Source organism: Streptomyces sp. NPDC048623 (assembly GCF_040650755.1).
Taxonomy (GTDB): domain Bacteria; phylum Actinomycetota; class Actinomycetes; order Streptomycetales; family Streptomycetaceae; genus Streptomyces.
The window spans coordinates 113531-228591 of record NZ_JBEZHV010000004.1; the positions used below are offsets into that span (position 1 = coordinate 113531).

The 115061-nt window shown below is 73.0% G+C and carries 94 protein-coding genes and 1 pseudogene (2 of these 95 running past the window's edge); 49 read left to right on the plus strand and 46 right to left on the minus strand.

Going from position 1 to position 115061, the window contains the following annotated elements; translation table 11 throughout:
- A protein-coding gene (locus AB0C73_RS07645; RefSeq protein ID WP_362525845.1) for a lysophospholipid acyltransferase family protein crosses the window boundary here: on the minus strand, positions 1-483 show its 5' portion. 192 nt of this gene lie to the left of the window's left edge; 483 of the gene's 675 nt are visible here — the first part of the coding sequence; it begins with the start codon at positions 481-483; the stop codon falls past the left edge of the window.
- An 84-nt stretch (positions 484-567) separates the two neighbouring features.
- Here AB0C73_RS07645 and AB0C73_RS07650 point away from each other — a divergent pair, with 84 nt between their 5' ends.
- On the plus strand, positions 568-1560 hold the full coding sequence (locus AB0C73_RS07650; protein WP_362525848.1) for a DUF3048 domain-containing protein: 993 nt from the start codon (positions 568-570) through the stop codon (positions 1558-1560).
- Positions 1561-1612: 52 nt separating this feature from the next.
- On the opposite strand, the gene AB0C73_RS07655 is transcribed toward AB0C73_RS07650, so the two are convergent.
- The 5 genes from AB0C73_RS07655 to AB0C73_RS07675 form a co-directional block, all read right to left on the minus strand.
- Positions 1613-1822, minus strand: a complete 210-nt coding sequence (locus tag AB0C73_RS07655) for a hypothetical protein (protein ID WP_362526417.1) — start codon at positions 1820-1822, stop codon at positions 1613-1615.
- Positions 1823-1945: 123 nt separating this feature from the next.
- On the minus strand, positions 1946-2896 hold the full coding sequence (locus AB0C73_RS07660) for a cytochrome c oxidase assembly protein (RefSeq protein ID WP_362525850.1): 951 nt from the start codon (positions 2894-2896) through the stop codon (positions 1946-1948).
- Positions 2897-3069: 173 nt separating this feature from the next.
- Positions 3070-4095 (minus strand): 6-phosphofructokinase, encoded by a 1026-nt coding sequence (locus tag AB0C73_RS07665; protein WP_362525853.1) that lies wholly within the window; start codon positions 4093-4095, stop codon positions 3070-3072.
- Between the two features lie 177 nt (positions 4096-4272).
- Entirely contained in the window at positions 4273-5001 is a 729-nt protein-coding gene (locus tag AB0C73_RS07670) for a glutamine amidotransferase (RefSeq protein WP_362525854.1), read from the minus strand.
- Positions 5002-5038: 37 nt separating this feature from the next.
- The gene (locus AB0C73_RS07675; protein WP_362525857.1) at positions 5039-6286 is read right to left on the minus strand and encodes a MurT ligase domain-containing protein; all 1248 of its coding nucleotides are present in this window, start codon (positions 6284-6286) and stop codon (positions 5039-5041) included.
- A 114-nt stretch (positions 6287-6400) separates the two neighbouring features.
- Here AB0C73_RS07675 and def point away from each other — a divergent pair, with 114 nt between their 5' ends.
- A complete protein-coding gene (def, locus tag AB0C73_RS07680; protein ID WP_362525859.1) occupies positions 6401-6961 on the plus strand; it encodes a peptide deformylase in 561 nt (186 codons plus the stop codon).
- Positions 6962-7145: 184 nt separating this feature from the next.
- Here def and AB0C73_RS07685 read toward each other — a convergent pair whose 3' ends face one another.
- Positions 7146-7796, minus strand: a complete 651-nt coding sequence (locus AB0C73_RS07685) for a TetR family transcriptional regulator (RefSeq protein ID WP_362525862.1) — start codon at positions 7794-7796, stop codon at positions 7146-7148.
- 174 nt (positions 7797-7970) lie between these two features.
- On the opposite strand from AB0C73_RS07685, the gene AB0C73_RS07690 reads away from it, so the two are divergent.
- Positions 7971-9203, plus strand: coding sequence for an acyl-CoA dehydrogenase family protein (locus AB0C73_RS07690; protein WP_362525864.1), 1233 nt, complete (start codon positions 7971-7973; stop codon positions 9201-9203).
- A gap of 58 nt (positions 9204-9261) precedes the next feature.
- On the opposite strand, the gene AB0C73_RS07695 is transcribed toward AB0C73_RS07690, so the two are convergent.
- The 3 genes from AB0C73_RS07695 to AB0C73_RS07705 all read right to left on the minus strand — a co-directional run bounded on the left by AB0C73_RS07695 (position 9262) and on the right by AB0C73_RS07705 (position 11257).
- Entirely contained in the window at positions 9262-9753 is a 492-nt protein-coding gene (locus tag AB0C73_RS07695; protein WP_362525866.1) for a VOC family protein, read from the minus strand.
- Positions 9754-9996: 243 nt separating this feature from the next.
- Positions 9997-10782 carry a putative protein N(5)-glutamine methyltransferase gene (locus tag AB0C73_RS07700; protein ID WP_362525869.1) on the minus strand — a complete coding sequence of 262 codons (786 nt, stop codon included), beginning with the start codon at positions 10780-10782 and terminating at the stop codon, positions 9997-9999.
- Positions 10775-11257 carry a glutathione peroxidase gene (locus AB0C73_RS07705; protein ID WP_362525871.1) on the minus strand — a complete coding sequence of 161 codons (483 nt, stop codon included), beginning with the start codon at positions 11255-11257 and terminating at the stop codon, positions 10775-10777. Before AB0C73_RS07705 ends, AB0C73_RS07700 begins: the two co-directional genes overlap by 8 nt.
- A 40-nt stretch (positions 11258-11297) precedes the next feature.
- On the opposite strand from AB0C73_RS07705, the gene AB0C73_RS07710 reads away from it, so the two are divergent.
- Positions 11298-11507, plus strand: coding sequence for a DUF6011 domain-containing protein (locus tag AB0C73_RS07710; protein WP_362525874.1), 210 nt, complete (start codon positions 11298-11300; stop codon positions 11505-11507).
- Here AB0C73_RS07710 and AB0C73_RS07715 read toward each other — a convergent pair.
- On the minus strand, positions 11504-13771 hold the full coding sequence (locus AB0C73_RS07715; protein WP_362525876.1) for an MMPL family transporter: 2268 nt from the start codon (positions 13769-13771) through the stop codon (positions 11504-11506). The two genes, AB0C73_RS07710 and AB0C73_RS07715, sit on opposite strands and share 4 nt — an antisense overlap.
- Positions 13772-13946: 175 nt before the next feature.
- Here AB0C73_RS07715 and AB0C73_RS07720 point away from each other — a divergent pair, with 175 nt between their 5' ends.
- Together AB0C73_RS07720 and AB0C73_RS07725 are read left to right on the plus strand one after the other, a co-directional pair.
- Positions 13947-15119 (plus strand): histidine kinase, encoded by a 1173-nt coding sequence (locus tag AB0C73_RS07720; RefSeq protein WP_362525879.1) that lies wholly within the window; start codon positions 13947-13949, stop codon positions 15117-15119.
- Positions 15094-15756: a response regulator transcription factor gene (locus AB0C73_RS07725; RefSeq protein WP_362525881.1), complete on the plus strand. Its 663-nt coding sequence runs from the start codon at positions 15094-15096 to the stop codon at positions 15754-15756. Before AB0C73_RS07720 ends, AB0C73_RS07725 begins: the two co-directional genes overlap by 26 nt.
- 78 nt (positions 15757-15834) lie before the next feature.
- On the opposite strand, the gene AB0C73_RS07730 is transcribed toward AB0C73_RS07725, so the two are convergent.
- Together AB0C73_RS07730 and AB0C73_RS07735 are read right to left on the minus strand one after the other, a co-directional pair.
- Positions 15835-16698, minus strand: coding sequence for an acyl-CoA thioesterase II (locus tag AB0C73_RS07730; protein ID WP_362525883.1), 864 nt, complete (start codon positions 16696-16698; stop codon positions 15835-15837).
- A gap of 63 nt (positions 16699-16761) precedes the next feature.
- Positions 16762-19335: a DUF3516 domain-containing protein gene (locus AB0C73_RS07735; RefSeq protein ID WP_362525886.1), complete on the minus strand. Its 2574-nt coding sequence runs from the start codon at positions 19333-19335 to the stop codon at positions 16762-16764.
- Positions 19336-19451: 116 nt separating this feature from the next.
- On the opposite strand from AB0C73_RS07735, the gene AB0C73_RS07740 reads away from it, so the two are divergent.
- Entirely contained in the window at positions 19452-20243 is a 792-nt protein-coding gene (locus AB0C73_RS07740) for a metal-dependent hydrolase (protein WP_362525888.1), read from the plus strand.
- A gap of 81 nt (positions 20244-20324) precedes the next feature.
- Here the strand turns inward: AB0C73_RS07740 and AB0C73_RS07745 are convergent, their stop codons facing one another.
- Positions 20325-22106, minus strand: coding sequence for an ABC transporter ATP-binding protein (locus tag AB0C73_RS07745; protein WP_362525891.1), 1782 nt, complete (start codon positions 22104-22106; stop codon positions 20325-20327).
- Positions 22103-23902, minus strand: coding sequence for an ABC transporter ATP-binding protein (locus AB0C73_RS07750; protein WP_362525893.1), 1800 nt, complete (start codon positions 23900-23902; stop codon positions 22103-22105). The genes AB0C73_RS07745 and AB0C73_RS07750 overlap by 4 nt, the downstream gene beginning before the upstream one ends.
- 168 nt (positions 23903-24070) lie before the next feature.
- Between AB0C73_RS07750 and AB0C73_RS07755 the strand changes: the two genes are divergently transcribed.
- A complete protein-coding gene (locus tag AB0C73_RS07755; protein WP_362525895.1) occupies positions 24071-25693 on the plus strand; it encodes a peptide-N4-asparagine amidase in 1623 nt (540 codons plus the stop codon).
- Positions 25694-25762: 69 nt separating this feature from the next.
- Here AB0C73_RS07755 and AB0C73_RS07760 read toward each other — a convergent pair whose 3' ends face one another.
- Entirely contained in the window at positions 25763-28687 is a 2925-nt protein-coding gene (locus AB0C73_RS07760) for an FAD-binding and (Fe-S)-binding domain-containing protein (protein ID WP_362525897.1), read from the minus strand.
- 67 nt (positions 28688-28754) lie between these two features.
- Entirely contained in the window at positions 28755-29198 is a 444-nt protein-coding gene (locus AB0C73_RS07765) for a MarR family transcriptional regulator (protein ID WP_362525899.1), read from the minus strand.
- 149 nt (positions 29199-29347) lie between these two features.
- Here AB0C73_RS07765 and AB0C73_RS07770 point away from each other — a divergent pair, with 149 nt between their 5' ends.
- Positions 29348-31183: an ABC transporter ATP-binding protein gene (locus AB0C73_RS07770; RefSeq protein WP_362525901.1), complete on the plus strand. Its 1836-nt coding sequence runs from the start codon at positions 29348-29350 to the stop codon at positions 31181-31183.
- Between the two features lie 288 nt (positions 31184-31471).
- Positions 31472-32344, plus strand: coding sequence for an endolytic transglycosylase MltG (mltG, locus tag AB0C73_RS07775; protein ID WP_362525903.1), 873 nt, complete (start codon positions 31472-31474; stop codon positions 32342-32344).
- Here the strand turns inward: mltG and AB0C73_RS07780 are convergent.
- Together AB0C73_RS07780 and AB0C73_RS07785 are read right to left on the minus strand one after the other, a co-directional pair.
- Complete coding sequence (locus AB0C73_RS07780; protein WP_362525905.1) at positions 32310-33422, minus strand: NAD(P)-binding domain-containing protein; 1113 nt, start codon at positions 33420-33422, stop codon at positions 32310-32312. The two genes, mltG and AB0C73_RS07780, sit on opposite strands and share 35 nt — an antisense overlap.
- A complete protein-coding gene (locus AB0C73_RS07785; RefSeq protein WP_362525907.1) occupies positions 33419-36091 on the minus strand; it encodes an AMP-binding protein in 2673 nt (890 codons plus the stop codon). The genes AB0C73_RS07780 and AB0C73_RS07785 overlap by 4 nt, the downstream gene beginning before the upstream one ends.
- A 173-nt stretch (positions 36092-36264) precedes the next feature.
- Between AB0C73_RS07785 and AB0C73_RS07790 the strand changes: the two genes are divergently transcribed.
- Genes AB0C73_RS07790 through AB0C73_RS07800 form a run of 3 tightly spaced genes read left to right on the plus strand, consistent with a single transcriptional unit; the run spans position 36265 to position 39936 of the window.
- Positions 36265-37284 carry an iron ABC transporter substrate-binding protein gene (locus tag AB0C73_RS07790; protein ID WP_362525909.1) on the plus strand — a complete coding sequence of 340 codons (1020 nt, stop codon included), beginning with the start codon at positions 36265-36267 and terminating at the stop codon, positions 37282-37284.
- A 1-nt stretch (position 37285) separates the two neighbouring features.
- Positions 37286-38878 (plus strand): iron ABC transporter permease, encoded by a 1593-nt coding sequence (locus AB0C73_RS07795; protein WP_362525911.1) that lies wholly within the window; start codon positions 37286-37288, stop codon positions 38876-38878.
- Complete coding sequence (locus AB0C73_RS07800; RefSeq protein ID WP_362525913.1) at positions 38875-39936, plus strand: ABC transporter ATP-binding protein; 1062 nt, start codon at positions 38875-38877, stop codon at positions 39934-39936. Before AB0C73_RS07795 ends, AB0C73_RS07800 begins: the two co-directional genes overlap by 4 nt.
- A gap of 90 nt (positions 39937-40026) precedes the next feature.
- On the opposite strand, the gene AB0C73_RS07805 is transcribed toward AB0C73_RS07800, so the two are convergent.
- Positions 40027-40683, minus strand: coding sequence for a helix-turn-helix domain-containing protein (locus AB0C73_RS07805; RefSeq protein WP_362525915.1), 657 nt, complete (start codon positions 40681-40683; stop codon positions 40027-40029).
- A gap of 212 nt (positions 40684-40895) precedes the next feature.
- Between AB0C73_RS07805 and AB0C73_RS07810 the strand changes: the two genes are divergently transcribed.
- The 3 genes from AB0C73_RS07810 to AB0C73_RS07820 are packed head-to-tail and all read left to right on the plus strand — an operon-like array spanning position 40896 to position 44273.
- Positions 40896-42449 (plus strand): bifunctional 3-(3-hydroxy-phenyl)propionate/3-hydroxycinnamic acid hydroxylase, encoded by a 1554-nt coding sequence (locus AB0C73_RS07810; protein ID WP_362525917.1) that lies wholly within the window; start codon positions 40896-40898, stop codon positions 42447-42449.
- 35 nt (positions 42450-42484) lie between these two features.
- Positions 42485-43432 (plus strand): VOC family protein, encoded by a 948-nt coding sequence (locus AB0C73_RS07815; RefSeq protein ID WP_362525919.1) that lies wholly within the window; start codon positions 42485-42487, stop codon positions 43430-43432.
- A 1-nt stretch (position 43433) separates the two neighbouring features.
- Complete coding sequence (locus tag AB0C73_RS07820; RefSeq protein ID WP_362525921.1) at positions 43434-44273, plus strand: alpha/beta hydrolase; 840 nt, start codon at positions 43434-43436, stop codon at positions 44271-44273.
- 87 nt (positions 44274-44360) lie between these two features.
- On the opposite strand, the gene AB0C73_RS07825 is transcribed toward AB0C73_RS07820, so the two are convergent.
- Positions 44361-45140, minus strand: coding sequence for an IclR family transcriptional regulator (locus tag AB0C73_RS07825; protein ID WP_362525923.1), 780 nt, complete (start codon positions 45138-45140; stop codon positions 44361-44363).
- 148 nt (positions 45141-45288) lie between these two features.
- Between AB0C73_RS07825 and AB0C73_RS07830 the strand changes: the two genes are divergently transcribed.
- The 4 genes from AB0C73_RS07830 to AB0C73_RS07845 are packed head-to-tail and all read left to right on the plus strand — an operon-like array spanning position 45289 to position 49336.
- A complete protein-coding gene (locus AB0C73_RS07830; RefSeq protein WP_362525925.1) occupies positions 45289-46449 on the plus strand; it encodes a cupin domain-containing protein in 1161 nt (386 codons plus the stop codon).
- Positions 46450-46452: 3 nt separating this feature from the next.
- Positions 46453-47280 (plus strand): fumarylacetoacetate hydrolase family protein, encoded by an 828-nt coding sequence (locus tag AB0C73_RS07835; protein WP_362525927.1) that lies wholly within the window; start codon positions 46453-46455, stop codon positions 47278-47280.
- Positions 47277-48035 carry a maleylpyruvate isomerase family mycothiol-dependent enzyme gene (locus tag AB0C73_RS07840; RefSeq protein WP_362525929.1) on the plus strand — a complete coding sequence of 253 codons (759 nt, stop codon included), beginning with the start codon at positions 47277-47279 and terminating at the stop codon, positions 48033-48035. The genes AB0C73_RS07835 and AB0C73_RS07840 overlap by 4 nt, the downstream gene beginning before the upstream one ends.
- A gap of 17 nt (positions 48036-48052) precedes the next feature.
- A complete protein-coding gene (locus AB0C73_RS07845; RefSeq protein WP_362525931.1) occupies positions 48053-49336 on the plus strand; it encodes an FAD-dependent oxidoreductase in 1284 nt (427 codons plus the stop codon).
- A gap of 87 nt (positions 49337-49423) precedes the next feature.
- Here the strand turns inward: AB0C73_RS07845 and AB0C73_RS07850 are convergent, their stop codons facing one another.
- The gene (locus AB0C73_RS07850) at positions 49424-50179 is read right to left on the minus strand and encodes an IclR family transcriptional regulator (protein ID WP_362525933.1); all 756 of its coding nucleotides are present in this window, start codon (positions 50177-50179) and stop codon (positions 49424-49426) included.
- Positions 50180-50250: 71 nt separating this feature from the next.
- On the opposite strand from AB0C73_RS07850, the gene AB0C73_RS07855 reads away from it, so the two are divergent.
- The 3 genes from AB0C73_RS07855 to dmpG are packed head-to-tail and all read left to right on the plus strand — an operon-like array spanning position 50251 to position 53063.
- Positions 50251-51057 carry a fumarylacetoacetate hydrolase family protein gene (locus AB0C73_RS07855; protein ID WP_362525935.1) on the plus strand — a complete coding sequence of 269 codons (807 nt, stop codon included), beginning with the start codon at positions 50251-50253 and terminating at the stop codon, positions 51055-51057.
- Between the two features lie 9 nt (positions 51058-51066).
- Positions 51067-52038 (plus strand): acetaldehyde dehydrogenase (acetylating), encoded by a 972-nt coding sequence (locus AB0C73_RS07860; protein ID WP_362525937.1) that lies wholly within the window; start codon positions 51067-51069, stop codon positions 52036-52038.
- The gene (gene dmpG / locus AB0C73_RS07865) at positions 52035-53063 is read left to right on the plus strand and encodes a 4-hydroxy-2-oxovalerate aldolase (RefSeq protein WP_362525939.1); all 1029 of its coding nucleotides are present in this window, start codon (positions 52035-52037) and stop codon (positions 53061-53063) included. Before AB0C73_RS07860 ends, dmpG begins: the two co-directional genes overlap by 4 nt.
- A gap of 135 nt (positions 53064-53198) precedes the next feature.
- Here dmpG and AB0C73_RS07870 read toward each other — a convergent pair whose 3' ends face one another.
- From AB0C73_RS07870 to AB0C73_RS07880, 3 genes are all read right to left on the minus strand, one after another.
- Positions 53199-53858 (minus strand): CoA transferase subunit B, encoded by a 660-nt coding sequence (locus AB0C73_RS07870; protein ID WP_362525941.1) that lies wholly within the window; start codon positions 53856-53858, stop codon positions 53199-53201.
- 1 nt (position 53859) lies between these two features.
- Positions 53860-54639, minus strand: coding sequence for a CoA transferase subunit A (locus AB0C73_RS07875; protein ID WP_362525943.1), 780 nt, complete (start codon positions 54637-54639; stop codon positions 53860-53862).
- A 192-nt stretch (positions 54640-54831) separates the two neighbouring features.
- A complete protein-coding gene (locus AB0C73_RS07880; RefSeq protein ID WP_362525944.1) occupies positions 54832-56382 on the minus strand; it encodes a PHB depolymerase family esterase in 1551 nt (516 codons plus the stop codon).
- Positions 56383-56740: 358 nt separating this feature from the next.
- On the opposite strand from AB0C73_RS07880, the gene AB0C73_RS07885 reads away from it, so the two are divergent.
- From AB0C73_RS07885 to AB0C73_RS07900, 4 genes are all read left to right on the plus strand, one after another.
- Positions 56741-58165, plus strand: a complete 1425-nt coding sequence (locus AB0C73_RS07885; RefSeq protein WP_362525946.1) for a tannase/feruloyl esterase family alpha/beta hydrolase — start codon at positions 56741-56743, stop codon at positions 58163-58165.
- A gap of 97 nt (positions 58166-58262) precedes the next feature.
- The gene (locus AB0C73_RS07890; protein WP_362525949.1) at positions 58263-59057 is read left to right on the plus strand and encodes a 3-hydroxybutyrate dehydrogenase; all 795 of its coding nucleotides are present in this window, start codon (positions 58263-58265) and stop codon (positions 59055-59057) included.
- A gap of 106 nt (positions 59058-59163) precedes the next feature.
- The gene (locus AB0C73_RS07895) at positions 59164-60534 is read left to right on the plus strand and encodes an MFS transporter (RefSeq protein ID WP_362525951.1); all 1371 of its coding nucleotides are present in this window, start codon (positions 59164-59166) and stop codon (positions 60532-60534) included.
- 157 nt (positions 60535-60691) lie between these two features.
- The gene (locus AB0C73_RS07900; RefSeq protein WP_362525953.1) at positions 60692-62629 is read left to right on the plus strand and encodes a GAF domain-containing protein; all 1938 of its coding nucleotides are present in this window, start codon (positions 60692-60694) and stop codon (positions 62627-62629) included.
- A 33-nt stretch (positions 62630-62662) separates the two neighbouring features.
- Here AB0C73_RS07900 and AB0C73_RS07905 read toward each other — a convergent pair whose 3' ends face one another.
- Both AB0C73_RS07905 and AB0C73_RS07910 read right to left on the minus strand, forming a co-directional pair.
- Positions 62663-63307 (minus strand): CBS domain-containing protein, encoded by a 645-nt coding sequence (locus AB0C73_RS07905; RefSeq protein ID WP_362525956.1) that lies wholly within the window; start codon positions 63305-63307, stop codon positions 62663-62665.
- Positions 63308-63358: 51 nt separating this feature from the next.
- Positions 63359-63844, minus strand: a complete 486-nt coding sequence (locus AB0C73_RS07910) for a cyclic nucleotide-binding domain-containing protein (protein ID WP_362525959.1) — start codon at positions 63842-63844, stop codon at positions 63359-63361.
- Between the two features lie 356 nt (positions 63845-64200).
- On the opposite strand from AB0C73_RS07910, the gene hemG reads away from it, so the two are divergent.
- Together hemG and AB0C73_RS07920 are read left to right on the plus strand one after the other, a co-directional pair.
- Positions 64201-65598 carry a protoporphyrinogen oxidase gene (gene hemG / locus AB0C73_RS07915; protein WP_362525961.1) on the plus strand — a complete coding sequence of 466 codons (1398 nt, stop codon included), beginning with the start codon at positions 64201-64203 and terminating at the stop codon, positions 65596-65598.
- Positions 65599-65879: 281 nt separating this feature from the next.
- Positions 65880-66398, plus strand: a complete 519-nt coding sequence (locus tag AB0C73_RS07920) for a hypothetical protein (RefSeq protein ID WP_362525963.1) — start codon at positions 65880-65882, stop codon at positions 66396-66398.
- A 27-nt stretch (positions 66399-66425) separates the two neighbouring features.
- Here AB0C73_RS07920 and AB0C73_RS07925 read toward each other — a convergent pair whose 3' ends face one another.
- Entirely contained in the window at positions 66426-67403 is a 978-nt protein-coding gene (locus AB0C73_RS07925) for an acyl-ACP desaturase (protein WP_362525965.1), read from the minus strand.
- Between the two features lie 181 nt (positions 67404-67584).
- On the opposite strand from AB0C73_RS07925, the pseudogene AB0C73_RS07930 reads away from it, so the two are divergent.
- Both AB0C73_RS07930 and AB0C73_RS07935 read left to right on the plus strand, forming a co-directional pair.
- Positions 67585-67779 (plus strand): annotated as a pseudogene (locus AB0C73_RS07930) (hypothetical protein); the annotation flags it as partial.
- Between the two features lie 224 nt (positions 67780-68003).
- The gene (locus AB0C73_RS07935; RefSeq protein WP_362525967.1) at positions 68004-68585 is read left to right on the plus strand and encodes a HutD family protein; all 582 of its coding nucleotides are present in this window, start codon (positions 68004-68006) and stop codon (positions 68583-68585) included.
- A gap of 86 nt (positions 68586-68671) precedes the next feature.
- Here the strand turns inward: AB0C73_RS07935 and AB0C73_RS07940 are convergent, their stop codons facing one another.
- The gene (locus AB0C73_RS07940; RefSeq protein ID WP_362525970.1) at positions 68672-69715 is read right to left on the minus strand and encodes a TolB-like translocation protein; all 1044 of its coding nucleotides are present in this window, start codon (positions 69713-69715) and stop codon (positions 68672-68674) included.
- Entirely contained in the window at positions 69712-70986 is a 1275-nt protein-coding gene (locus tag AB0C73_RS07945) for an MFS transporter (RefSeq protein ID WP_362526367.1), read from the minus strand. The genes AB0C73_RS07940 and AB0C73_RS07945 overlap by 4 nt, the downstream gene beginning before the upstream one ends.
- 707 nt (positions 70987-71693) lie before the next feature.
- Here AB0C73_RS07945 and AB0C73_RS07950 point away from each other — a divergent pair.
- The 9 genes from AB0C73_RS07950 to AB0C73_RS07990 all read left to right on the plus strand — a co-directional run bounded on the left by AB0C73_RS07950 (position 71694) and on the right by AB0C73_RS07990 (position 81268).
- Positions 71694-72911 (plus strand): hypothetical protein, encoded by a 1218-nt coding sequence (locus tag AB0C73_RS07950; RefSeq protein ID WP_362525972.1) that lies wholly within the window; start codon positions 71694-71696, stop codon positions 72909-72911.
- Complete coding sequence (locus tag AB0C73_RS07955) at positions 72908-73690, plus strand: WecB/TagA/CpsF family glycosyltransferase (protein ID WP_362525975.1); 783 nt, start codon at positions 72908-72910, stop codon at positions 73688-73690. Before AB0C73_RS07950 ends, AB0C73_RS07955 begins: the two co-directional genes overlap by 4 nt.
- Complete coding sequence (locus AB0C73_RS07960; RefSeq protein WP_362525978.1) at positions 73690-74946, plus strand: nucleotide sugar dehydrogenase; 1257 nt, start codon at positions 73690-73692, stop codon at positions 74944-74946. The genes AB0C73_RS07955 and AB0C73_RS07960 overlap by 1 nt, the downstream gene beginning before the upstream one ends.
- A 5-nt stretch (positions 74947-74951) precedes the next feature.
- Entirely contained in the window at positions 74952-76103 is a 1152-nt protein-coding gene (gene wecB / locus AB0C73_RS07965; protein ID WP_362525980.1) for a UDP-N-acetylglucosamine 2-epimerase (non-hydrolyzing), read from the plus strand.
- Between the two features lie 114 nt (positions 76104-76217).
- A complete protein-coding gene (locus AB0C73_RS07970) occupies positions 76218-77078 on the plus strand; it encodes a chain length determinant protein (RefSeq protein WP_362525982.1) in 861 nt (286 codons plus the stop codon).
- A 17-nt stretch (positions 77079-77095) separates the two neighbouring features.
- On the plus strand, positions 77096-78631 hold the full coding sequence (locus AB0C73_RS07975) for an oligosaccharide flippase family protein (protein ID WP_362525985.1): 1536 nt from the start codon (positions 77096-77098) through the stop codon (positions 78629-78631).
- Positions 78621-79673, plus strand: coding sequence for a hypothetical protein (locus tag AB0C73_RS07980; protein ID WP_362525988.1), 1053 nt, complete (start codon positions 78621-78623; stop codon positions 79671-79673). The genes AB0C73_RS07975 and AB0C73_RS07980 overlap by 11 nt, the downstream gene beginning before the upstream one ends.
- 141 nt (positions 79674-79814) lie before the next feature.
- Complete coding sequence (locus tag AB0C73_RS07985; RefSeq protein ID WP_362525993.1) at positions 79815-80477, plus strand: class I SAM-dependent methyltransferase; 663 nt, start codon at positions 79815-79817, stop codon at positions 80475-80477.
- A complete protein-coding gene (locus tag AB0C73_RS07990; protein WP_362525995.1) occupies positions 80477-81268 on the plus strand; it encodes a glycosyltransferase family 2 protein in 792 nt (263 codons plus the stop codon). Before AB0C73_RS07985 ends, AB0C73_RS07990 begins: the two co-directional genes overlap by 1 nt.
- On the opposite strand, the gene AB0C73_RS07995 is transcribed toward AB0C73_RS07990, so the two are convergent.
- Complete coding sequence (locus tag AB0C73_RS07995; RefSeq protein ID WP_362525998.1) at positions 81247-82191, minus strand: glycosyltransferase family 2 protein; 945 nt, start codon at positions 82189-82191, stop codon at positions 81247-81249. The two genes, AB0C73_RS07990 and AB0C73_RS07995, sit on opposite strands and share 22 nt — an antisense overlap.
- On the minus strand, positions 82191-84287 hold the full coding sequence (locus AB0C73_RS08000) for an O-antigen ligase family protein (protein WP_362526001.1): 2097 nt from the start codon (positions 84285-84287) through the stop codon (positions 82191-82193). Before AB0C73_RS08000 ends, AB0C73_RS07995 begins: the two co-directional genes overlap by 1 nt.
- Before the next feature lie 56 nt (positions 84288-84343).
- Between AB0C73_RS08000 and AB0C73_RS08005 the strand changes: the two genes are divergently transcribed.
- Positions 84344-85003 carry a Wzz/FepE/Etk N-terminal domain-containing protein gene (locus AB0C73_RS08005; protein ID WP_362526003.1) on the plus strand — a complete coding sequence of 220 codons (660 nt, stop codon included), beginning with the start codon at positions 84344-84346 and terminating at the stop codon, positions 85001-85003.
- Here AB0C73_RS08005 and AB0C73_RS08010 read toward each other — a convergent pair.
- The 8 genes from AB0C73_RS08010 to AB0C73_RS08045 form a co-directional block, all read right to left on the minus strand.
- Positions 84978-85586, minus strand: a complete 609-nt coding sequence (locus AB0C73_RS08010; protein ID WP_362526006.1) for an acyltransferase — start codon at positions 85584-85586, stop codon at positions 84978-84980. The genes AB0C73_RS08005 and AB0C73_RS08010 overlap by 26 nt on opposite strands.
- Before the next feature lie 37 nt (positions 85587-85623).
- Entirely contained in the window at positions 85624-86670 is a 1047-nt protein-coding gene (locus tag AB0C73_RS08015) for a glycosyltransferase (protein WP_362526008.1), read from the minus strand.
- Between the two features lie 34 nt (positions 86671-86704).
- Positions 86705-89962 carry a DUF4082 domain-containing protein gene (locus AB0C73_RS08020; protein WP_362526011.1) on the minus strand — a complete coding sequence of 1086 codons (3258 nt, stop codon included), beginning with the start codon at positions 89960-89962 and terminating at the stop codon, positions 86705-86707.
- 122 nt (positions 89963-90084) lie between these two features.
- Positions 90085-91200, minus strand: coding sequence for a DegT/DnrJ/EryC1/StrS family aminotransferase (locus tag AB0C73_RS08025; protein WP_362526014.1), 1116 nt, complete (start codon positions 91198-91200; stop codon positions 90085-90087).
- Positions 91200-91910, minus strand: a complete 711-nt coding sequence (locus tag AB0C73_RS08030; RefSeq protein ID WP_362526016.1) for an acetyltransferase — start codon at positions 91908-91910, stop codon at positions 91200-91202. Before AB0C73_RS08030 ends, AB0C73_RS08025 begins: the two co-directional genes overlap by 1 nt.
- Positions 91907-94069, minus strand: coding sequence for an aminotransferase class I/II-fold pyridoxal phosphate-dependent enzyme (locus AB0C73_RS08035; protein WP_362526019.1), 2163 nt, complete (start codon positions 94067-94069; stop codon positions 91907-91909). The genes AB0C73_RS08030 and AB0C73_RS08035 overlap by 4 nt, the downstream gene beginning before the upstream one ends.
- Complete coding sequence (locus AB0C73_RS08040) at positions 94066-95190, minus strand: Gfo/Idh/MocA family oxidoreductase (RefSeq protein ID WP_362526021.1); 1125 nt, start codon at positions 95188-95190, stop codon at positions 94066-94068. Before AB0C73_RS08040 ends, AB0C73_RS08035 begins: the two co-directional genes overlap by 4 nt.
- 84 nt (positions 95191-95274) lie before the next feature.
- Complete coding sequence (locus AB0C73_RS08045) at positions 95275-96657, minus strand: sugar transferase (RefSeq protein WP_362526024.1); 1383 nt, start codon at positions 96655-96657, stop codon at positions 95275-95277.
- 444 nt (positions 96658-97101) lie between these two features.
- On the opposite strand from AB0C73_RS08045, the gene AB0C73_RS08050 reads away from it, so the two are divergent.
- Together AB0C73_RS08050 and AB0C73_RS08055 are read left to right on the plus strand one after the other, a co-directional pair.
- Positions 97102-97989, plus strand: coding sequence for a glycosyltransferase (locus AB0C73_RS08050; RefSeq protein WP_362526026.1), 888 nt, complete (start codon positions 97102-97104; stop codon positions 97987-97989).
- 373 nt (positions 97990-98362) lie between these two features.
- Positions 98363-99406, plus strand: a complete 1044-nt coding sequence (locus tag AB0C73_RS08055) for a M4 family metallopeptidase (protein ID WP_362526028.1) — start codon at positions 98363-98365, stop codon at positions 99404-99406.
- 40 nt (positions 99407-99446) lie between these two features.
- On the opposite strand, the gene AB0C73_RS08060 is transcribed toward AB0C73_RS08055, so the two are convergent.
- Together AB0C73_RS08060 and AB0C73_RS08065 are read right to left on the minus strand one after the other, a co-directional pair.
- Entirely contained in the window at positions 99447-100655 is a 1209-nt protein-coding gene (locus AB0C73_RS08060; RefSeq protein ID WP_362526031.1) for a sialidase family protein, read from the minus strand.
- 153 nt (positions 100656-100808) lie between these two features.
- Positions 100809-101519, minus strand: a complete 711-nt coding sequence (locus AB0C73_RS08065; protein WP_362526033.1) for a helix-turn-helix domain-containing protein — start codon at positions 101517-101519, stop codon at positions 100809-100811.
- A 200-nt stretch (positions 101520-101719) separates the two neighbouring features.
- Between AB0C73_RS08065 and AB0C73_RS08070 the strand changes: the two genes are divergently transcribed.
- Complete coding sequence (locus AB0C73_RS08070; RefSeq protein ID WP_362526036.1) at positions 101720-103354, plus strand: amidohydrolase; 1635 nt, start codon at positions 101720-101722, stop codon at positions 103352-103354.
- Positions 103355-103372: 18 nt separating this feature from the next.
- On the opposite strand, the gene AB0C73_RS08075 is transcribed toward AB0C73_RS08070, so the two are convergent.
- Positions 103373-104425 carry a LacI family DNA-binding transcriptional regulator gene (locus AB0C73_RS08075; protein WP_362526039.1) on the minus strand — a complete coding sequence of 351 codons (1053 nt, stop codon included), beginning with the start codon at positions 104423-104425 and terminating at the stop codon, positions 103373-103375.
- A 165-nt stretch (positions 104426-104590) separates the two neighbouring features.
- Between AB0C73_RS08075 and AB0C73_RS08080 the strand changes: the two genes are divergently transcribed.
- The 5 genes from AB0C73_RS08080 to AB0C73_RS08100 all read left to right on the plus strand — a co-directional run bounded on the left by AB0C73_RS08080 (position 104591) and on the right by AB0C73_RS08100 (position 110345).
- Positions 104591-106222, plus strand: coding sequence for an ABC transporter substrate-binding protein (locus AB0C73_RS08080; protein WP_362526041.1), 1632 nt, complete (start codon positions 104591-104593; stop codon positions 106220-106222).
- A gap of 137 nt (positions 106223-106359) precedes the next feature.
- The gene (locus tag AB0C73_RS08085) at positions 106360-107331 is read left to right on the plus strand and encodes an ABC transporter permease (RefSeq protein ID WP_362526369.1); all 972 of its coding nucleotides are present in this window, start codon (positions 106360-106362) and stop codon (positions 107329-107331) included.
- Between the two features lie 91 nt (positions 107332-107422).
- Positions 107423-108316, plus strand: coding sequence for an ABC transporter permease (locus tag AB0C73_RS08090; protein ID WP_362526044.1), 894 nt, complete (start codon positions 107423-107425; stop codon positions 108314-108316).
- Between the two features lie 194 nt (positions 108317-108510).
- Entirely contained in the window at positions 108511-109515 is a 1005-nt protein-coding gene (locus tag AB0C73_RS08095) for an ABC transporter ATP-binding protein (RefSeq protein ID WP_362526371.1), read from the plus strand.
- Positions 109512-110345, plus strand: a complete 834-nt coding sequence (locus AB0C73_RS08100; RefSeq protein ID WP_362526046.1) for an ATP-binding cassette domain-containing protein — start codon at positions 109512-109514, stop codon at positions 110343-110345. Before AB0C73_RS08095 ends, AB0C73_RS08100 begins: the two co-directional genes overlap by 4 nt.
- A 26-nt stretch (positions 110346-110371) precedes the next feature.
- On the opposite strand, the gene abc-f is transcribed toward AB0C73_RS08100, so the two are convergent.
- From abc-f to AB0C73_RS08115, 3 genes are all read right to left on the minus strand, one after another.
- Positions 110372-112018 carry a ribosomal protection-like ABC-F family protein gene (gene abc-f / locus AB0C73_RS08105; protein WP_362526048.1) on the minus strand — a complete coding sequence of 549 codons (1647 nt, stop codon included), beginning with the start codon at positions 112016-112018 and terminating at the stop codon, positions 110372-110374.
- A 273-nt stretch (positions 112019-112291) separates the two neighbouring features.
- Entirely contained in the window at positions 112292-113134 is an 843-nt protein-coding gene (locus AB0C73_RS08110; RefSeq protein ID WP_362526050.1) for an SGNH/GDSL hydrolase family protein, read from the minus strand.
- Positions 113135-113183: 49 nt separating this feature from the next.
- A protein-coding gene (locus AB0C73_RS08115; protein ID WP_362526051.1) for an amino acid transporter crosses the window boundary here: on the minus strand, positions 113184-115061 show its 3' portion. It continues 78 nt past the right edge of the window; the window shows 1878 of its 1956 coding nt (coding positions 79-1956); its start codon lies beyond the right edge, outside the window; its stop codon occupies positions 113184-113186.

Here is a 115061-nt window from a genome sequence, read left to right on the forward strand (position 1 = left end):
GCCCGGCGGCTGGATCTCGAAGGTGCCGACCATCGCGCACGGGACCACCTTCACCCCGGCCGTCAGGGCCATCACCGCGACCCCGACCTTGCCCTTGTAGAGGCGCCCGTCGTGCGAGCGGGTGCCCTCCGGGTAGATGCCGAGCAGTTCGCCCCTGCCGAGCACCCCGAGGCCCTCGCGGATCGCCGCCTGCCCGGCCTCCTTGCCGGAGCGGTCCACCGGGATCTGGCCCGCGCTGCGGAAGAACGCCGCCGTCAGCCGGCCCTTCAGACCCGGGCCCGTGAAGTACTCCTGCTTGGCGAGGAACGTGATCCGGCGGCTCAGCACCACCGGCATCAGGAAGTGGTCGGAGAAGGACAGATGGTTCCCGGCGACGATCGCCGCACCCTCCTCCGGAACGTGCTCCAGACCCTCCACCCGCGGCCGGAACAGGAGTCTGAGGAGCGGCCCGAGCAGCACGTACTTCAGCACGTAGTAGAACACCGGATACCCCCTGTTTCCGCGGCTGCGACTCCCTTTGTAACCAAGGTGCGGCCCGTGGTCCACTGGTGGGGAGGAGCGGGACCGATGACAGGCGCGCGCGGGCACCGGCGTCCCGGCGCAGTCGTCACCGCCGTACTGTGCGCGGTGACGGCCGCCGGTCTGTACGGCTGCTCCGGCTCGGGCCCGTCGGAGCCCTCGCCGACACCGACGCCGCCGCCCGCGTCCGCCACCCCGCCCACCGGGACCTCCCCGCTCACCGGGCTGCCCGCGAAGTCCGGACCCGTGCTCGCCGTGAAGATCGACAACGTGCCACCGGCCCGCCCGCACACCGGACTCACCGCCGCCGACCTCGTCTACGTCGAACAGGTCGAGTCCGGCCAGACCCGTCTGATGGGCGTCTACTCCTCCCGGCTGCCCGACCTCGTCGGCCCGGTCCGCAGCGCCCGCGAGTCCGACCTCGCCCTGCTGAGCCAGTTCGGCAGCCCGGTCCTCGCCTACTCCGGCGCCCAGAGCGCGCTCACCCCGCTGCTGCGGGCCGCGCCCCTGCATCTGGTCACCGAGGGCAACACGCCCAGTGCCTTCCTGCGCGACCCCGCCCGCAGCGCCCCGCACAACCTGTATCTGCGGCCCGCGCGGGCGCTCGCCACCGCGCCGGACGCCACCCACGCCAAGGACATCGGCTTCCGCTTCGGACCGGCCCCGGAGGGCGGTGCCGCGGTGAACAGCCGTACGGTGCGCTTCCCCGCCACCCGTTACACCTTCACCTGGGCGCCCACCGCGAAGGCCTGGCGGGTCGCCATGGACGGGCGCTCCGACGGGCCGTTGGCCCCGGCCACGGTCGTGGTGCAGCACGTCACCGTGCGGCCCTCGCGCTTCCACGACTTCCTCGGCGCCGTCTCCCCGTACAGCGAGACCACCGGCTCCGGTACGGCCGAGGTGCTGCGCGACGGGCGCGCCTACCAGGCCCGCTGGAGCCGGCCCGACCCCGCCGAGGGGACCGCGTTCACCACCCCGGCGGGCGCGCCGCTGAACTTCGCGCCCGGCCAGGTGTGGGTGCTGCTGCTTGGGACGGGCTGAGCGCCGGTCCCGGCTCGGACGTCCCGGCTCGGACGTAAGGCTCGGACAGGGGTCAGGGCTGTGGCTTGGGGCGGCGGGGCGGTACGGGCCGGGCGTGCGGCTCGCCGGCGTCCGCCGCGGCCATCCCGATGGTGGCCACACCGAGCACCACCCAGCCGAACCAGAGCCAGCCGCTGCTGCCGAGCGCCACCGTGTAGGCCGTGATCAGCACCAGGGCCGCGCCGGTGATCGCCGTCATCGTCTTCGTGGGACCCGACATCATCGCTCCGCCCTCCTCCAGGCCATCGTGACCCCGGAGGAGGGGCGTGCGCCAGATCTCGGACGCGCTGTCGTGCGCCCGTCGCGCGCTGTGTCGCCCGAGTGCGACGACCTGTGGAGTACGGCTCTACCGGCTGCGCGCCTGGAGCGAGGCGAGGTACGCGTTGTACGCCTCCAGCTCCCGGTCGCCGTTCCGGTCCGCGGCCCGGTCCTTGCGGACCGCCTGCCGCTGCTCGGAGTGGTACCACTGGTAGGTCAGGGCGATCAGCACCAGCACGGACGGGATCTCGCTGAACGCCCAGGCGATGCCGCCCGCCGCGTGCTGGTCGGCGAGCGCGTCGATGCCGAGCGAGACCGGCGGGTTCCGGTACACCTCCACCAGCGGCTCGCCGGACATCATCATCGCGATGCCGAAGAAGGCGTGGAACGGCATGCCCGCGAACAGCTCCAGCATCCGCATCACAAAGCCGGGCCGGTGCGGGCCCGGGTCGACGCCCATGATCGGCCAGAAGAACACCAGGCCCACCGCGAGGAAGTGGATCATCATCGCGACATGGCCTGTCTTCGAGGCCATCAGGAAGTCGAAGAGCGAGGTGAAGTACAGCGCGTAGAGGCTCGCGATGAACATCGAGATGGTGAAGACCGGGTGCGTGATGAACCGCATGTAGTGGCTGTGCAGCAGCATGAGGAGCAGCTCGCGCGGGCCCTTGGTGCCACGGGCGGCCACCGGCAGCGCGCGCAGCGCCAGCGTCACGGGCGCGCCGAGCAGCAGCAGGATCGGCGACAGCATGGAGATCACCATGTGCTGCACCATGTGCACGCTGAACATGACCATGCCGTAGTCGTTGAGCTTGGTGCACATCACGAGGGCGATGCTCAGCACGCCGACCGTGAAGAACACGATGCGGCTGACCGGCCAGGAGTCCCCGCGCCTGCGCAGCCGCACCACGGCCCAGCCGTACAGAGCGAGTCCGAGGACGCAGCCGATCAGGAAGAACAGGTCGGGGGAGAACTCCAGGCCCCGCCCCAGCGTGAACGGCGGCAGATCCATGGGCATGCCGTGCCCGCTGTGATCCATGTTTCTACTCCTGGAGCCCGATTCGCGCTTCTTGTCGCGCTTGTTGTCCGCACCAGACTAGAACCGCCCCCGATCGCGGCTGCGACCGGGGGCGGGTGTCGTGGCGGGTGCCGTGGCGAGTGCCGTGGACGGAGCCCTCCGAGGAGCCTCCGGGGGAGCCGCCACGGGGGCCGTCAGAGCACGTTCTCGGCCTCTTCGTAGCGGTCCGCCGGGACGGTCTTCAGGGTCTCCACGGCCTTCGCCAGCGGGACCAGCTCGATGTCCGTGCCGCGCAGCGCGGTCAGCATGCCGAAGTCGCCGCGGTGCACCGCCTCCACCGCGTGCCAGCCGAAGCGCGTCGCGAGGACCCGGTCGTACGCGGTCGGGGTGCCGCCGCGCTGGACGTGGCCCAGGATCACCGGGCGGGCCTCCTTGCCGAGGCGCCGCTCCAGCTCGACGGAGAGCTGGTTGGCCACGCCGGTGAAGCGCTCGTGGCCGTAGATGTCGGTGCCCGCGGTCTTGAAGTCCATCGAACCCTCGCGGGGCTTCGCGCCCTCGGCGACCACGACGATCGCGAAGCGCTTGCCGTCCTCGAAACGGGCGCCGACCCGGGCGGTCAGCTCGTCGATGTCGAAGGGGCGCTCGGGCACCACGATCGCGTGAGCGCCGGCCGCCATGCCGGAGTGCAGCGCGATCCAGCCGGTGTGCCGGCCCATCACCTCGACGACGAGGCAGCGCTGGTGGGACTCGGCGGTGGTCTTCAGCCGGTCCAGGGCCTCGGTGGCGACGGTCACGGCGGTGTCGAAGCCGAAGGTGACGTCGGTGGAGGCGATGTCGTTGTCGATGGTCTTCGGGACGCCCACGATCGGCAGCCCGGCCTCGGAGAGCAGGTTCGCCGCCTTGAGCGTGCCCTCGCCGCCGATCGGGATGATCGCGTCGAGGCCGAGGTCGGCGACATGGCCCTTCGCGCGCTCGACCCCGTCGACGAGGTGCGCGGGCTGGACCCGGGAGGAGCCGAGGATGGTGCCGCCGCGGGCGAGGATGCCGCCCACCGCGTCCAGGTCCAGCTTCCGGTAGTCCGCCTCCAGGAGGCCCTTCCAGCCGTCGAGGAAACCGATGACCTCGTCACCGTGGTCGACGACGGCGCGGTGCACGACGGACCGGATGACAGCGTTCAGACCGGGGCAGTCTCCGCCGGAGGTGAGCACACCAATGCGCATAGCCCGAAAACCTTTGCTACGTGGGCCGACTCCCGGACCACGTCGTCCGGCTGGGATCCCCGCCACCCTATCGGTGGAAGGTGGCGGGGCCGAACCGGATGTCCGCAGATTGGACACCGTATTGACTTACGAATCCAATGTGCGGGGGCACGCTCAGACGTGCGGTGCGACGGGCCGTCAGGCGGGCTGCGAGGCCGCCGCGATGCGCTCGGCGCGCAGCGCCTCGTACCAGCGGTCGTCCGTCGGCGGCAGCGCGTTGACGTCGAGCGCCAGCTTCAGGAGCAGGTCCGCGATCTGCGGGTTCCGCGCCATCACCGGGCCGTGCATGTACGTGCCGAAGACGGTGTCGTTGTACGCGCCCTCGGTGCCGTCGCCCGTGCCGTTGCCGTTGCCGTACACGGTGCGCGCGAACGGGCGGGCGGTCGGGCCGAGCCGGGTCACGCCCTGGTGGTTCTCGAAGCCCGTCAGCTGGGGCAGGCCCAGGTTCGGGTCGATGTCCGCGAGCACGTCGCCCACGCAGCGGGCGCCCTCGCCGCGCACCGTGGTGACGTCGAGCAGGCCGAGGCCCGGCTCGCGCTCGCCCAGGTCGTTGATGAACTCGTGGCCCAGGATCTGGTACCCGGCGCACACCGAGAAGATGATCGCGCCGTTGGACGCCGCCCGGCTCAGACCGCCGTCGCGGCGCAGCCGCTCGGCCGCGAGCCGCTGCGGGCGGTCCTCGCCGCCACCGATCAGGTAGATGTCACCGGAGGTCGGGACGGGCTGGTCGCTGCGCACGTCGACGCGCTCGACACTGAGCCGGCGCTGGCGGGCGCGGCGCTCGACGACGAGGACGTTGCCCTGGTCGCCGTAGGTGCTGAGGAGGTCCGGGTAGACCCAGACCACCCGCAGGCTGCTGTCACTCATGCTCGAAGTCCTTCTGCGAGTCGTGGCGGGGCCGGGGTCAGTTGCCCACACGGCGGCGGACGTCCTGGAAGGCGGTGTAGTTGGCGATGAGCTCGATCTGGCCGGGCGGGGCCAGTGTGACGGCCTCGTCGAGGGTCTCGCACACGCGGAAGTCCACGCCCGCGACCTCCAGGCGGACCGCCAGGTCCAGCTTGCGGTCGCCGATCACCATGATCGGGTGGCCGGCGAGCCGCCCGTAGTCCACGTCCCACAGCCACGAGGTGTCGGTGCCGTCGGCGCCGCGGGCGTTGACGGAGAGGATCACCGGGGCCGGCGGCTGGTCGATCAGGGAAAACGTTTCGAGCCAGCCCGCCGGGTTCTTCGCGAGCAGCAGCCGCAGCTCGCGGCCCTGGAAGGTGACCACGTCGTAGCGGCCGGCCACGGCCTGCACCTGGTACATGCGCTCCAGGGCGACCTGCGGCGGCACCCCGAACACCGCGGCGACCGCGGCCGAGGTGGCGGCGTTGGCCTTGTTGGCGCGGCCGGGCAGCTGGAGCCGGATCGGCCAGGCCGAGCCGTGCGGGTCGAGCACGTGGTCGCCGTTGAGCGCCCAGCTCGGCGCGGGGCGGCGGAAGCCGCACTCGCCGCAGAACCAGTCGTCGCCGGGGCGCTGCAGCACACCGCCGCAGGCCGGGCAGGACCAGGCGTCGTCCTTCCACTCCTGGCCGACGGCCACCCACACGACGTTGGGGGAGGAGGACGCGGCCCAGACGATCAGCGGGTCGTCGGCGTTGGCGATGATCACGGCCTTGCTGCCGTTGAGCCCCTCGCGCCACTTCTCGGCGAGCATCCGGGTCTCGGCGGCGCGGTCGAGCTGGTCGCGCGAGAGGTTGAGCAGCGCGATCGCCTTGGGCGAGGTGTCCCGCGCGACGCCGGCCAGGTACTTCTCGTCGACCTCGATCACGGCGTACTTGGACTCCGAGCCGCCGGCCAGGGCCGAGGTGATGCCCGCGGGCATGTTGGCGCCGAGTGCGTTCGACACGACCGGGCCCGCGGCCCGCAGGGCCTCTGCGATGAGGCGCGTCGTGGTGGTCTTGCCGTTGGTCGCCGAGACGAGCACGACATCGAGGTGCTGCGCGAGCTGTCCCAGCAGATCGGGGTCGAGCCTGAGCGCCACCCGGCCGCCGATCACCGATCCGCTGCCGCGGCCGGCCGCGCGCGACACCGCGGCGGCTGCCTTGCCCGCGGTCACGGCGAGCTTGGCGCGCGCCGACAGCGGCTCTGGATTAGCGGCGTTCCCTGCCATCGTCCCTGTTCCTCCTTGCGTCGGTCCGGGCTCAGCCTATCGAGATCCGGCCGACAGCCCGAACCGTGGCACCGCCGACCTGCCATGTCGACCCCTGAACGTACCCTTGCGCCCATGCGAAACCGGTTGATCCCCGGCAGTTCCGGCCGCGTCCGAGCACTCACCCTGCTCGGCGACCCGGTCCTGCACACCCCCTGCGCGCCCGTGACCGACTTCGGCCCGGAGCTGGCGCGGCTCGTCGAGGACATGTTCGCGACGATGTACGCGGCGAACGGCGTCGGCCTCGCCGCCAACCAGGTGGGTGAGGGGCTGCGGGTCTTCGTCTACGACTGCCCGGACGACGAGGACGTACGGCACCTGGGCCATGTGGTGAACCCGCGGCTCGTCGAGGCCGACGGCGACGTGTTCCGCGGCCCCGAGGGCTGTCTGTCCCTGCCGGGCCTGGAGGCCCCGACCCCGCGCTACGACCGTGCGGTCGTCGAGGGCGTCCGCGCCGACGGCACCCCGGTCCGCGTCGAGGGCACCGGCTTCTTCGCCCGCTGCCTCCAGCACGAGTGCGACCACCTGGAGGGCGGCGTGTACGCGGACCTGGTGACGGGCTGGTCGCGCCGGAAACTGCTGCGGGCGATCCGGAAGGAGCCGTGGGGGAGTGGCGTGGGGGTGCTGGAAGGCTGAGGGGGCCGCCCGGCGTCCTTGCCGGGCCATGTTTCGGGTGCCCCGAGGGACTCGGCGAGTGAGCCGAAGGGACGCGGCCGGGGGAACAGTGACGAACGCGCGCAGCCTCCCGAGGTACGAGGGAGGCGAGCACGTACGGCGCTGTGAGCCCGGCTGAAGCGGCCCGGAGGAGAACCGAGCCCCTCTAAAAGCCGGGCCCGTCGGCGCGGTCGTCGGCCTGGGCCAGGCGGCCCCACAGGATGTCCGCCAGGCTGCGGACCAACTCCGCGCGGGAGCAGGGGCGTTCGCCGAGCCACCAGTCGCCGGCCGCGTGCATCATGCCGACGATGCCGTGGCCCCAGATGCGGGCCTGGGCCTCGCCGCCCGGGCCGAGGTCGATGCGTTCGGCGATGACCTGGCCGAGCTCCTCGCCCATGCGGCGCAGCAGCGGCGCGGAGTGCCGGCCGACGTCGAAGCCCTGCTCGGAGGTGTGCGGCTCCTCGGCCGGGTGCATGAGGAAGCGGTAGACCTGCGGCATGGCCTCGATGGAGGCGAGATACGTGTCGAGCGTGGACTCGACCCGCTGCCGCCGCTCCGCCGGGGCGTCGAGCGCGGCCCGCAGGGCCGCGAGCAGCGCGTCGGTGTGGCGGGTGGCGAGCGCCCGGTAGAGCCCGCCCTTGTCGCCGAAGTGCCGGTACAGGATCGGCTTGGTGATCCCCGCCTCGGCGGCGATCGCGTTCATCGAGGCCTGCGGGCCGTCGCGGAGCACCACGCGGTCCGCCGCCTCCAGCAGTTCCCGCCGCCGCTGGTCGGCCGGCTTCTGCTGGTCGGTGGTGCTCCGGTGTGTGGTGGTCATCAGCGTGTCTCCCCGCCCGTACGAATTCCTGAGGCTGTCGAAACGTAACACCCGAGTGGCACCCGGTGCCGATCGGGCGATGCTTGTCAGGAACCACTCCGCTGCTGGTTGACAGTCGCTACCCGTCGGTAACAAGATGGTGTTACCGCAAGTAACATACCGCTGGGAGGGATCATGGCCGAGTTCTCGCTCGAACTCAACGACGACCAGAAGCAGGTGCGCGACTGGCTCCACGGCTTCGCCGCGGACGTGATGCGCCCCGCGGCCGCCGAGTGGGACGAGCGCGAGGAGACTCCCTGGCCGATCATCCAGGAAGCCGCCAAGCTCGGAATCTACTCCCTCGACTTCTACGCGCAGCAGTTCTTCGACCCGACCGGTCTCGGCATCCCGATGACCATGGAGGAGCTCTTCTGGGGCGACGCCGGCATCGCCCTGTCCATCGTCGGTACCGGCCTCGCCGCCGTCGGCGTCCTCGCCAACGGCACCGAGGAGCAGATCGGCACCTGGGTCCCGCAGATGTACGGCGACGCCGGCGACGTCAAGGTCGCCGCCTTCTGCTCCTCCGAGCCCGACGCCGGCTCCGATGTCGCCTCCATGCGCACCCGCGCCGTCTACGACGAGGCCAAGGACGAGTGGGTGCTCAACGGCACCAAGACCTGGGCCACCAACGGCGGCATCGCCAACGTGCATGTCGTGGTCGCCGTCGTCGACCCCGAGCTCGGCTCCAAGGGCCACGCCTCCTTCATCGTGCCGCCGAACACCCCCGGCCTCTCCCAGGGCCAGAAGTTCCAGAAGCACGGCATCCGCGCCTCGCACACCGCCGAGGTCGTCCTGGAGAACGTCCGCGTCCCCGGCCACTGCCTCCTCGGCGGCAAGGAGAAGCTCGACGAGCGCCTCGCCCGGGCCCGCGAGAAGGCGAAGCAGGCCGGCAACGGCGAGCGCGTGAAGAACGCCGCCATGGCCACCTTCGAGGCCTCCCGCCCGGCCGTCGGCGCGATGGCCGTCGGCACCGCCCGCGCCGCGTACGAGGTCGCCCTCGACTACGCGAAGACGCGCGTGCAGTTCGGCCGCCCGATCATCGACAACCAGGGCGTCGCCTTCCAGCTCGCCGACATGCGCACCCAGATCGACGCCGCCCGCCTGCTCGTCTGGCGCGCCTCCTGGATGGCCGTCGCCGGCAAGCCCTTCACCTCCGCCGAGGGCTCGATGTCCAAGCTGTACGCGAGCGAGGTCGCCAAGAAGGTCACCGCCCAGGCGATCCAGATCCTCGGCGGCAACGGCTACACCCGCGAGTACCCGGTCGAGCGGATGCACCGCGACGCGGCCATTTACACCATCTTCGAGGGCACGAGCGAGATCCAGCGCCTGGTCATCGCCCGCACCCTCTCCGGCATGCCGATCCGCTGACCCGCGGCACACCGGCCCCCGGGGAGTCCAGGCCCCGGGCCGCCCGGGCCCGGAGGGCTCACACGACGCAGAACTCGTTGCCCTCCGGGTCCCGGAGCACCACCGCGTAGTAGTCCATCCCGTGCGGCTCGTCCATCGCGTACAGGACCGACGCGCCGAGCGCGGTCAGCCGCGCCACCTCCGCGTCCACCCGGGCCCGGCGGACAGCCAGGGGTATCGCACGGCCCCCGCCCACCTTCAGATCGAGGTGCAGCCGGTTCTTCACCGTCTTCGGCTCCGGGACCTGCTGGAACCAGACCCGCGGGCCGACGCCCTTCGGGTCCACGATCGACTCGGGCAACTCGCCCGCGCCGTCCCCGAGTTCCTCCTCGGGCACACCGGTCGCCCGCCAGTACGCCGACCAGCTCGGATGCCCTTCCGGCGGCGGCTCCGGCACGTACCGCAGCGCCTCGGCCCAGAAGGGCACGAGCCGGCGCGGCTCCGCGCAGTCGATCGTGATCTGCAGGACGAGCTCCGGCGCGTCCTGTACTGAGTCCTGTCCTGAGTCCATGAGGGCAGACTCGCAGACGGCACTGACAACGGCTCGTCCCGGGCGGACCGCCCTGCCAGGGCGTGTGTCGAAAGTCCCGCCTGCGGGGAGGCGCCCTGCACGCACGCTCGCCGCGTTGTCAGTCGTCGGCGCAGCACGCTGCGCTCTCCTCCCTCCGCCTTGCGACCTTCCCCTCGGCCCTGGCGGGCCTGGGGAGGCCCCATGCACCGGACGCCTCCCCGCCCGCCCTGCGGGCGGACGACGCTACTTTCGACACACGCCCTGGTCGCGCGTCGCCACCACCACCGTGGCCCAGCGGTCCTCGTCCTCCAGGACCCGGGCCGTCAGACCGTGCGCGGTGACCGCCGCCACCGCCCGCTCCGTCTGACGTTCGCTCGTCTCGAAGAGCAGATGGCCGGCCGGGGCCAGCCACTCGGCCGCCCCCGCGGCCACCCGGCGGAGCACGTCCAGGCCGTCCGGGCCGCCGTCCAGGGCGACCAGGGGCTCGTGGTCGCGGGCCTCGGGCGGGAGCAGGGCCACGTCGTCGCTCGGCACGTACGGCACATTGGCGACGAGGACCTCGATCCGGCCGCGCAGCGCCGCCGGCAGCGGCTCGAAGAGATCGCCCTCGTACACCAGGCCGCCGCGCGGCTCGATGTTGCGGCGTGCGCACCGCACCGCCGCCGGTTCGATGTCGGCGGCGTGCACCTCGGCGCCCTCGACGGACGCGAGCAGCACCGCGCCCGCCGCGCCGGAGCCGCAGCACAGGTCGACGCAGAGGGCGCCCGGCCGGGCCAGCGCCACCGCCTGTTCGACCAGGAACTCCGTACGCCGGCGCGGGACGAACACCCCGCCGTCGACCTCGATCCGCAGACCCCCGAACTCGGCCCAGCCCACGACGTGTTCGAGGGGCAGGCCCGCGGCCCGCCGCTCGACCATCACGTCGAGTTCGGCCGGACCGGCCGCCGCCGCGCGCAGCAGCTCCGCCTCCTCCTCGGCGAAGACACAGCCCGCGGCCCGCAGCCGCTTCACCACCCCGAGGTCAGACAAGCTGCGCCTCGATCGCCGCGACCAGCTCCGGGGCCTCCGGCTCGGTGCGCGGACGGAACCGCGACACCGCGCCGTCCCGGCCGATCAGGAACTTCTCGAAGTTCCACTGCACGTCACCGGCCTCGCCCTCGGCGTCCGCGACCCGCGTCAGCTCGGCGTAGAGCGGGTGCCGCCCGGCACCGTTGACGTCCGTCTTCTCCAGGAGCGGGAAGGACACGCCGTACGTCGTCGAGCAGAAGGTCTCGATCTCCTCCGCGCTGCCCGGCTCCTGCCCCGCGAACTGGTTGCACGGCACGCCGAGCACGGTGAACCCGCGCTCCGCGTACTGCTTCTGCAGCCGCTCAAGGCCCGCGTACTGCGGCGTGAGACCGCACTTGGAGGCCACGTTCACCACCAGGACGGCCTTGTCGCGGTAGGCGGCGAGCGAGACCGGATCACCGGTCAGCGTCGTCAGCGGGATGTCGTAAAGGCTCATGGAAGGCTCCCTTGTCACACCGATGGGGTTTGATCTCAGCATGGGAGACGAACCACTGGCAATCGACATCGATTCCGCCCCCAGGGCGCCGCACCCGGTCCGGTGCCGCCTCTGCGGCCGCCCCCTGACCGGCCCGGAGTCCCGCCGCACCGGCCTGGGCCCGTCCTGCGACGCCAAACTGCACCCACCGGGCCCGGACATCCGCACCCGCCGCCACGAGGTGGACCAGGACACCCTCCCCGGCGTCTAGGGCGCGTATAGCCCGGTCGACCGTCCACCACCGACCGGGCCGCGGGGAAGCATCCGGTCCAGCCGCTTCGGCAGCCACCAGTTGGCCCGGCCGAGGAGTGTCATGGTCGCCGGTACCAGCACCATGCGGACGACCGTGGCGTCGACGAAGATCGCGGTGGCCAGGCCGAGCCCGAACATCTTGGTGGAGGGGTCCTCGGCGACGGCGAAGGACAGGAAGACCGCCACCATGATGAGGGCGGCCGAGGTGATGATCCGGGCGGTGCCCGAGACGCCCTCGACGATCGCCGTGCCGTTGTCGCCGGTGCGCAGGTACTCCTCGCGTACGCGGGAGAGGAGGAACACCTCGTAGTCCATCGACAGGCCGAACAGGATGGCGAAGAGGAACATCGGGATGAACGACACGATCGGAACCGTCGCTTCCAGCCCGATGAGTGCGCCTCCCCAGCCCCACTGGAAGACCGCGACCATGATGCCGTAGGCCGCGCCGATGCTCAGCAGGTTCAGCAGCACCGCCTTGAGCGGTACGACGACCGAGCGGAAGACCAGCGTCAGCAGCAGGAACGACATCGCCAGCACGGCGGCGACGAACACCGGCAGGCGTTCGCTGGTGCGTCGCCCCACGTCGGACAGGCTCGCGGCGGCCCCGCCGACATGCGCCCTGGCCGGGCCGTGCCCGATCGCCGCGGGCAGCACCTCGGTGCGCAGCCGGACGATGGTGTCGGCCGTGGCCTTGTCCTGAGGGCTGGTGGTCGGGAACACCACGAGGGTCGCGATGCCGGTGGCCCGATCGATGTGCGTCGGCGCGACGGACGCGATGCCCGGATCCGCCGCGACCGTCGTGACGAGCCGGTCCAGCACTCCCGGATCACCGGCGGGGTCCGCGGCGATGACGAGGGGACCGTTGGTGCCCGGGCCGAACCCCTCGGCGACGAGGTCGTAGGCGCGGCGCTCGGTACGGCTCTGCGGCAATGACCCGTCGTCGGGCAGGCCGACGCGCAGACCGAGCACGGGCAGCGTCGCGGTCAGCAGCAGCCCCGCCGCGCCGACCGCGTACGGCACCGGGTGCCGGCCGACGTGCCCGATCCAGCGACGCCACCCGGCGGCGGGGACGGCGCCCGCCGCCGGGTCCCGCCGCCGTGCGAGTCGGCCCGACCGCCCGGCCTGAAGTGCCCGACCGATCCGGCCGATCCGGCCGATCCGGCCGATCCGGCCGGCCCGGCCCAGCCGCGGGCCGGCCGCGCCGAGGAAGGCCGGCAGCAGCGTCACCGACGCGAGCACCATCGTCAGGACGACGATCGAGACGGCAAGCCCGCCCACCGTCATGAACGGCACGTTCGCGACCGCCAGACCGAGGATCGACACGACGACGGTGCCGCCGGCGAAGACCACCGGCCGCCCGGCCGTGGCCACGGCTCGTCCGGCCGCCTCGTGCGGATCGAGCCCGCGCGCGAGGTACTCCCGGTGCCTGGCGAGCACGAACAGCGCGTAGTCGATGCCCACTCCGAGCCCGACCATGCTGCCCAGGACCGGCGCGAAGGTGGGGACCTCCGTCACCCCCGCCAGTACCGTCATCGTGGCCACCCCGACGGTCAGCCCGAAGACCGCCATGCCGATCGGCAGCGCGGCGGCGACGAGCGAACCGAACGCCAGGAACAGGATCGCGGCCGCGGCGAGGAGGCCGGTCAACTCGCTCGCGCCGCCGTCGGGGTCGGAGAAGGCGTAGAAGAGGTTCCCGCCCATCTCGATGCGCAGGGGCAGTTCGGCGCGCAGCCGGTCGCCGAGATCGACGAGGGCGTCGAGGTCTTCGGCCGACAGCCGGCTCTGGTCGGGGTACTGCACCCGGACGACCGCGATCCGCCCGTCGGCCGAGACGAGGCCGCGGCGCACGGTGGTGTCCCCGCCTGCGTCGAGTGCCCCCGCCGGGTCGCTCGTGCCGAGCACGTGCGGCAGCCGCTGCACCTCGGTCTGCAGCCGCGTGAGAGCGGTGCGCGCGCTGCCGTGGTCGAAGAACGTCGCACCGCCGTCGAGGGGGGTGACGACCACGTGGGCGGTCATCCCCTCCTGGCCGGTGCCGGCCCGCTCGATCAGTTCCGCGGCCCGTCGGGAGTCCAGTCCCGGAGCGGTCATCGAGTCCGCGGTCCGCCCACCGAAGGCGATCGCGGCGAGGACGGCGAGCGTGGCGGCGATCAGCCATGCCGCGATCACCCGCCAGGGACGGCGGGCGGCGCCTGCGCCCAGGCGCAACAGGGCTTTCGAGAGCATCGGGTCCTCCAACCACCTCGTCGGCCGTCCTTGTACGGCCGCCGATGCCGAGGCTCGTCGCCACGGCGCTCCGCGGCATCGGCCCGCGGGCCGCGGATCCGTCGGCCCCAAGTCGGAGTGAGGCCCCGTCCTTTCGGCCGATGCGCGGCACGCCGCGGTCCCTAGGCTGAGAACCGTGCTCCGAGACGACCTGCGAACCCTGTGGACCGAACCCCGGCCGCCCGACGCGCCCGCCCGGGTGTGGCGGGACTGGGCGCTGCTCGCCGCGGGCCTTGCCGGTGTGGCGCTGGAGGCCACCCTGCGCGAGAACGTCGTGTGGCGGCCGGTGGCGGTGGTGTTCGCCGTATGGCTGTGCCTGCTGACCCTGTGGCGCCGGACCCGCCCGCTGGCGACGGTGACGCTGGCGTTCGGCTCGGTGCTCCTGCTTCCGGTGGCCTCGCTCGTCGCCGCACCGCGCGAGCCCGTCGGCCTGTACACCGGCACGGTCGTGCTCGTGCTGGTGTACGCGCTGCCCCGGTGGGGATCGGGACGCGAGATCGTGCTGGGCGGCGCGGTGATCCTCGCGGTCGGCGCGCTGTGTGTCGTCACGGACGGGACCCCGGTCGTCGAAAAGGCCGTGGGCTTCGTCTTCCTGCTGCTGCCCGGCGTGGTCGGGGCTGCCGTGCGGTTCCGGGTGACCGCTCGCGAGCGGCAGTTGGAGCAGCTGCGCTCCCGCGAGCGCGAGCAGCTCGCCCGGGAACTGCACGACACGGTGGCCCACCACGTGTCGGCCATGGTGATCATCGCCCAGGCGGGCCGGGTGCTCGCGGGCACCGACCCGTCCGCCGCCGTCGAGGCGCTGGAGGGGGTCGAGGAGGAAGGGGCGCGCACGCTGGAGGAAATGCGCGCCATGGTCGCCGCGCTGCGCGACCGCGGGGTCGGCGCCGAGCTGGCGCCGCCTGCCGGTGTCGCGGATCTGGAGCGCCTGGTGCGTACCCCGGGTGGTCGCCTCAGGGTCGACCTGGGGCTCGACGGCGAGCTGGACGCGCTGCCCCCGGCCGTGGACGCGGCCGTCTACCGGATCGTGCAGGAGTCGGTGACCAACGCGCTGCGCCATGCGGTCGACGCGACCGAACTCGTCGTCCGGGTCGCCGCGGAACGGCACACGGTACGGGTGAGCGTGCGCGACAACGGCCGGCGCACCGGGCGGGGTCGCGACGGATACGGACTTACCGGACTGCGCGAGCGCGCGACGCTGCTCGGCGGCACACTACGAGCCGGCCCGGGTACCGACCGGGGCTGGCATGTCGACGCCGAACTGCCGAGAGCGAGGAGCGAGAGCGGTGTCCATTCGCGTCCTCGTCGCTGACGACCAGGCGATCATCCGCACCGGGTTGCGGATCATGCTGAACGCCCAGCCCGGCATCGAGGTGGTCGGCGAGGCCGCCGACGGACGGGAAGCGGTACGCCTGGCCCGTGAACTGCGCCCCGACGTCTGCCTGTTCGACATCCGCATGCCCGTACTCGACGGGCTGGAGGCCACCCGGCTGATCGCCGGCCCGGGCGTCGCCGACCCGCTGGCCGTGGTCGTCATCACCACGTTCGACCTCGACGAGTACGTCTACGGCTCACTGCGGGCCGGCGCCCGCGGATTCCTCCTCAAGGACACGGGACCGGACCTTCTGGCGCAGGCCGTACGGTCGGCGTCCGACGGTGAGGCGCTCATCGCGCCCAGCGTCACCGTCCGTCTGCTCCAGGCGTTCGCCGACCTGCCCGCCGGCCGGCCCGTGGCCCAGCCGGTGTCCCCCGTCACCGCCCGCGAGGAGCAGGTGCTCCTCGCCGTCGCTCGCGGGCTGACCAACACCGAGATCGCCGATGCACTGCACATCAGCCTCAGCACGGTGAAGACGCATCTGGCCAGCCTGATGGCCAAACTCGGCGCCCGCAACCGGGTCGAGATCGCGATGTGGGCCTACGAAACGCGCCGTATCCTCCCCGGAACCTGAGCCGGGTGCCGTGTCCCATGAGTCCCCGCCCGGACATCAGTGCACCGAACCCGACACGACAACGCGCCCTGGAAAGCGCTACAGCTTCCGGAACAGCCCCTCCTGCACCACCGACACCAGCAGTCGCCCCTCGCGGTCGTAGATCCGGCCGCGCGCCAGACCGCGCCCACCCGTCGCGATCGGCGACTCCTGGTCGTACAGGAACCATTCGTCCGCCCGGAACGGGCGGTGGAACCACATCGCGTGGTCGAGCGAGGCCAGGTCGAAGCCACGCGGGCCCCAGAGCGGCTCGACGGGGATCCGGACCGCGTCCAGGAGCGTCATGTCGGAGGCGTAGGTGAGCGCGCAGGTGTGGACCAGCGGGTCGTCGCCCAGCGGGCCCACCGCGCGCATCCAGACAGCGCTGCGCGGGTCCGCGCCCGTGACCTCCTCCTTCGTCCAGCGCAGGCGGTCCACGTAGCGGATGTCGAAGGGCATGCGCCGTGCCATCCGCTCCAGGGCCTCCGGCAGCCCCCCGAGGTGGTCGCGGACCTCGTCCGCGAGCTTCGGCAGGCTCTCCGGGTCCACCAGGTGCCGCGGCGGGAGCTGGTGCTCGAAGGCACCCTCCTCGGGGAGGTGGAAGGAGGCCGTCAGATTGAAGATCGTCCGGCCCTCCTGGACCGCCGTGACCCGGCGGGTGGTGAAGGAACGCCCGTCGCGCACCCGCTCCACCTGGTAGACGATCGGCACGCCCGGCCGGCCGGGCCGCAGGAAGTAGGCGTGCAGCGAGTGCACCGGGCGCTCGCCGTCCACGGTGCGCCCGGCCGCCACCAGGGCCTGGCCGGCCACCTGCCCGCCGAAGACCCGCTGCAACGACTCCTGCGGGCTGCGGCCGCGGAAGATGTTCACCTCGATCCGCTCCAGATCGAGCAGATCCACCAGCCTCTCGGCGGGGTTGGTCACCTTGGTCCTCCTCCAGGAACGTCTACGGGTGTCTACAGACCGTCTTCAGGCGTCTACGGGCGTCTACAGCTGGCCGACCGAGGTCACCCGCACGATCGCCCGGCCCTCCTCGTCCGAGGCCGCCAGGTCCACCTCCGCGCTGATGCCCCAGTCATGGTCGCCGTTCGGGTCGGCGAAGGTCTGCCGGACGCGCCAGACGCCGTGCGCCGCGTCCTCCTCGATGGCGAGCAGCTTCGGGCCGCGCGCGTCCGGACCCGTACCGAGGTCGTCGTACTCGTCCCAGTACGCGTCCATGGCCTCGCCCCACGCGTCCGCGTCCCAGCCGGCCTCGCCGTCCAGCTCGCCCAGCTCGTCCACGTTGTCGAGCGCCGCCAGCTCCACCCGCCGGAACATCGCGTTGCGCACGAGCACCCGGAAGGCGCGGGCGTTCGCCGTGACCGGCTTGACCTGGTCGGCCTTCTCCTGCGCCTCCTCGGCCGTCTCCACGTCGGGGTTGGCCAGCTGCTCCCACTCGTCGAGCAGCGAGGAGTCCACCTGGCGCACCATCTCGCCGAGCCAGGCGATCAGATCCTCCAGGTCCTCCGTCTTCAGGTCGTCCGGGATGGTGTGGTCCAGCGCCTTGTACGCGCTCGCGAGGTAGCGAAGGACGATGCCCTCGGTGCGCGCCAGCTCGTAGAAGGAGGTGAACTCCGTGAAGGAGAGCGCCCGTTCGTACATGTCGCGGATGACGGACTTCGGCGACACCGGGTGGTCGCCGACCCACGGGTGCGACTTCCGGTAGACGTTGTACGCGTGCCAGAGCAGCTCTTCGAGCGGCTTCGGGTACGTGACCTCCTGGAGCCGCTCCATCCGCTCCTCGTACTCGACGCCGTCGGCCTTCATCGCACCGATCGCCTCGCCGCGCGCCTTGTTCTGCTGGGCGTGCAGGATCTGGCGCGGGTCGTCGAGCGTCGACTCGACGACCGAGACCATGTCGAGCGCGTACGAGGGGGACTCCGGGTCGAGCAGGTCGAACGCGGCGAGCGCGAAGGTCGAGAGCGGCTGGTTGAGCGCGAAGTCCTGCTGGAGGTCGACGGTCAGCCGGATCGTGCGCCCCTCGGCGTCCGGGGTGTCGAGCTGCTCCACCACACCGCCGTCCAGCAGCGAGCGGTAGATCGCGATGGCCCGGCGGATGTGCTTCAGCTGGTTCCGGCGCGGCTCGTGGTTGTCCTCCAGGAGCTTGCGCATCGCCTCGAAGGCGTTGCCGGGCCGGGCGATCACCGAGAGCAGCATGGTGTGGGTGACCCGGAAGCGGGAGGTCAGCGGCTCGGGCTCGGCGGCGATCAGCTTCTCGAAGCTGTTCTCGGTCCAGGCGACGAAGCCCTCCGGGGCCTTCTTGCGGACCACCTTGCGGCGCTTCTTCGGGTCGTCGCCGGCCTTGGCGAGCGCCTTCTCGTTCTCGATGACGTGCTCGGGCGCCTGCGCCACCACGAAACCGGCGGTGTCGAAGCCGGCCCGGCCGGCCCGGCCCGCGATCTGGTGGAACTCACGGGCCCGCAGTGTCCGCACCCGGTTGCCGTCGTACTTGGTCAGCGCCGTGAACAGCACCGTGCGGATCGGCACGTTGACGCCGACACCCAGGGTGTCCGTACCGCAGATGACCTTCAGCAGACCCGCCTGAGCCAGCTTCTCCACCAGACGCCGGTACTTCGGCAGCATGCCGGCGTGGTGCACGCCGATGCCGTGCCGGACGTAACGCGAGAGGTTCTTGCCGAACTTCGTGGTGAAGCGGAAGTTGCCGATCATCTCGGCGATGGCGTCCTTCTCCTCGCGCGAGCACATGTTGATGCTCATCAGCGACTGGGCGCGCTCCACCGCCTGCGCCTGCGTGAAGTGGACGATGTACACCGGCGCCTGCTTCGTCTGGAGCAGCTCGGTGAGGGTGTCCGTGATGGGCGTGAGCCGGTACTCGTACGACAGCGGCACCGGCCGGGTCGCCGAGCGGACCACCGAGGTCGGGCGCCCGGTGCGCCGGGTCAGGTCCTTCTCGAACATCGACACGTCGCCGAGCGTCGCCGACATGAGGACGAACTGGGCCTGCGGGAGTTCCAGGAGCGGGATCTGCCAGGCCCAGCCGCGGTCCTGTTCCGCGTAGAAGTGGAACTCGTCCATCACGACCTGGCCGATGTCGGCGTCCTTGCCGTCGCGCAGCGCGATCGAGGCGAGCACCTCGGCGGTGCAGCAGATCACCGGCGCGTCCGCGTTCACGGACGCGTCGCCGGTCAGCATGCCGACGTTCTCCGTGCCGAAGATCTTGCACAGGTCGAAGAACTTCTCCGACACCAGCGCCTTGATCGGCGCGGTGTAGAAGGTGACCTGGTCATTGGCCAGGGCCGTGAAGTGCGCACCCGCCGCGACAAGGGACTTTCCGGAGCCGGTGGGGGTCGAGAGGATCACGTTGGCCCCGGAGACCACCTCGATCAGCGCCTCCTCCTGGGCCGGGTAGAGCGTGATGCCCCGGCCCTCCGCCCATGAGGAGAAGGCCTCGAAGAGGGCGTCGGGGTCGGCGGTCGGCGGCAGCTGATCGATAAGGGTCACGACCCCATCTTGCCTGGATTCCGCTCGGATGAGGGAACCGGCCATCAGGACGAAGATCACGGAGGATAGGGTGACCCGTCGACCGGCCGAGCGGCCGGCGCACCGACCGGCCGTCAACTGGGCGCCGGCGCACGGGGAATCGCGGGAAATCGCGAGAGATGGGGCGGGGAACGACCATGATGGGACCGGCGCACTCGCTGTCCGGAGCGGCGGCCTGGCTGGGGGTCGGGGCGGCCGCGGCAGCCTTCGACCACCCGATGCCCTGGCCGGTTCTCGTCGTCGGCGCGCTCATCTGCGCGGGCGCGGCCCTGGCCCCCGACCTCGACCACAAGGCGGCGACCATCTCGCGTGCCTTCGGGCCGGTCTCCCGCTGGCTGTGCGAGATCGTCGACAAGCTGTCGTACGCCGTCTACAAGGGGACCCGCTCCACCGCCGACCCGCGGCGCTCCGGCGGGCACCGCACCCTCACCCACACCTGGGTGTGGGCGGTCCTGATCGGCGGCGGCTGCTCGGTCGCGGCCATCACCGGCGGCCGCTGGGCGGTCCTGGCGATCCTCTTCGTGCACCTGGTCCTCGCGGTCGAGGGCCTGCTGTGGCGGGCCGCCCGGATGTCCAGCGACGTCCTGGTGTGGCTGCTCGGCGCCACCAGCGCCTGGATCCTCGCCGGGGTCCTCGACCAGCCGGGCAACGGCGCCGACTGGCTGTTCACCGAGCCGGGCCAGGAGTACCTGTGGCTGGGGCTGCCGATCGTCCTGGGCGCCCTCGTCCACGACATCGGCGACGCCCTGACCGTCTCCGGCTGCCCGATCCTGTGGCCCATCCCGGTCGGCCGCAAGCGCTGGTACCCGATCGGCCCGCCCAAGGGCATGCGCTTCCGGGCCGGCAGCTGGGTCGAGCTGAAGGTCCTCATGCCGGTCTTCATGGTGCTGGGCGGCGTCGGGGGAGCCTCGGCACTCGGCTTCTTCTAGCTGTACGGGAAAGGGGCCGCACCGGATCGTCCGGTGCGGCCCCTTCGCCGTACGGGCGCGGGCGCGGCTGTCGCGGCCGCCTCAGCCGTGCCAGGAGCGCCAGAGCGCCGCGTACGCCCCGTCCGCCGCCACCAGCTCGTCATGGCTGCCCAGCTCGCTGATCCGGCCGTCCTCGACCACCGCGATGAGATCGGCGTCGTGCGCCGTGTGCAGCCGGTGCGCGATCGCCACGACCGTGCGGCCGTCCAGGACCCGGGCCAGGGAACGCTCCAGGTGCCGGGCCGCGCGCGGGTCGAGGAGCGAGGTCGCCTCGTCCAGGACCAGGGTGTGCGGGTCGGCGAGGACGAGGCGGGCCAGCGCCACCTGCTGGGCCTGGGCCGGGGTGAGCGTATGGCCGCCCGAGCCGACCCCGGTGTCCAGGCCCGCGTCGAGCGCCCGCGCCCAGCCCTCCGCGTCGACCGCCGTGAGCGCCGCCCACAGCTCGGTGTCCTCGGCGCCCGCCCGGGCGAGCAGCAGATTGTCCCGGAGCGAGCCCACGAAGACGTGGTGCTCCTGGTTGACCAGGGCGACATGCTCGCGGACCCGCTCGGCGGGCATCCGGGCCAGCTCGGCGGAGCCGAGGGTGACCCGGCCGGCCCGCGGCGCGTACACGCCCGCGAGCAGCCGGCCGAGCGTCGACTTCCCGGCGCCGGACGGACCGACCAGAGCGAGCCGGGTGCCCGGGGCGACGTCCAGCGACACCCGGTGCAGCACGTCCACGCCCTCCCGGTAGCCGAAGCGCACCTCGTCCGCCCGCACCGCGCGCCCCTCGGGCCGTACGGACTGCTCGCCCGCCGCGGGCTCGATCTCGCGCACGCCCACCAGACGGGCCAGCGACACCTGGGCGACCTGGAGCTCGTCGTACCAGCGCAGCACGATCCCGATCGGGTCGACCAGCATCTGCGCGAGCAGCGCGCCCGTGGTCAGCTGCCCCACGTCCATCCATCCCCGGAAGACCAGGAACCCGCCGATCGCGAGCACCCCGGTGATGATCACGGTGTGGGTGAGGGTGACGACCGGGAAGAGCACGGAGCGCAGATACAGGGTGTAGCGCTCCCATCGGGTCCACTCGTGGACGCGGCGGTCCGACAGCTCGATCCGGCGCCGGCCGAGGCGGTGCGCCTCGACCGTGCGGCCCGCGTCCACGGTCTCCGCGAGAGCGGCGGCCACGGCCGCGTACCCGGCGGCCTCCGAGCGGTACGCGGCGGGCGCGCGCCGGAAGTACCAGCGGCAGCCGGCGATCAGCAACGGCGCGGCGAGGACGAGCGCGAGCGCCAGCGGCGGCGCGGTGACGGCCACACCGGCGATCAGCAGCCCCGCCCACACCACGCCGATGACGAGCTGCGGCACCGCCTCGCGCATCGCGTTGGCGAGCCGGTCGATGTCCGTGGTGATCCGGGACAGCAGGTCGCCGGTGCCGGCCCGCTCCAGGACGCCCGGCGGCAGTGCCACCGAGCGCACCAGGAAGTCCTCGCGCAGATCGGCCAGCATCTCCTCGCCGAGCATCGCACCGCGCAGCCGGACGAGCCGTACGAAGACCGTCTGGACGAGCAGCGCGAGCGCGAACAGGGCGGCGGTGCGCTCCAGATGGAGCTCGCGGGACCCGGTGGTGAGCGCGTCCACGGCCGAACCGAGCAGATACGGTCCGGCCATCGAGGCGGTCACGGCGATCGCGTTGACCGCGACGAGCACGGCGAACGCGCGCCGGTGGCGGCGCAGCAGCTCCCGTACGTAGCCGCGGACGGTGACCGCTCCGGCGACCGGCAGGGTGGTGGCCGACCGGGGCGCGGCCGGGTCGTACGCGGGCGGCGCCACGCGGATCATGCGCTCTCTCCTTCCAGTTCGCCGAGGGGGACGAGGTCGCCGTCGAGGGCGGGCTCCGCCTCCGTCTCGCGGGTCACCACGGCCCGGTAGCGCGGCTCGGCGGCGAGCAGTTCACGGTGGGTGCCGACGGCGGCCGCCGTGCCGCCGTCGACCAGGACCACCCGGTCGGCGAGGTCGAGCAGCAGCGGCGAGGAGGCGAGGACCACGGTGGTCCGCCCGGTCCGCAGCCGCTTGATCCCGGCCGCCACCCGGGCCTCGGTGTGCGCGTCGACCGCCGAGGTCGGCTCGTCGAGGACCAGCACCGGCGGGTCGGTGACCAGCGAACGGGCCAGGGCCAGGCGCTGCCGCTGGCCGCCGGACAGCGACCGGCCGCGCTCGGTGATCCGGGTCCGCATCGGGTCGCCGCCGGTGTCCACGGAGGCCTGCGCGAGCGCGTCGAGCACGTCCCCGCAGCGGGCCGCGTCCAGGGCCTCGGCCGCCGCCACCTTGCCGGAGGCCGGTACGTCGAGCAGCTCCGCGAGCGTGCCGGACAGCAGCACCGGGTCCTTGTCCTGGACGAGGACGGCGGCCCGCGCGGTGTCCAGCGGCAGCGAGTCGAGCGCGATCCCGCCGAGCAGCACCGAGGAGTGCCCCTCGCCCGGCTCCGCCGGATGTCCGCCGAGCCGGTCCGCGAGCCGGCCGGCCGCGTCCGGGTCGCCGCACACCACCGCCGTGAACTCCCCGGCCGGCGCCCGCACCCCGGTCACCGGGTCGTACAGATCGCCGTCCGGCACCTCGTGGGCCGCCGTGCTCGTGCTCGTCGTACGGGCCAGGGCGAGCACCCGGGCGGCGCGCCGCGCGGCCGGGCGCGAGAAGGAGTACGCCATGGCGATCTCCTCGAAGGTGCGCAGCGGATGATGGGTGAGCGCCACCGCGCCGTAGACCGTGACAAGGGCACCCACCGAGATGCGGTGGTCGAGGGCCAGCTGCGCGCCGTACACCACGACCCCCAGGAGCAGCAGGCCCGGCAGCAGCACCTGGAGCGCGGCGATCAGTGCCCACATCCGGGCGCTGCGCACCGCCGCCCGGCGCACCTCCTGGGAGGCGGCCCGGTAGCGCCCGAGGAACAGCTCCTCGCCGCCGATGCCGCGCAGCACCCGCAGCCCGGCGACCGTGTCCGAGGCCAGTTCGGTGGCCCGGCCGGCCTTCCCGCGCTGCTCGTTGGCCCGCCGGGTGGCCCGGGGGAGCAGCGGCAGCGCGGCGAGGGCGAGCACGGGGACGGCGAGTGCGACGAGCGGGCCGAGCTCCGGCTGGTACAGCACGAGCCCGACGCAGACCGCGGCGAGCGCGACGGCGGAGGACGCGAAGCGGGACAAGGCCTCGACGAACCAGCCGATCTTCTCCACGTCGCCGGTGGACACGGCCACCACCTCGCCCGCCGCGACCCGGCGGGTCAGCACGGAGCCGAGCTCCGCGGCCTTGCGGGCGAGCAGTTGCTGGACGCGGGCGGCGGCGGTGATCCAGTTGGTCACGGCCACCCGGTGCACCATCGTGTCGCCCGCCGCGATGGCCAGTCCGCAGCCGACGAGCAGCCCGAGGCCGAGGACGAGCCAGCCGCCGTCGCGGTCCACCACCGCCTGCACCGAGACACCGACGCCCAGGGGGAGCCCGGCGATGCCGAGCTGCAGCAGCAGGCCCCAGAACAGGCACTTCAGCTGCCCGCCCAGCTGTCTGCGGCCGAGCCAGAGGAGGAAGCGGAAGCCCGAGCGGACGTCCGGCACTCCCGGGTCGGCATACGGAAGGTCTTTGATCTGCATGGTGCCCCAAGGGATACGACGGGGCCTTCGGCACCCCGGACCGACCTCAAGGCTTGCGCTGCGCGCCGCCCGCGGCAATCGGTTTTCCGGCATGTGCGAACAGATCGCGCCAAGCCGGTCCCATGCCCTCTGGCGCGCGTCACCCGGCCCGCGCTTCACTCACGACCCATGAGACAACGGAAGATCATGAGCATGATCGGCGGCCTCACCCTCGCCGCCGGACTGCTGCTCTCCGGACCCGCCTCCGCGCACGCGGACGAGGCCCCGGCGCCGGCCGCGGAGACCCCGCCGGCCGAGTTCACCACCGACTGGCACGACCCGGTCACCGCGGCGCCCCCGGTCGGCACCCCCGGCACCCGCTCCTGCGAAGTCACCCTGGCCGAGGCCCAGTTCCGCGACTTCACGCCGTACCAGGGGAGTTACACCCCGCCCAGGGAGTGCGGCACCCGCTGGAACAAGGTGGTGCTGCGCCTCGAAGGCAAGGTGAAGGGGCGTCAGTACGACCGCCTCGGGCACCTCGGCGTCGGCGGGGTCGAGATCCTCCGCACCTCCACCCCCGAGCCCTCGCCCGACGGCATCGCCTGGACGGTCGAGAAGGACGTCACCCGCTACCGCGACGTCCTCACCCGTCCGCAGCCCGTCGAGATGCTCATCGGCAACGTCGTCAACGAGACGTACACCGGCGTCATCGACGTCCGCGTCACCCTCACCTTCCACACCGCCCAGGGCAAGGTGAAGCCCGCCGCCGGCACCCCCGACCGGGTGCTGCCGCTCACCGACGCCACTCTCACCACCCCGCGCAACACCGAACGCATCCTCGCCGAGGTGTACGCGACCGGATCGGGCGGCGGCTGCGAGGAGTTCTGGTACCTCACCGTCCCCGACGCGGCGCCCTACTCCTGCAAGGCCGCCGACGGCCCGTACCGCGAGGTGCGGATCAGCGTCGACGGACAGCTCGCCGGCATCGCCGCGCCCTTCCCACACGTCTGGACCGGCGGCTGGTCCAATCCCTTCCTCTGGTACGTGACCCCCGCGCCGCGCGCCTTCGACGTGCAGCCGGTCGTCTACGACCTCACGCCCTTCGCGGCCGTGCTCAACGACGGGCGGGCCCACCGCGTCGAGGTGTCCGTGGCCGGCGTCCCCGCCGGGCAGAGCGGCTGGAGCGTGCCCGCCAACGTACTGCTCTGGCAGGACGAGGGCAGTACGGTCGTCACCGGCGCCCTCGACCGGCACGAGGCGGGAGTCCCGCGCAACTCCACGGTGTACACGCCCGGTTCGCCGGACGTCCTGGAGACCGCCGGCGGGCACACGCTCACCGTGGCGGGCCACCTGAACACCTCGCACGGGCGTGTCTCCACCACCGTCACCCGCACCGTCGACCACCGCTCGACGCACCGCTGGGGCGGTGCCGACGAGAACCCGGACGCGCTCACCGCGTCCTGGACCGACGACGAGACCGTGACCGTCGGGCGCACCGCGACCCGCACCCACCGCGTGTACACGATGGACGGTGAGATCACCGTCGACGACGGCAACCGGCTGCGGACGGTCCTCACCATCGGCGACCGGGCCGCCACCGAGGTCGTCCGGGGCGGCGAGCGCCTGTCCTGGTCGCGGCTCGACGACACCTACACCGGCGACGCCTCCTTCACCCTCGGCGTCCCGCGCGAGGAGCGCCACGCGATCGGCACCAGCGCCGAGCGCTACCGGCGCGTCGGCTCGGACGGCTGCTACGACCGCTCCCTGAAGACCGCCCAGGGCGCCCTGGTCGAGGACCTGCGGCGCTGCTGAGGCTCCCCGCGCCCGGACCCCACCCATGGGGCGCCGCCCTGTCGGTGCGGGTCCGGGCGCGGTCTCCGGTCACGGGCGGGTCGCGCGCTCCAGGGCGATCAGCGCCGAGTGGTAGGCGCGCCCGGTGGCCCGGTCCATGCCGACCTCGCACATCCGGTTGGCCGAGAGGTGGACGTCGAAGGGGCGGGCGGTGACCTCCACCGCCTCGCGGGCGGTGGCCGAGGCGGTCAGCTCCGGGTGCAGCATGCCGCGGTCCCCGGCGAAGGCGCAGCAGCCCGCGTCGACCGGGACCACGACCTCCTCGGCGCAGGCCGCGGCGAGTGCCGTCAGCTTCTCCTCGTCGCCCAGATGCCGCATGGAACAGGTCGGGTGGACCACGGCCGAGCCGACACGGTGGCGCACGTCGAGGCGCGGCAGCAGCTCGTCGGCCGCCCACACCAGCGAGTCCAGGACCGTGAGCTCGGCGTGCAACTCCCGGTTCTCGTCGGTGAGATACGGCACGACCTCGCGGGCGATGCCCAGGGTGCAGGAGGAGGCGTCGACCACCAGTGGCAGCCGGCCGCCCGCGGTCCAGCCCCAGGCCGCCTCCACGATCCGGTTGGCCATCACCTCGTTGCCGCGCTCATAGCCCTTGGAGTGCCAGATGGTGGCGCAGCAGGTGCCGGCCACGTCGTCCGGGATCCACACCGGCCGCCCCGCCCGGGCCGACAGCGCCACCATCGCCCCGGGCAGTGACAGTCCGTCAAGTCCCTCCGGATTTCCGAAGACGCGGTTCACACAGGCCGGGTAGTAGACGGCGACCGCCGCCGGCCGGTGGGTGCGCGGCAGCCGACGGCCGGCCGCCCCGGGGATCTCCGGCAGCCACGCCGGCATCAGGTCCGGCCGTACCGCCGTGCGTGCGAGGCCGGTCACCGACTCCAGGAGCCCGTCGCCCATCCGCGCCGCCGTGGCCACCGCGAGCCGCGCCGAGGCCTCCACGGCCCGGAAGTTCTTCGCGGCGAGCGCCGCGACCCGCTCCTCGCGCGGCGAGTGCCGCTCGTGCCGGAACGCCTTCATCATCGCGCCGGTGTCGATGCCGACCGGGCAGGCGAGGGCGCAGGTGGAGTCGCCCGCGCAGGTGTCGACGGCGTCGTACCCGTACGCCTCCAGCAGGGCGGTCTCGACAGGTGATCCGTCGGCCTGCCGCATCATCTCCCGGCGCAGCACGATCCGTTGGCGGGGTGTGGTGGTCAGATCCTGGCTGGGGCAGGTGGGTTCGCAGAAGCCGCACTCGATGCACGGGTCGGCCACCGCCTCCACGGTGGGGATCGTCTTCAGCCCGCGCAGATGGGCCTGCGGGTCGCGGTCCAGGACGATCCGCGGCGCGAGCACCCCGTCCGGGTCGATGACCTCCTTCGTCCGCCACATCAGCTCGGTCGCCCTGGCCCCCCACTCCAGCTCCAGGAACGGCGCGATGTTGCGGCCGGTGGCGTGCTCGGCCTTCAGTGAACCGTCGAAGCGCTCCACGGTCAGCTTGCAGAAGTCGCCCATGAACGCCGCGTACCGCTCGACGTCGGCCGGGTCGGCGGCGTCGAAGGCGAGCAGGAAGTGCAGATTGCCGTGTGCCGCGTGCCCGGCCACGGCGGCGTCGAAGCCGTGCCGGGCCTGGAGGTCCAGGAGTTCCGCGCAGGCCTCGGCGAGCCGGTCCGGCGGCACCGCGAAGTCCTCGGTGATCAGGGTCGTACCGGACGGGCGGGAGCCGCCGACCGCCGTCACGAAGGCCCTGCGGGCCCTCCAGTAGCCGCCGATCGTGCCCGGGTCGCGCGTGAAGGCGTTGTCCACGGACGCCACCGGCGCGACCGGTTCGAGGTCCGCCAGGACCCCGGCGGCCGCCTCCTCGTACGCCCGCTGCGCGGCCTCGTCCGGCGCCCGGAACTCCACGAGCAGCGCCGCCGTCTCCTTCGGCAGCTCCGCCCAGTCGGCCGGCACCTCGGGCACGCTCACCGAGGCGCGCAGGGTGTTGCCGTCCATGAGCTCCACGGCGAGCGCGCCCGCCCCGGTGAAGCGGGGCACGGCGGCCGCGGCCGCCGGCAGCGAGGGGAAGAAGAGGAGCGCCGTCGACACCTTCCGGTCGAGCGGCACCGTGTCGAAGACGGTCTCGGAGATGAAGCCGAAGGTGCCCTCGGATCCCACCATCAGACCGCGCAGGATCTGCACCGGGGTGGCGCCGTCGAGGAAGGCGTCGAGCCGGTAGCCGTTGGTGTTCTTGATCGCGTACTTGGCGCGGATCCGGGCGGTCAGCTCCGTGTCCGCCTCGATCTCCGCCTTCAGCGCCATGAGTCCGGCGCACAGCCGCGGCTCGGCCCGGGCGAGCTCCTCGTCGGCCGCCGGGTCGGCGGTGTCGACGACGGTGCCGCTCGGCAGCACGAAGGTGAGGGAGGCGAGCGTCCGGTAGGAGTTGCGGGTGGTGCCCGCGGTCATGCCCGAGGCGTTGTTGGCGACGACGCCGCCGATCGTGCAGGCGAGGGCGCTCGCCGGGTCGGGGCCGAGCACCCGGCCGTACGGCGCGAGCGCCGCGTTGGCCCGCGCGACCGTGGTCCCCGGCCGGATCCGGACCCTGGCGCCGCCGTCCAGGACCTCCACGCCCGTCCAGTGCCGGCGCACGTCGACCAGGATGTCCTCGCCCTGCGCCTGCCCGTTGAGGCTGGTCCCGGCGGCCCGGAACACCACCTCGCGGCCCTTGCCGTGCGCGTACGACAGGACGGCCGACACGTCGTCGATGTCCTCGGCGACCACCACGACCTGCGGCACGAAGCGGTAGGGGCTGGCGTCGGAGGCGTACCGCACCAGGTCGGAGATCTTCGACAGCACCTTCCCGGGGCCGAGGACGGCGATCAGTTCCTCGCGCAGATGCTTCTGGGTGCCCCGGGCCTGGAGGTCCGGCACCCGGTCGGGCGCCGCCCGCCGCTTCATGCCGGCTCGCAGGGTCTGCGGGTTCGGTTCCCGTACGGGCATGGCCAGCGCTCCCCTCCGGCGCGCGGCGCCCGGGGTCCCGGCTGCCCCGAGCCCGGCCGCCCCGGTCTCAGCAGACGCGCTCCGGGTCGGGGTCGACCAGGGCGGACAGCAGACCTCCGAGCACCTCGCGCTGTTCGACGGTCAGTGGGGCAAGGATGTCCTCCGCGGCCGCGCGGCGCGCGCTGCGCAGCTCCTTCAGCGTGTCGCGGCCGGCGTCGGTGAGCTCGATGCGTATCACCCGGCGGTTGGTCGGATCGGGCACCCGGCGCACCCGCCCCGAGGCCTCCAGGGCGTCCACCAGACTCGTCACCGCGCGCGGGACCACTTCGAGCCGGGCCGCGAGGTCGGCCATCCGCGGCGGCTCCTCGTAGTGCGCGACCGTCCGCAGCAGCCGGAACTGCGCCGGAGTGATCCCGCCCGGCTCCAGATACCGCTTGTGGAGGCGGTGCAGCCGGCGGGTGAGACGCAGCAGCTGCTCGGCGAGGAGGCCGTCGGGATCGGGGGTGCTCATGGGGGAACAATATCAGGACCATGTGCATTGTGAGCATAGGTAACAATGAACTATGCTCCGAAAGAACCGTCGCAGACCCCTGCCCCGCTCATCCGTCCCGCCCTCGATCCACACGGCACGCCCTTGGCCCGAACCCCTCGTAGGAGCCCATGCATCCGCACGACGAGTCCACCTGGACGCCCCCCGCCCGTGATCCGAAGCAGCCCAAGGAGCCCGCCCAGCTGCGGCGCATCCTCCGGCTCTTCCACCCCTACCGGGGCCGCCTCGCCGTGGTCGGCCTGCTCGTGGCCGCCTCGTCGCTGGTCTCGGTCGCCTCGCCCTTCCTGCTCCGGGAGATCCTCGACACCGCCATTCCGCAGGGCCGCACCGGGCTCCTCAGCCTGCTCGCCCTCGGCATGATCCTCACCGCCGTGACCTCCGGGGTCTTCGGCGTGCTCCAGACCCTGATCTCCACCACCGTCGGCCAGCGCGTCATGCACGACCTGCGCACCGCCGTCTACGCCCAGCTCCAGCGCATGCCGCTGGCCTTCTTCACCCGCACCCGCACCGGCGAGGTGCAGTCCCGCATCGCCAACGACATCGGCGGCATGCAGGCCACGGTCACCTCGACCGCGACCTCCCTGGTCTCCAACCTCACCGCCGTCGTCGCCAGCGTCGTCGCCATGCTCGCGCTCGACTGGCGGCTCACCCTGGTCTCGCTGCTGCTGCTCCCGGTCTTCGTCTGGATCAGCCGCCGGGTCGGCCGCGAGCGCAAGCGGATCACCACCCGGCGCCAGAAGCAGATGGCCGCCATGGCGGCCACCGTCACCGAGTCGCTGTCCGTCAGCGGCATCCTGCTCGGCCGCACCATGGGCCGCGCCGACTCGCTGACGAAGTCCTTCGCCGAGGAGTCCGAGCGCCTGGTCGACCTCGAAGTGCGCTCCTCCATGGCGGGCCGCTGGCGCATGTCCACCATAGGCATCGTCATGGCCGCCATGCCCGCCCTGCTCTACTGGGCGGCCGGTCTCGCCCTCCAGGTCGGCGGCCCCACGATCTCGCTCGGCACCCTGGTCGCCTTCGTCTCGCTCCAGCAGGGTCTCTTCCGGCCCACCGTGAGCCTGCTGTCCACCGGCGTGCAGATGCAGACCTCGCTCGCCCTCTTCCAGCGCATCTTCGAGTACCTCGACCTGCCGGTCGAGATCACCGAACCCGACGAGCCCGTGCGCCTGGCCGGGGTCTCCGGCGAGGTCGCCTTCGAGAAGGCCACCTTCCGTTACGAGCCCGAGGGCGAGGGCCGCCCCACCCTCGACGCGATCGACCTGACCGTCCCGGCGGGCGGCAGCCTCGCCGTGGTCGGCCCCACCGGCTCCGGCAAGTCCACCCTCAGCTACCTCGTGCCCCGGCTCTACGACGTGACCGACGGCCGGGTCACCCTCGACGGGGTCGATGTGCGCGACCTCGACTTCGACACCCTCGCCCGGGCCGTCGGCGTGGTCTCCCAGGAGACGTACCTCTTCCACGCCTCCGTCGCGGACAACCTGCGCTTCGCCAAGCCCGACGCCACCGACGAGGAGATCGTGGCCGCCGCCCGCGCGGCCCAGATCCACGACCACATCTCCTCGCTGCCCGACGGCTACGACACCCTGGTCGGCGAGCGCGGCTACCGCTTCTCCGGCGGCGAGAAGCAGCGTCTGGCCATCGCCCGCACCATCCTGCGCGACCCGCCGGTGCTGATCCTCGACGAGGCGACCAGCGCGCTCGACACCCGTACCGAACACGCCGTCCAGCAGGCCATCGACGCACTCTCGGCCGGCCGCACCACCATCACCATCGCCCACCGCCTCTCCACCGTCCGCGACGCCGACCAGATCGTCGTCCTGGAGGCCGGCCGCATCGCCGAGCGCGGCACCCACGAGGAGCTGATCGCCCTGGACGGGCGGTACGCGGCCCTGGTGCGGCGCGACGAACACACGAACGTGGGAGCGGTTGTTCCCCGGAACGTGTGATCGTCCCGGATTCGGTTGCTCAACTCCCGTACGGCGTCGGATGCTTACTGTGCGCAAGCGACGGGCTGCAGACCGCGACTGCGCAGTCCCACAGAAAGCTCTGTACGAGGAGAAGCACCACCATGAACGTGATCACCAACCTGCTCGCCGGCGTCCTCCACTTCCTGGGCTGGCTCGTCTGACCCGTAGCAGGAGAGCGGCGCCGCCGGCCCCCGTCCCAGGGACCGGCGGCGCTGCCGCGTGTGCGGGGTCCCCGGATTCGGGTGCGGAGCGGGTTAGCGTGCGCCCATGACGTACCGGACCTGGCAGCCCGACCCCCGTCGCCGCCGCACCCGGCTCACCCGGCGCGGGAAGCTCGTCCTGCTGCTCGGCGGCCTGTTCGCCGTCGCCGCGGCCATCACCGTGCCGCTCCTGCTGTTCACCGGCGGCGACCCCGCGCCCCGCCCCGTCCCCGCGAAGCAGCGCACCCTGCTCATCCCCGAGGGCTGGCGCGACGGTGAGGTGTACGCGGCCGTCGACCGCTCCCTCGGTCTCCCCCAGGGCACCGCCCGCAAGACCGCCCAGGCCCCCGCCACCAAGCTCGCCCTGCCGGCCGCGGCCGCCGGCAATCCCGAGGGTTATCTCTTCCCTGCGACCTATCCGGTCGACAAGGCCACCACCGCCGAGGGCCTGCTGCGCTACATGGTCGACACCGCCACCAGGCGCTTCGGTGCCCCGAGCATCGCGGACGGTGCCCGACGCCACGGCCTGAGCGTCCACCAGCTGGTCATCGTCGCCAGCATCGTCCAGGCCGAGGCCGACACCCCCGGCGACATGGGGAAGGTGGCCCGGGTCGTCTACAACCGGCTCGCCCAGAACATGCCGCTGCAGATGGACTCCACCATCAACTACGCCCTCGGGCGGGACACCGTGGACACCAGCCACCGGGACACCCGCATCGACAGCCCGTACAACACCTACGAGCGCCGGGGCCTGCCGCCGTCACCCATCGGCAACCCGGGCGAGCAGGCCATGGGCGCGGCCGTGTCCCCGGCGGACGGCGACTGGCTGTACTTCGTGACCGTGCGCCACGGCGACACCCGGTTCACCGGCAGCTACGCCGAACACCAGGCGAACGTCGCCGACTTCAACGAGCAGCGACGGGCTGCGGGGCGTTCCTGAGCAGCCGCCGGATCTCGGCGACCGCGGCCCGGCCGGCCCGGTTGGCGCCGACGGTGGACGCGGAGGGACCGTAACCGACGAGGTGGATCCGCGGGTCACGGACCGCCCGGGTCCTCTCGACCCGGATCCCGCCGCCCGGCTCGCGCAGCCGCAGCGGGGCGAGGTGGTCGATCACGGCCCGGAAGCCGGTCGCCCAGAGGATCACGTCCGCGTCCACCGTCCGCCCGTCGTCCCAGGCCACCCCGGTCGGGGTGATCCGGTCGAACATCGGCTGCTGGTCCAGGATGCCGCGCGCCCGCGCGGCGCGGATCGCGTCGTTGAGCGGAAGCCCGGTGACCGAGACGACGCTGCGCGGCGGCAGTCCCTGCCGTACCCGCTCCTCCACGAGCGCCACCGCGGCCCGGCCCTCGACCTCGCCGAACGGCCCCTCGCGGAAGACCGGCTCGCGCCGGGTCACCCAGGTGGTCGCGGCGGCGACGTCGGCGATCTCCATCAGGTGCTGGGTCCCGGAGGCCCCGCCGCCGACCACGATCACCCGCTGCCCGGCGAAGGCCTCAGGACCCGGGTACCGCGCGGTGTGCAGCTGCCGCCCGCGGAAGGTCTCCTGCCCGGGGTAGCGGGGCCAGAAGGGCCGGTCCCAGGTGCCGGTCGCGTTGATCAGCGCCCGGGTGGCGTACGTCCCCTCCGAGGTCTCCACGAGCAGCCGCCCGCCCTCGCCCTCGCGGACCGCGCTGACGTCCACCGGCCGGTGCACCCGCAGACCGAAGGCCTCCTCGTACGACGAGAAGTACTCCCCGATCACCTCGGACGACGGCCGCGCCGGGTCCGCCCCGGTCAGCTCCATCCCGGGCAGCGCGTGCATCCCGTGCACCTTGCCGTACGTGAGCGAGGGCCACCGGAACTGCCAGGCACCGCCCGGCCGCGGGGAGTGGTCGAGCACGACGAAGTCCCGGTCGGGCTCGAACCCGGTCCGCAGGTGGTACCCCGCCGAAAGCCCCGCCTGCCCGGCCCCGACCACCACCACGTCGACCTCGCGCCCCGCACGCCCCGGTGTCTCGTACACCTCGAAATCGTTCACGGTTCTACAAACCGCGCACGGGGCCGGGATCTTCCCGGGCCCCTGCCGCCGAGGCGCGCCGAGCCGCGCAGCGCCGATACGCGTCGGCCGAGCCGGGTGACGGCGGCGCCGTAGGCGATGCCAAAGGCCAGGGAGGCCGCCAGGGCCAGGTGCTTCGAGAAGTCGTCGACGAGCGGGTAGATCTGCCAGTGGGTCAGGTAGATGGAGAGGGACGCGCCCGCGAGCAGGCCTGCGGCCTGGTTGACGCGGTGGAGGCTCGGGAGGGTGGGGAACCAGACGAGGAGGCAGAAGCCCGCCATGACGAAGAGCTCCCGGCGCGGCTCGCCCGGGAAGAAGCCGGGGACGGTGGTCAGGGCGATGGCCGTGACCAGGAGGCGGTGGGGGACGGTGCGGGCGCGGGCGGCGGCCCAGCCGAGGGCGAAGAGCCAGAAGACGGTGACCGCGTCGGTGATCTGGGCGCGGGCCGGCAGGCCCACGAGTTCGTAGCGGGTGAGCAGGCCGATGCCGACGAGGGCCAGGGGAAGGCCGTAGGGGAAGCGGCGTTCCAGGCGGTGGACCGCGGGGACGGCGAGCAGTGCGGTCAGGGCGAGCAGGATGTAGACGAGGGCCTCGACGAACCAGAGATGGATCCCGGACCCCATGTCCTCGGGCCACAGCGCGTTGTGCAGCAGGAGCACGTTGGACAGGTCGTAGTCGTCGCTGACGAGGAGCGCGAAGGCGGTCCAGGCCATGGTGGGGACGGCGATCCGGGCGATGCTGCGGGCCGAGCGTCGGGTCCGCTCGCGGCGCGCGGGCGAGGCGAGCAGGAAGCGGGCGAAGTTGAACCCGGCGACGGCGAGCAGCAGATGGGCGCCGCCCCGCAGTTCGAAGAGGCGGATGTGCGAGCCGACCACGCACACGATGGCCACCGCGCGCAGCACGACGCTGGTCTCCACGCTCCGGCGCCGCGGCCGGCGGGCGGCGGCCGGGCCCTCGCCCTCGGGCTCCTCCGGCGGCCGGTGTTCCTCCAGTTCGCGAAGTTCGCGGAGGGTGGCCGTGTGCCAGTGGAGCGGCAGCCGGCCCAGGCGTTGTTCGAGGTGGAGGGACATCTCGACGTACGACAGGGAGTCGCCGCCGAGGGAGACGAAGGAGCTGTCCGGCGTCACGTCCGTCCGGTCCAGGATCCGGGCGTAGAGCGCGCACAGGTCGTCCGGTTCCGCGCCGGGGCGGGGGACGGAAGGCCCGGCCGCGGCGGCCAGGGCGCGGACGGCCGGGTAGTCGGGCTTGCCGGTGACGAGCCGGGGGAGTTCGGGCAGCACGTGGACGTCGACGGCCCCCGCCGGCAGACCGCACTCGTCCACCACACGCCTGCGGATCCGCCGCCGGTCCCAGCCCGGCCTGCGGACGACGGCGAGGACGAGCCTCTCGTCGTCGCCCGCGCACAGCGCGTCGAGGCCGTACCGCCCGAGCAGCGCCTCGATCTGCTGGGGGTCGACGCGCAGGCCGAGGATCTTGAGGAAGCGGCTGCGCCGGCCGGTGATCTCGTACAGGCCGCTCTCGGTGCGCCGGGCGAGGTCGCCGGTGCGCAGGGCGTCGACCGTACGGCCGAGGGCGAGGTCGCCGGGGGTGCGGGCGTATCCGAGCATCACGTTCGGGCCCGTGTAGACGAGTTCGCCGACGCCGTCGGCCCCAGCTGTCTCCCCGGACGCCTCCTCGACCGGCTCAAGCTGGAAGGAGCCGCCCGGGACCGGTATGCCGATCGCCGACGGGTGCTCGGCGGCCAGCTCGGGTGGCAGATACGCCATGCGCGCGGTCGCCTCGGTCTGGCCGTACATGACGAACAGGTCCCAGCCGCGCCGCTGTCCGAGCTCGGCGTAGCGCTTGACCCGCTCGGGCGCGAGCCGGCCGCCGGCCTGCGTGACGTACCGCAGGCGGGGGAGGTCCATGTCGGCGAAGCCGACCCGGTCGAGGAGGTCGAAGGTGTACGGGACGCCGGCGAGCGCGGTGCCGCCGGCCGTCCGGAAGAGCTCCCAGAAGCAGGCGTCCGCCACCGAGAGGCCGGTCAGGACGACCCCGGCGCCGCGCAGCAGATGGCTGTGGATCACGGACAGGCCGTAGCAGTAGTGCATCGGCAGGGTGGTCACGGCGCGGTCGGTGTCGCGGATGCCGAGGTAGCCGGCGATCGACTCGGCGTTGGCCTGCAGGTTCTCGTACGAGAGCCGGACCAGCTTGGGGGAGCCGGTGGAGCCCGAGGTGCTGAGCAGCAGCGCGAGTTCGGGGTGGAGGGTGTGGGCGGAGCCGGGGCGCCGCTCCTCGATCCGCCACTCCTCGCCCGCCTCGGGGTGGACGACGACATCGGGGTCGTACGCGGCGGTGAGCGCGGCCACGGCCTCCGGGTGGTCGCCGGGCACGAGCAGGACGACATGGCCGGCCGAGAGCGCGGCCAGGTGGACGACGAGCGCCCCGAGGCTGTTGGCGCCGGGCAGCAGGACGAGCCGCCGCTGCGTGCCGAGCCGCCGTGCCGCGTCCTCGACCCGGCCGGCCAGGGCACGGAACGACAGCTCGCCGTCGGAGGTCACGACGGCGGTGCGGTCGCCGTGCAGCGCGAGATCGCGGGCGAGCGGGAGGGCGTGGCCTTCGACGGGCGGGTCGACGGGCGGGCTGACGGGCGGGGCGGGGAGGAGTGTCACGGGCGCATAGTAGGTAAGCCTTCCCTAATCGAAAAGGGGAGGGTCTGATTCCGGATGCCGGTTCGCGACCCCGCCGTTATCGAAGCCTGACTTGACCATTAGGTTAGGTTTACCTTATCAATGCGGTATTCACAGGTTCGCTCGAAAGGGCGAAGGCAGGAAGGCACCACCCCATGCGCCGCCCCTTGGCCCGCACCCTCACCGCGCTCGCCGCGGCCGCTCTGCTCGGCCCCCTGCTCTCCGCCTGCGGCAGTGACGAGCCCGCCGACCTCGTCATCTACTCGGGCCGCAACGAGAACCTCGTGAAGCCGCTCATCGAGAAGCTGGAGAAGCACCTCGGCGCCAGCGTCGAGGTCCGCTACGGCGACAGCGCCGAACTCTCCGCCCAGCTCCTCGAAGAGGGCGACAAGACCGAGGCCGGGCTCTTCCTCTCCCAGGACGCCGGGGCCCTCGGCGCGCTCTCCAAGGAGAAGCGCCTCGCCCCGCTCCCGCAGACCACCCTCGACAAGGTCGCCCCCGCCTACCGCAGCTCCGCGGGCGACTGGGCCGGCGTCAGCGGCCGCGTCCGCGTCCTCGCGTACGACCCCGCCCAGGTGCCCACGCCCCCGGACAGCGTCCACGAGCTGGTGAAGCCCGAGTGGAAGGGCAAGATCGGCTTCGTCCCGACCAACGCCTCCTTCCAGGCCTTCGTCACCGGCATGCGGGTCCTGGAGGGCGACGACGCCACCCGCACCTGGCTCAAGGGCCTGAAGGCCAACGAGCCCAAGACCTACGACAACAACCTCAAGGTCCTGGAGGCCGTCGACAAGGGCGAGGTCCCGCTCGGCCTGATCAACCACTACTACTGGTACGAGCAGGCCGCCGAGAAGGGCGCGGACAAGCTCAAGGCCAAGATCCACTACCTGCCCGCGGGCGACCCCGGCGGCCTGGTCAACGTCGCCGGCGCCGGCGTCCTCAAGGGCGCGGACGACAAGCAGGCAGCCCTCGCGCGCAAGGCCGTCGACTACCTCCTCTCCGCCGAGGCCCAGACCTACTTCGCCCAGGAGACCAAGGAGTACCCGCTGGCCGGCGGCGTGAAGGCCGCCGAGGGCGTGCCGCCCCTGGAGACCCTCCAGCCGCCGAAGATCGACCTCGGCCGGCTCGACTCCCTCAAGCAGACCCTGGCCATGCTCCAGGACGTCGGACTGGTCTGACATGACCGCCGCACCGGAGCCCTCCGCCCCGGCCCGTCGCGACCCCCGCCCGGCGGGTGCCCAGGCACCCGCCGGGCGGGCGCGCGCCGTCGGCCGCCCGCCTTGGATCCTGATCGTCCCCGCCGTGCTCGCCGCCGCCCTCGCCGTGCTGCCGCTCGGCTACCTCGGCGTCCGCGCCCTCGAACGCGGCCCCGCCTACGCCTGGGACGTCGTCGCCGACTCCCGCACCGGCGAACTCCTGCTGCGCAGCCTCGGCCTCACCGCCGTGGTCGTCACCGCCTCCCTGCTCATCGGCGTCTCCCTCGCCTGGCTGACCGTGCGCACCGCGCTGCCCGGCGCCCGCGCCTGGTCCGTCCTCGTCACCCTGCCGCTCGCGGTGCCCAGTTACGTCACCGCGTTCGCTTGGCTCTCCGCCGCGCCCTCCGTCGCCGGCTTCACCGGCTCGGCGCTCGCGCTGACCCTGGCGAGCTTCCCCTACGTGTACCTCCCGGTCGCCGCCGCGCTGCGCGGCACCGACCCCGGGCACGAGGAGGTCGCCCGCTCCCTCGGACACGGCCCGCTGCGCACCTTCCTGCGCGTCACCCTGCCCCAGCTGCGCCCCGCCGCGGCGGGCGGCGGACTGCTCGTCGCGCTGTACGTGCTCTCCGACTTCGGCGCCGTCTCGCTCATGCGGTACGACACCTTCACCCGCGGCATCTACACCTCGTACCGGGCCAGCTTCGACCGCACCCCGGCCGCCGCGCTCAGTGCCGTGCTCGTCGTCATGACCGTGCTGCTCGTCACCGCCGAGACCCGCACGCGCGGCCGCGGCGGCTACGCCCGTACCGGAACGGGCACCGCGCGCAAGGCCGTTCCCGCCGCCCTCGGCCGGCTGCGGCCGCTCGCCCTCGCCTGGTGCGGGACGGTCGTCGCGGCGGCGGTCGGCTTCCCGCTCGCCACCCTCGGCTACTGGCTGGCCGTCGGCTCCTCCGCCACCTGGGACCCGGCCACCCTGACGAGCACGGCGCTCACCACGCTCGGCGTCGCCGCCGGGGGAGCCGCGCTCACCGCCCTGCTCGCCCTGCCCGTCGGCGTCATCGCCGCCCGCCACCGCGGGCGCCTCGCCGGCCTCCTCGAGCAGGCCACCTACGCGGGCCACGCCGTGCCCGGCATCACCGTCGCGCTCGCGCTCGTCTTCTTCGCCGTGCGCTACGCCCGCCCGCTCTACCAGGAGACCCCGCTGCTGCTTTGCGCGTACGCGGTGCTCTTCCTGCCCGTCGCGGTGGGCGCCACCCGGGCCGCCGTGCTCCAGGCGCCGCCCGTCCTCGACGACGTGGCCCGCTCGCTCGGCCGCGGCCCGTTCGGCGTCCTGCGCGAGGTCACCGTGCCGCTCGCCGCGCCCGGCATCGCCGCCGGGGCGGCCCTCACCTTCGTGGTCTGCATGAAGGAACTCCCCGCGACCCTGCTCCTGCGCCCCACCGGCATGGACACCCTCGCGACCCGGCTCTGGACGGAGACCGGCAGCGGATCGTTCGCGGCGGCCGCGCCCTACGCGGCCGCGCTCATCCTGCTTGCCGCGGTCCCCTCGTACCTCCTCGGAAGGCACCGCACATGACAGACAGTGGTACGAACGAGCTTCAGGTCAGCGGGGTCGTCAAGGCGTACGGGCCGGGCGCACCGGTCCTCGACGGGCTCGACCTCACGGTCCCCGGCGGCTCCCTGGCCGCCGTGCTCGGCCCGTCCGGCTGCGGCAAGACCACGCTGCTCCGGGTGATCGCCGGCTTCCTGAAGGCCGACGCCGGCAGCGTGACCGTCGCCGGCCGGCTGCTCGGCGGCCCCGGGACGCACCTGCCGCCCGAGCGCCGCCGCATCGGCATCGTCCCGCAGGAAGGCGCCCTCTTCCCGCACCTCAGCGTGGCCCGCAACATCGCCTTCGGCCTCACCGGCCGGGACCGGGCGGCCCGGCGCGCCCGCGTGGCGGACATGCTGGACCTGGTCGGCCTCGCCGGCTACGGCGACCGCATGCCGCACGAACTGTCCGGCGGCCAGCAGCAGCGCGTGGCCCTCGCCAGGGCACTCGCCCCCGAACCCCATCTCGTGCTGCTCGACGAGCCGTTCAGCGCGCTCGACAGCGCGCTGCGCGGGGCGGTCCGGGCCGAGGTGCGCGGTGTGCTCCGCGAGAGCGGCGCGACCGCCCTGCTCGTCACCCACGACCAGCAGGAGGCCCTGTCCACCGCCGACCTGGTCGCCGTGCTCCGCGAGGGCCGGGTCGCCCAGTGCGCCACGCCCGAGGAGCTCTACCACCGGCCGGCGGACCCGTGGCTCGCCTCCTTCGTGGGCGACGCGGTCGTGCTGCCCGGCACCGTGGACCAGGGCATGGCCACGACCCGCCTCGGCCGGGTCCCGCTCGCCGCCGTCCCGGCGGGCGTGCGCGACGGCGTCGTGGTCCTCCGCCCCGAGCAACTCCGGCTCGCCGACCCGGAGTCGGCGGACGCCGGCGGCGTCGTGACCGACATCCGATTCTTCGGCCACGACGCCCTGGTCACGGTGGCCGTCGAGGGCCTCGACCAGCCGATCGACATCCGCACCCCGAGCCCCCTGGAGGTCGGCCTCGGCCGCAAGGTCGGCATCACCCTCACGGGGGCGGCGACGGTGCACCCGGTTCCGGCGTGAGGGGAGCGGTTCGCGGCTGATGTGCGCCGGGAGCGTCACGGGGGCTCACAGCAGCGGGAGAGCGCGCTCAGAACCGGAACCGCCGGCCCGTCAGCCCGCGGCGGCGATTCCCTCGCCCAACGCCGCGAGCGCGTCGGCGAGTTGGTCCATCCAGGCCGAGACCGCCCCGCCGCCGTCGGACTGGAGGGCGACGAACGCGCCGTCGTAGCCGGCCATTCCGAAGGGCGCGAGGGCCTCCGCGATCCGGTCGGCGGTCTCCTCGCCGGCGTCCTGGAAGGACGAGCGGATCATGTGGGCCATGTAGGCGCGGCCCTCGTCGCGGACCGCGATCACGGTCTGCAGGGCCTCGGGGGCCTCGGCCGCCTCGCGGCTCATCACCAGGACGAGCAGCAGGCGCAGGAACTCCTCGCCGTTCTCCATGACGTCGCCGGTCCGGCGCAGGTACCAGCGGAGGCGCTCGCGCGGGGTGCCGTCCGCCGGCGGGTTGCGGTGCGCCTCGCGCATGGCGGCGAAGAAGGCGTGGGCGCCCTGCTCCATGACGGCCGAGAGCAGTCCCGCCTTGGATTCGAAGTGGTGGTAGAAGGCGCTCTTCGGCAGCCCGGTCTCCTTGGCGAGCGCCGACATCGACGTACCGGCGTAACCGCGTACGGACATCACGCGGGCGGCCGCGTCAAGGATCTCCTGCCGTGACCGGCGGCCGCGGCGGTTGGTGCGTGCCTCCGGCGCGGGCGTCTCGATCGTCTCCACCTTCCGGAGTCTAGGCGACGCCGGTACGGGCGTCCTCACCAGGGTTGATCGCCGTCACGCGCTGAGAACGGGTGCCGGGAATTCACCGTCGCGAAACTCTTGACGGCTTGCGGAGGGGCGCTGTTACCTTCGGAATGTACCGACCGATCGGTCCAAAACTTGTCCAGGAATTCTTCCTCTCTGCGTTCGAGCCTGAGCAACGGAGCCAGCGCATGACCAAGAACTTCGACGCGGATGTCGCCATCGTCGGCTACGGCCCGACCGGTGTGATCGCCGCGCTCACCCTCGCCCGATACGGCATCTCCGCCGTCGCCTTCGAGCGGGACCGGGACATCTACCCCCGGGCACGTGCCGTGACCGTCAACGACTGGACGATGCGGATCCTCCAGGATCTCGGCATCGACGAGCGGGTCGAGAAGGTGATCGATCCCCAGCGCGCCCTGCGCTGGATGACGTACGACCGCGAAGAGATCATGCGGATCGAGCACCCGCCGTCGTCCCTCGGCCGCGAGGCGCGGTTCTACAACATCTACCAGCCGACCATGGAGGCCCAGATCCGTGCGGCCGGCCAGGACCTGTACGGCGACCTGGTCACCGTCCACTACGGCGACGAGGTCACCGGCATCGAGCAGGACGCCGACGGCGTCACGATCACCTCGGACGCCGACGGGACGAGCCGCACCACCCGCGTCCGGTACGCGATCGGCGCCGACGGCGGCAGCAGCGCCACCCGCAGCCGGATCGGCTGCACGCTCCAGGGCGACACCCACGACTTCACCTGGGTGGTCATCGACTGCCACGTCAAGCGCTGGTGGCCGGACCGCGACTTCCTGACCTTCTGGTCCGACAAGGAGCGCCCGGTCGTCGACATCGCCCTGTCCGCGGGCAACCACCGCTGGGAGATCCCGCTCAAGCCCGACGAGACCCCGGCGGACTACCCGACGAGCGCCGAGGTGTGGCCGCTGCTCAGGGCGCTCGGCGTCACCGAGGACGACGTCGAGATCCACCAGCACGCCTTCTACCAGCACCATGTCCGGATGTGCGACACCTGGCGCAAGGACCGGGTGTTCCTGGCCGGCGACGCGGCGCACCTGATGCCGCCGTGGGCCGGCGCCGGCATGCAGAGCGGTATGCGCGACGCCCACAACCTGGCCTGGAAGCTGGCCAAGGTGATCAGGGGCGAGCTGCCCGAGAGCTGGCTGGACACCTACGAGGCGGAGCGGCGCCCCAACGTCCAGTTCTTCACCGACCTCGCGGTCGGCCTCGGCCGGGTCATCAAGCAGGAGGCCACCGAGGAGGAGCGGGCCGCGATGAACGCGGTGCCGGAGCGCACCGTCACCCCGTACGAGGCGCCGCTCAACCGCCCGCCGGTCCTCGAGGCGGGCTGGCTCCGCGGCGAGACCGGCGACGCGAGCGTCATCGGCCGCATGGTCCCGCAGCCGGTCACCGGCGACACCGCCGGCCGGATGGCCCGTCTCGACGAACACCTGGGCGCGCACTTCGTGCTGCTCGGCGACGACGTCGACCCCGCGACCCTGCTGTCCGCGGAGGAGAAGGCCGGCTGGGACGCGCTCGGCGCCCACTACCGCGCCGTGCGCCCGAAGACCGCCTACACCCAGGGGCCGGAGGAACTGGTCGACCTCGACGAGGTGATCCTCCCGTGGATGCAGCGCTACGGCGCCCGCGTGATCGCCGTCCGCCCGGACAGGTTCGTCGCCGCCGACGACGTCCACGGCCTCGCCGTCCCCACCGCCCCCACCGTCTGACCGGGCTCCAGCCCACCGAGAAGAAGGAGAGAGTCTTGTCCGGTGTCAAGGAATCCGGTGTCAAGGAACTCGGGTACGTCGTCTACGAGGTGAGCGGCCTCGCCGACTGGGAGCGCTTCGGCGTGGACCTGCTCGGCATGCAGCTCGGTGAGAAGACCGAGAGCGGCTTCACACTGCGTACCGACGAGAAGGCCCACCGCTGGGTGATCACCGAGGGCCCGGCCGACGACCTGGTGGCCAGCGGTTACGAGGTCGGGGGCGCGGAGGCGCTCGACGCGCTGGTCGAGAAGCTGCGCGCGGCCGGTGTCGAGGTCGCCGAGGGCGACGCGGCGCTCGCCGCCGCCCGCAGGGTGGAGCGGATCTTCGTCACCGCCGACCCGATGGGCAACCGCGTCGAGCTGGTTCACGGCCTGGCCGACGCCGCCACGCCGTTCGCATCCGCCTCGCTGCTCGGCCGGTTCAAGACCGGCGCGGGCGGCGCGGGCCACCAGGTCCTGCTGACGCCCGGGGTGTCCCGCGAGACCTACCTCGGCTTCTACGTCGACCTGCTCGGGTTCAAGGTCAGCGACATCATCGTCGAGGAGCTCGCTCCGGGCGTCTTCGCCGACCTGATCTTCCTGCACTGCAACCCCCGCCACCACAGCATCGCGCTCGGCGACATGCCCTTCCCCAGGTGCACCCACCACTTCATGGTCGAGGTCGACGACATCCGTGACGTCGGCCTGGCCTGGGACCGCTGCCTCGCGGCCCACCAGCCCTTCCACATGACCCTGGGCATGCACCCCAACGACCAGATGTTCAGCTTCTACGTCGAGACGCCCTCGGGGTTCAACGTCGAGTACGGATGGGGAGGCATCCTCATCGACGACGCGACCTGGGAGGTCAGGACCCTCGACAAGCTGAACAGCTGGGGTCACATGCCCGCAGGCCCGGTGGCGGAGATGCTCGCCGCCGGTGCCGCGAACTCGAAGATCGGACACTGACGTGGCACTCGACCCGAGCGTGATCGGCAAGGACGTCCAGACGCCGCGCTGGAAGATCCACTACTACGAGGCCGGCGAGGGCCACCCCGTCGTGCTGCTGCACGGCGGCGGCCCGGGCGCCACCGGCTGGAGCAACTACCAGCCCAACATCGAGGCGCTCGCCCGGCACTTCCGCGTCATCGCGCCCGACATGCCCGGCTGGGGCGACTCCGACGCGGTCGACTTCGACACCATCGACCACGTCGAGGTCCTCGTCGAGCTCTTCGACGCGCTCGGCATCGACAAGGCGGCCATCGTCGGAAACTCGATGGGCGGCCACAACTCCATCCGCTTCACCGTCGAGCACCCCGAGCGGATCTCGCACCTGATCACCATGGGCCCGCCGATCCAGCCCAAACCCTTCCTGTTCGGCGCGGGCGGCCCCAGTGAGGGCATCAAGATCATGTACGGGACCTACCAGAACCCCAGCCCGGAGATGTTCGAGCGGCTCGTCGAGATCATGGTCTTCGACAAGGAGAGGTTCGCCGGCCCCGAGCTGATGCGTGAGCGTTCCGCCAACGCCCTGAAGCACCCCGAGCACCTCGAGAACGTCGCGAAGAAGATCCCCTTCGCGCCCATCCCGATCTGGGTCGACCAGTCCCGGCTCGGCGACATCACCGCACCGACCCTGCTCATCCACGGCCGCGACGACCGCGTCGCCACCATGGAGGGCTCGATGATGCTCAACGCCGCGATCCCCCATTCGCGCGCCCACATCATCAACCGCTGTGGCCACTGGGCCCAGTTGGAGCACGCCGACGAGTTCAACCGGCTCGTCACCGACTTCGTCGCCAACAACTGACGAGCGACGGATCCCGAGCAGGGCCTGTACGACTGCGCCACCCCCGGGCGGAGTCGTACAGGCCCTTCCCCATGTCACGGCCCTGCGTCAGGCGCCGTCCTCGCCCAGATCCTGCTCAAGCGCGTGCGCCGCCGCCTCCAGGGTCGCGACCAGGGACCGCAGCCGGTGCGGGTCGTAGCGCACGCTCGGCAGCGACACCGACAGACCCGCGAGCGCGGCGCCGTCCCGGTCGCGCACCGGCACGCCGACGGCGACCAGACCGCGTTCCGAGCGCCCCCGGTTGACGGCGAAGCCGTTGCGCCGCAGGCGCCGCAGCTCCGCCCGCAGCCGGTCGGGATCCGGGCGGTCGGCGGGGCGCTCCCGGTAGCGCTCGGCGGCGTACACCTCGTCGAGATCCTCGTCGGAGAGGTCGGCGAGCAGCAGCAGCCCCGCCGTGGTGCGGTGGGCGGGGAACACCATGCCCTCGCGGGAGCCGACCCGCAGGGCCTGCCGGCACTCGACGCTGGCGATGAACCGCACCGTGTCCCCGGTGCGCACGATCAGGTTCGTCGTCTCGTCGAGCAGGTCGACGACCCGCTTCAGATGGGGGAGCGCGGCGGTGCGAAGGCGGGAGACCAGGGACTGGGAGTGCGAGGCGAGTTCGAGCACCGGGCCCGCGCGGTAGACGCGGTCCTCGCCCTGCACGGCGAAGTCCCGGTAGACCAGCATCGCGAGGATCCGGTGCGCCGTCGACCTGGCGACGCCGAGGCGTTCGGCGAGCTGCGACACACTCGCGGGGCCCTCCAGCTGGAGGATCGTCGCGGCCCGCAGCGCGTGGTCGACGCTGGCGATGGGGTACGGCGGCGGGGTCTTGAGCGGCTTGTCCATGGCGTGCTCCCGGGCTCGGCGGCGGGACCGTCCGTCCGGCCGTTCTCCGGCCGTTCCGTGATTGTTCTGGTGTTTGTCCTGCTCTGCATGTTGTTCTGCTGTGCAGAATGTACATGTTCTTCAGAGAGAAACAGCGCACGCTGAGCCTGTGACTGACTCCACCCTCGCCCATGACATCGCCTCCGGCTCCCCGGTGCGGCTGCAGGCCGTCGCCGCGCAGGGCCAGCCCGAGGTCACCCCGGCACTCGAAGAGCTGTACCGGGGCTTCGAGAACGAGCTGCTCGTCCCGCTGTGGACCGAGATCGGCGACCTGATGCCAGCCCACCCGCACTCGCACGCCACCCCGCACCTCTGGCGCTGGAAGCGGCTGCGCGAGCTGGCCGACCGGGCCGGCGAGCTCGTCCCCGTCGGCCGCGGCGGCGAACGCCGCGCCATCGCCCTGGCCAACCCCTCGCTCGGCGGGCGCCCGTTCGCCACCCCGACGCTGTGGGCGGCCATCCAGTACCTGATGCCCGGCGAGGACGCCCCCGAGCACCGCCACACCCAGCACGCCTTCCGCTTCATCGTCGAGGGCTCGGGCGTGTGGACGGTCGTCGGCGGCGACCCGGTCCCGATGAACCGCGGCGACTTCCTCCCGCAGGCCGGCTGGAACTGGCACGCCCACCACAACGCCACCTCCGAGCCGATGGCCTGGATCGACGGACTGGACATCCCCTTCCAGTACCTCACCGAGACCCAGTTCTTCGAGTTCGGCCGCGACGAGATCACCGACGCCGAGCGGATCACCCCCGAGCGCTCGCGCTCCGAGCGCCTCTGGGGCCACCCCGGCCTGCGCCCGCTGTCCGTCGCCCCCACCGCCCCCGGCAGCCCGCTGCTCTCCTACAAGTGGGAGTACACCGACGCCGCGCTGCGCGACCAGCTGCTCCTGGAGAAGGAGGGCTTCGGCGGCACCGTCGAGCCCGGCCACGCCGCGGTGCGCTACGCCAACCCGCACGACGGCGGCGACGTCCTGCCGACCATCCGCGCCGAGTTCCACCGCCTCGCCCGCGGCGCCGAGAGCGCGCCGGTGCGCGAGACCGGCTCCTCCGTCTACCAGGTCTTCGACGGCTCCGGCGTGGTGACCGTCGGCGAGAAGTCCTGGACCGTCGGCCGCGGCGACATGTTCGTCGTCCCGTCCTGGGCCCCGTTCTCCGCCCGCTCCGAGGCCGGCGCGTCCGACTCCGACTCCGGCGCCCTCGACCTCTTCCGCTTCTCCGACGCGCCCGTGTTCGAGGCGCTCAAGCTCAACCGCACCCAGAAGGACGCCTGACCCATGAAGCTCGCCACCATCCGCACCGCCGCCGGCACCCGGGCGGTCCGCCTCGACGGCGAGGTCCTCGTCGATCTCGGTCACGCCGACCTGGGCGAGCTGTTCGCCCAGGCCGACTGGCGGTCCACGGCCGCCACCGCCTCCGGCACCACGTACCCGGTGGAGGGCGCCGACTTCGCGCCGGTCGTCCCGAACCCCTCCAAGGTCGTCTGCGTCGGGCACAACTACACCAACCACATCAAGGAGATGGGCCGGGAGCTGCCGAGCTACCCGACCCTGTTCCCGAAGTTCGCCGAGACCCTGATCGGCGCCGGCGACGACATCGTCAGGCCGGCCGAGACCGACGCCTTCGACTGGGAGGTCGAGCTGGCCGTCGTCATCGGCAAGCAGGTGCGCCGCGCCGACGAGCAGCAGGCCGCCGACGCCATCGCCGGCTTCACGGTCATGAACGACATCTCGGTGCGCGACTGGCAGTTCCGCACCATCGAGTGGACCCAGGGCAAGATCTGGGAGGCGTCCACCCCGGTCGGCCCGTACGTCGTCACCCCCGACGAGGTCGGCGGCGTCCGCCCCGCCCTCCAGGTCAGGACGGTCGTCGACGGCCAGGTCATGCAGCAGGACGACACCGGCACGCTCCTGTTCGACCCGGTCTTCCTGGTGCGGTACATCTCCACCGTCATCACCCTCAACCCGGGCGACATCATCGCCACCGGCACCCCGGCCGGCGTCGGCAACGCCCGCGACCCCAAGGTCTTCCTGCTCCCCGGCCAGACCGTGTCCACCGAGATCACCGGCCTCGGTGCCTGCGTCAACAAGGTCGTCGCAGGATGACGAACGGCACCCGCACGTACAGCACCGGCACCGGCACCGGCGCCGGCACCCGCACCTTCGCCGACGCCCGCCGCTGGGCCCTGATCGGCGCCGAGCTGACCTTCGAGGCCGTCGCCGGACTCGACGACGCCGGTTACGCCGAGCCCAGCGCCCTGCCCGGCTGGACCCGCGCCCATGTCGCCGCGCACGTCGCCGCCAACGCCGAGGCCCTGTCCCACCTCGTCCACTGGGCCGCCACCGGCGAACCCACCCCGATGTACGCCTCGCCCGAGGAGCGCGCCGCCGGCATCGAACGCGGCCGCGCCCTGCCGGCCGCGCAGCTGACCGCCTGGCTGCGCCGCTCGGCGGACGCCCTGGAGGCGGGGATGGACGAGCTCACCGACGGGCAGTGGCGGCACGAGGTCGTCACCGCCCAGGGCCGTACCGTCCCCGCCACCGAACTGCCCTGGATGCGCTCCCGCGAGGTCTGCGTCCACGCCGTCGACCTGGCGACCGGCGTCTCCTTCGCCGACCTGCCGGGCGACTTCCTCATCGCCCTGTGCGACGACGTCGTGGCCAAGCGCGCCGCCGCCCCCGGTCCGGCCGTGACCCTGCGCGCCGCGGCCATCGGCGCCGGCTGGGAGCTGCCCGGCGACGGAGAGCCGGTCCTGGTCACCGGCGAACTGTCCGACATCACCGCTTACCTCACCGGACGCGACGTGGACCTGCGCGCCGCCGACGGCTCGCCCGCCCCCGCGCTCGGCGCCTGGCTCTGAGAGGAACACACACGATCATGACCACTGGAACCACCCCTGCCGGGCAGCCCGACGTCATCGTCGTCGGCGGCGGCATCGGCGGCCTCAGCACCGCCTTCGCCCTGACCCGCCAGGGCCTGAAGGTGCGCGTCCTCGAACAGGCCCCCGAGTACGGTGAGGTCGGCGCCGGCCTGCAGATCGCCCCGAACTGCACCCGCATCCTCGCCGAGTACGGCCTGCTCGACGAGGCCAAGTCGCTGGGCGTCGTCCCGGAGAACATGGTGATGCGCGACGCGGTCGACTCCCGCGAGCTCACCCGGCTCGACCTGCGCGACCTGGAGCGCACGTACGGCTTCCCGTACATGGTGATCCACCGCAGCGACCTGCACGGCATCTTCCTGCGCGCCTGCGAGCGGGCCGGGGTCGAACTCCTCAACAACCAGACCGTCGTCGCCTACGAGAACATCGAGGGCGGCGCCCAGGTCCGCCTCAAGGACGGGCGCGTCGAGTCCGCGCCGCTGGTCGTCGCGGCCGACGGACTGCACTCGGTGGCCCGCCGCGACCTGATCGGCGACGAGCCGGTCAGCTCCTCCTACGTGGCCTACCGCGCGGCCGTCCCGATCGAGCAGGTCAAGGACAACGGCGTCGCCGAGAAGGACGTCACCGTCTACGTCGGCCCGCAGCGCCACTTCGTGCAGTACGCGCTGCGCGGCGGCGAGATGTTCAACCAGGTCGCCGTGTTCGAGTCGCCCAAGGCGATCGCCGGCCAGGACGACTGGGGCACCCCCGACGAGCTGGACGCGGCCTTCGAGGGCAGCTGCGACACCGTCCTCAAGGGCATTCCGCTGATGTGGCGGGACCGCTGGTGGCGGATGTTCGACCGTGAGCCGATCGAGACCTGGGTGCACGGCCGGATCGCCCTGCTCGGCGACGCCGCGCACCCGCCGCTCCAGTACATGGCGCAGGGCGCGATCATGGCGATCGAGGACGGCTGGGTGCTCGCCAAGCACTACGCGCGCCTCGCCGAGGCCGCCCCAGCGGGCGCCGAGCCGGAGTGGGACGGCGCGCTCGCCGCGTACGAGGCCGTCCGCGTGGAGCACTGCCGCCGGATCCTGACCACCGGCCGTGCCTGGGGCAAGCTGTGGCACGTCGACGGGCTGGAGCGGGAGCAGCGCAACGCGATCATGCGGGCGCGCGACACCTACGACTACTCCTTCACCGACTGGGTGTACGGCCCGACGGCGCTGACGCCGGACGAGGAGCCGGAGATGTTCAAGCCGATCCCGCTCTCCTCGGCGGTCATCGAGGAACCGGTGGCCTGATCTCCCATGATCCGCCTGTGGCCGGGTGTGACGCACTGCGCGTCGCGTCCGGCCACAGGCGCGTCCGGCCACAGGCGCGTCCTCAGGTCATCCCCAGGGCCGCCGGCGGGCCAGCGTGGCGGCCAGGGCCGTGGCCGCCGCGCGGACGGCGTTCGCGTGGGACTCGGGGCGGAAGCGCCCGACCGGGCCGGTCACGCTGAGGGCGGCCACCGCCGTCAGACCGTCCGGCGCGAGGACCGGCGCGGCGACACAGAGCAGGCCCGGCGTCGACTCCTCGCGCTCGTAGGCGACGCCCGTCTCGACCGCCGTCACGAGCTGCCGGCGCAGCAGGCCGGGGGCGATCACGGTGTGCGGGGTACGGCGTTCCAGCGGGGCGGTGAGCACGGCCGCCTGCTCGTCCTCCGCGGCGTGGGCGAGCAGCACCTTGCCGATCGCCGTGCAGTGCACCGGCATCCGCCCGCCCGTGCGGGACGGTGCCTTGGCCTGCCGGTGCCCGCCGATCTTGGCGAGATACACGACCTCGTGCCCCTCGCGTACGCCGAGGTGCACCGTCTCGTGCGTGCGCTCGTAGAGGTCCTGCAGATAGGGCATCGCCAGTTCGATCAGAGTGCGTTCGTTGGCCGCGCGCAGCCCCAGTTCGAACAGGCCGCCGGAGAGCCGGTAGCCGTGCTCGGTCTTGTCGAGCAGCCGGTGGTGGACCAGATCCCCGGCGACCCGGTGGGCCGTGCCCTTCGCCAGACCCGTACGCCGTACGAGCTCGGCGAGCGGCAGTACGGAGTCGGCCGGGCCGAACGCGCGCAGGATCGCCAGTGCCTTGCCCAGGACGGTGTCGCTGTCCTCCATGCGAAAGAGCGTACCGCTGAGTGGAACGCCTTCATGGAGCTCGCCCCGCCCCGTACCCCAGATTGGACGACATGCCCCAGAACCACGCCGCTGTCGGCCCCGACAGCATCGCCGCCGCTGCCGCCCGGCTCCGTCAGGCCGCCGCCACCGGCACCCCCGCCGCCCCCGTACGCGATCTGATCGGCCGCGACGACGTCACGGCCGCGTACGCCGTGCAGCAGCAGCTCACCGCCGAGCGGATCGCGGCCGGTGCCGCGGTCACCGGCCGGAAGATCGGCCTCACCTCCGTGGCCGTGCAGCAGCAGCTCGGCGTCGACCAGCCCGACTTCGGCTTCCTCTTCGACGACATGGCGTACGCCGACGGCTCGGCCGTGCCGCCCGGCGCCGTCCTCCAGCCCCGGGTCGAGGCCGAGATCGCCTTCGTCCTCGGAGCCGACCTGGCCGAGGGCCCCCTCGACGCCGCCCAGGTGCGCGAGGCCGTCGACCACGCCGTCGCCGCGATCGAGATCTGCGGCAGCCGGGTGGCGGGCTGGGACATCAGCTTCGGCGACACGGTCGCCGACAACGCCTCCGCGGGCGCCTACGTCCTCGGCGGCCGGCGGGTTCCGCTGAGCGACTTCGACCCCGTCGCGGCCGAGATGACCATGAGCGTCGACGGCGAGACCGTCTCCACCGGCAGCGGCGCCGCCTGCCTCGGCGACCCCGTCGAGGCCGTCGTCTGGCTCGCCCGCCAGGCCCGCGCCCTGGGCGAGCCGCTCCGCGCCGGCCAGGTGATCCTCTCCGGCGCGCTCGGCCCGATGAGTCCCGTGATGCCGGGCGCCGCCGTCCACGCCACCGTCACCGGCCTCGGCTCGGTGTCGGTCACCTTCTCCTCGTAAGGAATCACGATGACCAAGACGAAGGTCGCCGTCATCGGGTCGGGCAATATCGGCACCGACCTGATGATCAAGATCATGCGCACCGCGCAGCACCTCCGGATGGGCGTCATGGTCGGCATCGACCCGGCCTCCGACGGGCTGGCCCGCGCCGCCCGCTTCGGGTTCGAGACCACCGCCGAGGGCGTGGACGGCCTCCTCAAGTCCCCGCAGATCGACGAGATCGGCATCGTCTTCGACGCCACCTCGGCCGGCGCGCACCGGTACAACGACGCGAAGCTGCGCCCGCTCGGCATCCGAGTGATCGACCTGACGCCGGCCGCGATCGGCCCGTACGTCGTCCCCGCGGTCAACCTCGACGAGCACCTCGACGCGCCCAACGTCAACATGGTCACCTGCGGCGGCCAGGCCACCATCCCGGTCGTGGCCGCGATCAGCCGGGTCGTCCCGGTGGCGTACGCCGAGATCGTCGCCTCGATCGCGTCCAGGTCGGCCGGGCCCGGAACCCGGGCCAACATCGACGAGTTCACCGAGACGACCTCCTCGGCGATCGTGCGGGTCGGCGGCGCCGAGCGGGGCAAGGCGATCATCATCCTCAACCCCGCCGAGCCGCCGCTGATGATGCGTGACACGGTCTTCGCCCTGGTCGCCCTGCCCGAGGGCGAGGACGGCGAGACCGCGAAGACGCGGATCACCGAGTCGGTCCGGAAGATGGTCGCCGAGGTCTCGGCGTACGTCCCCGGCTACCGGATGGTCCAGGACGTCCAGATCACCGAGATCCCCGCCGACCAGCCGGTCGAGACCCTCCTCGCGGAGGGCGCGACCACGCGGCCCACCCACCAGGTGTCGGTCTTCCTCAAGGTCGAGGGCGCGGGCATGTACCTGCCGGCCTACGCCGGAAACCTCGACATCATGACCTCGGCCGCGGTGCGGATGGCCGAGCAGATCGCCGCCGCGAAGGCTGCGAAGGAGGACGTGAAATGAGCACCCCCAGCACCTCGGGCACCCCGATCTTCGTGCAGGACGTCACCCTCCGGGACGGCATGCACGCCGTCCGCCACCGCATCACCCCCGCGGACGTCCAGCGCATCGTGGTCGCGCTCGAGGACGCCGGCGTCGACGCGATCGAGGTCGCCCACGGCGACGGACTCGCCGGCGGCTCGCTCAACTACGGCCCGGGCTCCCACTCCGACTGGGAGTGGATCGAGGCCGCCGCCTCGGTCCTGAGGAAGGCCCGCCTCACCACCCTGCTGCTGCCGGGCGTGGGCACCCTCCACGAGCTGAAGCACGCCTACGACCTCGGCGTCCGTTCGGTCCGGGTGGCCACCCACTGCACCGAGGCCGACATCTCCGCACAGCACATCGCCGCCGCCCGCGAGCTGGGCATGGACGTCTCCGGCTTCCTGATGCTCTCCCACATGGCCGAGCCCGAACAGCTCGCCGAGCAGGCGCGGTTGATGGAGTCGTACGGCGCCCAGTGCGTCTATGTCACCGACTCCGGCGGCCGGTTGACCATGAACGACGTCGCCGCCCGGGTGCGCGCCTACCGCGACGTCCTCGACCCGGCGACCGAGATCGGCATCCACGCCCACGAGAACCTCTCGCTGTCCGTGGCGAATTCGGTGGTCGCGGTGGAGAACGGCGTGTACCGCGTCGACGCCTCGCTCGCCGGACACGGCGCGGGCGCGGGCAACTGCCCCATCGAGGCCTTCGTCGCCGTCGCGAACCTCTCGGGCTTCCAGCACGGTTGCGACCTGTTCAAGCTCCAGGACGCGGCCGACGACCTCGTCCGCCCGTTGCAGGACCGTCCGGTCCGCGTCGACCGCGAGACCCTCACCCTCGGCTACGCGGGTGTCTACTCCAGCTTCCTGCGCCACGCGGAGGCGGCCGCGCAGCGGTACGGGGTCGATGTGCGCGCCATCCTGATGGAGTGCGGCCGGCGGCGTCTGGTCGGCGGACAGGAGGACATGATCGTCGACATCGCCCTGGGGCTCGCGGCGAACCGCTGAGGTCCGCCCCGGACGGACCGGTTCGCGGTCCGGCCGGTTCACGGTCCGGCCGGTTCGCGGTCGGTCCACGGCCCCGCAGTCGCCGTGGACCGACCACCCGGAGGCCCAGGGGCATGCCCGGGTGCGCCCCGCTGTTCAGGCCACCGGTACGGCGCCGAGGCCGGCCGGCACGATCAGCTCCGCGGCCGTGGCGGCGCGGACCTCGTCCACGGTGACACCCGGGGCCAGTTCGGCCAGGACGAAGCCGGCGGCCGTGATGTCCACGACCGCGAGGTCGGTGATCACGCGCTGGACGACGGCGCGGCCGGTGAGCGGCAGGGTGCAGGTGTCGACCAGCTTCGGAGTGCCGTCCTTGGCGGTGTGCTCCATGAGGACGATGACCCGGCCCGCGCCGTGGACGAGGTCCATCGCGCCGCCCATGCCCTTGACCATCTTGCCGGGGATCATCCAGTTGGCGAGGTCGCCGGCGGCGGAGACCTGCATCGCGCCGAGCACGGCGGCGTCGATGTGGCCGCCGCGGATCATGCCGAAGGACAGCGCCGAGTCGAAGAACGAGGCGCCGGGCAGGGTGGTGACGGTCTCCTTGCCGGCGTTGATCAGGTCGGCGTCGAGCTCGTCCTCGGTCGGGTACGGGCCCACGCCCAGGATCCCGTTCTCGGACTGGAGCACCACCTCGACGCCCGGCGGCAGGTGGTTGGGGATGAGGGTCGGGAGCCCGATGCCGAGGTTGACGTAGCTGCCGTCGGTGAGTTCCAGGGCGGCGCGGGCCGCCATCTGCTCGCGGGTGAGGGCCATCTCAGGCCTCGCCTTCCTGTCGTACGGTACGGCGCTCGACGCGCCGCTCGGCCGCGGGGTCGCCGGGGGTCACCCGGACCACGCGCTGGACGAAGACGCCGGGCAGATGCACCTCGTCGGGGTCCAGTTCGCCCGGTTCGACGAGGTGGTCCACCTCGGCGATGGTGATCCGGCCGGCCATGGCGGCCAGCGGGTTGAAGTTGCGTGCGGACGAGCGGAAGACGAGATTGCCGTGCCGGTCGCCGATGGTGGCCCGGACCAGCGCGAAGTCGGTGGTGATGCCGTGTTCGAGCAGATACGGGCGCCCGTCGAACTCCCGGGTCTCCTTGGCGGGCGAGGCGACCGCGACGGCGCCGCCCCCGGGGGCGTACTTCCAGGGCAGTCCGCCCTCGCCGACCTGGGTCCCGGTGCCCGCGGGGGTGTAGAAGGCGGGGATGCCGGCGCCGCCGGCCCGCAGCCGTTCGGCGAGCGTGCCCTGCGGGACGAGTTCGACCTCCAGCTCCCCGGTCAGGTACTGGCGGGCGAACTCCTTGTTCTCGCCCACGTAGGAGCTCGTCATCCGGGAGATCTGCCCGGCGGCGAGCAGCAGGCCGAGGCCCCAGTCGTCGACGCCGCAGTTGTTCGAGACGATCCGGAGATCGCTCACCTCGCGCTGCCACAGGGCGTCGATCAGCGTGCCCGGTATGCCGCACAGTCCGAAGCCGCCCACGGCGAGCGAGGCGCCGGCGCCGATGTCGGCCACCGCCTCCGCCGCGCTCGCGACTGTCTTGTCCAGACCCATACGGTCCCTTTCCCTCGGGCAGCCGGGCCGTCCGCGCAGGTCGGAGCCGGTGCCAGTACGGCTGATGGGCAGCGAGCCTAGGCAGGCGCGACACACGGAACCATGGCTGTCGTCCACATATCGACCCCGGTGGAGGTGGTGATGACCACCTCCACCGGGGGAGCTCGTGGACCGCGCCGAGGCTCCTTCGGATCAGGCCGAACAGCCGGAGTCGGCGATCACGAAGTAGCCGGGAGAGGTCTCCTTCAGGGTGTGGGTGGTGAACGTGTTCCACAGCCCCATCGCCTGGCCGGAACCGTTGGCGTAGGTGTAGCCGCCGCTCTGGTACGCGCGCCCGGCCGTCGTGTGGGCGTAGTTGCTGGCCGTGTAGCACGTGGGCGTGTAGCCGCCGCCGGTGGTGGTCGCGGTCACCGGGGCCGAGACAGCGCCCCGGACGCCCGACGGGTCCACGGCCGCCACGGTGTAGGCGTAGGCCGTGCCGGCGGTGAGCCCGCTGTCGGTGTAGCCGGTGGACGTGGTGGTGCCCACCTGCGCGCCGTCGCGGTAGACGGTGTACGAGGCCGCGCCGGACACCGCGCTCCAGCCGAGGGCGGCGGTGGTGTCGGTGGTGCCGGTGACCGCCAGGCCGGTGGGCGCGGGCAGCGCGCCGGGGCCGGGCTCCTGCCCGCCGCCGTCGAGGCCCCAGAAGCGGGCGGTGTGATAGCTGGAGCAGATGGTGTCGAGGTAGTACGTGCCGGTGCTGCCGCACTGCTCGGCGCCGCTGCCCGGGTCGACCGCGAGTCCGTGCGCCATGCCGGAGATCGAGTAGACCTCGACGGCCGGCCTCCCCGCGCCGTCCTCGTACACGCTCAGCGTGGTGCCCCCGCCGAGCGTCTCGGTGCGGGAAGGCGTCTGGCCGATGCCCCAGACATCGGTCCACTGGTCGCGCAGTTCGGTGGCGTTGGCCGGCTGGACGGTGGTGTCGCTCGTGCCCTGCCAGATCGCGACGCGGGGCCAGGAGGTGGTGCCGGCCGGGGCGGCGGAGCGTACGAGCGCTCCCCACTGGGCGGGCGTCTTGTCCGGCGGGCTGTACATGCAGGTGTACGCGGTGGACACGCTGTTCGCGCAGTACGCGGGCAGCCCGGAGTCGATGGCCCCGCCCGCGAACACGTCGGGGTAGGCGGCGAGCATGTCGGCGGTCATGCCGGCGCCCGCCGACAGGCCGGTGATGAACACCCGCGCGGGGTCGCTGCCGTACTGGGCGACGGCCTTGTCGACCATCTGCTTGATCGACAGCGCCTCGCCCTGACCGCGCGCGGTGTCGCCCGGCTCGAACCAGTTGAAGCAGGAGTTGGAGTTGTTCGCGCTGCTGGTCTGCGGGTAGACGAGCGCGAAGCCGTAGGCGTCCGCGAACTTCTGCCAGCCGGAGTGGGTGTGGTAGTCGCTCGCGCTCTGGGTGCAGCCGTGCAGGGCGACCACGAGCGGGGCACCGGACGGCAGGGCGTCGGGCTTGTACGCGTACATGGAAAGGTTGCCCGGGTTGGTGCCGAAGCCGGTCACCTGGGTGAGGCTCGCGGCGGAGGCCTGCGGGCCACCCGCGGCGACCAGACCGGCCGTGAGGGCGAGCGCCCCCGCGGCGCCGCCGATCCAGCGGCGGATGCCCGCGGCGAGGCGGCGGCCCCTGGGGTGGCGGTCCCCGGCGGGGCGGCGGAATCCGGGGCGGCGGTCCCCGGCGAGGTGGAACGGGATGTGCGGCTCTGTCATGACGACTGTCTCCTGATGCGGTGAACAGGTCTCGTACCGATCCCGGGGTGGGGCCCGGGGACCGGTGTGACGTGCATCATCAAGGCGCCCGCGCCGCCGCTGACATGGTCGGGACAGCCACGGTTGGCGGCAGGGCAGTGTGCCGGGCGTCCATGGCCGCGAGCGCGGCGCGCTCTGTATGACCGCAGGCCCGCCGGTCAAGCCTCGTTCCGGCCACACCGAGGCCGTCCAGCAGAAGTGGTGTCCCGCCCTACTTCCCGTAGCGGCACGGTGGTTGACCCACCCATGTCTGGAACCGGACACGACGGCATAGCCTCCCGCGGTCCCCTACCGACGACCCGATCCCGGAGGCACACCGATGCGCCCCAACCCCGGCCCGACACCACGTTCCTGGAGACGAGGCGTGCCCGCGGCCCTCGCCCTGGCCGCCCTCACCCTCTCCACCGCGCCCGCGACGGCGGCCCCTCCGGACTCCGGCGCCGCGGCGCACTGCGCCCGCCTCGCGCAGGTGCGGGTGCCGGGCGCCGAGCACCAGGAGACCGCCTGTCTCGACGAGCTGACCACGGCGGGAACGGTCGCCTCGGGGCACACCGACCCGGCCGACTGGTCGGGCCTGACCCCCAAGGCCCTGGCCGTCCCCAGCGGCGTGCCCGGCATCCAGATCGACGGCTACTTCCCCGACACCTCCACCACCAACACCAACCACGGCTGGAAGCACGACGCCCAGTTCGTGATCCGCATGCCCGACCGGTGGAACGGCGGACTGGTGGTCGCCGGCACCCCCGGCAACCGCGAGCAGTACGCCAACGACAGGGCCATCGCCGACTGGGTGCTCTCCCGCGGCTACGCCTACGCCGCCACCGACAAGGGCAACACCGGACTCGCCTTCTACCGGGACGGCGAGGCGCCGGGCGACGCCATCGCCGAGTGGAACGACCGGCTCACCCAGCTCACCCGCGCCGCCCGGGCCACGATCGCCCAGCGCTACCACCGCGCGCCGGCCCGCACCCTGGTCACCGGCATGTCCAACGGCGGCTACCTGGTGCGCTGGCAGCTGGAGAACCACCCCGAGCTCTACGACGGGGGAGTGGACTGGGAGGGGACCCTGTGGCGCTCCGGCGGGCCCACGCTGCTCGACTTCCTGCCGCCGGCCCTGCGGAACTACCCCGTGTACGCCGCGGGCGGCGAGGGCGCCCCGGCCGCGCAGGAGGCCCTGCACGCCGCCGGGTTCCCGGCCGGTTCGGAGTTCCTGTGGCCGTACCACCACCAGGTCTACTGGGACCTGACCCAGCGCATCTACCGGGAGGAGCTCGACCCGGGCTTCGACGGCGCGACCGAGGCCGGCACCCCGTACTGCGCGAGCGGGACACCGGGCTGCGACGCCGACTACGCGTACGCGCAGCGTCCGGACGAGGTCGCCGAGGCCGTCGAGAAGATCGCGCTGACCGGGCGCATCGGCAAGCCGCTGATCACCGTGCACGGCACCCTGGACGTCCTGCTCCCGATCGCCCGGGACTCGGACGTCTACTCCCGTATGGTGCGCGACGCGGGCCGCGGCGGCCTGTACCGCTACTACCGCATCGAGGGCGGCAACCACACCGATTCCCTGGTGGACCTGTTCCCGGACCGGCTGCGCCCGCTCACGCCCTGCCACCGGGCGGCCTTCACCGCCCTCGAGGACTGGCTCGGCGGGGGCCAGCTGCCGCCGTCCTCGCGCACGGTCGCGCTGCCGGCCGGTGCGCAGCCCGGCAGCCTCGTGGACAGCTGCCCGATCGGCTCCTGACCGGTCGCCGAATGGTGAAGGTCACCACCACCGGGACGGTCTTTGTGGTGGTCGCTCACATGGGATGAGCCCCTGGCCCTCCCTACTGTTTCCGGCCATGACGAACACATTTCCCGTCCCGGCCCTCTCGTCGCCACCCTCCGCCGTGATCGATCTGAGCGGACGCTCGGCTCTGGTCACCGGCGGAGGCAGCGGCATCGGCCGGGCCTGCGTCCTGGCCCTGGCGCAGGCGGGCGCCACCGTGCACGTCGTCGACCGCGACGCCGCGGCGGCCAAGGCCGTCGCGGAGATCGCCGGCGGCGAGGCGCACGTGGCCGACCTCGCGGACCCGGGAGCGATCGACCTCCTGCCGGCCGAGGCCGACATCCTGGTCAACAACGCCGGCCTGCAGCACGTCGCCCCGCTCACGGAGTTCCCCCCGGAGCGTTTCGACCTGATCCACAAGGTGATGGTCACGGCTCCGTTTCTTCTGATGCGCCGCACTCTGCCGCATATGTACGCTCGCGGCTGGGGCCGGATCGTGAACGTCTCCAGCGTCCACGGGCTGCGGGCCAGCGCCTACAAGTCGGCCTACGTCGCGGCCAAGCACGCCCTCGAAGGGCTGAGCAAGGTCGCCGCGATCGAGGGCGCCCCGCACGGGGTGACCAGCAACTGCGTGAACCCCGGCTACGTCCGCACCCCGCTCGTCGAGGGCCAGGTGCGCGACCAGGCCGCCGCCCACGGCATCAGCGAGGGCGATGTCCTCTCCGACGTCCTCCTCGCCCGCACCCCGGTCAAGCGGCTCCTGGAGGCGGAGGAGGTGGCCGCGGCCGTCCTGTGGCTGTGCGGCCCGCACTCCGGCTACCTCACCGGAGCGTCCCTGCCGCTCGACGGCGGCTGGACCGCGGGCTGACCCCCCTTGAACCCCACCGGTGCGCCACACCCCCGCACCGCCCGCGTACCCCCCTGTACGCGCCCCGTATCACCCCGTCCTGTCCGTTCGTGAAACCCGGTGAATCATGTCTGGCACCACCACCACGCCGAGAGGCGGCATCGGCCGCATCGTCGGCGCGAGCCTGATCGGCACCACCATCGAGTGGTACGACTTCTTCCTCTACGGCTCCGCCGCCGCCCTCGTCTTCAACACGCTGTTCTTCCCCAGCGCGGATCCGCTGGTGGGCACGCTCATCGCGTTCATCACGTATGCCATCGGGTTCGCCGCCCGGCCGCTCGGCGGCATCGTCTTCGGACACTTCGGCGACAAGATCGGCCGCAAGAAGCTGCTGGTGGTCAGCCTGCTGATGATGGGCGGCGCGACCTTCGCGATGGGCCTGCTGCCCACCTACGCGTCCATCGGCGTCGGCGCGCCGGTCCTGCTGACCGTGCTGCGCCTCGTCCAGGGCTTCGCACTCGGCGGCGAGTGGGGCGGAGCCGTCCTGATCGTCTCCGAGCACGGCGGCGACAAGCACCGCGGCTTCTGGGCGTCCTGGCCGCAGGCCGGCGCCCCCGGCGGCAACCTGCTCGCCACCGGCGTCCTGGCGCTCCTGGCCGCGTTCCAGTCGGACGCCGCCTTCCAGTCCTGGGGCTGGCGCGTGCCGTTCCTGCTCTCCGGCATCCTGGTCATGATCGGCCTGTGGATCCGGGTCTCGGTCTCCGAGTCCCCGGTGTTCCTGGAGGCCCAGAAGAAGGCCGAGGCCGCCGCCGCCCAGGGCGCCAAGGAGAAGGCCCCGGTCGTGCAGGTGTTCAGGCGCAGCTGGCGTGAGGTCCTGTCCGCCATCGGCACCCGCTTCGGCGAGAACATCTCGTACTACATCCTCACCTCCTTCCTCCTCGTGTACGTCACCACCCACCTGGGACTGGCGAAGAGCACCGCGCTGAACGCCGTCCTGATCGGCTCCGCCGTCCACTTCGTCACCATCCCGCTGTGGGGCGCGCTCTCCGACCGCATCGGCCGCCGTCCGGTCACCCTGATCGGCTCCGCGGGCATGGCGGTGTGGGCCTTCGTCTTCTTCGGCCTCGTCGACTCCAAGTCGTTCGTCGTGATCACCCTGGCCGTCACCGCCGGACTGCTGCTGCACGGCGCGATGTACGGGCCGCAGGCCGCGTTCATCTCCGAGATGTTCGACACCAAGGTCCGCTACTCCGGCGCCTCCATGGGCTCCCAGCTCGCCTCCATCCTGGCGGGTGCCCTCGCCCCGATCATCGCCGTCGAGCTCCTGAAGGACTACGGCTCCTCCACGCCCATCAGCGTCTACCTCTGCGCGGCCGCCGTGATCACCACCATCACCGTCGCCGTCACCCGCGAGACCCTCGGCCGCGACCTCACCCGCGACAGCCGCGACGAGGAGCCCGCCCCCGCGCCCGCCGTCACCGCGGGCGACCCCGCGTAGCGCCACCGCGCTCGTGAACCGCCCGGTCCGCCGCGATGATGGGGGAGAACGCGACGGACCGGGCCGCCCCCGCGTCACACACTCCCGCCCTTGTGAATTCCCGCCCTCTTGAACGTGCCCGTTCCAAACCTCCGTCCACCCACCGAGAGGAGGCCCCATGACCGCCCGCGAGGAAGCCGACGCCCACGCGCCGACCCCCGCCGAGACGGCCGCCCGCCGCCTCCTCGACCTCCTCGCCGCCGACGCCCCCGCGGAGGAGCTCGTCGCCCAGCCGGCCCGCGCGCGTGCCGCCGGGGCCACGGCGGCCGACGCCGTCCGGATCGAGGAGACCACCGAGGCGGCGCTCGCCGTTCGGCGGGTCCTCGACCAGTACCGGCGCCGGGAGGCGGGCCTGGTCGCGCTCTTCGACACCGCGGGCGACCTGGCGGGGCTGCGGGACCTCGACGCCGTGCTCCGCGCCATCGTCCGGCGCGCCCGCACGCTGCTCGGCACCGACGTCGCCTACCTCACGCTCAACGACCCGGCGGCCCACGACACCTTCATGCGCGTCACCGACGGCTCCGTCTCCGCCGCCTTCCAGCAGCTCCGGCTCGGCCTGGGCGAGGGCCTCGGCGGCCTGGTCGCGCAGACCTCCCGCCCGTACGCCAGCACCGACTACCGCGCCGACCGGCGCTTCCGGCACACCGGCGCGATCGACGACGGCGTGGCCGAGGAAGGGCTGCGCGGGATCCTGGGCGTCCCGCTGCGGGTGGGCGAGGAGATCATCGGCGTGCTCTTCGCGGCCGACCGCACCCCCCGCGAGTTCCCGCCCGACGCCATCGCGCTGCTCGGCTCGCTCGCCGACCACGCCGCCGTCGCCATCGACAGCGCCCGCCTCCTCGAAGAGACCCGCAACGCCCTCACCCGGCTCGAAGCCGCCAACGCCACGGCCCGCGCCCACAGCGAGGCACTCCACCGGGCCTCCGACGCCCACGACCGCCTCACCAGACTCGTGCTCCGCGGCGCCGGGATCGACGAGGTGGCGGCCGAGATCGCCGCGCTGCTCCGCGGCGGAGTGGCCGTCCACGACACCGACGGCAGCGAGCTGGCCCGGGCCGGCACCGAACCGGTCACGCCCTCCGCCGAGAGCCTCGCCGCCTCCCGCACCGACGGCCGCGCGGTCCACGACGCCGACGTCTGGACCTGCGCCGTCCTCGCCGGAAGCGAACCGCTCGGCAGCATCCTGCTCACCGGCCGGACCGACCTCTCCGAGGCCGACCGCCGCCTGTTCGAACGCGCCGCCCTGGTCACCGCCATGCTGCTGCTCATCCGCCGGTCCGTCGCCGAGACGGAGGACCGGGTACGCGGCGAACTCCTGGACGACCTCCTCGCCGATCCCGCCGCCTCGGCCCGCTGGGACGGCGACAGCCTGACCCTGCGGGCCCGGCGCCTCGGCGTCGACCTCGGCAGGCCGCACGCCGTGGCCGTACTCGACTGCGAACCGCCGCTTCGCCCCCGGCTCGCCGCCGAGACCGCCCGCAGGGCCCGCGGCCTGGGCGGCCTGGCCGGGACCCGGCACGGCCATGTGGTCCTGCTCGCCCCCTCCGACCGGCCCGGGACCCTCGCCCGCGGCCTCGCCGCCGATCTCACCCGCGCCCTCGGCGCACCCGTCACCGCGGGCGCCGCCGGTCCGGCGCACGGACCCGGGCGGCTCGCCGCCCTCCACTCCGAGGCCCTGCGCTGTCTCACCGCGCTCCATGCCCTCGACCGCACCGGGGAGGGCGCCGGCATCGCCGAGCTGGGCTTCATCGGCGTCCTGCTCGGTGACCGGGCCGACGTCGGCTCGTACGTCGAACGCGTCCTCGGCCCCGTCCTCGCCTACGACGCCGAACGCGGCACCGAGCTCCTGCGCACCCTGCACGCCTACTACGACCAGGGCGCCAGCCTCTCCCGCGCCAAGGACGCCCTCCACGTGCACGTCAACACGGTCGTGCAGCGCCTCGACCGCGTCGCCCAGCTCCTCGGCCCCGACTGGAACTCCCCGGCCAGGGCCCTGGAGACCCATCTGGCCCTGCGCCTGCACCGGCTCACGGCGCGGGACGGCGACGGCAGCTGATCCCGGAGCGAGCACGCGCCGGGCCCGTACGGCTCAGGCCGTGTCGCCCTCGACGCCGCCGAGTGTCATCCGTACGTCCACCACACCCTCCACCGCCCGGACGGCGCGCGCGAGCAGCGGCACGAGCGCGCGGTCGGGCAGGGCGCCGTGGAGGGTGACGACGCCCTCGGAGACGCTGACCCCGAGCTGCGCCGGAGGCATCAGCTCGGCGAGCAGCTCGGACCGGATCTCCTCCTCGATCTCCGCGTCCGGGCGTAGGAAGACGGTGAGCAGGTCCCCGCGGCTGACCACGCCCTCCAGCATGCCGAGCCCGTTCACCACCGGCAGCCGCTTCACCTTGCGGGTGGCCATGATGCGCGCGGCCTCGGAGAGCGTCGCGTCGGGGTGCACGGTGACGGCCGGGCTCGACATGAGCTCGCCCGCCCGCAGCGCGCCGGCCTTGAGCGCGGCCTCCCTCTCCGCCGGGAGCCGCGGCTCCTCCGTGCGGAACTCCTCCTTGGGCAGCAGATCGGCCTCCGAGACCACCCCGATGACCCGGCCCTCGCCCTCCAGGACGGGGAGCGCGCTGACCTTCCACTCGGCCATGAGGGCGACGATCTCCTTGTAGGGCGCGTCACGCCCGACCGCGATCGCGGTGTGGGTCATGACGTCACTGACGGTACGAGGCATGGCGGGCATCGTGACCTCCTGAACCGGAGAAGGGGGAGGGGTACGCGGCCGGGGCTGCGGCTACAGGCCGCTGCCGTGCGGGGCGTACCGGTCCAGCAGCCGGATGCGGGCGGACCGCAGCCGGTGGGCGAGCACGCGCCCGACGAAATGCCCGAGCGCCGACCCGAACGCGGGATCCGCGTCCATGAGCATCCGCACCGTCGCGGCGTCGAACTCGTCGGCCCGCACCGGCGTCATCGCCTCGGCGCCGAGCTGCCAGCGGTACGGGGCGAACAGCCACGAGCAGCCGACCGGTTCACCGGCGTCGGCCCGGTCCACCACGGCGTGGGTCCCGCCGGGCACCTCCGCGTCGAGCAGGACCGTACCGGTTCTGACGATCCAGAAACGGTCCGCGGCGCCGCCCTCCGTGAAGAGGCGCTCGCCGGGCTCGAAGTCCCTGCGCTGCGCGTACTTCATGAGAAGACCGCGGTACTCGGGGGCAAGGGCGGTGGTGATCCGCGGCGGGGTCTGCGCGGAACTTCTCACGGAACTCACGGAACTTCTCATCGAGGCCTCCTCGTCAGGCTCCGCTTCCAGTGTGGGCGCGGCCCGGGGGGCGGGTTAGGGCCGAACGGACCGGGAGCGCGGGACGTCCGGCCCGGATTCCGGTCCGGGGCCCGGGGCAGGTTCCGGACGGGTTCGAGGGCGGGTTCCAGGGCGGGTTCCGGAGCGGTGCGCCGGCGTGAGGACCGACGTGCCGGAAGTCGGGCGGGCAGGGGACCCAGGACCTTGCCGTCCTGGGCCGTTCGGCCCTTCTGGCAGGGCGGCGCCGGGGCGTTGACTCTTCCCGGAACCCCGGCCGCTCGACGCTCCGCACCTACGGCCGGGGGACCGCCGAGCAGTCCCGCGTGAAAGGCACCCACATGGCTGACCAGGCCCCACCAGCACCAGGAAGCGTCATCGTCGTGGGCGGCGGTGTCTCCGGACTGGCGGCCGCGCACCGTCTCGTCGAGGCGGGGGCGCGCGTGACGCTCCTGGAGGCGTCCGGGCGGCTCGGCGGGAAGCTGCAGGCCGGTGAGATCGCGGGTGTGCCCGTCGACCTGGGCGCCGAGGCGCTGTTCGCGCTGCGGCCCGACGCCGTCGACCTGGCGCGCGCGGTCGGACTCGGGGAGTGCCTGGAACCGGCCGTGACGACCTCCGCGGCCGTGTGGAGCCGCGACAGCCTGCACCCCATGCCCCGGGGCCACGTCATGGGCGTCCCGGGCGACTGGGCGGCCCTGGAGGACCTGATCTCCCCGGCCGGCATCGCGCGGATGAAGCAGGACCGCACCCTGCCCCGTACCCCCGTCGGGGACGACGTCGCCATCGGCGCGTACGTGTCCGAGCGGTACGGCCCGGAGGTCGTCGACCGGCTCCTGGAGCCGCTGCTCGACGGCGTGTACGCGGGGGACGCCCACCGCATCTCGATGCGCGCGGCGGTGCCCGCGCTCTTCGAGGCGGTCCGGGAGCACGGCACCCTGCTCGACGCCGTCGCCTCGCTGCAGCGCAGGCCCGCGCCGGGCACCGCGCCCGCCGGGCCGGTGTTCATGGGCATCAGCGGCGGCATCGGCAGGCTGCCGGTCGCGGTCGGCGACGCCGTACGGGCCGGAGGCGGCAGGATCGTCCTCGACAGCCCGGCCCTCGAACTGAACCGCACCGGCGAGGGGTGGACGGTGCGCACGCCCGACCGCCTCTACACGGCGGACGGCCTGGTCCTGGCGTCTCCGGCGTGGACCACGGCGGCCCTCCTCGAAGCCGAGTGCCCCGCCGCGGCCGAGCTGTCCGGCATCGAGTACTCCTCGCCCGCGCTCGTGACGCTGGCGTTCCGCCGCAAGGACCTGCCGGTCCTGCCCGGCGGCAGCGGATTCCTCGTACCGCCGGTGGAGGGGCGCACCATCAAGGCGTCCACCTTCCTCACCCACAAGTGGCGCTGGCTGCGGGAGTCGGCCACCGGACTGTTCGTCCTGCGGGCCTCGATCGGCCGGTACGGGGACGAGCAGGCGATGCACATGGACGACGCGGAGCTCGTCGCGGCCGCCCGCCACGACCTGGGCGAGATCCTGGGCCTGACGGCCGAGCCCGCGGCGACGCGGGTCAGCCGCTGGTACGACGGACTGCCGCAGTACATGGTCGGCCACACCGCGCGGATCGACCGGGTCAGGTCGGCGGTCGCCAAGCTTCCGCACGTACGGCTGTGCGGCGCGGCGTACGACGGCGTCGGCATCACCAACTGCGTGGCGAGCGGCCGGCAGGCCGCCGAGGAGGTCCTCGGCGCGGCCTGAGAACGCGGGCCCGGCGAGCAGCCGGGTCCACCCAGTCGTGGAGTCGACCGTGCGGAACGGCGTGTGTCCGTCTTCTCTCCGCATCCGGACCGCGTGACGCGGCCGGCTCCACCGTGAGTGCTCCGGGACGACCGTCGTCCGTCCCGGGGCACTCTCATGTCCGGGGGCGTGGCGGACCGGACGGGGAGGGACCGTTCGGCCCCTGCCGGACGGCAGGCCGGGGGCGGTTCACTGACTGTTCGACGGGATCGAGACAGACCGAGAGAGCGAGGAGACAGCGCATGATCGCGGTGGTGGGACATGCGGACCTGCCCGCGGACACGTCGGCCGAGGTCGAGCGGGAGCTGCGGCAGCACCTGGAGCGGGATGGCGGCCCGGCGTCCGGAATCGTCCGCGCCGGATCGGGACCGGCGGTCGCCTTCGCACGCGCGGTACGGGCCTCCGGCCGCCGGCTCGTCGTGCTGCTCCCCGCCCAGGGCGCGGTGCCGGCACCGCTGCCGACGCCCGAGCTCGAATCGGCCCGGGCGGTGATGGCGCTCGCCGAGGAGGTGCGCCTGCTGGCCTTCGACCCCGGCGACCGCGACTCCTGCGTGCGCGCCGACGAGGCGCTGATCGCACAGTGCCGCCGGCTCCTTGCCGTGTGGGACGGTTCGCCCACGGACGGGCGGGACGCCACCGCGCACATGGTCGCCTACGCGCGGGCCCACGGGGTGCCGGTCGACGTCGTGTGGCCGGTCGGCGCGGAACGCGGGGCGCCGGACCGGTCCGCGGCACAGCAGGAGCCGGAGACGCTGTCGTAGGACGGCGCCTCCGGCTCCTGCCGCAGGTCACTTCTGCCGGCGGGCCTCCCGGCGCGCCAGGATGGCGGCCCGGCGCTCGTCGAAGCGGGTCGCCTGCCCGTCGAGCGAGCCGAGGAACTCGCCCAGCTCCTCCTGGGCCTTGAGACCCTCGGCCCCGAGCCCGCTCAGGCCCAGGATCTTGAGGTGGCGCAGGACGGGCTGGAGCACGTCGTCGTGGTGGACGCGCAGGTTGTAGACGCCGCCGAGGGCGATCTCGGCGGCGGCGCGCTCGAAGCCCGGCATGCCGTGTCCGGGCATGCGGAAGCCGGTGACGACGTCCGCGACGGCGCGCATGGCCTGGTCGGGGGCGATCTCCAGGGCGGCCTGGAGCAGGTTGCGGTAGAAGATCATGTGCAGGTTCTCGTCCAGCGCGACGCGGGCGAGGAGGCGGTCGCAGACCGGATCGCCCGAGCTGCGCCCGGTGTTGCGGTGCGAGATGCGGGTGGCGAGCTCCTGGAAGGCCACGTACGCCACGGTGTGGAGCGGGGAGTGCCGGTTGTCGGAGACGAATCCGGCGGACATGTGGGCCATCCGGGCCTGCTCCAGGGCCACGGGGTCCACCGCGCGGGAGGCCATCAGGTAGTCCCGCATCACCATGGAGTGCCGGGCCTCCTCCGCGGTCCACCGGTGCACCCAGGTGCCCCAGGCGCCGTCGCGGCCGAAGAGGGTGGCGATCTCGTGGTGGTAGCTCGGGAGGTTGTCCTCCGTGAGCAGGTTCACCACCATCGCCACCCGGCCCACCTCGGTCAGCGGCGACTGGTCGGCGGCCCACGGCTCGCCCTCGGCCAGGACGCCGTCGAAGTCCCGCCCCCGGCTCCAGGGGACGTACTCGTGGGGCATCCACTCCTTGAACACGGCCAGATGGCGGTCGATCTCGCGCTCGACCACCTCCTCGAGCGCCTGGAGCAGTTGGACGTCCGACTTCGGGACGTCTTCGGCGGAACGGGACGGGGGGATGCTGGCCACGGCGTAGACCGCTCTCTCGCTGCGAAACTGAACTTACGGTTCCGTAGGTTACGAATCCGGGCGGCGGCTCCGCTTGGGCCGTTCGGCCCTATCGGTCCGCGGTGTCTAGGGCCGGACGGCGCCCGCCCTTCGCTGCAAGACTGGCGTGCTGTCCAGGCCCGTCCGACAGGAGCCGCACCTCATGCCCCGACCGTCCCTCTCCCCGCGCGTCCTCCGTACGTACCCCCCTCTCGCCCTGTACGCGGCGTGCGTCTGCGTCCTGGCCGCGGTCGCCGCGGTGGTGTCCTTCGCCCGGGGCGGCCTGGTGGGGATCGCCTGGGTGCTTCTGGCCGGGCTCGCCTCGAACATGGCCTGGTACTACGCGCGGCGGGGACGGCGGACGGCCGCGTGCGCCCCGGCCGGGCCTGAGCCGGCCCCGTCCACCGGCTGCGCGAGCGGCGGGGCCGGGTGCGGCGTGTGCGTGAAGTCGACGCTGAAGGCGTCTTCCTGAGCCGGTCCTCATCCGGTCCTGATCGCACCGGTTGAGCGGGGGCGCGGGCCGTGCGAAGGTTCGGCGTCGAGCGACGCGACGAAGAACCACCGGCACCGGGAGCTGACGACATGACCGCAGGACGCCTGCTCAGGGCACACGACCGGCCGGCCACCCGCTGGCGGAACGGCGGCGGCGTGACCCGCGAGGTGGCCGCAGGCCCCGCCGAGGCGGGCCTGGACGACTTCGTCTGGCGGGTGAGCCTCGCCGACGTCGCCGCCGGCGGCCCCTTCTCCGCCTTCCCCGGGGTCGACCGCGTCATCACGGTCGTGGACGGCCCGGGCATGGAGCTCACGGTCGACGGCACCCCGCACACCGTCGACGCCCCCTACGAGCCCTTCGCCTTCTCCGGCGACGCCACGACGGACTGCCGCCTGCTCGCCGGACCCATCGTCGACTTCAACGTGATGACCCGCCGTGCCGCCGCGACGGCGGAGGTACGGGTGACCCGCGAGCCGTTCGAGACCGGCGCCCCGGCGGCCGGCTCCGTGACCCTGGTGATCGCCCTGGCGGGCACGGCCACGCACACCGGCTCCGGCGTCACCCTGGACCGCTTCGACGCGGTCCTGTACTCCGAGGGGGAGACAGCCGCGTTCCGCGTGGACGGAGTGACGGCCGTGGTCACGGTGACGCCGGTACGGCAGTTCAGGTAGAGGAACTGTCATGTCGTAGACGGTGTCGAGCCAGTTCAGGTCGTGGGCGCGCTGGGCACGGGGGTGGCGTGCACATGCTCATCGCGTCACCGGGAACGGCTGGGTGCGGGCGGCGTCTGGCCGTCCTCCAGGAGGACCTTCGGGGTGCCGGTGCCGTCGGACGGGGCCGTCCAGACGTCGAAGCTGTTGGGGCGGGTGTCGGCGGGGAGGGCGTAGGCAAGGGTGTGGTCGTCCAGCCAGACCGCCTGGTCGTCCACGCTGCGGCGCTCGGCGAGCGGGGTGGACTTCAGGGTGCGCAGGTCGAGGACGTGTTCGCGCCAGAGCGCGGCCGTGCCGAGGACCCGCTTCTTGTACGCGACGCGGGTGCCGTCCGGCGAGAGCGACGGGCACTCGACGTTGCGGGTCAGCGTGGTCACCGCGCGGGCCCGCACCGAACCCCGCACCAGATAGGTCTCCTCGCGGGTGGCGAGCGTCGCGTAGAAGGTGTCGTCGTCGGCCGCGAAGGTGACGCCCCAGAAGTTGATGTCCTGGTGGCGGTACGGGCGTCCGTCGAGTGTGATCGCGAACTCCTCCAGGTTCGGGACGAGTTGCCAGCCGTGGGTGTCCAGGATCGAGGTGCGGGTGGAGAAGAAGGCGCTGCCGTACGACTCGCCCTTCACGAACACCGTCCACGCGGCGAACCGCCCGCTGGCGGAGACCCGGGCCCGGCTCGGGACACCGGCCAGCGGGTAGCTCCTCACGGTCCGCAGCCCGGCGTCCAGGATCTGCGCCCGGTACGCGGGGCGGCCGAGGAGCGTGGTGGACTGGAGGCACACCCCGGTGCCCGCGGCCGAGTAGAAGCGCAGACAGCCGACGTCGGAGGCGGTGCGGACGGCGCCCGCCGCGCGGTCGGCGGGGACCGACACCAGACGGTCGCGCTGCGGCCCGGCGGCCGTGTTGCGGAAGACCAGCCGGCCCGGCTCGTCGAGCGTGACCCTGCCCGCGGTGAACGCCGGGCCGCCCGGCCGCGGCTTGTTCTCCTCCTCGGCCCGGTCGGCCGCGGAGAACACCGCCCACGCGCCGACGCCCCCGAGCAGCAGCACCCCCGCGGCCAGGATCAGCAGGCGGCGCATCGGGGTGAGGGCGGTCATCGTGGTTCTCCCGGGAGTGATGAGGACGAGGCAGAGGAGGGGGAGGGGGTGGGGGTGGCGGAGGCTGAGGCTGAGGGGCGCAGGGCGAAGCCCGCCACCGTCGCGCAGCAGGCGAGACCGGCCGCCGCCGCGCCCAGCGCCGGGCCGTCGCCCCACGCCGCCCAGGCCGCACCGAAGACCAGGGAGCAGCAGAACCGGGCCAGGGCCTGCCCCGTGCCCACCAGTGCGATGCCGCTGGCCCGCAGCCGCTCCGGCACCACCGCGCCCACCGCCGCCGGCAGCACCCCGTCGGTCGCGGCGTAGAACGTGCCGTGGAGCACCAGCACCAGATACGGCAGGGCGGGCGTCGCCGGGGCCCACAGCAGCAGCCCGTACGCGAGCAGCAGGCCCGCGTGCCCGGCGAGGAAGACCATGCGCCGCCCCACCCGGTCCGCGAGCCGCCCGAGCGGCAGCGCGAGCAGCAGGAACACGGTCGCCGTGCCCAGCGGGAGCAGCGGGAACAGCTGCTCGTCCACGCCGGTACGGCGCTGCAGCAGCAGATACAGGAACGCGTCGCTGACCGTGGTCAGGCCGAGCAGCACCGCGCAGCCGAACAGCATCCGCAGCCGCCGGGTGCGCAACAGCCCGAAGGCGGCCCGCAGATCGACCTTCTCGGCCGCCGCCGAATCACCCGGCTCCGCCGAGTCACTCGGCTCCGCCGGGGCCCGCTTCCCGCCCGGTACGAAGAGCAGCAGGACCAGCACCCCGAGCGCGGCCACGCACCCGCTGACCGCGAACACCGCGTCGTAACCCCCCGCCGCCACACCGAGGATGAGGAAGGCGACGACCGGTCCGAGCAGCGCGCCGGTGGTGTCCATGGCCCGGTGCACACCGAAGGCCCGGCCCTGCCGTTCCGGCGGCGCGGACAGCGAGATCAGCGCGTCGCGCGGGGCGGTGCGCAGGCCCTTGCCCGTACGGTCCAGGGCGAGCGCCGCGCCCAGGGCGCCCAGGTTGTGCACGAGCAGCAGCGGCTTGCACAGCGCCGCCAGGCCGTAACCGATCCCCGCCACCAGCTTGTGGTTGCGCACCCGGTCGGCGAGATGGCCGCCGGTGAGCTGGACCAGGGCGCTGACCCCGTTCTGCACGCCGTCGAGCACACCGAAGCCCAGCGGGCTGAGTCCGAGTCCGAGCACCAGGTACAGCGGCAGGACCGCGCTGACCATCTCGGTCGACACATCGGTGATCAGACTGACCGCGCCGAGCGCGACGACGGTCGGGGAGACCGCCCGCAGGGAGTCGCGGACACGGTCCGGAGCGCGGTCCGGAGCGGCGGTGGTCGTATCGCGACGCGGAGAGGAGCGATCGGCCAGGTACACGGGCAGGACTCCAGCCTCGTCGAACGGGTGGACGCGCGATCACTGTAACGGCTGAAGCCCGGCGGAACGGCAGGATCGGTGCGGCTTAGCGACTGCTTGCCACCAATTCCGCGAAAGGCGTCATCGTCACCGTGTTGTGCGCCTATCTTCCCGTTGTACGCTGCGAGTTGAGCACGGCGTTCGCGCTGTGCCCAGGGGGTGTCCGTGGGGGAATTCACGGGCAGTGGGCCGGAGTTCCATCGCTCCGTCGCCAACTGCCTTCATCGGCATGCTCGTCATGCCCGGGACCGTACGTTCCGGGCCCGATCGCGCATCGGCACGCCCGGAGGATGGGGATCCACCGGGTGACCGTGCCGGCGCGCGGGCGAGGCGACGCCCAGGGGGTTCGAGGAGACCCCCTCGGCCCGCCGTGACGCGTCTCCGCACAGCGCGGACCGGCCACTCACGACACCCCGCAGCACGTCCCGTACGACTCTCATCGCTCAGCCGCACCACAACGGCCCGCCGACGACCGGCCGTTCAGCCAGCGACCCGGTCCAGCCGCTCTGGACCGGACCGACCCGAGGGGGGTGGGTGTGTCAGATCGTCCTGCCAACACACCCGACATTCCACGCAGTTCACGGATGACGGAGCTGTCCCGCGCCGATGGAGGGCTCCATGAGCTCGCCACCCGGCTGCTCGCCGTCGCGGAGCGCGGACTTCCGCGGATGCTCCTGCCGGACGGCAGCGGATTCGTCTTCACCCGGGCCGGGCGCCCCGCGGACGACGGCTCCTTCGCCCTGGAGCAGCGCGGCACCAGCATCCGCTATGCGGCGATCACCGCGCTCGGCGCGCGTTTCCTGCCCGCCGACCGGCAGCGCGCGGTGCTCGGCGGCCACACCGCCGAGGAGTTCACCGGCCTGCTGATCGAGCGGCTGCCCGGGGTGCGCAACCTCGGCGACGCGGCCCTGGTCGCCTGGGCCGCCGCCGAGACCGGCCATCCCAAGCTGTCCGACGCCCTCGACCGGGTCACCCTCCTCGACCCGCCCGGCCGTCCCCAGTACACCGTCGAGGCCGCCTGGGTCCTCTCGGCGCTCGCCGCCGCCCGCCCCGTCCTCGACGTCGAGCAGCGGCTCGCCGCCGCCCGCGACCGGCTGCTTCGCGCCCGGATCGGCGGCAGCCCGCTCTTCCCGCACGCCACCGGGCCGGGCCTCAACGCCTGGTACCGCTCGCACATCGGCTGCTTCGCCGACCAGACGTACCCGCTCCAGGCCCTCGCCCGGACCCACGCGAGCGGCGACGACCCGCAGGCGCTGGCCGCCGCCGACGCCTGCGCCACCCGGATCTGCGCGCTCCAGGGCGCGGGCGGCCAGTGGTGGTGGCACTACGACGCCCGCCGCGGCAGCCTCGTCGAGGGCTATCCGGTCTACAGCGTGCACCAGCACGCCATGGCCCCCACGGCGCTCTTCGACCTCGCCGAGGCCGGCGGCACCGACTTCCGCGAGCCGGTCCGGCGCGGCCTGCGCTGGATGACCGAGGTGCCGGAGCTCGCCCGCGCGGGCGCCACCGAGCCGATGATCCTCGACGAACTCGGGGTGACCTGGCGCAAGGTGTACCGCGGCGACCCGAAGAAGGCGGTACGCGCCCTGCGCGGCCTCTCCACCCGCCTCGTGCCGGGGCTGCGCCTCGGGCCGCTCGACAAGGTGTTCCGCCCCGCCTCGGTGGACCGCGAGTGCCGGCCGTACGAGTTCGGCTGGATGCTCTTCGCCTGGCTCGGCTCCCTCCCCGGAACCGGCACCGGCACTACCACCGGCACCCAGACCAGCGCCACCGCCTCCGCCGAGGGAGGCCTCCGGAGATGACCCTCCGTCAGAACCTGTTCGGTGTCGGCCTCGACGCCCTCACCATGGACCAGACCGTAGCCCGCTGCCTCGACGCCGTCCGCGCCGGGAAGCGACTCGAGATCGGTGTCGTCAACGCCGCCAAGCTCGTCAACATGCGCCGCGACCCCGCCCTCGCCCGCGCCGTCTCCGGCTGCGACCTCGTCCTCGCCGACGGCCAGGCCGTGGTCTGGGCGAGCCGCCTGCTGCGCCGCCCGCTGCCCGAACGCGTCGCGGGCATCGACCTGTTCACCCGCCTTCTCGCCGAGGCCGAACGCGAGGGACGCTCCGTCTACCTCCTCGGCGCCCGGCAGCACGTCCTGGACGAGATGCTGCGCCGGATCGCCGTCCGCCACCCCGGACTGCGGGTCGCGGGCAGCCGCAACGGCTACTTCGACGACGCCGAACAGCCCGCCGTCGCCGACGCCATCGCCGCGAGCGGCGCCGACATGCTGTTCCTCGGCATGACCTCGCCCAAGAAGGAGATCTTCACCGCCGGTTACGGCGAGCGCAGCGGGGTCGCCCTCGTGCACGGCGTCGGCGGCTCCTTCGACGTCCTCGCCGGCGTCACCCGCCGCGCCCCCGTCACCTGGCAGCGGCTCGGCCTCGAATGGCTCTACCGGGCCCTGCAGGAGCCCCGCCGCCTCGGCCGCCGCTACCTCACCACCAATGTCTCCTTCGCGCTGATGACCGGACGCGAGCTGCTCCGCCGTACCGCCGCCTCACCGTCCATCAGCACCGCAAGCAGGGGGGAATCGTGATGCGCGTCGTCGTCGTGGGACAGGGCTATGTCGGCCTGCCGCTCGCCATCCGCGCCGCCGAGACCGGACACGAGGTCATCGGCTACGACGTGGACGCCGAGCGGGTGAAGAGCCTCGCCGCCGGCGAGTCGTACGTGGAGGACGTCTCCGCCGAGCGGATCCGGGCCGCGCTCGCGGCCGGCACCTACCGGGTGAGCGACTCGGTGCGCGACTGCGGCGGCTTCGACGTCGCCGTCGTCACCGTGCCCACCCCGCTGCACGAGGGCACCCCGGACCTCCGCTACATCGAGGAGTCGGCCCGCGCCCTCGCCCGCTATCTGCGGCCCGGGGCGACCGTCGTCCTGGAGTCCACCACCTACCCCGGCACCACCCAGGAGCTCTTCGGCCCGCTCCTCGAAGAGGGCTCCGGCCTCGTCGCCGGGGCCGACTTCCACCTCGGCTACAGCCCCGAGCGGATCGACCCGGGCAACCCGGTCTGGGGCTTCGAGCAGACCCCCAAGATCGTCTCCGGTGTGGACGCCGCATCGCTCAAGGCCGTCCAGGGCTTCTACGACGGCCTCGTCGACACCACCGTGCCCGTCGGTTCGCCCAAGGAGGCCGAGCTCGCCAAGCTCCTGGAGAACACCTTCCGGCACGTCAACATCGCCCTCGTCAACGAGATAGCGATGTTCGCCCGCCACCTCGACATCGACGTGTGGCAGGCCATCGACGCCGCCTCCAGCAAGCCCTTCGGTTTCATGCGCTTCACCCCCGGACCCGGCGTCGGCGGCCACTGCCTGCCGATCGACCCCTCCTACCTCTCCTGGCGCGTCCAGCGCGAACTCGGCCAGAGCTTCCGCTTCGTGGAGCTCGCCAACGACATCAACAACCACATGCCCGACTACGTCACCCGGCGCCTGGTCAACGCCTTCAACACCCGCAAGCGGGCCGTCAACGGCTCCCGCATCCTGCTCCTCGGCCTCGCCTACAAGAAGAACACCGGCGACGCCCGTGAGTCGCCCGCCCTGCGGATCTCCCAACTCCTCCTGGACATGGGCGCCGAGGTCCGTGCCGCCGACCCCCACGTGGTCGAGGGACACCGCGTCGACAACCGGCTCGTCCGGGTCGAGCTCACCAAGAAGGAGCTCGCCGCCGCCGACGCGGTGGTGCTCCTCACCGACCACGACGCCTTCGACTACGAACTCGTCGAGTCCCACGCCGACTACGTCCTCGACTGCCGGCGCCGGCTGAGCGGTCCCCGGATCGAGGTGCTCTGACCCTCATGCCGACCCCCATGCCGACCCCCATGCAGAATCCCCTGCGGACCCCCATGCGGATCATCTGCGTCGCCGGTGCGCGGCCCAACTACATGAAGATCAAACCCGTGTTGGACGGCCTTGAGGCACACGGCGCCGAGACCTTCCTCGTCCACACCGGCCAGCACTACGACCCGGCCATGAACGACGTCTTCTTCCGCGACCTCGGACTGCGCCCGCCCGACCGCTTCCTGGGCGTCGGCTCCGGCAGCCACGCCACCCAGACCGGCCGGGTCATGGCCGCCTTCGAACCGCTCGTCGGCGAACTCGCCCCGGACCTCGTGGTCGTCGTCGGCGACGTCAACTCCACCCTCGCCTGCGCCCTCGTCACCGCCAAGGCGGGCCCCCTGCTCGCCCATGTCGAGGCGGGGCTGCGCAGCCGCGACTGGACCATGCCCGAGGAGGTCAACCGGCTCGCCACCGACCGGGTCAGCGACTATCTGCTCGCCCCCTCCGAGGACGCCGCCGACAACCTGCGCACCGAGGGCTACCACGCCGACCAGATCCATGTGGTCGGCAACGTCATGATCGACACCCTCTTCGCCAACCTGGAGCGGGCCAAGGCCTCCGGCACCCTGGCCGGACTCGGGCTCGTGCCCGGCTCGTACGGCCTGGTCACCCTGCACCGGCCGGCCAACGTCGACGACCCCGAGATCCTCGCCGGCCTGCTCAAGGGGCTCGGCGAGGTCGCCGCGCACTGCCCACTGGTGCTGCCCGTGCACCCCCGGGCGGCCGAGAAGATCGACGCGATCGGGGCACCCGGCGGCATCCGGCTCGTCCCGCCCGCCGGCTATCTGGACTTCATCGCCCTCCAGGCCGGCGCCCGGATCGTGCTCACCGACTCCGGCGGCGTCCAGGAGGAGACCACCGCGCTCGGCGTGCCCTGTGTGACCCTGCGGGACAACACCGAACGCCCGATCACCGTCGAGCAGGGCACCAACGTCCTGGCCGGCCGCGACCCGGACCGGATCCTCGCCACCGCCCTCCGGCTCCTCGACGACCCGCCGCCGCCCCGCCGCCCCGCGCTCTGGGACGGCCGGGCGGGGGAGCGGATCGCCCGGGTGCTCCTGGAGGGCGGCACGGCGGCCGGCCGCCCGAGGCCCACCGACGTCCGCTGAGCGCCCGTGTGGTGATCGCGAAGGGCTCACGCCCGCTCGCGATCCCACCTATTCTCATCAGCGGTACGGCAGTTGAGCAGCCGCCGCCCGGGAGGGCGCGCAAGGGGGAATGCCATGGACCTCGCAGAGATCTTCCGGGTCATGTGCCGGCGGTGGTACGTCCTGCTGCCCGGGCTGCTGCTCACCGCCGGGCTCACGGTCGGCGCGTGGCTGCTCGTGCCCGTCTCGTACGAGTCCCAGAGCACCGTCGCGATGCTCAACTCCCGCAAGGGCGCGGCGGCCGACGGCAACCCCTTCCTCAGCATGGAGCCCTCGCTCACGGGCATGGCCGACAGCCTCGCCCGCAACGTCAACTCCGACGCCTCGGCCGCCGAGCTGAAGGAGAAGGGGATGCGCGAGAAGTACGAGGCGAAGATCGCCGACAACGCGCAGGGACCGCTGCTCTGGCTCACCGTCACCGGCAAGGACCGGGACGCGGTCCTCGCCGGGAACAAGACCCTGATGGCGTTCACCACGCAGCGGCTCAGGGACCTCCAGGCGGACCAGGCAGTCGCCCCGGACGCCATGATCCGGATCACCACGATCGTCCCGCCGCAGGACCCCGAGCCCCAGCTGAAGTCCAAGGTGCAGTACCTGATCATGGCGGCGGGCCTGGGCATCGTCCTCAGCCTGGTCGCGACCTTCTTCGCCGAGGCCCGGCGCCGGGCCAAGGACCGGGCCAGGGACCGGGCCACGGAGCGGGCACGGGCGGAGGCCCGCGAGGCCGCTGCCGAGCAGCCTCAGGAGCCCGCGGCCGCTGACGAGTACGTCGACGAGTACGAGGTCGAGCACGCGGACGACGAGGAGGGAGCGGCCCAGGCCGGAGACCCGCAGGCCCAGCCCCCGCAGCAGCCCGACCAGCCCACCGTCCAGCTGCCCCTCCTGCCCGTCTCCGAGCGCCGCCCCGCCAAGCGACCGCCCTCCTGGGCCAAGTGACGGGATCCCCACCACCCATGGCGAACGACACCGCAGCACCGGACGGCCTCGGCACCAAGGTCCGCTCCGCGACCCGCTGGAGCCTGATCAACACCGTGGTGATGCGGCTCGGCAACTTCGCCACCGGCATCGTCCTGGTCCGCTACGTCCTCGACCCCGCCGCCTGGGGCGTCTACGGCGTCGCCCAGACCGTCCTCATGGTCCTGCTCTCCGCCAACGAGCTCGGCGTCACCCTCGCCGTCGTGCGCTGGGAGGGCGACGTGCGGCGCTTCGCGCCCACCGTCCTCACCCTCGGCGCACTGTCCAGCTCCCTGCTCTACCTGGCCCTGTTCGCCGCCGCCCCCGGCGTCGCCGCGCTGCTGGGCGCGCCCGAGGCCAGTGCCGTCCTGCGCGTGATGTGTCTCTGCCTGATCCTGGACGGCCTTTCCCAGGTGCCCGCGGGCGTGCTCACCCGCGAGTTCCGGCAGGGCCGCCGGATGGTGATCGACGCCCTCAACTTCGTCGTCAGCACCACCGTGACCCTGGTCCTCGCCCTCCAGGGCTGGGGCGCCATGAGCTTCGCCTGCGGCGCCGTCGCCGGCAACGTGGTGGCCCTGGCCGGCTGCGCGCTCGCCGCCCCCGGCATGCTCCGCTTCGGCTGGGACGGCGAGCAGGCCCGGGCGCTGCTCCGCTTCGGCCTGCCGCTCGCCGGGGCCAGTCTGCTCTCGCTCGCCGTGGTCAACGCCGACGCGATGATCGTCGGCGCGGTCCTCGGCCATGTCGCCCTCGGCTTCTACATGCTCGCCTTCAACATGGCGGGCTGGCCCGTGCGGGTCATCTCCGAGACGGCGCGGCGGGTGTCCTTCGCCGGCTTCTCCCGGCTCGCCGACACCCCCAAGGCCCTCTCCGACGGCTTCGCCCGCGCCCTCGGCGCCCTGATGACCGCCACCGTGCCCGCCTGCGTCCTGCTCGGCGCGCTCGCCGGACCCCTGGTCGAGCTGGTGTACGGGGCGAAGTGGCGGCCCGCCGCCGAGGCGCTGCCGTGGCTGATGGCCCTCGGCCTGGCGAGGATCGCCGCCGAGCTGACGTACGACTGCCTGGTCGCGATCGGCAGGCGCCGCGCGCTGCTGCTCATCCAGGGCCTGTGGCTGGTCACCCTGGTGCCGGTGCTCGTGTTCGCGGCCCGCGCCGGGGACATCGAGACGGTCGCCGCCGGCCATGTGGTCGTCGCCGGGGCCGTCGTGCTGCCCGTCTTCCTGCTCGCCCTGCGGCGCGGCGGGATCGCCGTCCGCGCGCTGGTCCGGGTGTGCGTACGGCCCGTGCTCGGCGGCCTCGTGATGGCCCTGGTCCTGGTCGTGCTGCGGCAGCGCCTGGGGGAGGGGGTGCTCGCCGTGTGCGCCACGAGTGTCATCGGCCTGGTGTGTTACGCGCTCTGCGCGCTGCCCGCCCGCACACTGGTGCGCGGCGCACGCGCCCGGCTCGGCCGGAACCGGGCGGGGCGGCCGGAGGAGGCCGCCGCCGACCCCTCCGTACCGGCACAGAAGCGGCCGGTCGCACCGGCCCGTGAACGATGAGGTGAGACCCCTGGCCCGACCCCGTCGCCGCAAGGCCCTCGGCGCGGCGCTGCTCGCCGCCGTCCTGCTGTTCGCCCTGTTCACCCTCACCGGGCTCGGACAGAAGGCGCTCTGCCTGGGCGGCGCGGCGCTGTGCGACTCCCGCGCCATCACCGCCTCCGGCGCCGACGGCGGTCCGTCCGGCACGGCCGACGACGGCAAGCCCGCCGCGCCCAAGGGCTGCGCACGGCCCCGCGACTGCGGCTACCCGGACGAGACCACCACCGGCCCCCGGACCACGACCCTGACCCCGCAGAGCACCGGCAACGCGGCGATCCGCACCGACGGCACCGTGATCCGCGGCTGGGACATCACCGGCTCCCTCGACATCTACGCCAACAACGTCACCGTCATCGACAGCCGCATCACCTCCACCAACTGGTGGGGCATCAACCTGCGTCCCGGCTTCTCCGGGCTGAAGATCATGTACACCACGATCACCGCCGTGCCCGGCAAGGGCCCCGACAACGGCGGCTCGGACTACGCGGTCTCCAACATGTCCACCAGCTCGATCGAGATCGGGTACTGCGACATCTCCGTCTTCGGCGACGCCCTCTCCATGGGCCAGGGCGAGATCCACGACAACTACGTGCACGACATCACGCCGTTCAAGAACCTGGACGGCGAGTGGCAGCACACCAACGCCGTGATCAGCAACGGCGGCGGCAAGGGCAAACTGACGATCCGTCACAACACCTTGCTCAACCCGACCCCGGTCGAGAAGGGCGCCTCCGCGGCCGTCGGCCTCTTCGCCGACAGCGCGCCCGTCACCGGCACCGTCGTGCGCGACAACTGGCTCGCGGGCGGCGCCTATACGCTCTACGCGGGCGGCAAGGACTCCTCGGGCATCGAGGTCACCGGCAACGTCTTCTCGCCGCAGTACTACCCGCACGGCGGCAAGTACGGCGCCGTCTCCTACTGGAACCCCACCGGAAAGGGCAACGTCTGGCGGGGCAACCGGATGGCCGACGGCACGCCCGTGAACCCGCCGCCGCCGAACTGAGGGTCTCCTGCGGGTCTTTCCTGCCGTCGCCCGGAAAGTGCGAGGTCACGTTCCGGGCATCGGCCTGATAAATCCCCTCATCCGGCGATACGGTGGGCCGCGACCCCACCCCGCCTTTCCCGACCCCAGGTGGTTGATGCGATGTCCGGCCTCCGCGCCCTCCGCAACCGTTTCGTCGACGCGCCCGACTCGCTCGGCGAACGCTTCCGCGCGGCCCGCTGGGAGCGGTTCCGGAACTGCTTCCCGGGCATCGAGGAGATGCGGGTGGTCGACCTCGGCGGCACCGCCGACAACTGGCTGCGCTCACCGCTCCGCCCGAAGCAGGTGCACCTGGTGAACCTGGAGGCGCACCCCGCCGAACTGCCGGACTGGATCAGCGCCGAGATCGCCGACGTCACCGCGCCCGAGATCCCGGACCGGCTCGGCACCTTCGACCTCGTGGTGTCCAACTCGACCATCGAGCACGTCGGCGGCCCGAGCCAGCGCCGCCGCTTCGTCACCGCCATCGAGAAGCTCGCCCCGCTGCACTGGGTGCAGACCCCGTACCGCTACTTCCCGGTCGAGCCCCACTTCCTCGCCCCCGGCTTCCAGTTCCTGCCGCTCGCCGCCCAGGTCAGGCTGATCCGGCACTGGCCGCTCACCCACAGCCGCCCCGGCAACCCCGACGAGGCCATGGACGCCGTCGTCAACATCGAGCTGCTCACCCGGACCGAGATGCGCCATCTCTTCCCCCGGTCCGTGATCCTCGACGAGCGGGTGGCCGGCCTCACCAAGTCCCTCACCGCCGTCCGCACCCGGGCCTGATGCGCCGGGTCCTCAGAGCCCCCTGGGAGCTGCTCAAGCGGCGCTTCGGGTGGCTCGTCCTGTACGAGCTGCGCAACAAGGTGCTGCTCGCGCCCACCGCCCGCCGGCTGCGGCGCGTCGAGGACGCCGAGACCGCCCGGCTCGCCGGGGTCCTCGGGCGCCGGCCACGGGCCGAGGTCGCCACCGTCATCGCCACCCACCGGCGCCCCGAGGCGCTGCTGCGGGCCGTGCGCTCGGCGCTCGGCCAGACCGTGCGCGACCAGATCGTCATCGTCGTCGACGACGGCGCCGGACTGCCCGAACTCCCCGACGACCCACGCCTGTTCGCGGTCTCGCTCGCCCGCAACACCGGCGTGGCGGGCGTGGTGCGCAACATCGGGATCCGGCTGACCTCCTCGGCGTACGTCGCCTTCCTCGACGACGACAACCTGTGGGAGCCCGAGCACCTGGCGGAGGCCCTCGCGGCCCTCCGGTCACCCGGCGGCCCCGACGGCGTCTACACGGCCCTGCGCCGGGTCCGTCCGGACGGCACCGACATGGACGTCCTGTCGGTGCCCTTCGACCGGCGCCGCGCCGCCCACCGGGCCTTCCTCGACACCAACGCCTTCGTCGCCCGCCGGACCCCGGCCCTGCGCTTCAGCCGGCTCCGCCGCACCCCCGAGGTGCTGCCGCGCGAGGACTGGGAGCTGATCCGCCGCTACGCGCGCCGCCACCGGGTGGTCCATCTGCCCCGGCCCACCGTGCGCTATCTGGTGAACCCGGGCAGCTTCTACACCTCGTGGAAGGACTGAGGGGCCCCGAGCAGCGCTTGTGCGGCGGCCCGCGCGGGCGCCCGGCCGAGGGCCGCCCGGGACAGTTCGCGCAGCAGCACCGCGCCGCGGAACGCGGCCGTCGCCGCCGGCCCGTGGCGCCGCCGGTAGAGCCGCACGCGGTTGACGCAGAGCAGCGACCACAGGCGCGGCGAGACCCGGGACTCCCCGCCCAGGTGGGTGGCGAGGGCGTCCGGTTCGAGCCGGGTGGCGAGCCCGTGGTCCCGGGCCCGCAGGCAGTACTCGGTCTCCTCGGAGTAGAGGAAGAAGGACTCGTCCCACGGGCCGCAGGCCGTCACGCACTCCCCGGACAGCGCCATCAGCGCGCCGGTGGCCCAGTCGGCCGTCGTACGGCCCCGGTAGGCGGCCGGGGCGGTGACCAGCTCGCTCAGGCGCGGGAAGCGCCCGGCCCGCCGGTTGCCGAGCACGGCCTCGCCGAGTGCCCGGCTCAGGCTCGACTCACGGCGCAGCGAGTGGATCAGGGCGCCGTCCTCCTCGTACAGCAACGGGACCGAGATCCCCACCCGCGAGCCGTCCGGCAGCGGGGTGCCGAGGGCCTCGACGAGCGTGGCGGCGCAGCCCTCGGCCATCCGGATGTCCGGATTGCAGATCAGCACCGCCCGGCAGTCCTCGTCCCACTCGGCGGCGGCGCGCAGGGCCGCGTTGACCCCGAAGGCGTAGCCGCCGTTGCGGCCGGTCTCCACGACGGTGGCGTCCGGCGCCAGCGCCCGGACCACACCGACCGTGTCGTCCGAGGAGGCGTTGTCGGCGACCACCAGGCGCCAGTCCAGGCCCTTCATCCCGGCCGGCAGGGATTCGAGGAAGCCGGGCAGGACGGCCGCGCTGTTCCAGGTGACGACGAGGACGGCGACGGGACCGGCGGCAGCCGGTTGCTGATGGTGCATCAAATCTCCACGAGACGAGGGGAGTCAGGGGCAGGGGAAGAACCGGTGGTACGGGCGGAGGGCGCGGACCCCGGGGCCGGCGCGGCCGGCGCGGCGGCGCGCCCGGGCATCGCCTTCGCTTCCGGCTCCGCCTTCGCCTCCGCCTCGCGCCGTACGAAGCCCAGGCAGCTGCCGCCCAGGCCGATGAGCAGGAAGAACACACCCGCGAACATCGGGAAGCTCAGGGTGTCGAAGGTCGCGCTGATCACCAGGGCCACCATGGCCGAGGCGAAGAAGGCCTGGCCCAGCTCGCGGTCCGACTCGGTGCGCGCGAGCCGCCGCACCGCCCCGCCGTTGTGCACCCCGGAAAGGCCCAGGAGCAGCAGACAGGCCACGCCCAGGGCGCCGAGCTCCGCCACGGTCAGCAGATACTGGTTGTCGGTGAAGAAGTAGCGCTCCGGAGTGAACGTGCCGAAGCCCCGGCCGAGCACCGGGTCCTGCAGGAAGTACTCGTAGATCTTCGGGTACTTGATGGTGCGGGCCTGGGTGCTGCTGTCCGCGTTGTTGAGGCTGCCGGAGAAGAGGCCGGTGATGGTGCCGATCAGCCCCGGCACCAGGACCTTGAACACCGCCACCGATCCGAGCAGGATGCCGATCGCCGTCCACCGCCGCTGCGGCTTCCACCGCGGCACCATGATCAGCACCACCACGGCGACCCCGATGATCGAGGTACGGGACACCGTGAGCGGCAGCCCGCCGCCGAGCAGCACCACCGGCGCCCAGCGCTTGAACCGGCCCAGGTGCTCGCGCGCCGGGTCGAAGGCGTGCCAGATCGCGAACGGCAGCAGGATCGCCAGCATGCCGCTGAACTCCAGGGGATGCGCGGTCAGCGAGCGCGGCCGGGTGAAGGAACCGCGGTCCATCACCTCGACGCTCGCGGTGCTGGAGCTGAGGCCGGGGATGCGCAGCAGATCGGCGATGTTGGTGCCGGTGAAGAAGTCGTACAGGCCGAGCGCCGCCACCACCGACCCCATGACCACCAGGCGCCGCAGCAGTACGTCCAGGCGCTCCCGGTCCTGGATCCCGGCCGTCGCAAGCACCACGAGCGCCACCCACACCAGGAGCACGATCAGCCCCCGGTCGGCCGCCAGGATCTCCTTCTGGGTGCTGATCCGGTCCTGGTTCGCGATGTACGACATCAGCACCGTGACCGCGAGCACCAGGACCACCAGGCGCATCGGGCGGGTGCCCGGCGCGGGCGCGATCCGGCCCAGGCACCAGGTCGCCAGGAACCAGAACAGGCCGAGCAGCGCGAACACGTTCGCCGGAGTGCCCGCGCCGCCGAGCGCCGGAAGCGCCAGATTGGACGGCAGGAACAGCGCGAGCGCCAGATAGCCGGTGAGCACCGCCGTCGCGTCCAGCGGCCGGGTCAACGCCACCCGCAGCCGCCCGGCACCGGGCCTCACCGCCGGGGCGGTGTCGTGGAAGCCCGCGAGCCCCCGGCCGCGCCGCCGCGCCGCCGAGCAGGTCTCCACCACGAACGCGAGCACGAAGGCCCCCGCCACGCCGAAGACGACGACCGCGGCGACCTTCTGGTAGCGGGACTTGGGCTGCGACACCGGCTTCTGCGGCGGCACGATCCGCGCCGACTGCACGTAGTAGCCGTCCGGCACCCGGGCCTGCTCCTGCAACTGCTGCAACTGCTCGGCCGCGTAGTCGGTGAGCCGGCGGGTCTCGTCGAGCACCCGGTCCCGGTCGTCGCCCTTGACCGTCAGGGTGAGCAGCGGCCCCTCCGCCTGCGCGGCGAACTCCACCCCGTACTCGTCGGTGATCCCGTGCCCGCGCAGCACCTCCACCGTCTCCGCGGACTGCAGCGCCCGGATCAGCACGTCGGCCGTCCCGATCAGCGAACCGCTCGCGTACGCCAGGGTGTTGCCGTAACTCGGGGCGGGCCGGGCCACCCGGCTCGAGTTGAGCAGCGCCAGCTGGCTCTGCGACTCGTACGTCACGGGGACCGTCGTGTAGAGGTAGCCGCCCGCGAGCAGGCTGAGCAGTGTCATCGGCACCATCACGTACCAACGCCGGCCCAGCACACGGAAGATCTCGGCGATGCTCACGAACCCTCCCCCGGTTCCCCTCGGTGCTGCCAGTATCGGTGCTGATGGACAGAGACGTGCTGACTCCCGAAGCGCTGGCCCGCGTGCTGCTGCGCCGCTGGTACGTGCTGCTGCTCGCCGCGCTCGTCACGGCCGCCGCCTGCTACCCGGCGCTGCGGCCGGCACCGCGCTACCAGAGCTCCGCGGTGCTCGTCGTGAAGCCGCCGCGCACCGACAACCAGCCCAACCAGCTCACCAACCTGCAGCCCTCGCTCGCGATGGTGTCCTTCGCCGTCGTCCAGCGGCTCCAGTCGCCCGCCGGGCTCGCCGAGTTGAGGGCGGCCGGGGTGCACGGCACCTACCGCCTCACCCCGCGCAACAGCGGCACCAGCGCCACCCCGTACTACTCCATCCCCACCCTGCAGATCGAGTCGGAGCAGTCCGCGCCCCAAGAGGCCGACCGCGTGGTCCAGTTGGTCATCGTGGTCTACGGACGGCACCTGAAGGCCCTCCAGGCCGAACAGAAGGTGCCGGCCGCGTCCCTGCTCACCGTCGACCTGGTCAACCGCCCCGGCACCGTCGCCCTGCCCCCCAACCGCACCCGCGCCTACGCCGGGACGGGCGCGCTCGGCACCCTCGCCGGGGTGATGTGCGCGCTGTGGACCGAGCGGTACGCGACCGGCCGGCGCCGCCGGGAGGCCGCGGCGCCATCTAGCGCCCGTCACCGTGCTCCGTGAGCCGTCCGTCCTTCTCCTCGTACAGCGCACCGGTCTCCGGGCACTCCCACAGGCCGGGCCGCTCCGGGTGCGCGGTCAGCCGGACCCCGGCCTTTCCGACCCAGCCGGCCTGCCGGGCCGGGACGCCCATCACCAGGGCGAAGTCGGGCACGTCGGCGGTCACCACGGAACCGGCCGCGACCAGCGCCCAGCGCCCGATGGTCACCGGCGCCACGCACACCGAGCGGGCGCCGACGGCGGCGCCGTCGCCGATCACCACCGCGACCGGCTCCCAGTCGCCGCCCCGCTTGAGCCTGCCGTCGGGGTCGACGGCGCGCGGGTTGTGGTCGTTGGTGAGGACCGCCGACGGGCCGACGAAGACGCCGTCGCCGAGCACCGCCGGCTCGTACACGAGGGCGTAGTTCTGCAGCTTGCAGTTGTCGCCGAGGGTCACGCCGGGGCCGACGTAGGCGCCCCGGCCGATCACGCAGTTCTCGCCGAGGCGGGCGTCCTCGCGGATCTGGGCGAGCTCCCACACGCTGGTTCCGGCGCCGACGACGGCCTTCTCGTCGACCTGGGCGGTGGGCTGGACCCGGTGGTTCACGGACGTGCCTTTCTTCGAAGGGAGGGGGGCAGACGGCTCAGATGCCGCGGCGCTTCCAGGACCGCCACCACAGCCACTCGCGGCCCCGCTCGGCCACCGCCGACAGGATGAGCGGCTGGAGGTACGGCATGGCGCGGGCGCCGATCCGGCGGCGCAGCCGCAGCGCCCGGAACTCCGGGAGCGTCTCGGCGTCCGGCCGGCACTCGCGGGCGAAGGCGACGAGCTCCTCGACCGGGACGACCTCGGTGCGGCCCCGGTCGTAGGCCCGGTAGGCGCGCCGCAGCGCCTGGCGGGCCAGGCGGGTGTCGACGAGCCCGGCGAGCCGGCGGGCCTGGGGCAGCTGATCGGCGCACTTGTCGAGGACGGCGGTGAAGGCGGCCCGGCGCTGCCGGATGTCGTCGAGCTGCCCGCCGAAGTCGGTGGTGGACATGTTGTTGCCGTGCACCCGGTAGAAGGCCTGGTCGGCGCCGCGGACATAGCCCACGTCCGCGTGCGAGGCGAGCCGCATCCACATCTCGATGTCGCCCGCGTGCGGCAGCTCCGGGTCGTAGCCGCCGACCTTCCGCTGCAGGCTGGTGCGGACCACGACCTCGGGCGAGGTGATGCAGCCGGTGCCCTCGCGGAAGCGCCGCTCCAGCCACCAGTGGCCCGGGTAGACCACGGAGCCGGTGGAGCGGGTGCGGGCCGCCGGGAGCGGCCCGCCGTGCCGGAACCTCAGTGGCCGCCCGTAGCAGAAGCCGGCCTCCGGGTGGGCGTCGAGCAGGGCCGCGGCCCGGACGAGCGCCCCGGGGACCAGCCGGTCGTCGGCGGACAGGAGCACGACGTAGTCGCCGTCCGCCCACTCGAGCAGGCCCTCGTTGTAGGTGGCGATATGGCCCTTGTTGCGTTCGTGGACCCGCACCTCGATCCTCGGGTCGGAGGCGGCCAGCTTCCTGGCCACCTCCGCCGAGTCGTCGGGGGACGCGTCGTCGATGATCAGCACCCGCACGTCGAGGCCGGGCTGTTCGTCGAGCACGCTGCGTACGCAGTCGGCCAGGAAGTGGCCGTACTTGTAGCAGGGGATCACGACGCTGACAGAGCTCATGTGGTGCGTTCCCCGATTTCGTTCGGTCGGTGGGTCAGTTGCTGGTCGTGAGGACCGGCGCGACCCAGTAGTTGGTGGAGTTGTAGGAGCTGTTCGGGAAGGCGGATGAAGCACCGTACTTGTACAGGCCGTTGGCCGTGACGCTGCCGTCCGCGAGGGCGGACAGCGGGTAGTTGAGCCGCGCTCCGGTGAAGTACTGCGGATCGGAGGCGTAGTTGCCGTTCGGCGCGTGGTACGACACCACGTAGGTGGTGTCCGCGGTGATGTCCACCGGGGTGCTGAAGGTCATCGTCTGCCAGCCGGTGGCCGTCTCGCCGGTGAAGGTGCCGGTCGCGAGCAGAGTGCCCCCGTCCGTCCACAGGCTGCCGGTGTGGGTGCCGGTGTTGGTGGCGCCCTTGTAGAAGGTGACTCCGGTGACCTTGCCGTTCAGCGCCGACCGGAAGCGGGTGCCCAGCTCCAGGGAGTTCCCGTCACCGGTCTCCGCCGCCTTCGCGGGCACGGTGTCCGCGCTCCACAGAGTGCACGGGCAGGTCACCGCAGGCGGGGTCGCGCTGGTGGTGAAGGTCCAGGTCACCGGGTCGGGCATGGCGTTGCCCCACAGGTCGGCGGCCTGCACCGACGCCGTGTACTCGGTACCGAGGGCGAGCTGGCTGCCGAGCGTGAACGCTGCGGTCTTCCCGTCGCCGTCGAGCGCGGCCGTGCCGGGGACGGTGGTGCCGCCGGGACCCTTCACCGTGAACACCAGGCTGCTCGCGTCGATGCTCTGGCTGAAGGTCGCGGACAGCGGGCTGGTGATGGACACCCCGGTCGCGCCGGGAGCGGGGGTGCGGGCGGTGACGACCGGCGGGGCGGTGGCGGCCGAGCCGGTCTCCAGGATCGCGTCCACCCAGTAGTTGCTGCCCGCCGACTGCTGCGACGGGAAGCCGCTCGTGGAGCCGTACTTGAAGACGCCGTTCCCGCCGTCCGTGCCGGACTGCAGCGCGGTCAGCGGCGCCAGGCCCGCGCCCTTGCCGGTGAAGTAGCCAGCGTCGTAGGAGTATCCGCCGTTCGGCGCGAAGTACGAGGCCACATAGGTGGTGTTGGCCTTCACCGGCACCGCGTTGGCGAACTTCAGCTCCTGCCAGCCCGAGGCGGTCTCGCCGCTGAAGGTGCCGGTGGCGAGCAGCTGCCCGGTGGCCGACCACAGGCTGCCCTTGTGGGTGCCGGTGTTGGCGGCCGACTTGTAGAAGCGGACGCCGGTGATGGTGCCGGGGACCGAGCTGCGGACCTTGACGCCCAGCTCGACGGAGCTGCCGTCACCGCCGTTGACCGTCTCCGGCGCGGCCGAGGCCGGCCACACCGTGCACGGGCACTGCTGCTCGGCCACGGTCAGCGGCACGGTGGTCACGGCGCCGATGTTGACGCTGTCGTCGACGGCACGCACCTTGAGCTGGACCGGTCCCTGGGCGATCGGGGTCCACTTGTAGCTCCAGGTGCCGGTGCCCTCGGCCGCCTTCCAGGTGGTGCCGCCGTCGGTGGAGACCTCCACGCGGGCCAGCACGCCGCCGCCGGTGTCGGCCGCGGTGCCGGTCACGGTGATCTGCCGCAGGGCCGGGACGGAGGCGTTCGGCGCGGGGCTGGTGACGGTGACGGAGGGGCCGGTGGTGTCGCTGGAGGCGGTGGCCGCGACGAGCCCGGCCTGCAGGGTCTTCGGCTGGATGCCCATGTCGGCGAGGATGTTGACCGTGGCCTGCTGCATCCGCTTGTCCTCGGTGACCACGCCGCCGTTCGGGTCGGCGGTCGGCACGTTGGTCAGGCCCCAGGACCACTGGACGGTGCCGGTGCCGAAGACGAGCGCGTGCGAGGTCGGGTCGCGGAAGGCGACCAGGCTGTGGGTCGCGGTGCCGTTGCCGTAGGTGTTGCCCCAGTCCATCAGGTACTTGCCGTCGGCGATCTCGACGGTGGTCGAGGAGAGCCGGATCTCACCGGCGGGCCGGGTCGCGTTCTCCACGTCGCTGTCCCACTCGTAGCCGAGGGTGCCGGCCGGGAAGGTCGCGACCTGGCTGCCGGTGAGCCCGGCGACCGAGGTGTTGCGCCACAGGCGCATCTTTCCGTACGCGGCCGGGACGGTGATGGCGTCGTTGCGCGAGCCGTTCACCTGGAACATCGAGCCGGTGAGGATGTTCATCGGCCGGTACGGCTCGCCCTCCTTGGTGCTGTCCGGGTCCATCCAGGTCCCGGTCCACACCGGGCTCGGGTCCGCGACGCCGTTCGGCACCGGGAACTTGAGCTTGGTCTCCTTGTAGCAGACCAGGGTCCGGTCGGGTGTGTTGCTGCCGTCGATGCTCGGTTCGAGACGCGTCTTCCAGAAGATCTCGTTGCCCGCGAAGTACGTCTGGTGCTGGCCCGCCGTGCGGGCGTTGAGCACGTTGGTGAACTGCTCCTGCGTCCAGTACTCGTCATGTCCCGAGGACATGAACATCGCGTGGTTCCCGAGGAGTTGGGCGCCCCGCGTGGCGGTGTCCAGGCCGGCGACGTAGCTGAGGTCGTAGCCGTTGCGCTCCAGCCACGCGATCATCTCGTACTCGGAGCCGTAGATGCCGTTCTCACCGCCGATGTCCATCGGCCGGTTGTAACTGACCTTGTACGCACGCCCGTCGGGCGCCGGGCCCTGCCCGTCGTAGAGGTTGGTGCCGCCCCAGTCGTTGTACGCCTGCCAGGTCTGGTCGGAGGTCTGCACCAGGACCTGGGAGTGGCTGGCGTCGTTGCGCACCACGAACGGGTACGGCATGAGGCCGTTGCCGTCCGCCTGGTCGAAGTTGGCGACGTACAGTCCGGACACGGCGTCGGCCGGCACCGTCCAGCTCGCGTTGGCGGCCCAGTTGCCGCAGTCCATCAGGCCGGTCGGGGCGTCCTTCAGACAGCTCGGACGGGTCGTCGTGTACGTGGCCGGGTAGGTCTGCGCGGACTGCGCCGGCGTCGACACCAGGCGGGCGCCGTCACCGCCGTACCAGCCGAGCCGGTAGATCTTCACATGGAACGAGGACGGCGACTGCACCTTGAACTGCAGCGTCTCACCGGCCTGGAGGCTCGCCTTCACCGGGAAACCGGCGATGTCACCCCAGGAGCTGCCGGCGAACCAGTCCGACATGGGCGTGCCCGGCTTGGAGTTCTCGCAGACGATCGGGTTGCTGCCCGTGCCGCACGGGTCGGTGACGGCGCTCGCCTGTCCGCTCGCCGGCAGGAAGAGCGCCGTCAGGGCCGCGGCCAGGGCGAACACGGCGCCTCTGGCCCGGCGGAATGGGTTCTGCATCGCTGTACCTTTCACGGGCAGTGCAGGTCCCGGCCTGAGGCCGGGGCAGTGGGGGAGCGGGCCCCTGGGGCCGGTCCTCGGGGATGCGGAGGTGGACCGGCCGTGGGCGTCACGCCCTGACGTCAGTCCAGGGCATTCACCAGCGCGTCCACGACCCGCTGCTGCTGGTCGTGGGAGATCTGCGGGAAGAGGGGCAGCGAGAGGATCTCGTCGGCCGCCCGTTCCGCGTGCGGGAAGTCCCCGCGTGCGTGACCGAGGGAGCGGTACGCGGGCGTGAGGTGCACCGGCTGCGGATAGTGCACGCCCGCCCCGATGCCGCTCGCGTTCAGCTTGCCCACCACCGCGTCCCGGTCGGCGCCCGGCACGCGCAGCACGTACAGATGCCAGACGTGGGTGTTGTCCTCGGCGGTGACCGGGCGGACCACCCGCCCGGCCTCGGCGAGCGGGGCGAGCAGCTCGTCGTAGCGGGCGGCCGCCGCCCGCCGGGCCTCGTCGCCGGCCGCGAGCCGGCGCAGCTTGGCCCGCAGCACCACGGCCTGCAGACCGTCGAGCCGGCTGTTGAACCCGGGCACGTCGTGCCGGTACTTCGCCACCCCGCCGTGGTTGGCGATCGCCCGCACCAGGGCCGCGGCCTCCGGGTCGTCGGTGAGCACCGCGCCCGCGTCGCCGTAGGCGCCGAGGTTCTTGCCCGGGTAGAAGCTGGTGGCGGCGATGCCCCCGCTGCCCGGGGTGCGCCCGGCGCGGCTCGCGCCCTGGCTCTGCGCCGCGTCCTCCACGACCCGCACCCGCTCCGGCAGGGCGGCGGTGAGCGCGGCGACGTCCGCGCACTGCCCGTACAGATGCACCGGCACCACGGCCCGGGTGGCGGCGCCGACGGCGGCGAGCGCCGCCCCGGTGTCGATCAGGAACGTGTCGGGGGCGCAGTCGACGAGGACCGGGCGCGCGCCGGTGCGGGCCACGGCCCCGGCGGTGGCGATGAAGGTGTTGGCGGGAAGGACCACCTCGTCGCCCGCGCCGACCCCGCTCGCCCGCAGCGCCAGCTCCAGCGCGTCGGTGCCGTTGGCGACGCCGACCACCTGCGCGATCCCGCCGAACTCCGCGTACTCGCGCTCGAAGGCGGCGACCTCCTCGCCGCCGATGAACGCGGTGTTCGCGAGCACCCGCTCGAAGCCGGTGCGTATCTCCGCCTCGACCTCCGCGTGCGCCGCCTTCAGGTCGACCAGGGGGATGTGGTTCATCAGCGGTTCGCTCCTCGAGCCGGTACGAGTGGGGCGGCGGCGTCCTGCGCCGCGAGCTGTTCGAGCGCCGGGGCGGACGCGGGGCGCAGCAGGCGGGCCGGCGAGCCGGCCCACACCTCGCCGGGCGGTACGTCGGAGAGGACCACGGAGCCCATGCCGACCAGGGACCAGGCGCCGATCTCGGTGCCCTCGCGGACCATCGCCCCCGCCCCGAGGTAGGCGCCGCGGCCGACCCGGACGGTGCCCCCGAGCCGTACGCCCGAGGCGAGCGTGGCGAAGTCGCCGACCTCGTCGTCGTGGGTGAGCACGGTCTGCGGCATCACCGCGACGTGCCGGCCGACCCGCACGGCCGCGGTGAGCACGGTGTGCGCGAGCAGCACCGTGCCGGGGCCGAGCACCGAGCTCGCCGAGACGACCGCGGTCGGGTGCACCACGGTGGCGTAGCGGTCGTCGGGCAGGCCGAGGCGGGCGACGATCCGGGCGCGCGAGGCGTAGTCGCGCGGGCTGCCCACGCACACCACGAACGAGGCGTCCTTCAGCTTGCGGATCCGCTCGGTGCCGCCGAGCACGGGTGCGCCGTCGACCACGCAGCCCTGCAGCGCCGGGTCGTCGTCCAGATGGCCCGCGAGCGGCAGGCCGGCGGCGCGGGCGGCCTGCGCGGTCTCCCGCGCGAAGCCGCCCGCCCCGATGATCACGAGCCGTGCGCTCACCGACGTGCCGCCGCTTCCCGCAGTGCCGCGACCACCCGGTCCTGCTGCTTCTCGGTCAGGGTGTGGAACAGCGGCAGGATCAGCGAGTCGCGGCTGATCCGCTCGGTGACCGGCAGCGGCGCGGCCGGATGGCCCTCGTACGCCGGTTCGAGATGGCTCGCCATGATGCCGCGCCGCGCCGAGATGCCCGACTCGGCGAGCCGGGTGAGGAGTTCGTCCCGGGCCACCGGGAAGTCCTCGGCGAGCAGCACCCAGTACGACTGGAAGTTCCCGGTGCCGTGCGCCGGGTCCCGCACCGGCTCAAGGCCCGGCACATCCGCGAGCAACTCGGTGTAGCGGGCGGCGAGTTCCCGGCGCCGGGCGACCAGGGCGTCCAGCTTCTCCAGCTGGGCGAGGCCGACGGCCGCCTGGATGTCGGTCATCCGGTAGTTGAAGCCGGTCTCCAGATAGCTCTCCAGGACCGGCGTCCCGCTCGCGTGCCGGTCGGCCGCCGACACGTTCATGCCGTGCTCGCGCAGCCGGCGCAGCCGCGCCGCCCAGGTGGCGTCGTCGGTGGTGACCATGCCGCCCTCGCCGGTGGTGAGCAGCTTGCGCGGGTGGAAGGACCAGGCGGCCAGCAGCGCGCCCCGGCCGACGGACGCGCCGTCGACGGTGGAGCCGATCGCGCAGGCCGCGTCCTCGACCAGGGGCAGCCCCCAGCCGTCGCAGGCGGTCCGCAGCGCCTTGACGTCGGCCGGCACCCCGGCCTGGTGGACCACGAGCACCGCCTTGGTGCGCCCCGTCCTGACCGCGTCCACGGTCGCGGCCGTGAGGTTGCCGGTGGCGAGGTCGACGTCCGCGAAGACCGGCTCGGCGCCCACGTACCGTACGGCGTTGGCGGTGGCGATGAAGGACAGCGACGGGACGATCACCTCGTCCCCCGGGCCCAGGCCGAGCGCGACGAGCGCCAGGTGCAGGGCGGTGGTGCAGGAGCTGACGGCCACGCCGTGCGCGGCGCCGACCCGCTCCGCGAAGGCCCGCTCGAAGGCGGCGACCCGCGGACCCTGCGCGACCCAGCCGGACCGCACCGCGTCGGCCGCCGCGTCGGCCTCCTCGTCGCCCAGCCACGGCACCATGACCGGGATTCGTACGGGCTCCGCGGCCGCCTTCTCCGGGGCCGCTTTCTCTGGGGCCGCCTTCTCGGCGTCCGTCGCGGTCGCGCCCTTCTCGGCCCGCCACCAGTCGACCAGGTCCTTCAGGCCCGTCCGCAGATCGATCTCGGCCTTGAAGCCCAGCCGCTCCTCGGCCAGCGTGGTGTCCGCGAGCCGCCGGGTCACCCCGTTGACCGCGCGCGCCGGGCCGTGCACCGGCTCCAGGTCCGAACCCATCACGTCGAGGAGCGCGTCCGCCAGTTCCCGCAGCGAAGTCTCCGTCGCCGAGGCCACGTTGAATACCTCATCGGTCAACCCGGGCCGCGCCGCGAGGATGTTGGCGCGGGCGATGTCGCGGACGTCCACGAAATCCATCGTCTGGGTGCCGTCGCCCAGGATCAGCGGCGGCTCGCCCGCCTCGATCCGCTCCATCCAGCGGATCAGCACCTCGGTGTACAGACCGTGGATGTCCATCCGCGGCCCGTACACGTTGAAGTAGCGCAGCGCCACGTAGTCCAGGCCGTACATCGCGTGGAAGCTGCGCAGCATGCCCTCGTTGAAGGCCTTCGCCGCCCCGTAGAACGTGTCGTTGTTGTACGGGTGATGGCGCTCGGTGGTCGGGAACGACTCGGCCAGGCCGTAGACGGAGGCCGAGGACGAGGCGATCACCTTGCCCACCCCGGCCGCCGCCGCTGCCTCCAGGACGTTGAACGTGCCGTCGACCATCACCTCGTTGGCGAGCCGCGGCTCCTCCGCGCACTGGGTGATCCGGATCGCCGCCAGGTGGTAGACGAGATCGGCGCCCTCGGTCACCCGGCGCACCGTCGCCGCGTCCCGGATGTCGCCCTCGACCAGGTCCACCCGCCCGCTCGCCATCGCCCGGGCCAGATTGGCCCGCCGGCCGCGCACGAAGTTGTCGAGCACGACCACCTCGCGCGCGCCCCCCTCGACCAGCAGGTCCGTCACATGCGAGCCGATCGTCCCGGCACCGCCGGTGACCAGGATCCGCTTGCCCTCGAAGTCGCTCATCGCCGTTCTCCCGTAGCCTCGTTCACACTCTTCAGCGACCGGTCGGCACCGGACCGGAGACCCACGACCGCGCCGCGGAACTCCAGGCTCCGCGAGGCCGCCTCCAGAATGTCCAGGACCCTCAGGCCCGCCCGCCCGTCGGTCAGCGGCGCCCGGCCCTCGGTGATCGCCGCCGCGAACTCGTCGACCATGCTCCGCAGCGCCTCCCGTTCGCCGATCGCCGGCGCGACCATGTCGCCGCTGCGGTACGAGATCAGCGCCTCGCGCCGCTCGTCCGCCCCCAGGTCCTGCGGCGTCGCCAGATCCACCCCGCGGTCGAAGACCGCGACCCGCTGCGCCGGATTCAGGTCGTCCCAGACCAGCGTGCGCTTGGCCCCGCCGACCATCGTGGTGCGCACCTTTGTCGGCGACAGCCAGTTCACGTGCACATGCGCGATGGCCCCGGTGTTCAGCTGGAGCGTGAGGTACGTGATGCAGTCCTGGCCCGCACCGATCGGGTCCGCGCCGTGCGCGGCGACCGCCACCGGCTCCACGTGCTCGGGCAGGATGAAGTCCAGGATCGACAGATCGTGCGGGGCCAGGTCCCACAGCACGTCGATGTCCTTCTGCACCAGACCCAGGTTGATCCGCACCGAGTCCACGTAGTGGATCTCGCCCAGCGCGCCCTCGTGCACCAGCTCCCGGATCTTCGCGACGGCCGGGGTGTAGCAGTAGGTGTGGTCGCACATCAGGGTCAGGCCGCGCTCCTCGGCCTCCGCGACCAGGCGCGCCCCGTCGGCGTAGGTGGTGGCCAGCGGCTTCTCGACCAGAACGTGCTTCCCGGCGCGCAGCGCGGCGAGCGCCACGTCCAGATGGGTTCCGGCCGGGGTGGAGACGGCGACGGCCGCCACCTCCGGGTCGGCGAGCACCGCCGCGTAGTCGGCGGTGGCCCGCACCGTGGAGTACCCGCCGAGGACCCGCTCGGCACGCGCGACATCGAGGTCGCACAGCCAGCGCAGCCGGAACCGCTCGCTGGCCTGGAAGTTGCGCACCAGATTGGGCCCCCAGTAGCCGGCGCCTATGACGGCGACTCCCAGCCGCTCGTCGGGTCGGTCGGCGTCGTTCAATGTGTTCCCCTCCATACAGGGACAGGGTGGGCGGATCGGGGTGTGCGGGTCTTCAGGGGAGATTCAGGGGCGGTGGGAGTGCGGCGGGGCGCGCGGGGGTCAGTAGGCGCCGGTGCCGCGGACCACGGCCGGGCCGGTGCGCAGCAGGATCTCGGCGTCCAGCCCGAGCGACCAGTTGTCCACATAGGCCAGGTCGAGCCGGACGGCCTCCTCCCACGGCAGGTCGGAACGTCCGCTGACCTGCCACAGGCCGGTCAGGCCCGGCTTCACGAGCAGCCGGCGGCGCACCTCGTGGGTGTAGCCCGCGACCTCCTCGGGCAGTGGCGGCCGCGGACCGATCAGCGACATGCGGCCGCTCAACACGTTGAAGAGCTGCGGCAGTTCGTCCAGCGAATAGCGGCGCAGGGTCGCCCCGATCCGGGTCACCCGCGGATCGTCGCGGACCTTGAACAGCAGGCCGTCGCTGTTGTGGTTGGCGTGCTCCAGCTCGGCCCGGCGGGCCTCCGCGTCCGGCCGCATGGTCCGGAACTTCAGCATCGTGAACTGCTTGCCGTGCAGACCCACCCGGACCTGCCGGAACAGCGCCGGACCCTTGCTGCCCAGCCGCACCGCGAGCGCCACCGCGCACATCAGCGGGGAGAGCAGCAGGAGCAGCACCGCGGCGACCAGCCGGTCCGCCAGCTCCTTCGGCAGCCGCGAGAGCCGCGAGAGCCGGGGCGCCCGCACGTGGATCAGCGGCACCCCGCCGACCGGCCGTACCTCCAGACGCGAGGCGGCCACGTCGCCGAAGACCGGGGCGATCAGGAAATCGCCCCCGGCGGCGGCCGTGCTCCACGCCAGCCGGCGCAGGAGAGGCGCGTCGATCTCCGCCGACGGCAGCATCACGACGGCCGTCGAGTCCCCGAACGTCCTGATGGCGCCCGGCACTTCGTCGACCCCGCCGAGCACCGGCACCTCGAAGCGGTCCAGGGCCGCCGCGTTCACCGGGTCCGTCAGGCACACCCCGGCGAGGTCCATGCCCTGGAGCACGGAGCCCGCGGGCGCGCCCGGCACCCGGTCGCGAAGCAGCACACCGAGCAGTTCGGCGACCCCGGCCGACGGGCCGACCAGGACGGCGGTGGTACGGCCCCGGCCGCGCGCCCAGTGCCCGCGCAGCCGGCGCCGCAGCGCGTACCGGGCGCCCAGCGAGAGCCCGGCCGCCGGCGGCGTCGCCAGGATCATCCTGAACATCAGGGCGGGGTCCCGGGCGAGCCCCCAGCCGAGCGCGGCCGCGAGCGCGGGCAGCACCAGCGCGCCGCGCAGCACCCGCCGGTACACCTCGGGCCCGGAGCCCAACGGGCCGCGGGCGTACCCGCCGTGGGCGTGCATCACCGCCACCCAGGCTGGCGGCAGCACCGTCACGACCGGCCACTGGCCGCCCGCGCGCAGCACGAAGAGCGCCGCCACGGCCGCCGCCGCGGTGTCCGCGGTCAGCAGGGCCATCTGGTGTCTTCTCCGCCACCACAGGCGAAGAGGAAGGTCGACATGTGTGGATTCGACACGGTGCCGCTCATGCGTGACCGGCAGGACGGTCATCCATTCCCCCCAAGGGCGCTTCCCGCGCACCCCGTTGAACCCCCGCGCCACTTCCCCCGGTCCGCCCGGCGAGCGCACGACTCGACGGGCAGGGGGAAGGACGACGACGGCCGACGAGGGTGAGCGGCTCTTCCGCCTACTGAACGATGCGGACCGAGGTCGCAAGTCTCCCCAGCCACGGCCGGGTCCGCACAGGTCGCAGAATCCGCCCGCGACGACAGGGTGTCGGACGAGCGGATCCGGCAGCGCTCAATCTAGACCCAACTGGGGCAGGCCATCCAGGAGTTGTGTGAAAGTCCTACCGAACTTGAAGAAACTGTAAGAGTGGGACTCCTTGGCCATACTGTGCATGTGCCTACCATCGTGATTCCCGCGCACAACGAGGAACGCACCCTCGGCCGACTTCTCGACCGTCTCCTGGACGGCGCCGCCGAGCGGGAGTTCGACATCCTGGTCGTGTGCAACGGCTGCACGGACGGCACCGCCGCCGTCGCCGCCGCCCGCGGCCCCGCGGTCCGCGTCGTCGAGACCCCCGTCCCGTCCAAGCACGAGGCCCTGCGCCTCGGCGACCGGCACGCCGAGGGCTTCCCGCGGCTCTACGTGGACGCCGACGTCGAACTCGGCGCCGCCGACGTACGGGCGTTGGCAGCCGCGCTCGCCGGCCCCGGCGCGGTCCTCGCCGCGGCGCCCGAGCGGGAGCTCCCGATGGGCGGCTGCTCCTGGCGCGTGCGGGCCTACTACCGGGTCTGGCAGCGGCTGCCCGCCGTACGCGAAGGGCTCTTCGGGCGCGGAGTGATCGCCATGTCCGGCGAGGGCCACGCCCGGATCGCCGCGCTTCCGCCCCTCATGGCCGACGACCTCGCCGCCTCCCTCGCCTTCGCGCCCGCCGAGCGCGCCGTCGTGGACGGGGCGAAGGTCGTCGTCCGCCCGCCCCGGACCTGGCGGGACCTGATCCGGCGCCGGATCAGGGCGGCGACCTCGACGGCCCAACTGGAGGAACAGCAGCGGGAGTCGGCGGACGGTCCGGTTCCGGCAGGCCCGGCGGGGGCCGGAGCGCCGCCCTCCGCCCGCACCGGCCTCGGCGACCTCCGCGCCCTGCTCCGCGCCGACCCCACGCTGCTGCCCGCGATGCTCGTCTTCCTGTCGGCGGCGCTCACGGCGCGCAGGGGCGCACGCAGGGCGGTCCGGGCGCGCGACTTCGACACCTGGCTCAGGGACGAGAGCAGCAGGGCGGACTGAACGCGCCGCGTGCCTCGGGCTCCGGCGCGCACGCCGGAGGAAGCCGGTATTCCGTCCCGCCGGCCCCGGGGACGGCGGCTCGCCCCGCCGGCCGGGGCCTGGTGGCCGGAACTCGCCCACGCGCTCGCCCGCGAGGCCGGGCCCGCGTCGCCGCTGCCCTGATGCCCCCACCGGCTCGCCCTCCGGCCGTGCTCCGGCCCTGGTCCGGCCGTGCCCCGGCCCAGCTCCCGCGCTGGTCCGGACCTGCAAGCGGAACGGATCCGCTCGCCCCCAGCCCTCGACGCGGGGGCGTGCCGTACGCGATGATCACGCCCGCACTACGGCGCCACCCCCCACCCCCACCTCGCATCCCACACCTCTCGGGAGGACGTTGATGGCTCGCCGCACATCCCGCGGCCTGATCGCCGCGGCCACCGCCACCGTGGCGCTGATCGCCCCGGTCGGACCGGCCGCCGCCGCGGGTACCGCCCCGCAGCCCACCGGGCCCCAGGCCCGTGTCTTCATGGTCAACCCCGTGCAGTCCTCGGGCGACCAGTCGCTCACCGACGCCAAGGACTCCGCCACCGCGGTGCCCGCGTCCGCCTACACCCTGGCGGAGCTGCGCAACCTCGACGGCAGCGGCGGCCTCTCCGGCCGCTGGGCGTACGTCCGGTCCGACACCGGCGCGTCCGCCAAGGTCGCCGAGGCCGGCGGCTACGACCGGCACGACGACCAGTTCGAGCAGGTCATGGCGTACTTCTGGGTCAACCAGGCCCAGGAGTACCTCCAGGGCCTCGGCTTCGGCACCGAACTGCCCGGCGCCAACGACCGGCCGCAGCCCGTGCGGATCAACCAGTGGGGCTCCGACAACTCCTTCTTCACCGACAAGAAGGACGAGATCCGCTTCGGCAAGGGCGGCGTCGACGACGCCGAGGACGCCGAGGTGATCGTCCACGAGTACGGACACGCCGTGCACGAGGCCCAGGTGCCCGGCTTCGGCACCTCCGCCGAGGCCGGCGCGATCGGCGAGGCCTTCGGCGACTACCTCGCCGTCGAGGTCGGCGCCGACGCCGCCGCCCGCCACGGCTGGCCGGTCCGCACCGACCTCGCCTGCGCCGCCGACTGGGACTCCGTCAGCTACAGCGCCGCCCCGCACTGCCTGCGGCGCCTCGACGGCACCAAGGTCTACGCCGACCGCGTCGGCGAGGTCCACGCGGACGGTGAGATCTGGTCCCGCGCCCTCTGGGACATCCGCACCGCGCTCGGCGCCCGCACCGCCGACCGCATCATCGTGAACGCCCAGTTCGGCTTCGCGCCCGACACCTCCTTCTCCGCCGCCGCGCAGCAGACGATCGCCACGGCCCGGAGCATGTACGGGCAGTCGGCGGCGGACGCGGTCCGCGACGCGTTCCGGGCCCGCGAGATCCCCGGCGTCTGAGCCGTCGGCTCGGCCTGGGGACAGGGGCCTGTCCGGCGGATCACGGCCGGACAGGCCCCAGCCGCGTGAGCGGGACGCGCCGGAAGACGATCGACTCGTACGGGCCGCGCGCCCCGGTCTCGTACAGCACCCCGACCGTCCCCGGACCGAGCCGCACCAGGTCCGAATACGCGGCGGGGCGCGGCGAGAGCGTGAGCGCCCGGGTGAGGGTGCGGCCGCCGTCGGTGCTGGTCCACAGGGCGAGGGCGGCGCGCCGGTCCGGCGCCGAGGGCGCGGAGAACAGCAGCCGGCCGGTGCGCCCGGGCCCGCGCCCGGGCACGTAAAGCAGACTGCCCTGGACGACGGGGACGGCGGCGAGCGCGGGCTGCGGCGCGTAAGGCCGGTCGAGGGTCAGGCCGCCATCGGCCGAGCGGCTGTCGGCGCGGTTGCCGGGAGCGGTGCCGAGCTGGTCGCGGGTGCTGAAGTAGAGGCTTCCGTCGGGTAGTTCGGCCACGGTCGACTCGTTGCTGTTGACCTGTCCGTCGTACGACTCGTCGGCGTAGCCGATCCGCCAGCTGCGGCCGCCGTCGTCGCTGTAGAGCGCGTGCGCGCCGTAATGGCGGGGCTCGCGGCCGGTGTCGGCGGAGCCGGGCGGCGGTGCGGCCGAGTGGTTGGCGGGGACGACGAGCCGTCCCGCGTACCGGCCGTGGGCGAGCGCCACCGCGTGGCCGGGGCCGGTCGCGTACCAGCGCCAGTCGTCCCGCTTGGCGGAGGCGGTGATGTCCCGGGGCGCGGAGAAGGTGCGTCCGTCGTCCGTGCTGCGCTGGACGTACACCCGCCGACTGCGGGCCGCGTCGACCTTGCCCTGGAGCACGGCGCTTTCGGTCGCCGTACCGGCGTTGCCCGTGGAGAGCAGCACGATGTCGCCGCTCGCCGGGTCGACCACGGGTGCCGGATTGCCGCGGGTGTCGCCGTGCCCGGCCGCGACCACGCGCAACGGACCCCAGCTGCAGCCGCCGTCGGCCGAGCGCCGCTGCACCAGGTCGACGGCCCCGGAGTCCCCGGCGCCGTGCACCCTCCCCTCGGCGAAGGCGAGCAGGGTGCCGGCCGGGGTGCGGACGACGGCGGGGATCCGGTAGACCGCGTAGCCGCCGGTCCCGGCGCGGTACGGCACCGAGGACGCGCACCCCCCGTCCGCCGCGCCCCGTCCGGCCCCCGGCGCCCCGTCCGCCGCACCGGCCACCACCGTCAGCGCGACCACCGCCGCCACGCGTCCCCACCGCCACCCTCGCATCCGCCCACCGCACCCCGCGCCGGAGTCCGGCGGCCCAACGCCGGGGCACGGCGGGGGAGTCGGGCGGCGAAGACGAGGTGAACGCGGCCCCCACCGCCCCGGTCCCCACCGCCCCGGCCCACCTCCGCCTCACCCCGCCCGATGAGCCCCCAGGCGCGCCCCCACCGCGTCGAGCAGCAGCTCAAGCGCGAACGGGTGCCCGCTGTCCCGCATGTCCGCCGCGAGCAGCGGGTACGTCGCCGCGACATGCGGATGGGTGTCGGCTGCCAGCTTCCCGTACGCCGCGTGCCAGACCTGCTCGTCGGCCTCCCGGGCCGGCTCCGGCAGGGCCAGCGCGGCCGCGTCCAGGGCGGCGAAGGCCAGCGCCTGGTCCACGAAGGCGTGGTAGACGCGTACCGCCTCCGCGTCCGGGAAGCCGGCCGTGCGCAGCACCCCGAGGATCGACTCGACCGCCCGCGTCTCGTGCTCGCGGCCCGTGGTCCGGTGCGCGGCGAGTGCCGCGACCTGCGGGTTCGCCACGTACGCGGCGTGGATCCGGGTCGCGATGTCGCGCAGATCGGCCCGCCAGTCCCCGGTGGCCCGCCAGCCCGCCTGCGCGCGGCCGACCATCTCGTCGGCGAGCGCGAGCAGCAGGTCGTCGGTGTTGCGGAAGTAGCGGTAGACCGCGCTCGGGTCGGCGCCGAGCGCGGCCCCGAGCCGCCGCACGGACAGCGCCTCCGCGCCGTGCTGCCCCACGAGCCGCAGCGCGGTCTCCACGATCATCCGCTCGGAGAGGACGGTGCCCTGCTTGGTGGGGCGGCGCCGCTGCCGCCGGTGCTCCGGAACCACTCGTTCTGCCATGGCCGGACCCTAAACCCCTCTCGCCTTACGACAACACCCTTGACGTTGAAGTGCCCGCGCCGGTTGCATGGCGCCTCTCGTACCGGCTCGTGCGCCCTGCGCGCACGCGGCCGTACGGGTCTCGTGCCCGCTCCCGCAACCCGCTTCCGTACCGGCTCGTGCGCCCCGCGCCGGGCCCGTCAGCCTCAAGGAGGACACAGATGACCACGGCCGACCTGGTCTTCACCGGTGGTCCCGTCTTCACCGGCGACCCGGCCCGCACCCGCGCCACCTCGCTCGCCGTTACCGGCGAGCGGATCACCGCCGTCGGGCACGACGAGGTGCGCGAGCTCGTCGGCCCCGGCACCGAAGTCGTCGACCTCGCGGGCAGGTTGCTGATCCCCGGCTTCCAGGACTCCCATATCCACGCGGTGTTCGGCGGCGTGGAGCTCGCACAGTGCGACCTCAGCGGCACCACCGGTGCCGACGAGTACCTGCGGATCATCGCCGCGTACGCGGCCGCCCACCCCGGCCAGGAATGGATCACCGGCGGCGGCTGGTCCCTGGAGAGCTTCGAAGGCGGCCTGCCCACCCGGCAGTTGCTGGACTCCGTGGTCCCCGACCGGCCGGTCATCCTGGTCAACCGCGACCACCACGGCGCCTGGGCCAACTCCCGTGCCCTGGAACGCGCCGGGATCACCGCCGACACCCCCGACCCGGCCGACGGCCGGATCGAGCGCGACGCGGCCGGCGCGCCCAGCGGCGTCCTCCAGGAGGGCGCCGCCGACCTGGTGTCCCGGCTCGTCCCGCCGACCACCCGCGCCGACCGGATCGCCGGCCTGCTGCGCGCCCAGGAGCTGCTGCACTCGCTCGGTGTCACGGGCTGGCAGGACGCCCTGCTCGGCGAGTTCAGCGGCAGGCCCGACCCCTCCGACGCGTACCTCACCTGCGCCCAGGACGGCACCCTCACCGCCCGGGTCACCGGCGCCCTGTGGTGGGACCGGGCCCGCGGCGCCGAGCAGATCCCCGAACTCGTGGCGCTGCGCGCCAAGTCGAGCCACGGCCGGTTCCGGGCCGGCTCGGTGAAGATCATGCAGGACGGCATCGCCGAGAACTTCACCGCCGCTCTGACCAGCCCCTACCTCGACGCCTGTGGCTGCGCCACCGCCAACACCGGCCTCAGCTTCGTCGACCCCGAGGCGCTGCGCGGTCATGTCACCGCGCTCGACGCCCTCGGCTTCCAGGTGCACTTCCACGCGCTCGGCGACCGCGCCGTACGCGAGGCCCTGGACGCCATCGAGGCCGCCGTCGCCGCCAACGGACGGCGCGGCAACCGCCACCACCTCGCCCACCTCCAGGTTGTGCACCCCGACGACCTCACCCGCTTCGCCCGGCTCGGCGCGCTCGCGAACATCCAGCCGCTGTGGGCCGCGCACGAACCGCAGATGGACGAGCTGACCATCCCCTTCCTCGGCCCCGAACGCGCCGCCTGGCAGTACCCGTTCGGTGATCTGGTGCGGGCGGGCGCCACCCTGGTGGCGGGCAGCGACTGGCCGGTGAGTAGCCCGGACCCGCTCGCCGGCCTGCACGTCGCCGTCAACCGGGCCGAGCCCGGCGCCACCGACGGCCGCGTCTTCTACCCCGAGCAGCGCATCGACCTCACCACCGCCCTCGGCGCCTACACCGCCGGCTCGGCGTACGTGAACGGCCACGACGACGCCGGCAGCCTGCGCCCCGGCCACCTCGCGGACCTGGTCGTCCTCGACCGCGACATCCTCACCGCGCCGCCCGCGGAGATCGCCGAGGCCCGGGTCGAGCAGACCTTCGTCGGCGGCGTCCGCGTCCACGGGGCCTGAGCCCGGCCCGATGACGTGTCACGACGAGGCGCGCACCAGGAGCCGGGCGGTGAGCAGCACGCCGGGGGGCGTGCTGCCCCCGCCCTCCAGCGCCGCCACCAGCAGCGCCATCCCCTTCTCGGCGACCTCCACCGGACGCAGGCTCAGCGTGCTGACCGGCGGGTCGGCGTGCGCGGCCGACTCGTCCTCGCTCACGCACACCACCCGTACGTCCCCGGGCACGGCGCGGCCGAGCCGCCGCGCCGCGTCCATGACCAGGGGCGGGCTCGCCTCCGCGACCACGAACAGACCGTCGGGCCGCGGCTCGGCGGTCAGCGCCCGCTCGACGGCCCGCACCACCGGCCCGTTCCCCGGCTCGGGGACCAGGGTCACCAGCTCCTCGGCCCCGTGCCCCGCGCACCAGGCGCGGTACGCGGCGAGCACCTCGCGGTGGAAACGGGTGGTGCTGTCGGGCAGCACCAGCGCGGTCCGCCGGGCGCCGCCCGTCCGCAGGTGGTCGAGACAGTCCCGTACCGCCGCGTCGGCGTCCACGTCGACCCAGTGCGCGCCCGGCCGGCCCGCCACCGAGGCGTCGCTGAAGACCGGGATACGGGCCGCGAGGAAGTCCTCCACCAGCGGATCGTGCTCGACGGGATCGGCCACGATCACCGCCTCCAGGGGCAGGTCGGCCCACTCCCGCTGCAGCGTCCCCGCGGGCAGCATCACCAGGGCGTAGCCGTGCCGCAGGGCGGCGGCGGCCGTCGCGCCGGTGAGCTGCGCGAAGTAGGGCGAGTCGAGATACGTCCACGGCTCGCCGGCGAACTCGCCGACCACGTAACCGATCAGCCGGGCCCGCCCGGCCCGCAGCTGGCGCGCCGTCGCGTTGGGCCGGTAGCCCATCCGCCGCGCGGTCTCGATCGCCTGCTCGCGCACGGCGGGGGACAGGCGCCCGGTGCCGTTGAGCGCGGCGGACACGGTGGTCTTCGACAGGCCGGCCTCGCGGGCCACGTCGACGAGCCGCACCCGCGGCGCGGCCGCCCCTGCGCCGCGCCGGTCCCCGGCATGCCCCGTATCGGGTTCACGTGTGGTCACGGTCCGATGCTGCCATCTCCCTGACCTCTGCAGAACCGTTCCCGCAAAGTCTTCGGAAAGTCCCGGAAACCCTTGTGCGGGAACGTTCCCGCATCAATACTCGCTCCATTCCTCCCCCACGTACCGAAGCCCCCCGTCACTACACCCGTAAAGGGGTGGGTCTCCTTGCGCACGCCCAGACTCGGTCTCCTCCTCGCCGTCACCGCCGCCCTCGCCGTCACCACGACCGCCTGCTCCGGCGCCACCAAGCCCACCGGCACCGGACCCGGCGCCTACACCGTCACCCCGCTCTCGCCCCCGGCGAAGGGCCCGCTGCCCTCCCTCACCTGGTCGCTCTACGCCGAGCCGTACACCCTCGACTACGCCCAGGCCTTCGACTACCCGCCGAACACGGTCCTCGCCAACGTCTGCGAGCAGCTGCTCCGGGTCACCCCCGACCTGAAGATCGAGCCAGGACTCGCCGTGAAGTGGGAGAACCCCGACCCGGGGACCTGGGTCTACACCCTGCGCCCCGGCGTCACCTTCCACGACGGCACCGTCATGACCGCCGACGACGTCGTCGCCTCCCTCAAGCGGCAGATGGACCCCGCCACGGGCTCCCCGTGGGGCTCCGCCTTCAAGAACGTCAAGGCGGTCGAGAAGACCGGCCCGCTCCAGGTCACCCTGCGCCTCACCAGGCCCGACATGCTGCTCAACGAACTGATGGCCGCGTCGCCCGGCACCATCGAGAGCGCCGCGTACCTCGCGAAGGCCGGCAAGGAGTACGGCGTCCCCGGCGGCAAGGTCAACTGCACCGGCCCGTACGCCCTGGAGAAGTGGCAGCAGGGCGAGTCCATCACCCTCAGGAAGCACCCCGGCTACTGGGACAAGAAGCTCACGCCCAAGACCGACACCGTCCGCTTCACCTTCGTCGAGGACTCCGCCGCCCGCACCAACACCTTCCTCTCCGGCACCGCCGACGGCGGCTACATGGTCCCGTCCACCTCGCTCGCCCAGCTCCGCGCGAGCGGCAAGGGCACGGTCCACTTCGGCCCCAACACCGCCGCCGCCAACCTCGCCGTCCTGAACTTCCACGGCACCCTCGGCGACCTCAAGGTCCGCAAGGCCCTCTCCATGGCCCTCGACCGCAAGAACATCATCAAGGCCGCGGCCGGCGGCGTCGGCGTCCCCGCCAAGGCCCCCGCCGCCCGCGGCGCCTGGGCCCTCCTCCCCGAACGGACCGAGGGCTACTTCAAGGAACTGCCCGAGCCCGTGTACGACGTGGCTGCCGCCAAGGCCCTCGTCGAGGAGGCCGGCGCCACCGGAAAGCCCGTCACCCTCGTGACCAGCACCCTCGCCCCCGAGATCAGCGTCGTCGCCAACGCCGTCCAGGCCGCGGGCCGCCAGATCGGCCTCGACGTACGGCTCAAGGCCGTCGCCCCCGAGGCGTACAGCAGCATCTTCGTCGACCCGAACGCCCGCAAGGGACTCGACCTCGTCATCACCAACGGCTACGACAACACCCCCGACCCGCTGGAGTTCTACCAGTACCTGCGCACCGGCGACTTCGGGAACTACGGCAACTGGTCCGACCCCGTGTACGACGCCGCCTTCGACCGCGCCAACGGTGCCTACGACCCCGGCGCCCGCAGTGACCTGACCCAGGAACTCCAGAAGATCGCGGTGCGCGAACTGCCGGTCATCCCGGTCTACGAGGCGCCCTACTCCGTCTTCCTCGGCAGCCGCGTCACCGGCGCCCCCACCGGCATCGCCCAGCTCTACTACCCCTGGGCGGCGACGATCGGCGCCGCACGCTGATGAGCCGTACACCCACCATCCGCCGGCGGGCAGACCGCACAAGGCCGGGCCGCCCGCTCCCGGGCCGCACACCGACCGGCCGCCCGTTGACCGGCCGCACGCTCACGGGCCTGGGCCGCACGCTGATCGGCCGCGCACTGACGAACGGCCTCACCCGCTACGTCCTCGGACGGCTCGCCGGACTCCTCGGCGTCCTGCTCGTCACCTCCTTCGTCGTCTTCGCGAGCGTCCACCTCGCCCCCGGCGACCCCGTCTCCTTCCTGCTGCACGGCCGCCCCGCGACCCCCGAGACCGTGGCCGCGCTGCGCGCCGAGCACCACCTCGACGACCCGCTCGCCGTGCAGTACGCCGGCTGGCTCGGCGACGTCCTGCGCGGCGACTTCGGCCGCTCCGCCCAGTACCACCAGGACGTCTCCGCCCTCCTCGGCTCCCGGCTCACCGGCACCGTGCTCCTCGTCGGGTACGCGGCGCTGCTCGTCGTCCTCGGCGGCGTCACCGCCGGCGTGCTCGCCGCGCTGCGCCCCGGGCTCGTCGACCGGGTCGTGCTCATCGGCACCGGCATCGCCACCGCCACGCCGTCCTTCGTCAGCGCCATCGGCCTGGTGTCGCTGTTCTCCGTACAACTCGGCTGGTTCCCCGGGCCCGGCGGCACCCCCGTGGGCCTCGGCGAGCGCCTGTACCACCTCACCCTGCCCGCCTTCGCGCTCGCCACCACCTTCGCCGGCCTCCTCGCCCGCGTGACCCGCTCCGCGATGCTCGACGAACTCGGCCGCGAACACGTCGAGGTGGCCCGCGCCCGCGGCGTCGCGGGCCGGACCGTGGTCCGCCGGCACGTGCTGCGCAACAGCCTCGGCCCCGTCGTCACCGTCGGCGGCACCATGCTCGCCGGACTCCTCGTCACCACCTCGGTCGTGGAGACCGCCTTCGACGTCCCCGGCCTCGGCTCGCTCCTCGTCCAGTCGGTCACGGCCAAGGACTTCGCCGTGGTCCAGGCGATCACGCTGCTGAGCGTGGCGGCCTTCGTGCTGACCAATCTGGCCGTGGACCTGCTCGCGCCGCTGATCGACCCGCGGCTCGGCCTGCTCGGCCAGGGGGCAGGCGCCACGTGAACCGCACCGCTCCCGCCAGGGCCGTCGGCCTCCTCGCGCCCCTCACCGACCTCACGCCCGCCATCTACGTCCCTTACGGGGAAGGCGTCTCATGACCCTCACCGCACCCACCGGGGCCGCCGACCCCACGGCCGCCCTGCGCAGACGCCCCGGCCTGCGCCGGCTGCGCGCCCTCGGCGGACAGGGCCCGCTGTTCGCCACGGCCGTGCTGCTGCTCGCCGTACTCGTCCTCGTCGCCGTCCTCGCCCCGGTGCTCGCGCCGTACGACCCCGAGGCCATGGACCTGTCCGCCAGCCTCGTCGGCACCAGCGGCGACCACCTCCTCGGCACCGACCAGTCCGGCCGCGACATCCTGTCCCGGCTGCTGCACGGCGCCCGTACCGGACTCCTCGGCCCACTCCTCGTCGTCGCCGTCTCCACCGTCCTCGGTCTCGTCCTCGGCGTGATCGCGGGCTGGCGCGGCGGCTGGGCCGACTCCCTCCTCTCCCGCTCCATGGACCTGGTCTTCGCCGTCCCCGGACTGCTCCTCGCGATCATGCTGGTCGCGGTCGTCGGCTCCGGCATGACCGCGCCCGTCGCCGCCATGGCCGTCGCCTACACCCCGTACGTCGGACGGCTGGTGCGCGGCATCGCCCGCCAGGAGAAGGCCCGCCCGTACATCGAGTCGTACGTCGTCCAGGGCTGGTCCGGCTGGACCATCTGCCTGCGCCATCTGCTGCCCAACATCGCGCCCACCGTCCTCGCCCAGTCCGCGATGAACTTCGGCTACGCGCTGATGGATCTGGCGGCCCTCTCCTTCCTCGGCTTCGGCGTGCAGCCGCCCACGGCCGACTGGGGCGCCATGATCAACGACGGCCAGTCGGCGATCCAGCAGGGTGCGCTGCTGCCCGCGCTCGCGCCGTCGTTCTGCATCGTCCTCGCCGTCGTGGCGTTCGGCATCGTCGGCGAGGGGCTCGCCGACCGGATCGCGAAGCGGGAGCGCTGAGCACACTCATGACCGACCATCAGAACTCTCAGCGGGCCGTCGGGCGGGGTCCGGGCCCGGACTGCGGACCGACGCCGGGCCCGGACTCCGGACCGACCCCGGGACCGGACTCCGCGCCGAACCCAGCGGCGACGTCTTCGTCGGACTGCGGGCCGAACTCCGGGCCGATCCCCGCTCCCGCGCACTCCAGCCGCCTGTCCCCGCGGTCCGATGGCGCGCCGGTCCCGCCGGCCACGCCCGCCCTGGAGATCGACGGACTCACCCTCCGGCTTCCCGAAGGGCGGGCCGCCCGCCCCCTCCTCGACGGCGTGTCCCTCACCGTCGCGCCCGGCGAGACCGTGGGCCTCGTCGGCGAGTCCGGCTCCGGCAAGTCCGTCGCCTGCCGCAGCGTGCTCGGCCTGCTGCCCGCGCGTGCCCGCGTCACCGGCGAGGTGCGCGTCGCCGGCCGCGACGTCCTCACCCTGGACCGTGCCTCGCTCGCCTCCCTCCGCGCCCGCGAGGTCGCCATGGTCTTCCAGGACCCGCGCGCCTCCGTCAACCCGCTGCGCCGCGTCGGCGACTTCGTCACCGAGGGCCTGCGGGCCACCGGCGTCCCGGCCGCCAAGGCCGCGGTCCGCGCCGAGGAACTCCTCGCCGCCGTCGGCATCCGCGACCCGCGCGGCGCGCTGCGCCGTCACCCGCACGAGTTCTCCGGGGGCATGCTCCAGCGCGTCGTCATCGCCGCCGCGCTCGCCGCCGACCCGGCCCTCGTCGTCGCCGACGAACCCACCACCGCGCTCGACGTCACCACCCAGGCCGAGATCATCGCGATCCTCACCCGGCTCCAGGCCGAACGCGGCACCGGACTCCTCTTCGTCACCCACGACCTCGAACTCGCCGCGGCCATCTGCGACCGGGTGTACGTCATGTACGCCGGCCGCATCGTCGAGACCGGCCGCACCGGCGCGCTCTTCGACCGCCCCCGTCACCCCTACACCGCGGGCCTGCTCTCCTGCACCCCACGCCTCGACCCCGGCGCGCCCGCACCCCGGCCCGTCGCGGGCCGCCCGGTCTCGGTCGCCGAGGCCCCGCCGGGCTGCGCCTTCGCCGCCCGCTGCCCGTACGCGGTGGCGCGCTGCACGGACGAGGTGCCCGCCCTGGCGGCGCACGGCGAGGGGCTCGCCGCCTGCCACCGCGCCGACGAAGGGATACTGCTGTGACCTCCGACCCGACCGCGGCCGCGACCTCCGCCCAGGGGCTGGTGGTCCGTGGGCTGTGCAAGACGTACGGCGACCACGCCGCCGTGGACGACGTGTCGTTCGCCCTCGCCCCCGGTTCCTCCCTCGGCATCGTCGGAGAGTCGGGAAGCGGCAAGACCACCACCGTCCGCATGCTGGTCGGCCTCGAACGCGCCGACGCCGGTACGGTCACCCTCGACGGCCGCGACCGCTCCGCCCGCCCGCGCGGCCGGACCGAACGGCTGGCCCGCGCCCGGGAGATCCAGATGGTCTTCCAGGACCCCTACCTCTCGCTCGACCCCCGGATCACCGTCGGCGGCTGCGTCGACGAGGTCCTGCGCCTGCACTTCCGTCTCACCCCGGCGGCCCGTCGCGCCCGCGTCGCCGACCTCCTCGACCAGGTCGGCCTCGGCCCCCGCGAGTCCGCCGCCCTGCCCCGCGCCCTCTCCGGCGGCCAGCGCCAACGCGTCGCCATCGCCCGCGCCCTGGCCGCCGAACCCCGCGTCCTCGTCCTCGACGAGGCGGTCGCCGCGCTCGACGTCTCCATCCAGGCCCAGATCCTCGAACTCCTCACCCACATCCGGAGCGAGGCCGGTGTCGGCTACCTCTTCGTCACCCACGACCTGGGCGTCGTCCGCCACGTCACCGACGAGATCGTGGTCCTCCGCCACGGCCGCATCGTCGAATCGGGCCCGACGCCTCACGTCCTCACCACCCCCGAACACCCCTACACCCGCCTGCTGCTGGACTCCGTCCCACACCGGGGCTGGGACCCGGCCCGGATCGCGGAGGCGCGGTCGGCGGTGGGGTGAGGGACGGGGGGCGCGGCCCGTGGCCGTCAGGCGGGCAGGGCCACCGCCCGTCCCGCCCGCAGTTCCAGGCGGCTTCCGCCGAACGCCTCCCGGAAGCGTGCGTCGTGGGAGACCGCCACGACCGGGCCCGGGAAGCCGGTGAGTGCCGCCTCCAGCTCCTCGATGAGGGACAGGGCCAGGTGGTTCGTGGGCTCGTCGAGGATCAGGAGGTCCAGGGGGCGGGTCACGAGGCGGGCGAGCTCCAGGCGGCGGCGCTGACCCACCGAGAGGGATCGCACCGGGACGTGGAGGTCGTCCGAACGGAACAGGCCGAGCGCGAGGAGCTCGTCCGCGTGGTCCTCGGGCAGGCCGGGGCGGCCGTGGGCGTACGCGGACAGCAGGGGCAACGGCGAGGCCACATCCGGGAGTTCCTGGGTGAGGTGACCGACGCGGGCGGGAAGCCGCACCGTGCCCTGGTCCGGGGCGAGTTCGCCGGCGAGGACCCGCAACAGGGTCGTCTTCCCCGCGCCGTTGGGGCCGGAGACGAGCAGGCGGTCGCCGGGACCGAGACGCAGCGCGTCGACCGACAGGCGGTCGCCGACCGTGACGTCGGCCAGTTCGAGCCCGGCCCCCGGGCGGTCGCCGTCGCCGTCATCGGTGCTGCCGCCGAAGTGCGCCCGGAAGCACAGCGGTTCGGGCGGCGCCGGTACGGGACGGGCCCGGAGCTCCTCCAGGCGCGTGCGGGCGGCCCGCACCTGGCCGGAGAGCTTGGTCTCGCTGGAGCGGCGGTGCTTGCCGAAGCCCTGGCGCGGATCACGGCCGGTCGCGGCGAGCCGCTGTCCCGCCGCGGCCACCAGTTCCTCCGTCCGGGCGAGTTCGTCGCACCACTCCTGGTGCTCCTGCGCCTGGCGGCGCCGGGCCGCCGCCTTGGCCGTACGGTATCCGGCCCAGCCGTCCCCGTACCGCGTGACGCCACGGCTGTCCCGGTCGACCTCCAGGATCGTGGTGGCGGTCGCCTCCAGGAACGCCCGGTCGTGGGTGACCGTGACGACCGTGCCGCGATGGGCACGCAGCCGCTCCCGCAGCCAGGCGACGGCGTCGCGGTCCAGGTGGTTGGTCGGCTCGTCGAGCAGGAGCAGCTCGGCCCCGGAGGAGAGGACGCAGGCCAGCGCGAGGCGGGACTGCTCGCCGCCGGACAGCGTGCCGATCCGGCGCTCGTACGGGAGGTGTCCGAGGCCCAGCCCGTCGAGCGCGGCGGCCAGCTGAGCGTCGGCCCGGTAGCCGCCGCGCTCCTCGAAACGTTCGAGCAACTCCCCGTACGCGGCGAGCTGTTCGGCGTCCGCGTCGCCGAGGGTCCGCTCCGCCTCCCGCAACCGCGCTTCGAGCGTACGGAGTTCGGCGAGCGCCGCGTCGATCGTGTCCCGGACGGTGTGCCCGGGCCCGACGGGGTAGGTCGCGCCGAGCGTCTGGGCGAGCCGGGCGGTCCCGCCGGGGAAACGGACGGTGACCTCCCCGGAGTCCGGCGCCTCGGCTCCGGCGGCCAGACGGAGGAGCGTGGACTTGCCGGAGCCGTTCTCGCCGACGACGGCGGCCCGTTCGCCGGGGCGAACGGTGAAGGAGACGTCCTCCAGGACCTGACGGTCGCCGTAGGACATGGAGACATGGAGCAGCGTGAGCTGAGCGCGATCGCGCATGGTGGGATTCCCTGGGAATGGGTTCGACTGATCCGGGCGGGGCGCCGTGCAGGCGCACGCGGACGCGGCGGCCTCCCGCGGGACGCGGATGCGCGTCAGCGGTTCACGCCGTGTCCGTGTTCTGGATCAGCGAAAGAAGTAGTACGCGTACGAACCCATGGCCCCACCGCAACAGCGCACCCCGAAACGCCGCCCCGGATTTCCCGACGGAGGCCGGGCCGGCCAGGCAGTCGGGCGGCCGGGCGCGGTAGCCGGGCCCGCGACAGGGAGACGTCAGAAGGAACGCGGCGCCGGCGCCACCGGAATCAGGTCCGGGCGCTTGGCCGTGCGGCCGTCGCCGGACGAGCGGCCGCGCAGGCGGCGGCCGAGCCAGGGGCCCAGGAAGGTCGCGGCCCAGGCCAGCTCCGTGCCGACCGCGCGCAGGGCGGTGGCCGGGCGGGTGGCGAGGGGCGGCAGGGGGTGGTTCCAGGAGGAGTCGCTGCCCGGGAGGCCGAGGGTGTCGGCGAAGGCGGCGGCGATACGGGCGTGGCCGAGCGGGGAGGCGTGCAGGCGGTCGCGGCTCCACAGACGCGGGTCCGTGACGACCGGGTGGCCGGCGGTCTCCAAGAGGATGACGCCGTGCGTACGGGCCGCCTCCCGGATGCGCGCGTTGAGCGCGGTGATGCGGGGCGCGACCGGCCGGGCCGCCGGGATCAGGCGGGTGAGGTCGGGAAAGGTGAGGGTCGCGACCCGGGCCCCGCCCGCGCCGAGCGCCGCGAACATCGCCGCCAGGTGCCCCGCGACCTCGTCGGCGTCGAAGCGCGGCCGCAGCAGGTCGTTCACCCCGGCGACGACGGTCGCCAGGTCCGGCTCCAGGGCCAGCGCGGGCGCGAGCTGCTCGTCCCGCACCTGCCCGGCGAGCCGGCCGCGGACGGCGAGGTTGGCGTAGCGCAGCTCCGGGTTCGAGCGCGCGGCCAGCTCGGCGAGGCGGTCGGCCCAGCCGCGCAGCCCGGTGGTGTCGTCGCCGTCCCCGACGCCCTCCGTCTGGCTGTCGCCGAGGGCCACGTACCGCAGGTAGTACGGAGCCTCGGGCGCGGCCACCTCAGCCACCTGCTGCTCGCGCCGTTCATTATTCATATTGTTGAGTATAGGGACGAGGTCCATCCAGGCGCCCGGGCGCCTTCGGTCAGCCCACGTGCACGCGCGGGCGGCGGGACCGGTCCGGCTCGGCCTCGCGCAGCACCTCACGGGTGACCGGGGCGATCTCGCCCTGCCCGAAGAGGAAGAAGCGGAGGAAGTTGGCGAAGGGGTTGCCCTCGGTCCACTCGAAGTAGATGTGCGGGCGGACCCCGGTGATGTCGCGGGCGTGGAGCAGCAGGGCCGCGAGGCCGTTGGGGATGGAGGAGCTCTCCACGGTCAGCACCCGGTAGCGGTCGTGCAGGACCTCACCGCGGACGGTCAGACCGGCCTCGAACTCCGACGGGTCGGTGATCTTCACCTCGACGAAGACGAAGTCCTCGGTGCCGGGGATGTCGTTGTCGGCGCGGATCTGGTCCTTCTTCGCCCGGTACTGGTCGGCGTCGCGGCTTCCCGGCTCGTTGGCGATGAAGCGAGGGGTGCGCTTGGAGATGTCGCGGATGAACCGCTCGGCGATGTCGTCCAGCTCGACATGGGTGACGCGCAGCTCGAAGGCGCGGCCGAGCCGGGAGAGCAGGGAGATGAGGATGATGCCGGCGATGAAGCAGGCACCGATCTTCACGCCGTCCGGGCGCTCGATGATGTTGATGACCGTGGTGTAGAGGAAGACGGCCGAGATGATGCCGAAGGCGATCGCCCCGCCACGCTGGCCGGCCTTGCGGCACGCGATGGTGACGGCGATGGCCGCCGAGCTCATCAGGACGAGGACACCGGTCGCGTACGCGCCGCCCTGGGCGTCGACGTCGGCGTCGAAGATCCACGTCACGAGGAAGGCGACCAGGGTGAAGACGATCACCATGGGGCGCACGGCCCGGGCCCAGTGCGGGGCCATGCCGTACTTGGGCAGGTAGCGCGGCATCAGGTTGAGCAGACCGGCCATCGCGGACGCGCCCGCGAACCACAGGATCGCGATCGTGGAGATGTCGTAGATCGTGCCGAAGGTGTTGCCGAGGTACTCGTGCGCGAGATAGGCGAGCGCGCGGCCGTTGGCCTTGCCGCCGGACTCGAACTCGTCCTGCGGGATGAGGACGGTGGTGATGAAGCTGGTCGTGATCAGGAAGGCGCTCATGATGAGCGCGGCCGTGGTGAGCAGCTTCTTGGTGCCCCGGATCCGCCCGGCGGGCTTGGCCTCGGTGTCGTCCGGAGCGCCCTGGACGTGCGGCATCACGGCCACGCCGGTCTCGAAGCCGGACATGCCGAGGGCCAGCTTGGGGAAGATGACCAGGGCGACGCCGATCATGACGAAGATGTTGCCGTGCTCGGCGGTCAGTGCGGTGGTCCAGTCGGTGACGACGTGACCGTTGGTCATGACCTCCCACAGGCCCGTGATCACGACGATCAGGTTGAGGGCGAGGTAGACGCCGACGAGGGCGACGGCGACGCCGATCGCCTCCAGGAAGCCCTTGAGGAACACCGCGCCGAGCAGTGCCACCAGGATCAACGTGATCAGGACCTGCTTGTCCTGCAGCGCCGATTCCAGGTGCGGGTTCTCCACCAGGTGGGTGGAGGCGTCGGCGGCCGACAGGGTGATGGTGATGAGGAAGTCGGTCGCGGCGAAGCCCAGCAGGGTCAGGACGAAGAGCTTGCCCTTCCAGAAGGACAGCAGGCGCGCCAGCATCGCGATCGAGCCCTCGCCGTGCGGGCTCTCCTCCGCGACGCGACGGTAGACCGGCAGTGCGCCGGCCAGCGTCACGATCACCAGGACGATCGTCGCGACGGGGGAGAGCAGGCCGGCCGCGAGGGCGGCGATGCCGGGCTGATAGCCGAGGGTGGAGAAGTAGTCCACACCGGTGAGGCACATGACGCGCCACCAGGGCTGCCCCTTGTGTCCGGCGTCCGGAGCGGATTCCTTGGGTCGGGACGGCCG

Bases quoted from the DNA above. Each gene is read 5' to 3' on its own strand.
- AB0C73_RS07690 (WP_362525864.1), top strand. From the start codon at position 7,971: ATGGCCGAGTTCTCGCTCGAACTCAACGACGACCAGAAGCAGGTGCGC.
- AB0C73_RS08045 (WP_362526024.1), bottom strand. From the start codon at position 96,657: ATGGCCCTGCTGACCGCGGACACCGCGGCGGCGGCCGTGGCGGCGCTC.
- AB0C73_RS07985 (WP_362525993.1), top strand. From the start codon at position 79,815: ATGTCCGGCCTCCGCGCCCTCCGCAACCGTTTCGTCGACGCGCCCGAC.
- AB0C73_RS07715 (WP_362525876.1), bottom strand. From the start codon at position 13,771: ATGCTCTCGAAAGCCCTGTTGCGCCTGGGCGCAGGCGCCGCCCGCCGT.
- AB0C73_RS07750 (WP_362525893.1), bottom strand. From the start codon at position 23,902: ATGCAGATCAAAGACCTTCCGTATGCCGACCCGGGAGTGCCGGACGTC.
- AB0C73_RS07935 (WP_362525967.1), top strand. From the start codon at position 68,004: ATGACCGCAGGACGCCTGCTCAGGGCACACGACCGGCCGGCCACCCGC.
- AB0C73_RS08025 (WP_362526014.1), bottom strand. From the start codon at position 91,200: ATGAACCACATCCCCCTGGTCGACCTGAAGGCGGCGCACGCGGAGGTC.
- AB0C73_RS07835 (WP_362525927.1), top strand. From the start codon at position 46,453: ATGAAGCTCGCCACCATCCGCACCGCCGCCGGCACCCGGGCGGTCCGC.
- AB0C73_RS07855 (WP_362525935.1), top strand. From the start codon at position 50,251: ATGCCCCAGAACCACGCCGCTGTCGGCCCCGACAGCATCGCCGCCGCT.
- AB0C73_RS07850 (WP_362525933.1), bottom strand. From the start codon at position 50,179: ATGGAGGACAGCGACACCGTCCTGGGCAAGGCACTGGCGATCCTGCGC.
- def (WP_362525859.1), top strand. From the start codon at position 6,401: ATGCGAAACCGGTTGATCCCCGGCAGTTCCGGCCGCGTCCGAGCACTC.
- AB0C73_RS07800 (WP_362525913.1), top strand. From the start codon at position 38,875: ATGACAGACAGTGGTACGAACGAGCTTCAGGTCAGCGGGGTCGTCAAG.
- AB0C73_RS07975 (WP_362525985.1), top strand. From the start codon at position 77,096: ATGGCGAACGACACCGCAGCACCGGACGGCCTCGGCACCAAGGTCCGC.
- AB0C73_RS07990 (WP_362525995.1), top strand. From the start codon at position 80,477: ATGCGCCGGGTCCTCAGAGCCCCCTGGGAGCTGCTCAAGCGGCGCTTC.
- AB0C73_RS07905 (WP_362525956.1), bottom strand. From the start codon at position 63,307: ATGCCCGCCATGCCTCGTACCGTCAGTGACGTCATGACCCACACCGCG.
- AB0C73_RS07880 (WP_362525944.1), bottom strand. From the start codon at position 56,382: ATGACAGAGCCGCACATCCCGTTCCACCTCGCCGGGGACCGCCGCCCC.
- AB0C73_RS07920 (WP_362525963.1), top strand. From the start codon at position 65,880: ATGATCGCGGTGGTGGGACATGCGGACCTGCCCGCGGACACGTCGGCC.
- AB0C73_RS08070 (WP_362526036.1), top strand. From the start codon at position 101,720: ATGACCACGGCCGACCTGGTCTTCACCGGTGGTCCCGTCTTCACCGGC.
- AB0C73_RS07710 (WP_362525874.1), top strand. From the start codon at position 11,298: ATGGGAGACGAACCACTGGCAATCGACATCGATTCCGCCCCCAGGGCG.
- AB0C73_RS07940 (WP_362525970.1), bottom strand. From the start codon at position 69,715: ATGACCGCCCTCACCCCGATGCGCCGCCTGCTGATCCTGGCCGCGGGG.
- AB0C73_RS08065 (WP_362526033.1), bottom strand. From the start codon at position 101,519: ATGGCAGAACGAGTGGTTCCGGAGCACCGGCGGCAGCGGCGCCGCCCC.
- AB0C73_RS07745 (WP_362525891.1), bottom strand. From the start codon at position 22,106: ATGATCCGCGTGGCGCCGCCCGCGTACGACCCGGCCGCGCCCCGGTCG.
- AB0C73_RS08040 (WP_362526021.1), bottom strand. From the start codon at position 95,190: ATGGAGGGGAACACATTGAACGACGCCGACCGACCCGACGAGCGGCTG.
- AB0C73_RS07790 (WP_362525909.1), top strand. From the start codon at position 36,265: ATGCGCCGCCCCTTGGCCCGCACCCTCACCGCGCTCGCCGCGGCCGCT.
- AB0C73_RS07950 (WP_362525972.1), top strand. From the start codon at position 71,694: ATGACGGAGCTGTCCCGCGCCGATGGAGGGCTCCATGAGCTCGCCACC.
- AB0C73_RS07910 (WP_362525959.1), bottom strand. From the start codon at position 63,844: ATGAGAAGTTCCGTGAGTTCCGTGAGAAGTTCCGCGCAGACCCCGCCG.
- AB0C73_RS07695 (WP_362525866.1), bottom strand. From the start codon at position 9,753: ATGGACTCAGGACAGGACTCAGTACAGGACGCGCCGGAGCTCGTCCTG.
- hemG (WP_362525961.1), top strand. From the start codon at position 64,201: ATGGCTGACCAGGCCCCACCAGCACCAGGAAGCGTCATCGTCGTGGGC.
- AB0C73_RS07875 (WP_362525943.1), bottom strand. From the start codon at position 54,639: ATGGGTCTGGACAAGACAGTCGCGAGCGCGGCGGAGGCGGTGGCCGAC.
- AB0C73_RS07660 (WP_362525850.1), bottom strand. From the start codon at position 2,896: ATGGATCACAGCGGGCACGGCATGCCCATGGATCTGCCGCCGTTCACG.
- AB0C73_RS08020 (WP_362526011.1), bottom strand. From the start codon at position 89,962: ATGCAGAACCCATTCCGCCGGGCCAGAGGCGCCGTGTTCGCCCTGGCC.
- AB0C73_RS07765 (WP_362525899.1), bottom strand. From the start codon at position 29,198: ATGAGCACCCCCGATCCCGACGGCCTCCTCGCCGAGCAGCTGCTGCGT.
- AB0C73_RS07845 (WP_362525931.1), top strand. From the start codon at position 48,053: ATGACCACTGGAACCACCCCTGCCGGGCAGCCCGACGTCATCGTCGTC.
- mltG (WP_362525903.1), top strand. From the start codon at position 31,472: ATGACGTACCGGACCTGGCAGCCCGACCCCCGTCGCCGCCGCACCCGG.
- AB0C73_RS07755 (WP_362525895.1), top strand. From the start codon at position 24,071: ATGAGACAACGGAAGATCATGAGCATGATCGGCGGCCTCACCCTCGCC.
- AB0C73_RS07655 (WP_362526417.1), bottom strand. From the start codon at position 1,822: ATGATGTCGGGTCCCACGAAGACGATGACGGCGATCACCGGCGCGGCC.
- AB0C73_RS08055 (WP_362526028.1), top strand. From the start codon at position 98,363: ATGGCTCGCCGCACATCCCGCGGCCTGATCGCCGCGGCCACCGCCACC.
- AB0C73_RS07770 (WP_362525901.1), top strand. From the start codon at position 29,348: ATGCATCCGCACGACGAGTCCACCTGGACGCCCCCCGCCCGTGATCCG.
- AB0C73_RS07740 (WP_362525888.1), top strand. From the start codon at position 19,452: ATGATGGGACCGGCGCACTCGCTGTCCGGAGCGGCGGCCTGGCTGGGG.
- AB0C73_RS07885 (WP_362525946.1), top strand. From the start codon at position 56,741: ATGCGCCCCAACCCCGGCCCGACACCACGTTCCTGGAGACGAGGCGTG.
- AB0C73_RS07825 (WP_362525923.1), bottom strand. From the start codon at position 45,140: ATGGACAAGCCGCTCAAGACCCCGCCGCCGTACCCCATCGCCAGCGTC.
- AB0C73_RS07670 (WP_362525854.1), bottom strand. From the start codon at position 5,001: ATGAGTGACAGCAGCCTGCGGGTGGTCTGGGTCTACCCGGACCTCCTC.
- AB0C73_RS07960 (WP_362525978.1), top strand. From the start codon at position 73,690: ATGCGCGTCGTCGTCGTGGGACAGGGCTATGTCGGCCTGCCGCTCGCC.
- AB0C73_RS07860 (WP_362525937.1), top strand. From the start codon at position 51,067: ATGACCAAGACGAAGGTCGCCGTCATCGGGTCGGGCAATATCGGCACC.
- AB0C73_RS07665 (WP_362525853.1), bottom strand. From the start codon at position 4,095: ATGCGCATTGGTGTGCTCACCTCCGGCGGAGACTGCCCCGGTCTGAAC.
- AB0C73_RS07650 (WP_362525848.1), top strand. From the start codon at position 568: ATGACAGGCGCGCGCGGGCACCGGCGTCCCGGCGCAGTCGTCACCGCC.
- AB0C73_RS07870 (WP_362525941.1), bottom strand. From the start codon at position 53,858: ATGGCCCTCACCCGCGAGCAGATGGCGGCCCGCGCCGCCCTGGAACTC.
- dmpG (WP_362525939.1), top strand. From the start codon at position 52,035: ATGAGCACCCCCAGCACCTCGGGCACCCCGATCTTCGTGCAGGACGTC.
- AB0C73_RS08035 (WP_362526019.1), bottom strand. From the start codon at position 94,069: ATGAGCGACTTCGAGGGCAAGCGGATCCTGGTCACCGGCGGTGCCGGG.
- AB0C73_RS07685 (WP_362525862.1), bottom strand. From the start codon at position 7,796: ATGACCACCACACACCGGAGCACCACCGACCAGCAGAAGCCGGCCGAC.
- AB0C73_RS08015 (WP_362526008.1), bottom strand. From the start codon at position 86,670: ATGAGCTCTGTCAGCGTCGTGATCCCCTGCTACAAGTACGGCCACTTC.
- AB0C73_RS07900 (WP_362525953.1), top strand. From the start codon at position 60,692: ATGACCGCCCGCGAGGAAGCCGACGCCCACGCGCCGACCCCCGCCGAG.
- AB0C73_RS07995 (WP_362525998.1), bottom strand. From the start codon at position 82,191: ATGCACCATCAGCAACCGGCTGCCGCCGGTCCCGTCGCCGTCCTCGTC.
- AB0C73_RS07890 (WP_362525949.1), top strand. From the start codon at position 58,263: ATGACGAACACATTTCCCGTCCCGGCCCTCTCGTCGCCACCCTCCGCC.
- AB0C73_RS07795 (WP_362525911.1), top strand. From the start codon at position 37,286: ATGACCGCCGCACCGGAGCCCTCCGCCCCGGCCCGTCGCGACCCCCGC.
- AB0C73_RS07705 (WP_362525871.1), bottom strand. From the start codon at position 11,257: ATGAGCCTTTACGACATCCCGCTGACGACGCTGACCGGTGATCCGGTC.
- AB0C73_RS07970 (WP_362525982.1), top strand. From the start codon at position 76,218: ATGGACCTCGCAGAGATCTTCCGGGTCATGTGCCGGCGGTGGTACGTC.
- AB0C73_RS07675 (WP_362525857.1), bottom strand. From the start codon at position 6,286: ATGGCAGGGAACGCCGCTAATCCAGAGCCGCTGTCGGCGCGCGCCAAG.
- abc-f (WP_362526048.1), bottom strand. From the start codon at position 112,018: ATGCGCGATCGCGCTCAGCTCACGCTGCTCCATGTCTCCATGTCCTAC.
- AB0C73_RS08090 (WP_362526044.1), top strand. From the start codon at position 107,423: ATGACCCTCACCGCACCCACCGGGGCCGCCGACCCCACGGCCGCCCTG.
- AB0C73_RS07955 (WP_362525975.1), top strand. From the start codon at position 72,908: ATGACCCTCCGTCAGAACCTGTTCGGTGTCGGCCTCGACGCCCTCACC.
- AB0C73_RS07840 (WP_362525929.1), top strand. From the start codon at position 47,277: ATGACGAACGGCACCCGCACGTACAGCACCGGCACCGGCACCGGCGCC.
- AB0C73_RS07760 (WP_362525897.1), bottom strand. From the start codon at position 28,687: ATGCCCGTACGGGAACCGAACCCGCAGACCCTGCGAGCCGGCATGAAG.
- AB0C73_RS07895 (WP_362525951.1), top strand. From the start codon at position 59,164: ATGTCTGGCACCACCACCACGCCGAGAGGCGGCATCGGCCGCATCGTC.
- AB0C73_RS08110 (WP_362526050.1), bottom strand. From the start codon at position 113,134: ATGAATAATGAACGGCGCGAGCAGCAGGTGGCTGAGGTGGCCGCGCCC.
- AB0C73_RS07810 (WP_362525917.1), top strand. From the start codon at position 40,896: ATGACCAAGAACTTCGACGCGGATGTCGCCATCGTCGGCTACGGCCCG.
- wecB (WP_362525980.1), top strand. From the start codon at position 74,952: ATGCCGACCCCCATGCCGACCCCCATGCAGAATCCCCTGCGGACCCCC.